At 70.9% G+C, this 114,627-nt stretch carries 109 protein-coding genes, 1 tRNA gene and 2 pseudogenes (1 of these 112 only partly in view); 80 read left to right on the top strand and 32 right to left on the bottom strand.

Annotated features, from left to right (window positions below):
- The 3 genes from ACIA73_RS16355 to ACIA73_RS16345 form a co-directional block, all read right to left on the bottom strand.
- On the bottom strand, window positions 1-167 hold the 5' portion of the coding sequence (locus ACIA73_RS16355) for a type II toxin-antitoxin system RelE/ParE family toxin (protein ID WP_399439433.1). The gene continues 280 nt to the left of window position 1, outside the view; 167 of the gene's 447 nt are visible here — the first part of the coding sequence; it begins with the start codon at window positions 165-167; its stop codon lies off the left edge, out of view.
- A gap of 29 nt (window positions 168-196) precedes the next feature.
- Entirely contained in the window at window positions 197-829 is a 633-nt protein-coding gene (locus ACIA73_RS16350; protein WP_399439170.1) for a DUF4913 domain-containing protein, read from the bottom strand.
- Between the two features lie 78 nt (window positions 830-907).
- A complete protein-coding gene (locus ACIA73_RS16345) occupies window positions 908-1,663 on the bottom strand; it encodes a DNA-methyltransferase (RefSeq protein WP_399439169.1) in 756 nt (251 codons plus the stop codon).
- Between the two features lie 460 nt (window positions 1,664-2,123).
- Here ACIA73_RS16345 and ACIA73_RS16340 point away from each other — a divergent pair, with 460 nt between their 5' ends.
- The 48 genes from ACIA73_RS16340 (at window position 2,124) to ACIA73_RS16105 (ending at window position 42,804) form a co-directional block, all read left to right on the top strand.
- Window positions 2,124-3,266, top strand: coding sequence for a C40 family peptidase (locus ACIA73_RS16340; RefSeq protein WP_399439168.1), 1,143 nt, complete (start codon window positions 2,124-2,126; stop codon window positions 3,264-3,266).
- A gap of 108 nt (window positions 3,267-3,374) precedes the next feature.
- The gene (locus ACIA73_RS16335) at window positions 3,375-3,695 is read left to right on the top strand and encodes a DUF6112 family protein (RefSeq protein ID WP_399439432.1); all 321 of its coding nucleotides are present in this window, start codon (window positions 3,375-3,377) and stop codon (window positions 3,693-3,695) included.
- Window positions 3,696-3,697: 2 nt separating this feature from the next.
- Complete coding sequence (locus ACIA73_RS16330) at window positions 3,698-4,384, top strand: hypothetical protein (RefSeq protein ID WP_399439167.1); 687 nt, start codon at window positions 3,698-3,700, stop codon at window positions 4,382-4,384.
- A gap of 30 nt (window positions 4,385-4,414) precedes the next feature.
- A complete protein-coding gene (locus ACIA73_RS16325) occupies window positions 4,415-5,728 on the top strand; it encodes an ATP-binding protein (protein ID WP_399439166.1) in 1,314 nt (437 codons plus the stop codon).
- Window positions 5,729-5,836: 108 nt separating this feature from the next.
- Window positions 5,837-7,303, top strand: a complete 1,467-nt coding sequence (locus tag ACIA73_RS16320) for an SCO6880 family protein (RefSeq protein ID WP_399439165.1) — start codon at window positions 5,837-5,839, stop codon at window positions 7,301-7,303.
- Window positions 7,300-7,902 (top strand): hypothetical protein, encoded by a 603-nt coding sequence (locus ACIA73_RS16315; RefSeq protein ID WP_399439164.1) that lies wholly within the window; start codon window positions 7,300-7,302, stop codon window positions 7,900-7,902. Before ACIA73_RS16320 ends, ACIA73_RS16315 begins: the two co-directional genes overlap by 4 nt.
- 56 nt (window positions 7,903-7,958) lie before the next feature.
- Window positions 7,959-8,426 (top strand): DUF6238 family protein, encoded by a 468-nt coding sequence (locus tag ACIA73_RS16310; protein WP_399439163.1) that lies wholly within the window; start codon window positions 7,959-7,961, stop codon window positions 8,424-8,426.
- Window positions 8,423-9,928: a VirB4 family type IV secretion system protein gene (locus ACIA73_RS16305; protein ID WP_399439162.1), complete on the top strand. Its 1,506-nt coding sequence runs from the start codon at window positions 8,423-8,425 to the stop codon at window positions 9,926-9,928. Before ACIA73_RS16310 ends, ACIA73_RS16305 begins: the two co-directional genes overlap by 4 nt.
- A gap of 55 nt (window positions 9,929-9,983) precedes the next feature.
- Window positions 9,984-10,514, top strand: a complete 531-nt coding sequence (locus ACIA73_RS16300; RefSeq protein WP_399439161.1) for a hypothetical protein — start codon at window positions 9,984-9,986, stop codon at window positions 10,512-10,514.
- 150 nt (window positions 10,515-10,664) lie between these two features.
- Complete coding sequence (locus tag ACIA73_RS16295; RefSeq protein WP_399439160.1) at window positions 10,665-11,123, top strand: hypothetical protein; 459 nt, start codon at window positions 10,665-10,667, stop codon at window positions 11,121-11,123.
- Window positions 11,124-11,167: 44 nt separating this feature from the next.
- Window positions 11,168-11,707 (top strand): hypothetical protein, encoded by a 540-nt coding sequence (locus ACIA73_RS16290; RefSeq protein WP_399439159.1) that lies wholly within the window; start codon window positions 11,168-11,170, stop codon window positions 11,705-11,707.
- Window positions 11,708-11,760: 53 nt separating this feature from the next.
- A complete protein-coding gene (locus tag ACIA73_RS16285) occupies window positions 11,761-12,525 on the top strand; it encodes a DUF317 domain-containing protein (protein ID WP_399439158.1) in 765 nt (254 codons plus the stop codon).
- Window positions 12,522-12,974 carry a hypothetical protein gene (locus tag ACIA73_RS16280; RefSeq protein WP_399439157.1) on the top strand — a complete coding sequence of 151 codons (453 nt, stop codon included), beginning with the start codon at window positions 12,522-12,524 and terminating at the stop codon, window positions 12,972-12,974. The genes ACIA73_RS16285 and ACIA73_RS16280 overlap by 4 nt, the downstream gene beginning before the upstream one ends.
- Window positions 12,975-13,309: 335 nt before the next feature.
- The gene (locus ACIA73_RS16275) at window positions 13,310-14,053 is read left to right on the top strand and encodes a hypothetical protein (RefSeq protein WP_399439156.1); all 744 of its coding nucleotides are present in this window, start codon (window positions 13,310-13,312) and stop codon (window positions 14,051-14,053) included.
- A complete protein-coding gene (locus tag ACIA73_RS16270) occupies window positions 13,971-14,666 on the top strand; it encodes a hypothetical protein (RefSeq protein ID WP_399439155.1) in 696 nt (231 codons plus the stop codon). The genes ACIA73_RS16275 and ACIA73_RS16270 overlap by 83 nt, the downstream gene beginning before the upstream one ends.
- Window positions 14,596-15,165, top strand: coding sequence for a hypothetical protein (locus ACIA73_RS16265; protein ID WP_399439154.1), 570 nt, complete (start codon window positions 14,596-14,598; stop codon window positions 15,163-15,165). Before ACIA73_RS16270 ends, ACIA73_RS16265 begins: the two co-directional genes overlap by 71 nt.
- A complete protein-coding gene (locus ACIA73_RS16260; RefSeq protein WP_399439153.1) occupies window positions 15,162-15,689 on the top strand; it encodes a hypothetical protein in 528 nt (175 codons plus the stop codon). The genes ACIA73_RS16265 and ACIA73_RS16260 overlap by 4 nt, the downstream gene beginning before the upstream one ends.
- 32 nt (window positions 15,690-15,721) lie before the next feature.
- On the top strand, window positions 15,722-15,907 hold the full coding sequence (locus ACIA73_RS16255; protein ID WP_399439152.1) for a hypothetical protein: 186 nt from the start codon (window positions 15,722-15,724) through the stop codon (window positions 15,905-15,907).
- 81 nt (window positions 15,908-15,988) lie between these two features.
- Complete coding sequence (locus ACIA73_RS16250; protein WP_399439151.1) at window positions 15,989-16,732, top strand: glycosyltransferase; 744 nt, start codon at window positions 15,989-15,991, stop codon at window positions 16,730-16,732.
- Window positions 16,729-17,250, top strand: coding sequence for a hypothetical protein (locus ACIA73_RS16245; protein ID WP_399439150.1), 522 nt, complete (start codon window positions 16,729-16,731; stop codon window positions 17,248-17,250). The genes ACIA73_RS16250 and ACIA73_RS16245 overlap by 4 nt, the downstream gene beginning before the upstream one ends.
- A 197-nt stretch (window positions 17,251-17,447) precedes the next feature.
- A complete protein-coding gene (locus tag ACIA73_RS16240) occupies window positions 17,448-18,101 on the top strand; it encodes a DUF317 domain-containing protein (RefSeq protein WP_399439149.1) in 654 nt (217 codons plus the stop codon).
- A 189-nt stretch (window positions 18,102-18,290) separates the two neighbouring features.
- Window positions 18,291-18,623 carry a hypothetical protein gene (locus tag ACIA73_RS16235; protein ID WP_399439148.1) on the top strand — a complete coding sequence of 111 codons (333 nt, stop codon included), beginning with the start codon at window positions 18,291-18,293 and terminating at the stop codon, window positions 18,621-18,623.
- A gap of 383 nt (window positions 18,624-19,006) precedes the next feature.
- Window positions 19,007-20,185, top strand: coding sequence for a hypothetical protein (locus tag ACIA73_RS16230; RefSeq protein ID WP_399439147.1), 1,179 nt, complete (start codon window positions 19,007-19,009; stop codon window positions 20,183-20,185).
- A gap of 231 nt (window positions 20,186-20,416) precedes the next feature.
- Window positions 20,417-20,638, top strand: a complete 222-nt coding sequence (locus ACIA73_RS16225; RefSeq protein ID WP_399439431.1) for a hypothetical protein — start codon at window positions 20,417-20,419, stop codon at window positions 20,636-20,638.
- Between the two features lie 187 nt (window positions 20,639-20,825).
- Complete coding sequence (locus tag ACIA73_RS16220) at window positions 20,826-21,965, top strand: AAA family ATPase (RefSeq protein WP_399439430.1); 1,140 nt, start codon at window positions 20,826-20,828, stop codon at window positions 21,963-21,965.
- Window positions 21,962-23,761, top strand: coding sequence for a hypothetical protein (locus ACIA73_RS16215; protein WP_399439144.1), 1,800 nt, complete (start codon window positions 21,962-21,964; stop codon window positions 23,759-23,761). Before ACIA73_RS16220 ends, ACIA73_RS16215 begins: the two co-directional genes overlap by 4 nt.
- A gap of 31 nt (window positions 23,762-23,792) precedes the next feature.
- Entirely contained in the window at window positions 23,793-24,290 is a 498-nt protein-coding gene (locus ACIA73_RS16210) for a hypothetical protein (protein ID WP_399439143.1), read from the top strand.
- A gap of 107 nt (window positions 24,291-24,397) precedes the next feature.
- Window positions 24,398-24,823, top strand: coding sequence for a hypothetical protein (locus ACIA73_RS16205; RefSeq protein ID WP_399439142.1), 426 nt, complete (start codon window positions 24,398-24,400; stop codon window positions 24,821-24,823).
- Entirely contained in the window at window positions 24,820-25,695 is an 876-nt protein-coding gene (locus tag ACIA73_RS16200) for a relaxase/mobilization nuclease (protein WP_399439141.1), read from the top strand. The genes ACIA73_RS16205 and ACIA73_RS16200 overlap by 4 nt, the downstream gene beginning before the upstream one ends.
- A gap of 66 nt (window positions 25,696-25,761) precedes the next feature.
- The gene (locus ACIA73_RS16195) at window positions 25,762-26,385 is read left to right on the top strand and encodes a hypothetical protein (protein ID WP_399439140.1); all 624 of its coding nucleotides are present in this window, start codon (window positions 25,762-25,764) and stop codon (window positions 26,383-26,385) included.
- A gap of 160 nt (window positions 26,386-26,545) precedes the next feature.
- A complete protein-coding gene (locus ACIA73_RS16190; protein WP_399439139.1) occupies window positions 26,546-27,805 on the top strand; it encodes an MFS transporter in 1,260 nt (419 codons plus the stop codon).
- 21 nt (window positions 27,806-27,826) lie between these two features.
- Window positions 27,827-28,564 (top strand): hypothetical protein, encoded by a 738-nt coding sequence (locus ACIA73_RS16185; protein ID WP_399439138.1) that lies wholly within the window; start codon window positions 27,827-27,829, stop codon window positions 28,562-28,564.
- 58 nt (window positions 28,565-28,622) lie between these two features.
- Window positions 28,623-28,838 carry a hypothetical protein gene (locus tag ACIA73_RS16180; RefSeq protein WP_399439137.1) on the top strand — a complete coding sequence of 72 codons (216 nt, stop codon included), beginning with the start codon at window positions 28,623-28,625 and terminating at the stop codon, window positions 28,836-28,838.
- On the top strand, window positions 28,835-29,647 hold the full coding sequence (locus ACIA73_RS16175; protein WP_399439136.1) for a DUF317 domain-containing protein: 813 nt from the start codon (window positions 28,835-28,837) through the stop codon (window positions 29,645-29,647). The genes ACIA73_RS16180 and ACIA73_RS16175 overlap by 4 nt, the downstream gene beginning before the upstream one ends.
- A complete protein-coding gene (locus tag ACIA73_RS16170) occupies window positions 29,644-30,525 on the top strand; it encodes a DUF317 domain-containing protein (RefSeq protein ID WP_399439135.1) in 882 nt (293 codons plus the stop codon). Before ACIA73_RS16175 ends, ACIA73_RS16170 begins: the two co-directional genes overlap by 4 nt.
- Before the next feature lie 36 nt (window positions 30,526-30,561).
- The gene (locus ACIA73_RS16165) at window positions 30,562-32,349 is read left to right on the top strand and encodes a type IV secretory system conjugative DNA transfer family protein (protein ID WP_399439133.1); all 1,788 of its coding nucleotides are present in this window, start codon (window positions 30,562-30,564) and stop codon (window positions 32,347-32,349) included.
- Entirely contained in the window at window positions 32,346-32,804 is a 459-nt protein-coding gene (locus tag ACIA73_RS16160; RefSeq protein ID WP_399439132.1) for an XF1762 family protein, read from the top strand. Before ACIA73_RS16165 ends, ACIA73_RS16160 begins: the two co-directional genes overlap by 4 nt.
- A gap of 53 nt (window positions 32,805-32,857) precedes the next feature.
- Window positions 32,858-33,298: a hypothetical protein gene (locus ACIA73_RS16155; protein WP_399439131.1), complete on the top strand. Its 441-nt coding sequence runs from the start codon at window positions 32,858-32,860 to the stop codon at window positions 33,296-33,298.
- A complete protein-coding gene (locus ACIA73_RS16150; RefSeq protein ID WP_399439130.1) occupies window positions 33,295-34,011 on the top strand; it encodes a DUF317 domain-containing protein in 717 nt (238 codons plus the stop codon). The genes ACIA73_RS16155 and ACIA73_RS16150 overlap by 4 nt, the downstream gene beginning before the upstream one ends.
- 166 nt (window positions 34,012-34,177) lie before the next feature.
- Window positions 34,178-34,708, top strand: coding sequence for a hypothetical protein (locus ACIA73_RS16145; protein ID WP_399439129.1), 531 nt, complete (start codon window positions 34,178-34,180; stop codon window positions 34,706-34,708).
- Window positions 34,709-34,731: 23 nt separating this feature from the next.
- Entirely contained in the window at window positions 34,732-35,472 is a 741-nt protein-coding gene (locus tag ACIA73_RS16140) for a DUF317 domain-containing protein (RefSeq protein ID WP_399439128.1), read from the top strand.
- Window positions 35,473-35,552: 80 nt separating this feature from the next.
- Window positions 35,553-36,176, top strand: a complete 624-nt coding sequence (locus tag ACIA73_RS16135; RefSeq protein ID WP_399439127.1) for a hypothetical protein — start codon at window positions 35,553-35,555, stop codon at window positions 36,174-36,176.
- The gene (locus ACIA73_RS16130) at window positions 36,173-37,054 is read left to right on the top strand and encodes a hypothetical protein (RefSeq protein WP_399439126.1); all 882 of its coding nucleotides are present in this window, start codon (window positions 36,173-36,175) and stop codon (window positions 37,052-37,054) included. Before ACIA73_RS16135 ends, ACIA73_RS16130 begins: the two co-directional genes overlap by 4 nt.
- Entirely contained in the window at window positions 37,051-37,815 is a 765-nt protein-coding gene (locus ACIA73_RS16125; RefSeq protein WP_399439125.1) for a DUF317 domain-containing protein, read from the top strand. Before ACIA73_RS16130 ends, ACIA73_RS16125 begins: the two co-directional genes overlap by 4 nt.
- A 248-nt stretch (window positions 37,816-38,063) precedes the next feature.
- Window positions 38,064-39,332: a DNA cytosine methyltransferase gene (locus ACIA73_RS16120; protein WP_399439124.1), complete on the top strand. Its 1,269-nt coding sequence runs from the start codon at window positions 38,064-38,066 to the stop codon at window positions 39,330-39,332.
- Window positions 39,329-40,423 carry a DnaB-like helicase N-terminal domain-containing protein gene (locus ACIA73_RS16115; protein ID WP_399439123.1) on the top strand — a complete coding sequence of 365 codons (1,095 nt, stop codon included), beginning with the start codon at window positions 39,329-39,331 and terminating at the stop codon, window positions 40,421-40,423. The genes ACIA73_RS16120 and ACIA73_RS16115 overlap by 4 nt, the downstream gene beginning before the upstream one ends.
- 17 nt (window positions 40,424-40,440) lie before the next feature.
- Window positions 40,441-41,862 carry a DUF317 domain-containing protein gene (locus tag ACIA73_RS16110; RefSeq protein WP_399439121.1) on the top strand — a complete coding sequence of 474 codons (1,422 nt, stop codon included), beginning with the start codon at window positions 40,441-40,443 and terminating at the stop codon, window positions 41,860-41,862.
- A gap of 186 nt (window positions 41,863-42,048) precedes the next feature.
- Window positions 42,049-42,804: a DUF317 domain-containing protein gene (locus ACIA73_RS16105; protein ID WP_399439120.1), complete on the top strand. Its 756-nt coding sequence runs from the start codon at window positions 42,049-42,051 to the stop codon at window positions 42,802-42,804.
- A gap of 199 nt (window positions 42,805-43,003) precedes the next feature.
- On the opposite strand, the gene ACIA73_RS16100 is transcribed toward ACIA73_RS16105, so the two are convergent.
- Window positions 43,004-43,894, bottom strand: coding sequence for a DUF5655 domain-containing protein (locus ACIA73_RS16100; RefSeq protein ID WP_399439119.1), 891 nt, complete (start codon window positions 43,892-43,894; stop codon window positions 43,004-43,006).
- A 190-nt stretch (window positions 43,895-44,084) separates the two neighbouring features.
- Here ACIA73_RS16100 and ACIA73_RS16095 point away from each other — a divergent pair.
- Both ACIA73_RS16095 and ACIA73_RS16090 read left to right on the top strand, forming a co-directional pair.
- A tRNA-Arg gene (locus ACIA73_RS16095) sits at window positions 44,085-44,157 on the top strand.
- Window positions 44,158-44,217: 60 nt separating this feature from the next.
- A complete protein-coding gene (locus ACIA73_RS16090) occupies window positions 44,218-44,733 on the top strand; it encodes a hypothetical protein (protein ID WP_399439118.1) in 516 nt (171 codons plus the stop codon).
- A gap of 24 nt (window positions 44,734-44,757) precedes the next feature.
- Here ACIA73_RS16090 and ACIA73_RS16085 read toward each other — a convergent pair whose 3' ends face one another.
- From ACIA73_RS16085 to ACIA73_RS16070, 4 genes are all read right to left on the bottom strand, one after another.
- Window positions 44,758-45,471, bottom strand: coding sequence for a hypothetical protein (locus ACIA73_RS16085; protein WP_399439117.1), 714 nt, complete (start codon window positions 45,469-45,471; stop codon window positions 44,758-44,760).
- 257 nt (window positions 45,472-45,728) lie between these two features.
- The gene (locus ACIA73_RS16080; RefSeq protein ID WP_399439116.1) at window positions 45,729-46,199 is read right to left on the bottom strand and encodes a DUF1772 domain-containing protein; all 471 of its coding nucleotides are present in this window, start codon (window positions 46,197-46,199) and stop codon (window positions 45,729-45,731) included.
- A 130-nt stretch (window positions 46,200-46,329) separates the two neighbouring features.
- Window positions 46,330-47,226: an ABC transporter permease gene (locus ACIA73_RS16075; RefSeq protein WP_399439115.1), complete on the bottom strand. Its 897-nt coding sequence runs from the start codon at window positions 47,224-47,226 to the stop codon at window positions 46,330-46,332.
- Entirely contained in the window at window positions 47,223-50,051 is a 2,829-nt protein-coding gene (locus ACIA73_RS16070; RefSeq protein WP_399439114.1) for an alpha/beta fold hydrolase, read from the bottom strand. The genes ACIA73_RS16075 and ACIA73_RS16070 overlap by 4 nt, the downstream gene beginning before the upstream one ends.
- A gap of 133 nt (window positions 50,052-50,184) precedes the next feature.
- Here ACIA73_RS16070 and ACIA73_RS16065 point away from each other — a divergent pair, with 133 nt between their 5' ends.
- From ACIA73_RS16065 to ACIA73_RS16050, 4 genes are all read left to right on the top strand, one after another.
- Window positions 50,185-50,595 carry a GNAT family N-acetyltransferase gene (locus ACIA73_RS16065; protein ID WP_399439113.1) on the top strand — a complete coding sequence of 137 codons (411 nt, stop codon included), beginning with the start codon at window positions 50,185-50,187 and terminating at the stop codon, window positions 50,593-50,595.
- A 200-nt stretch (window positions 50,596-50,795) separates the two neighbouring features.
- Window positions 50,796-51,743, top strand: a complete 948-nt coding sequence (locus ACIA73_RS16060; protein WP_399439112.1) for a putative protein N(5)-glutamine methyltransferase — start codon at window positions 50,796-50,798, stop codon at window positions 51,741-51,743.
- A 69-nt stretch (window positions 51,744-51,812) separates the two neighbouring features.
- Window positions 51,813-52,484 (top strand): polysaccharide deacetylase family protein, encoded by a 672-nt coding sequence (locus ACIA73_RS16055; RefSeq protein ID WP_399439111.1) that lies wholly within the window; start codon window positions 51,813-51,815, stop codon window positions 52,482-52,484.
- Between the two features lie 154 nt (window positions 52,485-52,638).
- Window positions 52,639-53,328, top strand: a complete 690-nt coding sequence (locus ACIA73_RS16050) for a VC0807 family protein (protein ID WP_399439110.1) — start codon at window positions 52,639-52,641, stop codon at window positions 53,326-53,328.
- Window positions 53,329-53,597: 269 nt separating this feature from the next.
- Here ACIA73_RS16050 and ACIA73_RS16045 read toward each other — a convergent pair whose 3' ends face one another.
- The 5 genes from ACIA73_RS16045 to ACIA73_RS16025 form a co-directional block, all read right to left on the bottom strand.
- The gene (locus ACIA73_RS16045) at window positions 53,598-55,097 is read right to left on the bottom strand and encodes a CoA-acylating methylmalonate-semialdehyde dehydrogenase (RefSeq protein ID WP_399439109.1); all 1,500 of its coding nucleotides are present in this window, start codon (window positions 55,095-55,097) and stop codon (window positions 53,598-53,600) included.
- A 13-nt stretch (window positions 55,098-55,110) separates the two neighbouring features.
- Window positions 55,111-57,129: a 3D-(3,5/4)-trihydroxycyclohexane-1,2-dione acylhydrolase (decyclizing) gene (gene iolD / locus ACIA73_RS16040; RefSeq protein WP_399439108.1), complete on the bottom strand. Its 2,019-nt coding sequence runs from the start codon at window positions 57,127-57,129 to the stop codon at window positions 55,111-55,113.
- Between the two features lie 141 nt (window positions 57,130-57,270).
- Entirely contained in the window at window positions 57,271-58,098 is an 828-nt protein-coding gene (iolB, locus tag ACIA73_RS16035) for a 5-deoxy-glucuronate isomerase (RefSeq protein WP_399439107.1), read from the bottom strand.
- Window positions 58,095-59,075 (bottom strand): 5-dehydro-2-deoxygluconokinase, encoded by a 981-nt coding sequence (gene iolC / locus ACIA73_RS16030; protein ID WP_399439429.1) that lies wholly within the window; start codon window positions 59,073-59,075, stop codon window positions 58,095-58,097. The genes iolB and iolC overlap by 4 nt, the downstream gene beginning before the upstream one ends.
- 101 nt (window positions 59,076-59,176) lie before the next feature.
- Window positions 59,177-59,716, bottom strand: a complete 540-nt coding sequence (locus ACIA73_RS16025; RefSeq protein ID WP_399439106.1) for a CGNR zinc finger domain-containing protein — start codon at window positions 59,714-59,716, stop codon at window positions 59,177-59,179.
- A 66-nt stretch (window positions 59,717-59,782) separates the two neighbouring features.
- On the opposite strand from ACIA73_RS16025, the gene ACIA73_RS16020 reads away from it, so the two are divergent.
- The 6 genes from ACIA73_RS16020 to ACIA73_RS15995 all read left to right on the top strand — a co-directional run bounded on the left by ACIA73_RS16020 (window position 59,783) and on the right by ACIA73_RS15995 (window position 63,807).
- Entirely contained in the window at window positions 59,783-60,067 is a 285-nt protein-coding gene (locus tag ACIA73_RS16020; protein WP_399439105.1) for a hypothetical protein, read from the top strand.
- A gap of 32 nt (window positions 60,068-60,099) precedes the next feature.
- A complete protein-coding gene (locus ACIA73_RS16015; RefSeq protein WP_399439104.1) occupies window positions 60,100-61,056 on the top strand; it encodes a sugar phosphate isomerase/epimerase family protein in 957 nt (318 codons plus the stop codon).
- Between the two features lie 281 nt (window positions 61,057-61,337).
- Entirely contained in the window at window positions 61,338-62,312 is a 975-nt protein-coding gene (locus ACIA73_RS16010) for a helix-turn-helix domain-containing protein (protein ID WP_399439103.1), read from the top strand.
- A 134-nt stretch (window positions 62,313-62,446) separates the two neighbouring features.
- Window positions 62,447-62,857, top strand: coding sequence for a peptidase M23 (locus ACIA73_RS16005; RefSeq protein WP_399439102.1), 411 nt, complete (start codon window positions 62,447-62,449; stop codon window positions 62,855-62,857).
- Window positions 62,858-62,945: 88 nt separating this feature from the next.
- Window positions 62,946-63,314: a peptidoglycan-binding protein gene (locus ACIA73_RS16000; RefSeq protein ID WP_399439101.1), complete on the top strand. Its 369-nt coding sequence runs from the start codon at window positions 62,946-62,948 to the stop codon at window positions 63,312-63,314.
- A 295-nt stretch (window positions 63,315-63,609) separates the two neighbouring features.
- Window positions 63,610-63,807: a helix-turn-helix transcriptional regulator gene (locus tag ACIA73_RS15995; protein WP_399439100.1), complete on the top strand. Its 198-nt coding sequence runs from the start codon at window positions 63,610-63,612 to the stop codon at window positions 63,805-63,807.
- 114 nt (window positions 63,808-63,921) lie between these two features.
- Here the strand turns inward: ACIA73_RS15995 and ACIA73_RS15990 are convergent, their stop codons facing one another.
- A complete protein-coding gene (locus tag ACIA73_RS15990; protein WP_399439099.1) occupies window positions 63,922-65,142 on the bottom strand; it encodes a cation:proton antiporter in 1,221 nt (406 codons plus the stop codon).
- A gap of 212 nt (window positions 65,143-65,354) precedes the next feature.
- On the opposite strand from ACIA73_RS15990, the gene ACIA73_RS15985 reads away from it, so the two are divergent.
- Both ACIA73_RS15985 and ACIA73_RS15980 read left to right on the top strand, forming a co-directional pair.
- Window positions 65,355-65,690, top strand: a complete 336-nt coding sequence (locus ACIA73_RS15985; protein WP_399439098.1) for a heavy-metal-associated domain-containing protein — start codon at window positions 65,355-65,357, stop codon at window positions 65,688-65,690.
- 87 nt (window positions 65,691-65,777) lie between these two features.
- The gene (locus ACIA73_RS15980; RefSeq protein ID WP_399439097.1) at window positions 65,778-68,042 is read left to right on the top strand and encodes a heavy metal translocating P-type ATPase; all 2,265 of its coding nucleotides are present in this window, start codon (window positions 65,778-65,780) and stop codon (window positions 68,040-68,042) included.
- Between the two features lie 476 nt (window positions 68,043-68,518).
- Here ACIA73_RS15980 and ACIA73_RS15975 read toward each other — a convergent pair whose 3' ends face one another.
- Together ACIA73_RS15975 and ACIA73_RS15970 are read right to left on the bottom strand one after the other, a co-directional pair.
- On the bottom strand, window positions 68,519-69,814 hold the full coding sequence (locus ACIA73_RS15975; protein ID WP_399439096.1) for a citrate synthase: 1,296 nt from the start codon (window positions 69,812-69,814) through the stop codon (window positions 68,519-68,521).
- 235 nt (window positions 69,815-70,049) lie between these two features.
- Window positions 70,050-72,287 (bottom strand): annotated as a pseudogene (locus ACIA73_RS15970) (ATP-dependent RecD-like DNA helicase); the annotation flags it as partial.
- A gap of 313 nt (window positions 72,288-72,600) precedes the next feature.
- On the opposite strand from ACIA73_RS15970, the gene ACIA73_RS15965 reads away from it, so the two are divergent.
- Both ACIA73_RS15965 and ACIA73_RS15960 read left to right on the top strand, forming a co-directional pair.
- Window positions 72,601-73,137, top strand: a complete 537-nt coding sequence (locus tag ACIA73_RS15965) for a DUF937 domain-containing protein (RefSeq protein ID WP_399439095.1) — start codon at window positions 72,601-72,603, stop codon at window positions 73,135-73,137.
- Between the two features lie 267 nt (window positions 73,138-73,404).
- Window positions 73,405-74,511 carry a hypothetical protein gene (locus tag ACIA73_RS15960; RefSeq protein WP_399439094.1) on the top strand — a complete coding sequence of 369 codons (1,107 nt, stop codon included), beginning with the start codon at window positions 73,405-73,407 and terminating at the stop codon, window positions 74,509-74,511.
- A 154-nt stretch (window positions 74,512-74,665) separates the two neighbouring features.
- Here the strand turns inward: ACIA73_RS15960 and ACIA73_RS15955 are convergent, their stop codons facing one another.
- The 3 genes from ACIA73_RS15955 to ACIA73_RS15945 are packed head-to-tail and all read right to left on the bottom strand — an operon-like array spanning window position 74,666 to window position 77,825.
- Window positions 74,666-75,511: a sugar phosphate isomerase/epimerase family protein gene (locus ACIA73_RS15955; protein ID WP_399439093.1), complete on the bottom strand. Its 846-nt coding sequence runs from the start codon at window positions 75,509-75,511 to the stop codon at window positions 74,666-74,668.
- Window positions 75,508-76,665 (bottom strand): dihydrodipicolinate synthase family protein, encoded by a 1,158-nt coding sequence (locus ACIA73_RS15950; RefSeq protein ID WP_399439428.1) that lies wholly within the window; start codon window positions 76,663-76,665, stop codon window positions 75,508-75,510. Before ACIA73_RS15950 ends, ACIA73_RS15955 begins: the two co-directional genes overlap by 4 nt.
- An 8-nt stretch (window positions 76,666-76,673) precedes the next feature.
- Entirely contained in the window at window positions 76,674-77,825 is a 1,152-nt protein-coding gene (locus tag ACIA73_RS15945; RefSeq protein ID WP_399439092.1) for a Gfo/Idh/MocA family protein, read from the bottom strand.
- 184 nt (window positions 77,826-78,009) lie between these two features.
- Here ACIA73_RS15945 and ACIA73_RS15940 point away from each other — a divergent pair, with 184 nt between their 5' ends.
- Window positions 78,010-79,206, top strand: coding sequence for a LacI family DNA-binding transcriptional regulator (locus ACIA73_RS15940; protein WP_399439091.1), 1,197 nt, complete (start codon window positions 78,010-78,012; stop codon window positions 79,204-79,206).
- 71 nt (window positions 79,207-79,277) lie between these two features.
- Here ACIA73_RS15940 and ACIA73_RS15935 read toward each other — a convergent pair whose 3' ends face one another.
- Together ACIA73_RS15935 and ACIA73_RS15930 are read right to left on the bottom strand one after the other, a co-directional pair.
- Window positions 79,278-80,039, bottom strand: a complete 762-nt coding sequence (locus tag ACIA73_RS15935; RefSeq protein ID WP_399439090.1) for a glucose 1-dehydrogenase — start codon at window positions 80,037-80,039, stop codon at window positions 79,278-79,280.
- A gap of 62 nt (window positions 80,040-80,101) precedes the next feature.
- A complete protein-coding gene (locus tag ACIA73_RS15930) occupies window positions 80,102-81,211 on the bottom strand; it encodes an alpha/beta fold hydrolase (protein WP_399439089.1) in 1,110 nt (369 codons plus the stop codon).
- Window positions 81,212-81,338: 127 nt separating this feature from the next.
- Here ACIA73_RS15930 and ACIA73_RS15925 point away from each other — a divergent pair, with 127 nt between their 5' ends.
- Window positions 81,339-82,061 carry a TetR/AcrR family transcriptional regulator gene (locus tag ACIA73_RS15925; RefSeq protein WP_399439088.1) on the top strand — a complete coding sequence of 241 codons (723 nt, stop codon included), beginning with the start codon at window positions 81,339-81,341 and terminating at the stop codon, window positions 82,059-82,061.
- 126 nt (window positions 82,062-82,187) lie between these two features.
- Here the strand turns inward: ACIA73_RS15925 and ACIA73_RS15920 are convergent, their stop codons facing one another.
- Window positions 82,188-83,057, bottom strand: coding sequence for an ABC transporter substrate-binding protein (locus ACIA73_RS15920; protein ID WP_399439087.1), 870 nt, complete (start codon window positions 83,055-83,057; stop codon window positions 82,188-82,190).
- A 140-nt stretch (window positions 83,058-83,197) separates the two neighbouring features.
- On the opposite strand from ACIA73_RS15920, the gene ACIA73_RS15915 reads away from it, so the two are divergent.
- Complete coding sequence (locus tag ACIA73_RS15915; RefSeq protein ID WP_399439086.1) at window positions 83,198-84,181, top strand: GNAT family N-acetyltransferase; 984 nt, start codon at window positions 83,198-83,200, stop codon at window positions 84,179-84,181.
- Entirely contained in the window at window positions 84,178-85,005 is an 828-nt protein-coding gene (locus tag ACIA73_RS15910) for a sugar phosphate isomerase/epimerase family protein (protein WP_399439085.1), read from the top strand. Before ACIA73_RS15915 ends, ACIA73_RS15910 begins: the two co-directional genes overlap by 4 nt.
- Before the next feature lie 16 nt (window positions 85,006-85,021).
- Here ACIA73_RS15910 and ACIA73_RS15905 read toward each other — a convergent pair.
- A pseudogene (locus ACIA73_RS15905) lies at window positions 85,022-85,876 on the bottom strand (EamA family transporter); the annotation flags it as partial.
- 245 nt (window positions 85,877-86,121) lie between these two features.
- On the opposite strand from ACIA73_RS15905, the gene ACIA73_RS15900 reads away from it, so the two are divergent.
- Window positions 86,122-87,036 (top strand): LysR substrate-binding domain-containing protein, encoded by a 915-nt coding sequence (locus ACIA73_RS15900; protein WP_399439084.1) that lies wholly within the window; start codon window positions 86,122-86,124, stop codon window positions 87,034-87,036.
- On the opposite strand, the gene ACIA73_RS15895 is transcribed toward ACIA73_RS15900, so the two are convergent.
- On the bottom strand, window positions 87,033-88,898 hold the full coding sequence (locus ACIA73_RS15895) for a glycoside hydrolase family 3 protein (RefSeq protein WP_399439083.1): 1,866 nt from the start codon (window positions 88,896-88,898) through the stop codon (window positions 87,033-87,035). The two genes, ACIA73_RS15900 and ACIA73_RS15895, sit on opposite strands and share 4 nt — an antisense overlap.
- Before the next feature lie 543 nt (window positions 88,899-89,441).
- Between ACIA73_RS15895 and ACIA73_RS15890 the strand changes: the two genes are divergently transcribed.
- A complete protein-coding gene (locus tag ACIA73_RS15890; protein ID WP_399439082.1) occupies window positions 89,442-90,089 on the top strand; it encodes a hypothetical protein in 648 nt (215 codons plus the stop codon).
- A gap of 74 nt (window positions 90,090-90,163) precedes the next feature.
- On the opposite strand, the gene ACIA73_RS15885 is transcribed toward ACIA73_RS15890, so the two are convergent.
- The 6 genes from ACIA73_RS15885 to speB all read right to left on the bottom strand — a co-directional run bounded on the left by ACIA73_RS15885 (window position 90,164) and on the right by speB (window position 99,706).
- Window positions 90,164-91,648: a S28 family serine protease gene (locus tag ACIA73_RS15885; protein WP_399439080.1), complete on the bottom strand. Its 1,485-nt coding sequence runs from the start codon at window positions 91,646-91,648 to the stop codon at window positions 90,164-90,166.
- 105 nt (window positions 91,649-91,753) lie between these two features.
- Window positions 91,754-92,140 carry a hypothetical protein gene (locus tag ACIA73_RS15880; protein WP_399439079.1) on the bottom strand — a complete coding sequence of 129 codons (387 nt, stop codon included), beginning with the start codon at window positions 92,138-92,140 and terminating at the stop codon, window positions 91,754-91,756.
- Window positions 92,141-92,294: 154 nt separating this feature from the next.
- A complete protein-coding gene (locus ACIA73_RS15875; protein WP_399439078.1) occupies window positions 92,295-96,041 on the bottom strand; it encodes an ABC transporter ATP-binding protein in 3,747 nt (1,248 codons plus the stop codon).
- Between the two features lie 151 nt (window positions 96,042-96,192).
- On the bottom strand, window positions 96,193-97,149 hold the full coding sequence (locus ACIA73_RS15870; protein ID WP_399439077.1) for a serine hydrolase: 957 nt from the start codon (window positions 97,147-97,149) through the stop codon (window positions 96,193-96,195).
- A gap of 77 nt (window positions 97,150-97,226) precedes the next feature.
- Complete coding sequence (locus ACIA73_RS15865; RefSeq protein ID WP_399439076.1) at window positions 97,227-98,735, bottom strand: thiamine pyrophosphate-binding protein; 1,509 nt, start codon at window positions 98,733-98,735, stop codon at window positions 97,227-97,229.
- Complete coding sequence (gene speB, locus ACIA73_RS15860; RefSeq protein WP_399439075.1) at window positions 98,732-99,706, bottom strand: agmatinase; 975 nt, start codon at window positions 99,704-99,706, stop codon at window positions 98,732-98,734. Before speB ends, ACIA73_RS15865 begins: the two co-directional genes overlap by 4 nt.
- Before the next feature lie 295 nt (window positions 99,707-100,001).
- Between speB and ACIA73_RS15855 the strand changes: the two genes are divergently transcribed.
- The 3 genes from ACIA73_RS15855 to ACIA73_RS15845 are packed head-to-tail and all read left to right on the top strand — an operon-like array spanning window position 100,002 to window position 103,113.
- Window positions 100,002-101,159: an acyl-CoA dehydrogenase family protein gene (locus ACIA73_RS15855; protein WP_399439074.1), complete on the top strand. Its 1,158-nt coding sequence runs from the start codon at window positions 100,002-100,004 to the stop codon at window positions 101,157-101,159.
- A 38-nt stretch (window positions 101,160-101,197) separates the two neighbouring features.
- Window positions 101,198-102,070 (top strand): acyl-CoA thioesterase II, encoded by an 873-nt coding sequence (tesB, locus tag ACIA73_RS15850; RefSeq protein ID WP_399439073.1) that lies wholly within the window; start codon window positions 101,198-101,200, stop codon window positions 102,068-102,070.
- A gap of 44 nt (window positions 102,071-102,114) precedes the next feature.
- A complete protein-coding gene (locus ACIA73_RS15845; protein WP_399439072.1) occupies window positions 102,115-103,113 on the top strand; it encodes a cation diffusion facilitator family transporter in 999 nt (332 codons plus the stop codon).
- Here the strand turns inward: ACIA73_RS15845 and ACIA73_RS15840 are convergent.
- Entirely contained in the window at window positions 103,083-103,862 is a 780-nt protein-coding gene (locus ACIA73_RS15840; protein ID WP_399439071.1) for a phosphatase, read from the bottom strand. The two genes, ACIA73_RS15845 and ACIA73_RS15840, sit on opposite strands and share 31 nt — an antisense overlap.
- A gap of 291 nt (window positions 103,863-104,153) precedes the next feature.
- On the opposite strand from ACIA73_RS15840, the gene ACIA73_RS15835 reads away from it, so the two are divergent.
- Window positions 104,154-105,197 carry a methyltransferase gene (locus tag ACIA73_RS15835; protein WP_399439070.1) on the top strand — a complete coding sequence of 348 codons (1,044 nt, stop codon included), beginning with the start codon at window positions 104,154-104,156 and terminating at the stop codon, window positions 105,195-105,197.
- Window positions 105,198-105,290: 93 nt separating this feature from the next.
- On the opposite strand, the gene ACIA73_RS15830 is transcribed toward ACIA73_RS15835, so the two are convergent.
- On the bottom strand, window positions 105,291-105,923 hold the full coding sequence (locus tag ACIA73_RS15830) for a TetR/AcrR family transcriptional regulator (RefSeq protein ID WP_399439069.1): 633 nt from the start codon (window positions 105,921-105,923) through the stop codon (window positions 105,291-105,293).
- 175 nt (window positions 105,924-106,098) lie between these two features.
- Here ACIA73_RS15830 and ACIA73_RS15825 point away from each other — a divergent pair, with 175 nt between their 5' ends.
- The 6 genes from ACIA73_RS15825 (at window position 106,099) to ACIA73_RS15800 (ending at window position 114,455) form a co-directional block, all read left to right on the top strand.
- Window positions 106,099-107,715: a carboxyl transferase domain-containing protein gene (locus ACIA73_RS15825; RefSeq protein WP_399439068.1), complete on the top strand. Its 1,617-nt coding sequence runs from the start codon at window positions 106,099-106,101 to the stop codon at window positions 107,713-107,715.
- 13 nt (window positions 107,716-107,728) lie between these two features.
- On the top strand, window positions 107,729-109,816 hold the full coding sequence (locus tag ACIA73_RS15820) for an acetyl-CoA carboxylase biotin carboxylase subunit (protein ID WP_399439067.1): 2,088 nt from the start codon (window positions 107,729-107,731) through the stop codon (window positions 109,814-109,816).
- On the top strand, window positions 109,813-110,751 hold the full coding sequence (locus ACIA73_RS15815; protein WP_399439066.1) for a hydroxymethylglutaryl-CoA lyase: 939 nt from the start codon (window positions 109,813-109,815) through the stop codon (window positions 110,749-110,751). The genes ACIA73_RS15820 and ACIA73_RS15815 overlap by 4 nt, the downstream gene beginning before the upstream one ends.
- Entirely contained in the window at window positions 110,748-111,911 is a 1,164-nt protein-coding gene (locus tag ACIA73_RS15810) for an acyl-CoA dehydrogenase family protein (protein ID WP_399439065.1), read from the top strand. The genes ACIA73_RS15815 and ACIA73_RS15810 overlap by 4 nt, the downstream gene beginning before the upstream one ends.
- A 230-nt stretch (window positions 111,912-112,141) precedes the next feature.
- Window positions 112,142-113,173 carry an ABC transporter substrate-binding protein gene (locus ACIA73_RS15805; RefSeq protein ID WP_399439064.1) on the top strand — a complete coding sequence of 344 codons (1,032 nt, stop codon included), beginning with the start codon at window positions 112,142-112,144 and terminating at the stop codon, window positions 113,171-113,173.
- A gap of 421 nt (window positions 113,174-113,594) precedes the next feature.
- Window positions 113,595-114,455 carry a siderophore-interacting protein gene (locus ACIA73_RS15800; RefSeq protein ID WP_399439063.1) on the top strand — a complete coding sequence of 287 codons (861 nt, stop codon included), beginning with the start codon at window positions 113,595-113,597 and terminating at the stop codon, window positions 114,453-114,455.
- The last annotated feature ends 172 nt before the right edge of the window (window positions 114,456-114,627 follow it).

Here is a 114,627-nt window from a genome sequence, read left to right as displayed (position 1 = left end):
CGCCATGCCGCCCGGTAGTCGACGTAGAGCTTTCGATAGCCCGACAGGTCGCCGAGCAGCTTGCCCCCGCGCAACTCCCCGTTGATCACTTCCTGCAGCTGGGCGAGGGCCAAATCGCATACGTCGCGCGGGGCTTCGAGCAAGTCCTCCAGAGCCCGCGGGTCCATGGAGAGCGCGTAGCGAGGAGTACCGTCGATCACGCCGCGAGCCCCACTTCGGCCGCGTCGATCGTCGTGGCGGCGGGCTTGGCAGTGGCGGCCGTAGGGGTGGCCAGGAGCCGGTGGGAGGGGCGGTCGGCGTCAGTCATGCAGGCCGACAGGGGGCCGTTCGGGGCCCGGACGGCGGCCATGGTGTGGGTGAGGAAGTCCCGGTGCCACACGGCCGGTCCCGCGAGGCCGGCCTCCGGGTCGATGTGCTGCTGGTAGGCCATCCACAGCGAGTGCAGCCACCCGACGACGTCGAGGTGTTCCTGCCACTTCTGGCACCAGGGGGCGGCGGTGCTGATCTCCGCGCCGTAGGTGTCGAGGAGGAAGTCGTGCACCCAGTCCGCGAGGGCGTCCAGCTCGGTCTCGAACTCCTCGCCGTCCAGAGTGAGGATGAACCGGGGCTCCACCGCAGGAGGGGTCGGCGGTGGCATCGTCATGGGGAATCCGGCGAACGGCGAAAGGCTGGGCGGCGGGCCGACGGGTCCGCTCTGACGCGCCGTGGCAGGCGCGGTGGTCTGGTCGAGCAGGCGGCGTACGGATGCTTCGAGGGTTTCCAGCTCACTGTCCGGGAAGTGGACGGGTTCGAGCTCTTCCTCGTCGCGGGGATCGACGGGTTCGGGCACCAAGGAACTCCTGGGTCGTGTTAGGGATGAGGTGGGGGTGCGACGGGGCGCACTGGGAGGGCACGCCCCGTCGCGGGGTTATGCGGCGAGGGTGCAGTCGTCCTGGGTGAGGGTCTGGGACACCGTTTCGGCGAGACGGTCGGCCGCGATCTCCGCGTACTCGCGGGTCCGCTCGATGCCGATGAAGGACCTGCCTTCCAGCAGGGCGGCGACGCCGGTGGAGCCCGATCCGGCGGTGAAGTCGAGCACGGTGCCGTTCTCCGGACAGATTTTCACCAGTTCGCGCATCACCGAGACCGGCTTCTGCGTGATGTGGCGGCGGGCCTTGCCGGAGGGCTGGGAAGCGCTGTAGAGGCCGGGCAGGTACACGGGGTTGCGGTCCGCGTCGATCCTGCCCTTGGCACCCCACACGATGTACTCGCAGTCCTGGCGGAACTTGCCCTTCTGGGGCCGGGCCTGGGGCTTGTGCCAGGTCAGGATGCCCAGCCACAGCCAGCCGGCGGCCTGGAACGCATCACTGGTCGCGGGAAGTTGGCGCCAGTCCGTGAAGAGCAGGGCGGTGCCGCCGACCTTCGTGGCCCGGTGGGCTTCGGTCATGATCTGGGTGAGCCAGCGGGTGTAGGACCTCTGGTCCATGTTCTCGCCGGTGAAGTCCGGCAGCGTGTGCTTCGCGTCGGCGGAGACGTACTTCTGCCGCGCACTGCGGGAAGTCCGTTCCTTGGCCGTCCTGCCGCCGCTGTTGTACGGCGGGTCGGTGATCACGCTGTCGACGCAGCCGTCGGGGAGGGTGGCGAGCACGCTCAGCGCGTCGCCCTGGTGGAGGGAGTACGTCAAGAAGAAGCCTCGTCTGAGAGGGGATGAGGAAGGGAATTCGCGGTCACCGGTGAGGAGTTGCCCGGCCATACGCGGACATCGAGGTCCTGCGGGCCTGGGGCACGGTGCCGGGAATCTTCAAAGGGTAGGTGCCGCAGACGGAATGGGCCCGGTCGTAGCTCACTTTTTCGTCAATCAGGAATTGGCGCTTAGTGTTTTTCCATGCCCGGCGGTCACCGCACCCCTGGCCTATGCCCAGCCACACCTCCGCCTTATGGGGGCATCGAGTCCTGGCGGTTCTGACCGCCGCACAACACGGCTCGCACAACAACTCGCTCTGCACCGAAGGCATTTGACATTCAACATTCCGGCGAAGGACCTGCCTTCCGCATCCCCGCCAGGCATCATCTCGAAGGACGCCCGTGACACGCCCAAATTCACACCCCTCCCCGAGCACCCACCGATCGGCTGACGCCCCCGGTTGAAAGGGCTGGTCGCCGCTCTCGGCGCGCTCTGCCTGTCCCCTCTCCTCCTCGCCGGCCTCTCCGCCACGGCCGCCGCCGGCAGCGGCCCGTCCACTGCTTCCTCCACCACCTGCGAGATAGCCGACGCCTCTGGCTCCGGCCAAGTCGCCCAGCAGGTAGGTGCCCTCCTCAAGGGCAAGGGCGCCGCTGCAGACGCCACCGTCTCCGGGCTTTCCGATCCCGCTGTGCAGATCCCGTTCGCGCAGAAGATCATCGCGACCGGCATCGCCATGCGTATCCCCGAAAGGGGGCAGATCGTGGCGCTGGCCACGGCGTTGCAGGAATCCGGACTGCGCAACCTGACGCATGGCGACCGTGACTCGCTCGGCCTGTTCCAGCAGCGCCCGAGCCAGGGCTGGGGAACCGCGGAGGAGATCCGCGACCCCGTGCACGCGGCGAAGTCGTTCTACAAGGCGTTGCTCGCCGTTCCCGGGTGGCAGCAGCTGACCGTCACCCAAGCCGCCCAGCTGGTGCAGAAGAGCGGAACCCCGGACGCGTACGCCAAATGGGAGCCGCTCTCCCGCGCCCTGCAGCACACCCTCGCCAAGAACCTCAGCGACGGTACGACCAGCAAGCCCGATGTCACGGAAGGACCCAACTCGGCACCTTCGGAGCGTGGTTGCGGACGAGTCGGCCATCGCGGCGGCAGCACCTTCGGCCCCATCCCCGAAGGGAAGGTACCCAAGGGGTACGAGATCCCCAAGGACGCACCCCCGCAGGTACAGAAGGCCATCAGGTGGGCCTTCGGACAGCTCGGCACCCTCTACCAGTGGGGCGGGACCTGTACGGCGCCGCGCGGCCCGGACCCGATGGGCCGGTGCGACTGCTCCAGCTTGATGCAGCAGGCGTACGCCGCAGCCGGCATCAAGCTGACCCGCACCACGTACACCCAGGTCAACGAGGGCAAGCCGGTCCGCGCTGACGCATTGAAGCCCGGGGACCTGCTGTTCTCACGCGGTACCGCTTCAGTGCCCGAACACGTGGGTCTCTACCTCGGCCAGGGCCTGGTCATCAACGCACCGCGGACCACGAAGCCGGTGCGCATCGAGGCAGTCAAGGACTGGACCGTCCTGGCGGTCCGCCGCGTAGTCGGCAGCTGAGAAGTCCGGCCAAATCAGCAGTCCCGTAACGGAGTTGCAGCACGCACCCCTGCTCTCTCCCAGATTCCCGCACGGCCCCTGGGCCTGCCCACGCAAGGAGACCCCGTCATAGCACTCCCCCTCACCGAACGCCTCCTCCACTCCTACCTCGCCTACGACCCCGGCATCACCCCGAAGGACGGCGGCCTCCCAGGTCTGGCCGTACTGAAGGACATCGTCTCCTCCATCAACCTGTACGCGATCATCGCCGTGGTCGGCAGCCTCTCAGTGAGCTTGATCGTTTGGGCGTGGGGCCATCACAGCGGAGGCCACCAGACGGAGGCAAACGGCAAGAAGGGCTTCATGGTGAGCTGCGGCGTAGCCATCGGCCTCGGCGCCGCCAACGGACTCGTCGTCGGCCTCACCGCCCTCGGTGAGCTGGTTCAGTAGCCATGGCGAAACGTTCCCGCGCCCGCACTCCCACCTACCGATCCCCGGCGTCGTGGCCGACCAGCCGTCGCGTCCTCGCCGGAGCGCTCGCCCTGCTCGTCCTCCTCGCGCTCGCCACCGGCCTCGCGTGGCTCACCTCCCGGGGCGAGGCCGACCAGACCACCACCCCGGCACGGACGTCCCCCAGCTCACCGCCGGCCCCCTCCGCGCCCAAGCCCGCCAACACCGGCTCGGTGCCAGCGCCGCCGCAGATCAGCGACCCGCTGGCGTACGCGAAGGCTGCCGCCCAGATGCTCTGGTCCTACGACTCCCGCTCCACCACCCGCGACCAGCACCTCGCCGGCATGGCCCAGTGGATGACCCGGGACACGAAGTACAGCGACTGGCCGTCGCTCGCCGCCCAGATCCCGGACCCGGTGCTGTGGACGCGGATGCGCGACAACGCCCAGTACGCCACGGCACACGCCGCCGAGGCGCACTTCCCCTCTGTGTTCAAGACCGCCCTCGCCAAGGACCCGGCCGCGCTGACCACCTCGTCCGTCTACGCGGTCACGGTCACCGGCAAGCAACAGCTCGCCTGGAAGGACGGCGGAGGCGGCGCCGAGCCCCGCTCAATCACGCTCGCCATCCAGTGCCGCCCCTCCCACGACTGCGCGCTCGTCGCGGTCTCCCCCCACGTCGCACCCTGACCCACCACCTCTAGAAGGGAGGTAACCCCTATGGGATTTTGCGACATACCCGTCGTGAACTCCGTGTGCGACGCAGCCGACGCCATCGACTTCGTGTCCGATCCCGGTGGGTCCATCACCGACGGCATCGGCAGCTGGATCGCCAAGTCCACCGGCGAAATGGCCTCCTCCGCAGTCGAGATGGTCGCCGAGACGATCGACAAGACCACCGCGATCGACCTGAACGCAGCCTGGTTCCGCGAAAACTACGAGCTGATCCTGCCCATCGGGCTGACCGTCCTGGTCGGCACGTTCATCGCCCAGCTCGTCCGCGCCGCCATGAAGCGCGACGGCCGGGCCCTGGCCCAGGCGTTCACCGGCACCGCCAGCGGCGTCCTCTTCAGCTTCAGCGTCATCGCCCTGACCACCGTGGCAATCGAAGTCACCGACGCCCTGAGCGCCGGGCTGTTCGCCGCAGCCGACACCTCCCTGAAGGAGGCGGTCCAGCGCGTCGTGTCGGTCGGCGGCATCGCCTCTCTGGCAACCTCGGGCTGGCTGCTCACCGGGCTCTGCGCGATCATCGCGGCCATTGGCGTCTTCATGTTCTGGTGCGTCATGCTCGTTCGCAAGGTCGGCATTCTGATCATGGTGACCCTGGCAGTATTCGCGGGAGCAGGCGGCGGCTGGGAAGTGGCCCGGCGCTGGCGCAAGGGCTGGATCGAAGCCACCGCCGTCCTGGTCTTCTCCAAACTGCTCATGACGATCGTGTTCCTGCTGGGCATCAGCGCCCTGGGCAACACCCGCGCTCAGGACGGCGCCGCCGCCCTGTCCGACGTACTCGCCGGCATCGTGATCATGCTGCTGGTATGCCTGTGCCCCTACACGACCTTCAAGTTCGTGCACTGGGCTGCTGAGGGCACGAACGGCGAAGAGATCCACCGCGCGGGTGGCGCCGGCAGCCAGGTGGCCCGCCAGTACGCCGAGCGCGCCGCCAAGAAGGCCGCCTCTGCCGCTGCAACCGCAGGCTCTGGTGGAGCAGGAGCGGCGGCCGGAGCCGAGGCCGTCGGTCCGGAGGTTCCCGGTCAGTTCCCCGGAGACATCGCCGCCCACCCCACCGGTGGCGGCGGGGACGACGACTCCTCGGGCTCGGATCCGCTGAAGAAGGGGTTCGCACCTCCGCCGACCGATCTGCGGGAGAACGCCTCCGGGCAGTCCGATGGCCCTCCGTCCTCGGGCGCAGGCCCCGACGGTCCCCAGTGGGGCGCGCCCACTTCGACGTCTCCTCCGCCAAGCAACTCGGCTGCCTCGGATACCAGTTCAGCCGTAGGCCCTGCCGCTCCTCCGCCTTCTCCCACCGGCACCTGATCCCCGTCCCTCCTGCACGGCAGCCCCGTGGGGTGCGCCCGCTTCAGCGCGCACCCCACGACCGGGGCGCCTCCAGCGCCCGCTGCCGCCCGTCGAACGGTCCCGTTGTTGTCTGCTGATCACGCTGTCCCGCTCACGGTGAAATTCCCGCACCGCAGCCGGCGCGGCATTCTTCTCGGCCTCTCCCTCCCCCAACTACTACTGGTCAGCGCATCGTTGATGCTCTGCCTGGCCGCCATGATGGTCTTCGGCCTGCTGGGTGCCGTCGCCCTGCTGCCCCTGTGGATTGTCGTGGGCGTCCTGGTCGCCGTCCGCCGCCAAGGCCGATCGCTCATCGACTGGGCGCCCATCGTCGCCCGGTACGCACACCGGCGCCGTACCGGCCAGACCCTGTGGCTGGCCCGCCCGGTCTCCCGCCCGCGCGTGGACGGCCTGCTGCACCTGCCCGGCACCGCAGCGGCCCTGCGGGTGGTCACCCCGGAAGGCTCCGAGGCCGCCGCCGTCCACGATCCCCACCAGCACACCCTGACCGCCGTGGCCCGCGTCACGAGCAGGGCCTTCGCCCTCTTGGACCCGGCCACGCAGAACTCCCACATCACCGGGTGGGGGCGGGCGCTGGCCAGCATCGCCCGCTCCGGACACATCGCCACCGTGCAGGTGCTGGAGCGCACCGTCCCCGACAGCGGCGACGCCCTCACCCGCCACTGGACCCAACAGGGTCACCCCGAGGCCCCGGTCGCCGGCCAGGTGTACACCGACCTCGTCACCTCCGCAGGACCGGCCGCCGCCCCCCACGAGACGTACCTCGCCATCGCCCTCGACCTCAAAGCAGCCAAGCGCCTCGTCACCCAGGCAGGTGGCGGACTTCCCGGAGCATTTGTAGTGATGGCCCAGGTCACCGCCTCGGTGGCCCAAGCCGCCCGCACCAGCGGCCTCACCGTGACCGGCTGGCTGTCGGCCCGCGAGATCTCCGCCGTCATCCGCACCGCGTACGACCCGAAGGCGCTCGCCGGCCTGCAGCAGTGGTCCCCCGACGGAGCCGCCGAAGCCGACCCGGCAGCGGCCGGCCCCGTCGTGCAGGTCGAGGAGACTGACCGCCTCGCCACCGACTCCGCCCGCCACGCCACCTTCTGGGTCGAGAACTGGCCACGGACCGAAACCGGCGGCGGCTTCCTGCACGGCCTGCTCTACAGCACCGGAGTACGCCGCACCCTCTCCCTCGTCTACGCACCCCAGCAACTGGAATCGGCACTGCGTGACGTCCAGCGCCGCAAGGCAACGATCCTCGCCGACGCAGCCGAAAGGCGCCGCCGCGGCATGGTCGACTCCGAGGAGGACACCGTCGAATACACCGACGTCAAACACCGAGAACGCCAACTCATCGCCGGCCACGCCGACGTGGCACTGACCGGCCTGCTCACGGTCAGCGCAGAAACCGACTCGCAGCTGGACGCGGCGTGCGCGCAGATCGAGACCGCCGCCGTCACCGCCCAGGTCGACCTCCGGCGCCTGTCCTACCAGCAGGCCGAGAGCTTCACCCTGAGCGCCCTGCCACTCGCCCGGACAGCACTATGACGAAACCGCAGTCGACCGGCCCAGCGGCCACGCCCCCGCACCTCTTCGACGAGATACAGGCTCTGCTTCCGCCCTTGCGGACACTGCTGCGCAATCACCAAGAACGCCTCGACCAGCACCGTGACCCCGAGGGCTACGTCATCGAAGACCAGCAACGCGAGTACGAGGACGCCCGCTGGGAAACAGCCCTCGAAGCCAGCGACACCCTCGCAGCCCTGCTCCCCCGGCTGGAGCAGCTCGTCGCCGATCCCCCTCGACGGGCCTTCACGCTGGCCGTCACCGGCCCCGCCCACGGCGAAGCCGACGACATATGGCTGTTCATCGTCGAAGGCACCGACGTCGACGACGCGTGGCGCGCCCTCTCCGCGCTGCGCATATTCCGGCAGTGGGTGGAACTGGAATTCCCCTCCCACCACGGTGTGCAAGACGAGCCCGCGCTCGTACTGAGCCGGAGTCATGCGGGATTCGCCACACCGGGCACGTTCACCGACCTTCGCGAGGACCGGGTCCGCGGCGCAGCCGTCCGCACCCCCGACCCGATCGCGCCCACCGTGCCCCCGCTCCCTCCGCTTTCCGTCGGCCCCCACCACTCGCGCTGATCCTTTTTGCCGCCTCCTCTCTCTCTGCCGCTCGGCAGGAAGGACACCCCTCCTCCTTGACCCCTCGCAACCTCACCAACGCGGGCCACCCCTTTCTCCGCGCTGCGACCACCGGCCTGCATCACCACACACGCGAGCTCGCGTCGACGCAGGATGTTCCTGCAGACCGCGCCCACGCCGACGTACTACACAGCCACCTCACCGCCTCGCACCGGCTCCTCGACCAGCTCGCCGAATCCACGCGCCTCCCCCACCCGGCCGCCGGAAGCCACCTCGCCACCGCCCGCACCCGTCTCTGGCAGGCCGCCACCGCACTCCATGACGCCTTCCACGTCCTGCCGCCCACCGCCACCGAAACGGCAGATCACTCCGAGCAGTGCCGCCCCGAGCGCCTGCCCGAGGGACCGCCTTTCCTGACCATCTGCCAGCGCCACGTCTCCTCCGTCCACGCGATCCGCCGCAAGACCACGCCCCGCGACCTGGACTCCCGACTGCACGGCCACACCACCCACTGCGGCCGATGAGCCGTCGCGCCGCCCGTCGCACCAGCGCCTCCCCGCTCTTCACCCCGCATGCCACCGACCGGGCCGGGCGCCGCGCCGCCCGCAAGCAGCTCGCCGAAGCCGCGGCCAAGGCCCGGGAGACCGCCTCTGCCCTCCCCGAAGCGCAGGATTCCACCGAGGCTCAGATGCCGGCCCCCGTCTACCCTCTGACCGGGCGCCCCGGCCCGGCCTCCGCACGCGGCTCCCGCCTCAAGCTCCGCAGCCACCGCATGACCACCGCCACCGCCAGCGGGGCGTACCCCTTCCTCGCCGAGGGCGGTCTCGGCGCCGCCGGCATCTACATCGGCCGCGACGTCCACGCGGAGGCGGCCTTCACCTACGACCCCTTCGCCCTGTACGGGCGCCTAGAGGGGTTCACCAACCCCAACATCCTGCTCGCCGGGGTGATCGGCATGGGCAAGTCCGCGCTCGCCAAGTCCTTCGCGCTCAGGTCAGTCGCCTTCGGCTACCGCATCTACGTACCGTGCGACCCCAAGGGCGAATGGACGCCGGTGGCACGAGCGTTGGGCGGCACCTCCATCGCCCTGGGCCCCGGGCTCCCCGGGCGCCTCAACCCCCTGGACGCCGCGCCCCGCCCGCCAAGCGTGACCGAGGAGGACTGGGCAAACGAAGTCCGCAAGCGCCGCCTCCTGCTCCTGGGCTCGCTCGCCCGCACCGTCCTAGGCCGCCCGCTGCTGCCGATGGAACACACCGCACTCGACGTGTGCCTGGACGCGGTCGTCCAGTACGCCGCCGCCACCGGAAGCACCCCGCTACTCGGCGACATCGCCCACACCCTCAACCAGCCCGCCGTACTCGACATGGCCGGCGGCACCGTCTCCGGGCACCTCGGCGAAGCAGCCCGCGACCTCGCCCACGCCATGCGCAGGCTCGTGCACGGCGACTTGGCCGGCATGTTCGACTCCCCATCCACCGCCGCCTTCGACCCCACAAGCCCCATGCTGACCATCGACCTCTCCCGCATGGGCAGCAACGGCGACGACACCGCCCTGGTCCTGGCGATGACCTGTGCATCTGCCTGGATGGAAGCAGCCCTCACCGACCCCGAAGGCGGGCGGCGCTGGATCGTCTACGACGAGGCGTGGCGTCTGATGAGCCACCCCGCCCTCCTGGAGCGGATGCAGTCGCAGTGGAAGCTCTCCCGTGGCCTGGGCATCGCCAACCTCATGGTTATCCACCGCCTGTCCGACCTGCTCACCGCGGGCGACGCCGGGTCTCGGGGGCGCGCGCTCGCCGAAGGGCTGCTCGCCGACTGCAGCACCCGCATCGTCTACCGGCAGGAGACCGACCAGATCCACGCCGCCGCCGGCCTCCTCGGCCTCACCAGCGTCGAGACGCAGGCCATCGCGCACCTCAACCGCGGTCGCGGGCTGTGGAAGGTCGCGGGCCGCAGCTTCATCGTCCAGCACCTCCTCCACGAGCGGGAACGGATGCTCTTCGATACGGATGCCCGAATGAATTGAAAATGCGCCGAGTTCACGAACAGCGCAGCCCTAATCCCAACGAGCGGAAGCACACATGAGCATTTCCCAGCCAGACTATTGGGAGTACGAGGGCTCGCGACGCAAACCCAGATGGATTCCTAAGAAGGCCCCGACCTCATCCGTCACCCTCCCGCCCGAGCGATACGTGCAGCCGCCAGACTCCGGCGTCTCCATTCGCGCTGCGACGGATGCTCTCCATACCGCCCCCGATATCGATCGGTTCACCGAGGTATACGAACACACCGTCGATGAAGATCACGGCGCGTTCCCTCAGATGCGCCAGTTCCTGGAAAGCGCAGCCAACTGGTGCCGCGACCGCGGCGCACTCAACTCCGCAGGAGAGCTGGAGTCGTGGACGATCCGTTTGGAAGAACTGATCGAGGACGTCCGGCTCCTGCCGGAAGCGCTGGCAATCGAATCTGCCGGGCGGTCCAGGAGTGAACGCCGGAAGCAGCCCGCCCTCCAACCGGCTCCGCCTGCATCCACCACCAAACCCGCACCTGTCCGGCCTGCGGACGGCCCGCGCACCGGAGCAACTGCACCTCCGGTAGTACGTCGCCGCTGACTCCTGTGGATCGCTCCCCAGCGTCCCGCCAGGGATAGCAAGGAACTGGCAGCAATAGAGAAAACCCTTCTTGGCATCCACATTCGGGCATCAGCTGAAAGATCCATGAACCACAACGCCGAAGCTGCACCACTACCCAACCACCGCTACGTGACAAGCGCATGGTGGCAGGAGCTGTGGCGCCGCCACGCACACATCACCACCCCGCTGCGGAAGCGGGGGATGCAGTGCGACATCCAGTACGGCCTGAGCGCCCACATCCTGCACGTGACGCTCCCCGACGGGAGCTACCTGATCATTGCCCCGCCGCAGGAGACAGGATCCGACCGGCCAGCGGGTGACCCGGAGGGCTGGATCGTGACCCACCACCAGAACGACCAAGCACCGTACGACCTGATCTACGACTCCACACCCGCCACCGACTCCGGTGTCCCCGAGCGGCCCGAAGCACGCAACGGAGGCAGCGCCTGGCGCATGATCCACGCCCTCGACCAGTACCTCGCCCGACTCGGGCTGCTCGCCGATCCGGCCGCCACTCGCCCTTGGCCGGACAACACGTTGCCCACAGCATCGCGGACTACCGCGACGCCTCCTGCGCGCAGCCGGTGAGCGACGACGGGCCCGGCGCCTTCCTTCCCCATGACCAAGGTGACATGACCACAGCCACTCCCGCACAGATGACCGACGACCTGCACCAGTTGTCCAGCGATTTCACGGACGCCTTCAACAGCCTCACACTGCGATTGCTCGGCGATGCAGAACCCCGTGAACCGAAAGCTCTGCCCTTCCCGCAGCTCCTGGACTACACCGCCACCGCCCTGGAGCTGTCACAGAACGTGGTCCGCCTGGCCGTTGCCCTGGCAGCCTCCCCGGAAGTCAACTCCCGCGAAGGCGCCAAGGCGCACCGCCACCTCTCCACAGCCGCGACAAAGGCAATCTCCGCCGCCCACCTGTTCGCCCAGAGCGCGGAGACCACCTTGTCCCCCGCTCCGACACCGGAATCGCACGCCGCACGAACCCGGGGAGCACGACTGCTCATGGACTGCGCCGATGCCGGTGCCGGACTGCGCCGAGCCTCCGAGGAGCTCACGGCGGCGATCCGCCTCCTGGAGGAGTACCGGGCAATCGAGCGCTTCTCCGCCAAGTTCCTCCCCCGCCAACCGGCCCCGCAGCCGCCTGGCCGCACACCCTGACCCCGACACACACGGAGTTCCACATAGCCCCGCCCTCCGACACCGACGTCTGGGTGAGCCCGCGCTATCTCGCCGGCCACCAGGTCGACGACCACGTCGGCGCCTTCTGCGCCCCACTGGACGAACACGGCTGGACCGTACGCTCCGACGACCACGTTTCCTTCGTCTATTCGAGCCCCTGCCTGCGCATCCAGGTCGGCTGGATTCTTGAAATCCCCGACGAGGCCCCCATACAGATCGTGGCCAGCGCCTATCCACTGGGGCCACCGCTGTGGCGGATCGCCATGGACTCCGACGTCCCGACCGAGTTCGTCACCACGCTCATCGAGGCCCTGCCGCGCACCCTCGCGGAAGATCCCGCCGCGCTGTTCGCCTCGGAGACGAACTGGGACGCCGACCTGCCCCTGCCACTCGGTTGGCGTCCCCTGGCCAATGCACCCGGCTCCCACGTCGCCTCGCCCGACAATCTCGCCTCGTACGACGCGGATCCGCCCCGGTCGGGCAAGCCGATGCCGTACACCCCCGGGTGGACCTTCGGTGCGGGCGAGCCGACCGGCCGCGAAGGGTGGACGGCTCACTTCAGCGCCACCGTGCCCCGGCTCCTCGTCGAGGTGTTCCACCAGGTCGTCACCGACCCCACACCGCTGATCCGCGACCACCGGGACATTTCCCCCTGGGTGCGCCCGTACCTCGCCACCAGGCCGGCATGGTCGCATTCCCTCCCTTCCCGCCCCAGGGCCGAGAGTCCGCGCCCGCCCCCTCTGGCCTCACGAGTGAGCGCCGCAGCACCCCCTGCACCAAGGATCCGCACACGTTGACCCGTCCCCACACTCCTTCGCCCGCCGAAGCCGTCCTGCCGTTCCCATCGCTGATCACCACCCCCACTGACCCGGCAGGCCGCTACGTTCTCGGCCACCAGATCCTGGCCCTGACCGACCAACTGGGCAATACAAACTCGCCCGCCGAAGCCGCCGCACTCCTCACGCACGTCCTGGAGCCGACCGACGGACTGCTGGCCCGCGTCGCTGAATTCTTCGAGGCCGCAGGAGAGAAGGCCAAGGAGTCCGAGCACGACGACGGCTTCGACCTCTGCGCCGATCTTGAGGACGTCGCCCTCGACCTCCGCACCTGCCTGAACAACCGCGGCGATGCCGTCGAGCGCATGCACGCCCTCGGGGACGGGCTGCAACCCGTCGCCAAGCGCCCGATGTCCTCTGCACCCGCGCCCGCACCGCCCGCCTCGAACCGATCCGGCCACGGGCGCTGACCCCTTCTTCCCACTCTTCAGGAGCCTTCCCCATCCCCCCGCACACCGTTCCTCGCCTCGCCCTCCCCGCGACCGCCGCCGCCCTGTGCGCAGTTCTCTCTGCCTGCGGCACCACCACCCCCGCAGCGGCCCCGACTCCCGACCCCTCCAAGCCCGCGGTCAAGGTCCTCCAGGACCCGCCGGCCCTCGGCCTGGATCAGGCCCGCGACGTCGTCGCCCACCACGCCGAGACCTCGCGCAAGGCGTACACGTCGGCCGACAACGCCCTGCTCGACACCGTCGAAGACGGCCCGCTCCTTACCCAGTCACTCGCCCGGATCAAGGACAGCCGTGGGGTGCCTGCGAAGGACCGTGCCCCGTACCCGCTGCCGGTCAACCCGTCCGCCGCACAGCTCTACATCCCGCGCATCGCCTCGCAGGCAGCCTTCGCCACCAACAGCACGCCGCGCTGGTTCGCCGCCGCAACCACCGCAGGCACAGACGTCTGGTTCACCGTCTTCGCAGAACGACCCGCGCAGCAGCGGTGGGAGGCCGTCACCACCGTCCTGCTCAACAACCAGCCGCCGCCGAAGATCGCCCTGGACGGGAACGGCTTCGCCACGGCCATGGACGCCAACGGCCTGCCCACGAAACCGGACGCGCTGAAGGCCGCCGTGATCGACAACTACGTCACGGGCGGGCAGCAGAACGCGAAGAAGGTGCTCACGCCGACCCCGGCGAGCCAGCGCCAGGTGAAGATCCACGCCACTGCGGGCAAGGGGTACGGGGACAAGGCACGCACCACCTTCGCGGGAGTCACTTCCTCCGATCCGACGTACGCGCTGCGCACCGCTGACGGCGGCACCCTCGTCCTCTTCTCCCACACGCACACCCAGACCGACGCGGTCACCCGACCGGGGTTCGGGCTCATCCCCACCAAGCGAGACCAGCCGTCGCTCGGCACCACACCGCGCCCCGTGCTCCAGTACACCTTCCTGTGCGCCAACGCGGCCACCGTTGCGCACGGCGGCGGCCCGGCCCAGCTGCTGGACACCAGCTGCGCCCGAACCGACGCATCCGGACCCCGCACCCGCGTCTGAGCCACGGACCTACCACTCCAGCAACGAGGAGAAGCCCCTGTCCTCACCGTCCTGCATCGCCCGCCCGACCGAGAACGGGTACGCCGGTATCTACGTCCACTACGACGGCGTACCCAGTGTCCAACTGCCGTTCCTCCTCACCGCATATGCGTACAGGTTCAAGGGCGACCATGAAGCCCTCGCCTCATACCTCATCGACATCGACGAAATCGGATGGGAGCACCTCGGCGACGACCTGCTGTTCGGCGCACCCGACCCGATCCACAACGCACTGGCCAACCCCGACCTTGACTACAGCCCGCGGATGACCGGCGTCCTGACCCAGACCGGGGCTCCCGCCGAGCGGATGGAGATCAACGAGTCCAACGCCGCAGACAGCGAAGCGGGATGGGTCTACGTGCTGCGACCCGAGGGCATCGAAGTGATCAGCCTCGCTCTCGGTGAAGATCCGGCGCACGGACCCGTCGTCCGGTGGAACCACAGCCCGCTCACCCAGTTCAGCGACCACCCCGTCCACTGGCCTGCCCCCACCCGGAGCTCGCGTGGTCGCCCGTCAACCACGCTGGCCGCCCAGTCCGTACCCGCGCGAACACCCCGGCCGGCACACCGCTGACCACCAAGCCCCCCGCCCCACTCTGGAGCCCCCCCTGCCCGCCGACCACACCACCGCCCCCTCGACCCCGTCCCCCGACAAGCTGTACCGCTGGGCTGCCCACGATTCGGCTCCGTTCCGGCTGACGCTCTCACTCCAGGACCCCGGACACAGCACCACCGCGTGGACCAACGTCCTCCACCAGGCGCACACCGCCGCCGAACTGCATGCGGTGACCGACGCAGTCCTCGGCGACGGGCCGAGCGCGCTGGGTGCCCTGTACGAATTCCTCGACGCTGCGGCGGCCCGCTACGAGCACCAGCAGGAGCCCGCCCTGGCCGCAGGCGTCCGAGCAGCAGCCCGGAGGCTGGCCGATATCGGCGACGAGCTCGCACGCCTGGGCGAGGACCACCTCCGCTCTACCTACGGCGGCGCCCCTCCCCGTGCATCCACGCCGGTCCAACGCGTCTCCGTCACTGGCCCCCGCACCGCCCGTACGGCCGGAGGCAGGAGCCGGTGAGCGAGCACCCCACACCCCCGCTCGGCACCCTGCTCGGCACCCGGGCCCGCGATGTCCAGTACCTGCTGGAGGGCCTGGAGCTCCCCGACACCCTGGCCGAGCACGCCGGAATCGCCCCTCTGCTCCAGCAGATCCAACGGACCCGCGAACTCGGACTCCTTCTCCTGTACGAACTGGGGAAATCTTCCGCCGCCAGTGCCACCCCGGCCGGACAGCACTTCGTGCTGTACCTCACGGGCGCGTACACGCACTGCGCCCGTGCCTCCGCCCACCTGGCCACTGCCCTCCAAAGCCAGGCGGAAGAAGCCCTGTTGGGGACCGGCGGAGCATCCGAGCACGAGCTCGGATACCGGCTCGGGCATGCAGCGGCCGTCCGCAGCCTCCAGCGGGCCCAGCACGTTCTCGAAGACGGCGCGGAGCGCCTCGCCTCTCCAGCATTCGCCCGCACACCGGGCAAGAAGCCCGCCTCCCCGGCGGAGCCCACGCCGCAAAACAGCGTCCCGCCGCCGCGCCCCCAGCGCTGACCCACCGCCCCCTCTCGAAAGGGACACCCTCCATGCCTCCCGGCAACAAACCCTGCAAGCAGGAAGCGAAGCTCGCCGTCCTTGCCAGCATCGTCACGCTGACGGTGGCCCTGTCGCTCACCCTCCTCACAGGGGCTTGGCAGACCGTCGGTGTCCTGGTCGCCTGCGGAGCCTCGTGGCTCGCCGTCCTCACCATCCCCCGCGGCCCGCGCGCGTAGAACCACCCGCCTTCCACTTCCTCATCCTTCCCGGAGAGAACCCTGTCCTCAACGTCCCCCCACCCGCAGGTCACCGTCGTCATGGCCACCCAGCTCAAGCCGGAACGCCTGGACTACCTCGTCGAGATGCACGCCAGCCTTGCCCGGCAGAGCATTCGTTGGCAGGCCGTGATCGCCCTGGACGGTGCGAACCCCAGGCACCTGCCTGCCCCGCTCGCCGCCGATCCGCGCGTCCGAGTCCTGGAGCTGCCCCGTCCCGTGGGCGCAGGTGCGGCCCGAAACCTGGCACTCAATCTCGTCGACACCGACCTGGTGACCTACGTGGACGACGACGATGTCCTCCCCGACGACAGCCTCGCCGTGCGCTATCAGCGCATCACGGAAACCGGTCTCGGCTGGATCGCAGGGTGGAGCGCCGACCTCCAAATGGACGGCTCCGCCACCACCTGGCACTGCCCCACGCCCCCGGGACTGCACGGCCCCGGTGACGTGACGCGGTACTGGACGTCGCCGCACTCGCCGATCCCGCTCGGGCAGACCATGCTGCTGGCCCGTACGGACCTGGTGCGGGCCGCCGGCGGGCACGGCGGGCTGCCCCAAGGGGAGGACTTCCTCATGGTGAACACCGTGACGTCGCTCTCCGCTGGAGAACTGCTCCCGCACGTGGTGTATTTCTACCGAAAGCACCCTGCACAGATGACGGCCGGCGGACCGGTGTTCGACCAGTACGAGGAGCAGTGCAGGACCTTCGCCTGGCAGCAGGGGCGCCGCCTGTCCACCGCCCTGCTGGCGCTTCACCAGGAGCACGCGAAGGCTCCAGCGTGACGGGCTTCGTCGAGCACGGGGCGGCCGGCTACCTCGTGCGGCGGCTCGGCGAACTCGCCGACGACTTCCCGGTCTCCGCCCATGGTGTCGTGCCGGGTGTGCTGCTCGATCACATCGGGCTGCTCGCGGCCCACCTCGTGTACGCCGCAGAGTGGGCCCGCGCCCGCAGCGACACGGACGACTTCCCCCAGGCACCCGGCTCGCTCGACCCGTTCCTGGAAGCCACGGACGGCATGGCCCGCGCCCTGGCCCTTCTGGGGGAAGCCGCAGCCCAGATCGCACCCGACACGCGGCCCACCACAGGGTGGTCGTACGCGGGCGCACTGCGCGCGCCGTCCCCCGAGCAGGCAGCCACCCTGTACACACAGGCCCGCGAAGTCCTGGACATCACCATTGCCCGGCTCCGCAACACCTCCCGAGGGACGCTCCCTGAGCGTCCGGGCGGGCCTGCCAGACTGCACGTCCGCCTGGCCGAAGCACCCTGCCCCACCGCGACGCCCTCACTCCGGGTCCGATAGCACCCCAACCACCCTCATCCTTCAGGTACTTAGAGGAGCACGCCATCGCCGCGTCACCTTCCGGCTCCGACCCGCAGTGGGTCACTCTGAGCCCCCACTACCTGGCGGCAACTCCGCCCGCCGATCACCGCACGTACCTTCATGCCTTCGCGGAGATCACCGGATGGAAGGCCCACGAATCCGAGCACAAGCTCACCGTGGCCAGCCCGTGCGACCGCGTGGTCATCCAACACGACCAGCAGGCCCAGAAGACCGGCCAGCACCTCACCATCACCGCCCGTAGCGGCCTCGACGGGAAGGACCGCTGGCGGGCCGCCATCAGCGGCGTCGTGCCGGTCGAGTACCTTCTCCACCTGACTCTTCAGGTGCACCACGAACTCGATCTGGACCCGGACTACGTCGTCTACGGGCTGGACAGCGGTCCCGGCCCCGAGCCCATACTCCTGGACGTCGACGAGGACTCCTGGGACATGGAGGTCGACGAGGACTTCTTCATGCTCGGTTCCGCCGACGGCATCGTCACCGTGGCCAACCGTCGGGACGGCAGCACGATGCAGCTGGCGCCCGACCCGGACGTCTCCTGGCACATCGGGGCACACGGCCACAGCCTGGGCATGAAGGCCCTGTGGCGCATCACCTTTACCCAGGACACCCCGCTTGCCATCGTCAACGCCACCCTCGACAGGGTCCTTGACGGCTCCCCCGCGATCCGCGCGATGCCGACTTCTCTGCCACCCGGGCTCCAGCCCCACGTGCGCGTCCAGCGCCTTCCGGCACCGCCGGCGCCTACCGCGAGGGCGTCGTTTCGCCCCACCCCTCCGAGCACCGCTCCCGGCGGTCCCAGCCGATGACCCACCGTCCGCCGGCCCCGTGGCCATCCCGTCCGGCAGTCAACTCCACTTCACCGGAACAGAAATGAGACATCTACGTCCTCCGACCTGCCCCACCTGTACATCGGCACCCACCCCACGTACGGCTTCGTCGCAGCATCCGGCCGCCCGCTGACAGAGCACCTGAAGACCTGGCTGCTGGAGCGCGTCATGTTCGAGCCTGTTCCCGGCACCGATCTCCACCGGCTGAGCGAACCCAGCCAGGACGGCATGCGCCGCGCACGCCAGGCGGTCAGCGACATCCGCAACCTCGGCATCCGGGTCCAGGCCGACTTCGTCCTCGACCCGCTGCTCACCCCGGACCTGAGCGGCCCAGCCCTCGGCTCGGCGCCCAACGAGCGGCTCGTACGGATTGCACGCGCCGCGACCGCCCACACCGCTCGCCGCACCGCGCCGCCGATCGTCACGCCCGGCAACTCGGCCGCCTCCTCCACGCCCCGCCCACTGGCAACATCGCCCTCGCCCGGCGGACGAAGTCGCTGAGCCGTGGAAGCTGACGATCTCTACGTCCACCGGAAACACGGCACCCCCCGAAGCGGAGATCCGGCCCGTCCGTGGGGTCGGCGGGCAGGTCAAAGTCAAGGGCTCCATCGCCTGTTCGCCGAACTAGTCCTACACCGAGCCGGTTTCGAAGCACACCCTGCTCTTCGCGGCTGGTGGTGGCGCCTGCCCTTCGACGGGGTCGCACCTGGGAGAACCAGCAGGCGAGTTACGCCGCCCGCATCCGCACCGCAACCCGCCACCCGGTCACCCTCGACCCAGCCTTATCGGCGCTCCGGGCCGCTCCGCCCCGCGGGCTGATGCATCACTCCCGCCTGCCCCCCGCCGGCCAGTCACCACGCCAGCCCTGACCACAAGGAACGCCTTTGGAATCGCCGCCCGTTGACCCCTCGCAGAACCCGGACCAGGCGTTGGCCTTCTTCACAGCGAAGTTCGAGCAACTGCGTGCGGCGCATGCGGAGGAAGCCGACCGGCTCTACACACCACGGGGAGCGCTCCGCGACCGAGGGGCACTCCAGCGATCCCTCACCCTGCGCAACGGTGCCCTCGCCGAGTACGGCACCCAGGTCCTGCTGCCGCACACCGCCGCACTGCTCGCGCAGGCCCGCGCCCGCCTGGACGAGCTGCCGACGGCTCGCCACCATGCCGGGTTGCGACTGGTCCTGGACGACCTCGACTACGCCGCCGACCAGATACAGAAGCTCCTCTCCCTCCCCGGCAACGACGAGAGCGCCGAACAACGGGACCGAGCGTTGTGGCCCTACCTGGAGACCTGGGGCGAACGGAGCATGCTCCTGCGGGAACTGATCCACCACCCTGCGCCACAACCGTTCCCCCAGCTTCCACCCGAGCAGGAACAGCAACTGACCGAGTGGGCCCGCGGCGCCCGAATGCGCGGCAACCTGTCTCCGTACATGTCCTGGTACGACGCCTCCGGCACGCAGATCACGCTCACGTACCAAGAGGGCACCGAGTACATCCCCACCTGTCTGGCACTGGCCGGCGACATCGACGGCCCCGACATGCGCGTGATCGGCGCCTACGGAAGCGACGACCAAGCCCTGGCCGAACTGCCCCCGCCCGTGTCGCCGGGCACCCTCCGGCGGGGCCGCCCCGAAGTCGTCCGCAGCCCTGCGCCACCGGAGGCAGAGCTGCGAAACCTCGTCCGCGACGTGGTCAATGCCCAGAGCAGCTCAGAGTTGGCCGAAGCCATTCACATTGCCACCGCCCGCGATCCGGCACCCAGTGCCGCAGCCGAGTTCTCGACGTTTTTGGCTACCTGCGCCGAATGGGCCGAAGCACTGGACACCCGTGCGGGATCACAGGCAGCTGGACGGCTCCGCCTCCTTACCCATCAGTTCTCCCAGGTCGTTCGTGAACTGAACGCCGTGAGCGAGGACTTGGAGAGCACCGTCTCCTTGCTCCCGCCGCACCGCACGCCGCTCCCCCGGCACCTTCCCTCACCGAAGCCGGCCCTGAGCATCCGCATAACCGACCCTCCGGTCGCCGCCCCAGCCACCGTTCCCGCTGCCCGCCGGCGTTGACCCCCGCCATCACTGTTGTTGGTACACCCGGCTATCGGAACGTGCGGAAAGGCGGGTCAGGTAGCTGCGGGGCGGTGAGGCCCGCCGTGGAGCATGTCGGCAGTCATTGCCCATCGTTCGTGGTCAAGCCACGCACCGTTGATGTGCTGGAAGCTCCGGGCCCGCCTCGCCTTCTTTCCCGCCACCACTGATAGGAGATCCGCCTTGCCCGAAGCACCAGCAGAGCCGTTCATGACGATCCGGCACGCCATCACCGGTGAGATCACCACCACCGGCTACAACGCCGCCGCCCGGCGGATCCTGCTCCAGGACGGCTTCGAGGAGACGCCAGGATGCGCCTGCCGAGCGACGGAGCCCGGTACGGAGCGGACGCACGGGCCTGCTCGGCAGCCAACGAGCTGCTCGTCGACGGCCATTCCCTGCACCTGGACCGAGCCCTCGGTCGGCCGGTGAACGCCGACGGTACGCCCCGGTTCGCCGATGTCGGCACAGTCCGTGATCCGCTCCGAGAGCGGCCAGCCTCTCCAGCGCATCGCCAACCCCGCCCGCACCCGCACCTGTTGAAGGGACCTCGTTTTTGACCACACCCGGAACGCCTACCCGTCCGGCGCGCACCAAGGCCGGCGAACTACGGGCCAAGGTGGCCCGGCTGCTGGCCGACCGGCCGGCGGACACGCTCACCCTCGGGGACATGGCCAGGCAGCTGGGCCACTCCCACGGCGCCGTCCGCAACGCCGCCCTCACCCTGGTGCGACGCGGCGAGGCCGTCCAAGGCAGAGCCGGATCGGAGTTCCGGGCGAACGCGATAACCGCCGCAGCCGCGCGGACCGCTGTGATCAGCCCGCCGGGCACTCACTCTCCCCGCGCCCAGGCGGCCACGGCCCGCACGACCATTCCCGCAGCAGCCACGCCCCGGCAGAGCGGCCCGATCCGCCGCGCGGGGGGCCAGCTCTACCACCCCCGGGAGCTGGCCGATCTGCCCGACGTCGAGGCGTTGAATCGCTTGCGTGACGCCGACGTGCCGGTGCTGCTGTACGGCCCTCCGGGCACTGGCAAGACGAGTCTGGTCGAGGCGGCGTTCCCGGACCTGCTCACCGTCGCCGGTGACGGCGACACCACGGTCGGCGACTTGATCGGCGAGTACACACAGGCCGACAGCGGAGGCTACGTCTTCCAGTACGGTCCGCTGGTCACCGCGATGACCGAGGGCCGCGCCCTGCTGATCGACGATGCCACCTTGATCTCCCCGAAGGTCCTGGCGGCGCTGTATCCCGCGATGGACGGGCGCAGGCAGATCCAGGTCAAGGCCCACAAGGGCGAGACCATCAAGGCCGAGCCCGGCTTCTACGTGGTCGCGGGCCACAATCCGGGCGTCCACGGAGCGATTCTGACGGAAGCGCTCGCAAGCCGGTTCAGTGTGCAGATCCAGATCGGCACGGACTATGACCTCGCCCTGGCGCTGAAGATCGATGCCCGGGTGGTCCGGGTCGCCCGGCACCTCGCCCACCAGGTCGAACTCGGCGAGCTGGGCTGGGCCCCCCAACTGCGAGAGCTGCTCAGCTACCAGAAGACCGAGGCCGTCCTCGGCACCAAGGCCGCGCTCGCGAACCTGGTCGGCATCGCCCCTCTGGAGGATCGCGACGCCGTCGCCGCCGCCGTCATCAAAACTGCCGGCGTCGCGAAGGTCGCGCCCCTGACCCTCGGCAAGCAGCTCCCTGCCTCAGCCGCCCGGCAGCCCCCGGGCAGTACCGGCTCCGCGCACCGGGGCCGCTCGCGATGAGCGCCCACCGCCACGTCCAGTCCCCCGTCACCACGCCGGACGACGACGCCGACATCGCGCGATGGGACGACGACGGCGCCCCGCCCGCACAACCCCGCTCCTCCGCCGCGGCGTGGGTTCGCGTGGGAGCCGAGCTCGGCGACCGGCTGGTTGCCCTCTCCGGCCGCCAGGACCTCCTCGTCACCTGCCGCCCGGGCACGCGCAGCGGCGCGCCGGCCGCGTACTTCCCCACACTGGGCGAGGTCGAGTTCGACGCCGGCCTGTTCGCCCCGCTGAAGCCCCACGAGATCCATCCGCGGATCGTTGGCGACGAGGAGCGGTATCCCGCCGCCTGGGGAGTGTTCGTCCACGAGGCCGCACACGCGGCCCACTCCGTCTGGACACCGCCTGCCGGAGCGAACCCCCGAGTCGTCGAGGCCGCGCTCCTTCTGGAGGAGAGCCGTGTCGAAGGCGCACACCTGATCACGCGGCCCACGGACCGCACGTACCTGCGCACCAGTGCCCGAACCCTGGTCATGCCCGACATCGCCCACCCCACCCTCCAGGGCATCGAGCACGCCGCCGCCGTGGCGGCCCTGATCCTCGCCCGCCGTGACGTCGGCATCCTGGACGCCGGCGAGACCCGGGCCGTCGCCGACCTGTGCGAAAAGGTGCTGGGCGCCGATCTGCTGGCCACCCTCACCCGCATCTGGACGGCAGCCCACCAGTGCGCCGACCACGACGCCACGACCATGCTCGCGCACGGTCAAGAATGGTGCGACGCCCTGGACATCGCGGCCCCCGCCCTGCCCGTGCCGGAGAACCTCACCGATCTGCTGTCCGACGCCGTGGCGGTCGTCATGGACCGCACGGCAGCCACCGACGCCGCCGACCTCGCGGCACAGGACGCAGCAGCCAACGCCGTGGCCGCGCAGTCCAAGGCGCAGGCGCAGGACCGCGCCCAGCGGGCCGGCCAGCGACGCAAAGCCGCCGCCACCGCCAAGTCGGTCTTCAACACCCGTGGCACCACCGTCACCCCCGACGGCAAACCGGCGCCCCGCGACAACCCGGTCACCGGCACCCGCAAGCCCACCTCCGCCGAACAGAGTGCCGCCGCGCGCCTGAGCCGCGCCCTGCGTGCCGCCGCCTACCGCGAGCGGACCGAGGAGCGGACCACCAGCCCCACCCCGCCCGGCCGCCTCAACATGGGTCGTGCCCTCGCCCGCGACGCCCAGCGCGCAGCCGGTTCCGTCCCCACCGCGGAACCCTTCACCCACACCCGCCGCCAGAACTCCCCCACCCCGCCACTGCGTGTGGGTATCGCCGTCGACGTCTCCGGCTCCATGCATGCCGCCTGCGCGCCCGTCGCCTCCGCTGCCTGGATCGTGGCACGCGCAGCAGCCCTGACCGACCCCGACTCCCGTACCGCCACCATCGCCTTCGACGAGCACCTGACCGCGTTGACCCGGCCCACCCACCGAGCACCCACGCTCGTGACGACGTTCCACGCCAACGGCGGCTCCCACAACCTCGGCGACGCCATCGACGCACTCGACCACGGCCTTGAACTCAGCCGCCCGGGCGCCGGCCGCCTCCTCGTGATCGTCACCGACGCCCGGTACGGCAGCGACGAAACCGCTCAAGCCGTCACCCGCGTAAAGCAGCTTACGACCGCCGGCTGCGCCGTACTCCAGCTCACCCTCACTCCAAGGTCCCTTCACTTGCCGGGGACCACCTTGCTGCACCTGCCCAAGCCCTCCAGCGCTCCCGCCGCCATCGCCACGGCGGCCACAGACGCCATCCGCAGAACACGCTGAGACGACCCAGAAGACAGAAAGCAGGAACAACGTGGCAGTTCAGACCGTCTGGTCTATCGACCATGCATGTGGGCACGCCGACGAGCGTGATCTCTCAAGCCGCCCGGCCGACAAGCGGGCCTCCTTTGCCCGCTGGCTCTCCGCCCAGGACTGCACCGACTGCTGGCGGGCCTCCCGCGAGCGCACTACGGTGCCCACGCAGGAATGGCTGGCTGCCAAGCGCGCCGAGGAGCAGCAGGCCGCTGCCGACTGGGCTGTCCAGTACGACATGCCGCCGCTCGAAGGGTCCGCGCGGGCGGTCCCGTGGGGCGAACGGTGCCGCCACGAGTTGGTGGTCGCGGCGTACACCTCGCTCGTCGTCGAGGGGGCCTGGGGCGACGGCGACTGGGCGCTGACCGAGGAGAAGATCCGCACCGTCCTGCGTGCCGGATGGTGGATCGACCAGCGGGAGGCAGCAGGCACTGACCTGCCCGAACTCCTCGATGCGGCGACGGTCAACGACCTCGGGAACGAGAACCCCTTCCGTTGAGCGAACGCTTTATAGCGCGGAATTCCTGATTTCGGAAAGCAGGGATTCTCCGGAGGATTGAAGTAATCCCCCCAACGTCCCGCGCCCCGTTCGTGGAAGGTCCCGCCGTGCCCGAAATCTCGCCCCGCTCCCGTCCGCCGTACATCCCCACGGACACCGTCACCCCCGCCCGCCACATCACCCACGAGCACTTCAAGCCCCGCGACACGATCGTCGTCATCAAGGGCGTAGCCGGCGGAGAGCTCTACGGCGACCAGATGACGGTGGTGACCCCGTCCTGGCACACCCCCACCGACGAGGACGGCTGGCGGCTGCGCAACCCGGACGGCGGCCAGCACACCTACATCACCGCGCACCCCCGCTACCTCGTGCACACCCCCCGCAGATGCGCGGACTGCACGATCTACCTGCGCGCCCTGGAGGACCTGCTGCTGCCGCCCCTCACCGGGGACCAGCAGATCGACTGCGGGTGGTACAGCCTGACCGCCCTCGACCAGCTCGTCCACGTCGACGACACCCGGAACAACAAGTGATACCGCGCCTTCACCCCCGCACCCACACTCCGCACGACCCGCTCGGCGAGGCCCTGGGCCGCCCGGTATCGACGGACGAGGGCCTGACGGAACACACCGTCGTCGCCCACTGGCCGGGCCTCGACCTCTTCACCGTGGACGACGAGCAGAAGACCTGGACTTCCGCCGAGTGGGCCGGGCACCTCGTCGACCCCCTGCTGCAGCATCCGTTCCCGGCCAGCCCGAAGGATGACCGCGGGGCGATCCTCCATCTTGACATCCGGCTCCACCCCGACGACCGGGAATTGACCGGCCCCGAGTGGGCCGAGGCCGCCCATCGTCTCGCCCGCACCGCCGGCATCGAGGTTCCCGGGGACGACCGGGGCTGCCCGTGGATCGCAGTCCAGGGCCAGACCCAGCGTCTGGACCTGATCGCCAACCTGATCCGCCTCGACGGCGCTTGGAACGACCTCCCGACTAACGTCGGGAAACACCTGTCCGCCGAGGCCCGCCGTCTGGAACTGGACCTGCGTCTCATCCCTGTGCAGACGAGGCCCCTGCCGCGGACCGCCACCCGGCCCCTTCCCCCGGCATCCGCCCAGCTGGCATCGCTCTTGACGCAACTCACCAAGGAAGACGCCGGCCTGCTGCCCCAGGTACGCCAAATCGTCGAGCACGCCTCCCGCGCCACGGAACAGCTCGGCCCCCCTGCCGACGACTCCGCACAGCGACTCGACTGGGCGGCACGGCGCCTGTACCGCCTGACCGAGGACGTCGCCGAGATCGCCTCCGCTCTCGCACCGTCAACGCCTACCACCACCCCTGCGCTACGGCAGACGGCCGTCACCCTTCCCCTCTCCCCGGCGGCTCCTGCCAACGGGCGCAGCCGATGAACGGAGTAACCCGTTTCCCTGTACGACCGCCACCTCGACATCCGCCGTGACCCGCATTCGGAGGAGGTGCTAGCCCGGGGCGGCGACATCGAAGCCGAGGCCCTCCTCCAGCGCAAGGGCTTCATCCCCGTCGTCCGGGCCCACGACCGGTTTCACCGCCTGCCTCATGGCCTGGACGTGGAGGAGGAGGTGCGACGGGCCTCTCGAGCGGTGGCGCTGCTGACCGGCCTCGGCTATCACGTCGATCACGAGGTAGCCTTCGCCCCCACCCGCCGGGAGCTGCACGACCTTCCGCTGGGTGCACAAGTCGCTTCCCTCGCCCAGGACATACGTGCTGGCGAGCACAGCGAGGACGTCACTGCCGCTCTGACCGAACTCGTCGCTCCGGGCGACGGCGTACTGCCGGCGGTCGTCACAGTCCTCACCGCAGCAGCAGAGTTCCTCACCGGCCTCGGCCAGGATGCCGACCCCCACCATGCCAACCGGCTTCGCCAACTCGGTGAATACATCGAGCGGGTGGAGCGGGAGGTCGGCGAATACCGCAACGACTTCGCCGACCGCCACATGGCCCACCCCCTCCGGACTCCGTGCGCACCCGTCGCCGCGAACGAGCGCGAAGCATCGGTGAGCTGCTCCTGCCCTCTGCCCGCCAAGCCGCCTCCGGCTGCACCTCCCCCGCGCCGGCGTTGAGGACGACCCACCAACCGGTCGCTCCACATGCACCTCCCGGCCGGCCTCCCCACATAAAGCCCCTCTCTCGGACTCCCTGTCGCACGACACCCGCCTGGATCACGTCCGCAGGCCGGTAGTCGAACCGGGTTATCGCCTCGATCATGAAAGCGCCTTCGCCTTGTCGACCACCCCGCCCGTCCCGCGCTCGGCTCCTGCCCGTCCCGTCCTGGCGCAGCGGCACGTCGCCCGCCTGCTGATCGGCACCCTCGTGGGGCGACTGCCCACGGGCATGGTTCCGGTCGCTCTCATACTGCTGGCGTCTGGACAGGGCGGATCACTCACCGTGGGTGGGCTGTTGTGCGCGCTCTACGGGCTCGCCTCCGCGCTGGGACAGCCGCTGCTGGGACGCCTCGTCGACCGGCGCGGCCAGACCCTCGTCACCACCCTGGCCGTCCTCACGACGACGGCCTGTCTGCTCCTGCTCCCACTGCTTGGCTTCACCGCGCACCCGGCGTACACCGCGGGACTGGTGGTCCTCGCGGGATTGAGCACCCCGCCGCTCGAAGCGGGGCTGAGAGCACTGTGGCCGGTAGTGCTGCCCGACCCGGTGCAGCAGCGCGCCGCGCTCGCTCTGGACACCGGCTCCCAAGGGTCGATCTTCGTCGCCGGTCCGCCGCTCGCCGCCGCCCTGTGCGCCACCGCCGGTCCGACCGTAACGCTCGTCGTCAGCGCGGGCCTGGGGCTCCTGGGCGCCGCCCTCGTCGTGACCGCACGCCCCTCGCGGCAGTGGAGACCCGCACCCGATGCCGGTACGAACGGAATGCTCGGCCCGCTGCGCCACCGGGGCCTGCGCAGCCTCTTCCTCGCCCTGGCCGGCACCGGGTTCGCGCTCGGCGCGCTGAACGTCTGGGCAGTCTCCCGAGCCTCCGCCTACGACCTGAACATGCTGACCGGTGTCATCCCGGCCGCCCTGTCGGTCGGCAGCCTCCTCGGTGGCGCCCTCTACGGCCGCCGCACCTGGCCCGGCTCCCTGGCCGCCCAGCTCACCTGCGCCGCCACCGCGTTCGCCGTGGCGTGGCTGCCGCTGGGCCTGGCCGACGGACCGCTGCCCGCCATGCTCCTGCCCGTGCTGCCGGGCCTGTTCCTCACGGCCACCATCACCTCCGCCTTCCTCCTCGTGGACGCCCTCGCGCCCGCCGGAACGCTCACCGAGGCGTGTGCGTGGCTCATCGCCGCGGTCGGCGTCGGACAAGCCGCCGGCACCGCAGTGGCGGGAGCCGCCGCCGACCAGCCCTTCTACGCCGCCACCCTCCCCGCCGCAGGAGCGCTCGCCACCGTCTCCGTCCTCCTCATCGCCCACCGCTCGCTCGCTGTCCCCGGCTGGGCACCCCGCCGGGGCCGCCACCGCCGCGTCACCCCCCGCACCGCGTGCCTCTGACCTCGACCAGGAGAAACCCTGTTGACCACCCCCGGCCGTGACCTGCAAACCTTCGCGCAGGAACTCGCCCCGCTCCTTCCCGGACCGCACTGGCGAGCCGAATACACCCGCTACAGCCAGTACGAGGACCAGTTCCCGTACGAAAGTGGGCTGTGGGACACCAACCACCTCAGCGCCGCCGTGGCCGACCTCGTCCTGGAGGACGGCGCCGTCCTCACCCAGGAGGCCACCGGCACCCGGCTGTACCTCATCCGCCGCCCCCGACACCCCGACCAGTTCCTCATCGGCGCCTACGCCCCCGAGGTGTTCAACGTGGACGCGTACACCAACGTCGACGCGCCCGACGGAATCGCTGTGCCCGACCACGCGCCCACGGCCGCGGACGCCATCGCCCAGGACTTCCTCCTGCGGTATCAGGCAGCCCTGGACCAGGTGCGCCGAGCACACGCAGGCCAGGCACCCGACGAAGTGATCATGACGTGGTACGCCGACGGCGCTCTGGCCGCCCGCGCCGCGAGCGGCCCCGCCATGAACGTGCTGATCGCCAACGGGTTCCACTACGACACCGACGAACGCGCCTACGTCCTGCCGGACACCGAGCCCGCCGCCCAGGTCCGCCTCGTCCAGAAGATGGGCGCGCAGCTGACCCAGCGCGGCATCGGGCTCATCATGCGCCACCCGCCGAAAACGGCCCTGCCGGAGTTCAAGGTGGCCGCGCCTCCCGCCCGTACTGCCGTCCCCTCGGCACGCCGCCGCTGACTTCACCCGCCGCCTCACGCCCGCAGCACCCGACGGCTTCCTCCCTGACCCCCTAGAGGTGACCACCATCAGCAACCCGCAGCACCCCGCTCCTCCCGCGATCTCCGCCTCCCGCACCCCGCGCCTGGCCGTCGCGCTCTTCCGCCGCTACCTCCGCGCCTGCACTGCAGGAAGCGCCACGCGCACCAACCCACTGGCCACGGGCCCCTTCGGCACACTCGACGAGCACCGCCGACTGCTGCCTGCGCACCCGGCCCCTGCGAGGTCCGAATGAAGCGCAAGGCCCAGGGCTGGGGCGCGGCCAACGAGCAGCCCCAGCAGCACTATCTCGTCGAGCCCCGGCACCTCGCGGGCACCGGTGACGTGCGCTACCTCACCGAGTACCTGCGCATCGTCGGCTGGAAGAACCGCTCGAAGGCCGGCGGACCGCTCGTCCTCACCAGCCCCGACCGCAACATCCGCCTGGGCTTCGATCCGTACGCCAACCCGGCCGGGTGGAGTGTCTCGTCGCGCGCGACCAAGACGCAGCCCGCCTGGCAGGCCACCCTGACCACCCATGTCCCCGTCGAGATCATCGCCGGCCTCACCGACGCGCTCGCCCAGCCGCAGGCGCGGACCGCCCACGCGCCCAACGTGTGGGAGCCGCTCGCGGCGCAGAACTGGTCGACCGCCCAGGGCAAGCACTTCACCGCAACCAGTCCCGACCAGACCGCCATGGTGCAGTACCACCAGAGCGGCCCGGACACCGCTCACTGGTGGGCGGCGGCCCGCACCGAGCACGGCCAGGTGTGGGACGTGATCTTCAGCCAGCACACCCCGATGCACCTCGTCCAGAGCTTCACGGCCTCGCTCGCCGCCCCGTACCCGCTGATGCGCCCGCGCGGCGCGGTACCGGCCACCGACCGCATCCGCACCCGGTCGGTCTCCGTACTGCCCTCCGAACTCAGCCGCTTCCAGCAGGCACGTCTCGCCAGCGCCCGCGCTGCCTCCTGGGCCCGCAACTCCTGGGTCCGGCGCGACCCCGCGTATGCACAGCCCCCGCGGACGTACGCCTCGGCAGGCACCGGAGGTCAGCGCCGGTGAGTTCTCGACACGTCCCGTACATCTTCAGCAACGCCAACCGCATGAGTTACCAGAACGCCACCAGCCCGCGCCACGCCGCCGGCATGGGAGACCCCCGGCACATCACCCGACCGCTGCGGGCCGCGGGCTGGCACAACTACTCCGAACTCGACTTCCCCCAAGTCGTCCTGGCCAGTCCGGACGAGCACCACACCCTTGTGCTGGACCCCGAACCCAATGATCACAGCGCCTGGTGGCGTATCCAGGCACAGCTGCCCGGCAACAACCACTGGCACGTCTCCCTCGGCGGCGCGACGCCCGTGGAGGTCATCGCCGGATTCACCGACGCCCTCATCCGCCCCGAACCAGCCAAGCCTCCGGAGCCGGACTCCCTGTGGGTGCCCTTCGTCGAGGCGGGCTGGACGTTCGCCGAGAACCGTGATGGTGATGAACGTACCGGCGTGCATCCGGACGGCATCATGCACATGCGCTGCCGGGCGGACGACTTCGATCTCCTCGACCTCCCCGACGAGGGCAGCACGCTCTGGGATGCGGAAGCGAGGGTGCCAACCGGGGACGGCGGATATCACTCCCTGTGGCGGGCTTACTTCAGTGTGAACACCCCACTGCACCTCCTCGCCGGATTCGCCGGGGCGCTCGCCAGCACCGAGCCGGTGCAACGGCCCCGCTACGAAGTGCCGGACACCTCGCTCGTCACTCAGGTCCGCACCGGTCCGCAGAGCGAGGAGCTTCTCGTCGCCCGCCGGAAGCGCGAGGCGCAAGCGCGCGCTGTGGGGCGCGCAGAGCGAGCAGCCAGGACGGTGGCCACCCGGCAGCCCGGAGCCTCCTCCGCTCGCCCGCACCCTCCGCACGCGCCCGGCCCTCGCCGTACGCGCTGACGACTTCACCCTTCACACCCCCTGGACCCGTCCCGATTGCCCAACTCCCCCAACTCCAGCGACGGGTACGACTTCGCGCTCAAGATCTTCCTCGGACTTGCCGCCGTCGCCGTTCCGCTGGCCCACCTCACCTGGCTCACAGGCAACATCACCGCCTGGCTCACCGAGACCCCCCTCGCCCCGTACGCGCCGACCGAGGCGCTCCTGCACCCCGACCGGCTGTGGCCCACCCTCGGAAACACCGCCGTCCTCATCGGGGCACGCATCGTGCCCATCCCCCTCCTCCTCGTCCTGGCCGGACTCGGCGCCCTGCTCTGGTCACGACACCGGCAAGCCGGCGGGGGCAAGAGGAAGCGCATCGACGGCATGGCGAAGCCGAGGGACATCCAGCCTCTGCTCGCCAAGCAGATCACCGACAAGGCACGCAGCCTGCGACCGAGCCTCAAGGACGCCAAGACCATCGCCCCCCAGGACACCGGAGTGCTCCTGGGCAACGTTCAAGGCACCAAACACGAAGTCCGCATGGGCTACGAGGACGTAGCCGTCGCGGTGATGGCCCCGAGATCCGGCAAGACAACCACCCTGGCCATCCCCGCAATCCTCAACGCCCCCGGCCCGGTACTGCTCACCTCCAACAAAGCCGCGAACGATGCGTACACCAGCACCATCGAAGCCAGGACGAAGGTCGGGCGCACCTGGTCGATGGACCCGCAGCAGATCGCCCACGCCGACCGCCGCATGTGGTGGGACCCCCTGGCCAGCGCCAAATCCCTGGAAGGCGCCGGCCGCCTCGCCGGCCACTTCCTCGCCGCCTCGGTGGACGCCTCGCAGTCGAACGACTTCTGGAGCAAGGCCGCCTCCAACGTGCTCAGCCAGCTGATGCTGGCCGCCGCGAACGACAACCGGCCGATCACCGACGTCATGGCGTGGCTCGCCTACCCCGCCAACCGTGCACCGCTGGACATCCTGCGCGATTACGGTTTCGCCGGAGTCGCGGCCCAGCTGAAGGGCACCGTCGAAGGCCCGCCCGAGACGCGCGACGGCATTTACGAGACGGCGAGGCAGTACGCCGCCGCCTTGCTGAACACGGAGATCGCCCGCTGGGTCACCCCGCAGGACGACGTCCCGGAGTTCAAGCCGGAAGAGTTCGTCTGCTCGACCGACACCCTGTACCTCCTGTCAAAGGACGGCGGAGGCGGAGCCAGCGCACTGATCGCTGCGTGCGCGGACGCCGTGATGCGCGCCGCGACCGTTGAGGCGGAACGTTCCGGCGGACGCCTGGACCCGCCGATGCTGGCGATCCTCGACGAGGCCGCCAACGTGTGCAAGATCAGCGACTTGCCCGACCTGTACTCCCACCTGGGCTCCCGCGGGATCATCCCCATCACGATCCTGCAGAGCTACCGGCAGGGACAGAAAGTCTGGGGGGATGCAGGCATGGACTCGCTCTGGTCCGCGAGCACCATCAAGGTGATCGGGAGCGGCATCGACGACCCGGACTTCGCGGACAAGCTCTCCCGCCTCATCGGCGATCACGATGTGGAGACCACCTCGACCTCGCACTCCGACTCCGGGAAGTCGACCAGCATCTCCATGCGCCAGGAGCGCATCCTGCCTGCCGACGCGATCCGCGCTCTCCCCAAGGGCTCCGCCCTGCTCTACGCCACCGGCATGCGCGTCGCGATGCTCGACCTGCGCCCCTGGTACAAGGAGCCCGGCGCCGACGAGCTGTCCGCCGCCTCCGCACGCGCCTCTAAGGCGATCACCGCCCGCGCCATCAACAAGTCGACGCCCACGCAGGCCGACTTCAAGAAGGCCGCATGAGCGACAGCCGACTGCACCTGGTGCCGGTCCGATCCCGCGAAGCGAAGGAATTCGTGCGGACCTGGCACCGCCACCACCCGCCGCCCGTCGGTCAAATCTTCGCCGTCGGCGCCGCGGACGAAGCCGACACCCTGCGAGCCGTGGCCGTCGTCGGCCGACCGGTGGCCCGACACCTCGACGACGGCACCACCCTCGAAGTCACCCGCACCGCCACCGACGGCGTGCGCAACGCCAACTCCCTCTTGTACGGGGCCTCCTGGCGGGCGGTGAAGGCCCTCGGGTACCGGCGCCTGATCACGTACACGCAGGAAGGCGAGAGCGGCGCATCCCTGCGCGGCGCGGGGTGGCGCCTGATCGCCAGCCGTCCACCCCGTCGCGGATGGCACACGTCCTCACGGCCGCGGACCGGCCACCACAACGACCACATCGCCCGTTACCTCTGGCAAGCCGACTGAACCGCACGACTGGAGACACCCTGCACCTCTGCGAACCCACTGACCTCGACGACTTGTCCCTGCTCCACGCCGCGGACGCCGTAGCCGCCGACATCCGCGAACACCCCATTACGGCCACTCGCGACGGCCTGGTCCACGCCGTGCGGCATGCCAGTCTCCTGTGCCACCTCGCCGACCGAGTAGCCGCTGACGCCGAGTCCCGGCTCATCTCGAACACCGCCCTGCTTCCCTCCACCGAGATTCTCTGCCGGGCAACCGCCCTTCTCGGAATGGCCCTCGGCCACTACGCCCAGGTCTTCGACCCGCTCCTCGCTCTTGTCATGGGCGACCAGCACTCCGTCCAGGAGCAGCTCGACGCGCTGGACCATCACAGCAGCCTGCGAGTCCACCTTGCCAACGCAGCCAAGGCCCTGACAGCAGCTCGTACCGTGCTGGAAACACCGCACAGCGGCCCGTCGACTCCTCCGCACCTCCCGCAACGGCGAGACCGGTGACGTTCCTGCCGCAGGACCGCACACCGGCCGCGCCCCGCGCCCTCGTTGGTGGCCGCGAGCCACGAGCGCGTGAGGTGCTCGCCCCGATGGTCACCCACTTCGGATGGACGCCGTACGAGACCCGCGACCGTCTGGCTGTCGTCAGCCCGGGGAATTCTCTCGCTGTCAGCCTGGACGTGCGACGGCCCCAGCACATGCAGTGGGAGGTGCGCCGCTATGTCCCGCACTGGTTCGTGCAGTTCAGCCGGGGCACCCCCGTCGAAGCCGTCGGTCACCTCGTCTTCGCGCTTCCCCAGCTGGTGGACGACCACCGTTTCGGCGAGAGCATCGGCGCCTTCCCCACGGCAGGGCTCGCCGAAGTCGCCGCCCGCGCCCAGTGGGCTGCCTCGCGGACCGAGGACGGCGTCGCGTTCACCTCGTCAGACGGGCGATGTTCGCTGCGGCACACTCCGCAGGCGATCGGCATCCATACCAAGTGGGCGTTCCAGCACTCCCACGCCGAGGGAACCACCGACTGGGAAGCCCGCTTCACCGCGGGCACCCCCATCCCGCTCGTCGCCCGCTTCTTCACCAGCCTGACGAGCGTCGCTCCGGCCGGACACCCCGCTCCCCGCCTGACCGCCGCCGTGCAGAAGCCGCCTAGAGCGCTTGCCGCCTTGGATCGCTCCCACCCCGGGCCCGGCATGGAGAGACCGTCACGTCCGCAGCACTGACCATCCACCCCAACACAGGCCGCGCCCGGTAGCCGCCTGCTGAATCCTTGGAGCTCTTCTGTCTCTGCTGAACCTGGCCGACGTCATCCTCGGCACGACCGACGACGGCCACGCCACCTTCGCCATCTGTTCCGCCGACTTCGGCCGCACCGCCCACCCGATCCTCGTGGCGTACGACTTCATCCCGTACGAACACGACGGACGCACGGTGTACCAGCTGCCCGTCGGCGACTCGGCCCTCGACCAGTTCCACGCGATGGAGTGCTTCGAAGCCGCATACGCCGGCCTGCTCCGCTGGACGCCGGACATCGTGGCCATGCAGCCCCCCAGCTTCCGCGACCCCGACCTCCCGCCGTTGGCACCCGACGTCAAGCTCGACCTGTCCACGGCGAACGTCACCGCCCTCGCCCGCACCGAGACGGACGCAGCAACTCTGGAGCTCTACGGCTTCACACCGGCTCTCGGTACTTCGGCCTGGTCCCACGAGCTGCCTGCGAGCATGAGCGTGGCGGACAGGCTGAGTGCATCTGTCATGGCGCAGGCCCACTTGTCCAGCACCGGCGCCCTCGTCGAGACGCGTTTCGGGATCCCGGCCCTGCACAGCACGGCGCCCGCCGCGCAGCCTGCCCAGAGCCCACTCGCCCCGACGGTTGCGCGCGTTCCCCCGCCGGCCATCGGCAACGGTGCGCGCCGGTGAACGAATCCGCCGCTACCGATCGCATGTGGGTCTCGCCACGCTACCTGGCCGGCAGTGGCCTGGCCCGGCTGGACGAGATGATCCACCCACTCGTGCGCCAATTCGGCTGGCCCATCAAACGGAACCGCACAGCACGCAGCTTCACCCTCTCCAGTCCCGACCGCTCGATGGCCATCGGCTTCGACCCAAATCGCGCCGACGACTGGTGGACGGTCACGCACCAGACCCCCCGCTGGCAGGCCACCTTCACCCGGCAAACCCCCATCGAGGCCGTCGCCGCCGTCCTGCGCGCGCTTCCCCAACTCAGCGGAGACCAAAGGAGCGTCAAGAGGTACGGACGCCTCACCGATACCAGCCTCGCCGACCTGGCCGAGCAGCACGACTGGCGAAACCGGCCCGGGGAGGCGGGCGTCCGTTTCGCCTCCCCGGACGGCCATTGCATCGTCCAGCAGACCCCGGACGCCGGGAACCGGTGGGTTTTCGAGCACGTGGTGCTCGACCACGCCGACACCCGTTGGGCTGCGACGTTCTCCAGCTCCGCCCCCGAGCCGCTCGTCGGACGGTTCTTCACCAACCTGGCCGGACCCATTCCGGTCGAGCGGTTCCTCTCCGAAGTCCCCCCGGTGCTGCGGGAGGTAACCACCGCACGCGTCACTCCCGTACGTCCCGTACGGCAGACATCCGCCCCGTCTCGTACGGCGCCCGAACCCCCGCAGTCGCACGTCGCCGTCCAGCGGCACCCGCGCCCGCCCGTGAGGCGATAGCACCGCTCGGACCCGGCACCCGGCCCCTCTGCTCTGTTCGCCCCTCAACCCCTGGGAATTCCTTGTTCCGTAGTTACGACGTGCTCTTCGGATCAGCCGCAGACGGCAGCGTCTTCGCCAGCCTCCACACGCCCGACAACACCGCGGCCCTGGCCGTGCTGAGGGCAGGCGGGTTCGTTCTGAACCCCGGCCCCGGACCCGCCACGTTCGTCCTCCCCGGCCTTCCCCTCACCCAGCAGCGGCGGGCCGCCGACCAGACTCATCGCGCCCTGCTGAGCGTCACCGAGAACGTGGCCTACCTGGTCACCACCCCGCGGCGCCCCGGCACCTCCGCGCCTGATGTGACCCTCGGGCAGTCCCGCGCCGGGATCTCCGCCGAGACCGGCAACCCGGAGCTCGTCGACAAAATCCTGACTGCCGGCGGGTTCCGCGTCAGCTACACCAACCACGCCCTCAACGAACGCGGCTACCTCCTCGCCGCCGACTCCCCGGCCCCAGGGGAAGCCGTGGTCCACGCGTATCAAGCACTCACCGCGGCGGTCGCGAGCGTCACGGTGTTGCACCCTCTCACCAGCGCGACGCCCGAGCCTCCTCGATACGCAAAGGGGGCCTTCCCCCCGGGTCCCCTGCGGTCCTGGCCGCAGAGACCGGCCGGCCCGCACCCGTACCCCACGGCATCACAGCGCCCGCCCCGCGCCCGATGACCAACACCGCCCGACATGACTACCACGCGGAGGAAAAAGCCCTGTCCGTATCCCAGCAGCAGCTCGACGCCTTCGCGCGTGCCCACGAATCCACCATCCACTTCGACGTCCAGCCCCGCCACCTGGCCGGGGAGGGCAACCACCGGCACGTCGTCCACGCCCTGATGGCCGCCGGATGGAAGATCCACTCCGACCCCGCTGCACTCGGCCTCGACCTCCGGGATCCGTCGTGGGAATGGCGGCTCCAGCTCTCCCCGACCCTCGATCTCAGGCGGTGGAGAATCTCCAACCCGCAGGGGTTCGAGGCGATCTTCAGCCGACTGGCCCCCGTGGAGATCATCGCCGGGCTGACGGACGCCCTCGCCGCCTCCCCACCCGCAGAGGCCCCTCCCTCCGCCTGGCACATCTTCACCGCGGCTGGCTGGTCGTGCACCACCGACGCCAACGGACACGGTCACGCCATCTCCCCCGACCAGCTCGTACGCGTGGACCACGGCCCCGCGAACCCGGGCTTCGACGAGGTACTGCGGTGGGACATCCAGGCCCATGCCCCCCAGTTCGACCTGTTCCTCGGGGAGTACGGGCAGTACACGGACCAGCCTGGCCCCGTCTTCTGGTCAGCGGAGCTGTACGGCACCCCACCCCCGCACCTGCTGGCCGGATTCGCCTCCGCCCTGGCCAGCACGGAGCCGCTGCTGCGCGGCGGTCTCGGCACTACGAGGCACAACAGCACCCAGATGGAACCCAGCAGGCTCTCCGGCAGGCACGTCGTACGCGAACACGCCGAGCGCCTCAAGGCGTTTGCCGCACAGGCACGAGCCGCACTCCGGGCAACGCCTCCCCCGCCCGTCCCCGCACCAGTGGCGCGCCGCCGGTGAAGAGCACCTCCGCACAAGAGATGATCGCGCCGCACTACCTGGCCGGTACCGGCAACCCCGCCTGGATCACGGTGCCGTTGGTCCTCGCCAGCAGTTGGACAGCCGCCCACCCCCTACTCACGCCCTCCAACCAGCTGACCAGTCCGAACAAGCGAGTCACCCTCCGCGTCGACAGTGACGCCGCAGAGCAGTGGTGGACCTTCCACCGTCCCGCCGCTTACGGCCGATCCAGCTGGACCGCGTGCTTCAGCCCGCACACCCCGGTGGAGATCATCGCCGGATTCGCTGACGCTCTCACCGCCCCCATCCCCATGGGCCGCACACCCCACCCTCTGGAGATCCTCGCCGCCCGCTGGCGAAAGGTCCCTGACCGCAACGGTCGTACGTCAAGCGACCGACTCGCCCGCCTGGAACAAGACGCCCCAGCGGGCCGGGGGCCAGGAGACTGGCACGCTCAAGTCTCCACGGGCCCAGGCCCCGAGGACCTCCTCTGGCACGCCTCGATGTCCGGCAACACACCCAAGTACATGGTCGCTGGGTTCGCCCGCGCTCTCGCCTCCCGGATGGCAGTTCCCCGCCCCCCGGACCGCGTCTCCCCTGCTGCCCGTCCGCACCTGAAGCCCAACAGCGCCCGCCGCGTTCCCGACACCGAGTCCGCGTTGAAGAAGCGCATCCTGCGACTGGCAGCCCGGCAGCCCACGCCGCTCTCCCGGCAACCCGCCCGCCCGCCGGCCTCTCCTGGGTCCGCCCGTACGCGCTGACCGGCCCCGCTCCTCCCATCCGCCTCCACAGCCCCAGGAACACCCACTATGCCCCCGCCCCTCGATCCATTCCGTCACCTCAGCGGACCAACCCGCGAACGCGGCAATTCCCCTCACGATGCGGGCACAGTCCCCCACCGTCACGGAACGTACCCATACCGCCCCGGAACCGGGGTCTTCTCGGAAGTTGGGGAGCCCGCCCGCCGAACACCCGCCAACCCCCGACACGTCCACTTCGGGTGGACCGCTTGATCCTTGATCTATTCGCGGGCCCAGGCGGCTGGTCACACGCTCTGAACGTGCTCGGAGCCCGCGACGTCGGGCTCGAATGGGATGCCTGGGCCTGCCGCACCCGCGCCGCTGCGGGCCAGACGACGATCCGCACCGATGTGGCGAAGTTCCCGACGAGGCAGCTCGCCGGCCGGATCACGGGGCTGATCGCCTCGCCACCGTGTCAGGCATGGAGCCGGGCGGGCAAGCAACTCGGCCTGGTAGACCAGCCGTTGGTCCACCAGGCAGTCGCCGACCTAGCCGTCGGCCGGGACACCCGGGCCGCCCTCCTCACCGCATGCCGGGACGAACGCTCGTTGCTGGCGGCCGAGCCAATGCGCTACCTCCACGCCCTGCACGAACACGGTGGGCCGGAGTGGGTGGCGATGGAGGAAGTGCCGGACGTACTGCCGTTGTGGCTGCAGTACGCCGCCGTGCTGCGCGGCTGGGGGTACTCGGCCTGGGCCGGGATTCTCAACGCGGCCGACTACGGAGTACCGCAGACCCGCCGCCGGGCGATCTTGCTGGCCTCCCGCGTCCGTTCGGCCGCGCCGCCCGAGCCGACGCATGCACGCGTCGGCGAGTCGGAGTCACTGTTCGGACCGGGACGCCACCCGTGGCGCTCCATGGCCGAGGCGCTCGGCTGGGGGGCCACCGACCGTCCTGTGCCGACCGTCTGCGCCGGCGGCGGTCCCGGCGGCGGGCCCGAGCCGTGGCCGTCAGGCTCGCGCAAGGCGCTCTCGGACGCCCGTGACCGAGGGACTTGGCAGCAGCGTGCTCCCGATACGGACATCGTGCTCGCGTCCCGTCGCCAGGGCAGCGGCTGGACACAACGGCACGGGGCACGGGAGAACCGGCCCAGCGGTGCCCCCGCGCCGACCTTCACGGGCGAGTCCCACCGGTGGAAGTGGGCGTTGCGCAGCAACAACCAGTCCAACGCCACCGTCCGCCCGCTCTCGGAACCCGCAGGCACCCTGTTCTTCGGCAACAGGGCCAACGAGTGCACGTGGGAGCCCGTCCCGGACAAGACCGGCTCGCTGGCCCCGGGGCAGCCGGAACCCATCAAGATCACCGCCACTGAGGCAGGCATCCTGCAGTCCTTCCCCGCCGACTACCCGTGGCAGGGCGGCAAGGGCGCCGTCTTCGGGCAGATCGGAAACGCCGTCCCTCCCCGTCTCGCGGGCCACCTATTGGCTCCTCATCTCCAAGTCACCCTCAATGCGGACGACTTCGGGCTGGCGGCATGACGGACCCCGGCGTAGACACCTCGGCCTACGGCCCCATCGCGCCGGAACTCGACGCGGGCCATCATGCCGAGCGGGCACTGCTCGGGGCCCTGTTCCTTGATCCCGTCGCCCTTGACCGTGCGGACAAGCTCGCCCCCGAGCACTTCGCCCACCACGCGCACCGCGCTCTGTTCGCCGCGATCCGCCGGCTCACCCCTCCCGCCCGTGAACTGCACTGCCGGGAACCGGTGTGGATCAACATGGTGCTCGCTGACGCCTCCCAACACATCCGGGGCATCACTCCCAGCCACCTGTTCATGATGGTCGACGACTGCCCCGAGCCGCGGCACGCCCCTGCGTACGCGCAGATCGTGTGGGCCGGGCACGTCCGACGCAGCTTGCACACGCATGCGGAACAGCTCGCCCAAGCAGCCTCCGACACCAAGCACCCGTCACCCGTCATCCAAGTGATCAAGCGGTGCAGCCTGCTCGCCGATCAACTTGCCGTACTCGCAGCACAGTTCGGGCAGCAGCCGGGTTCGCTCCCCCGGACAAGCGTCACCGATCCGCCGTCGGCCGCGAGTCCCGAAGCCCTCGACGACGAACGCGCCCTACTGGCCGGGGCGGTGAGCCGGCCCCAGTCCCTGCACGGGCTCGGCTGGTTGCAACCCAGCGACTTCGCCCACCCCGTACACAGCCGGCTGTACGAGTGCCTCGTCTCTCTGGCCCGCCGCGGGGAAACCATCGACCCGGTCACCGTGCTCTGGGAGGCCCAACAACGCGGCCTGATCGACGACGAGCTGTCCGCCCCCGCCTTGCTCGACGTCCTGCGCCAGCCCGTCGGATCGCCCGAATACTGGGCCGAACAGGTCGTCCAGCAAGCGTTGCTGGGCACTGCCCTTGTCACGGCACACCGCATCGGCGCTTACACGCTCGACCCGGCAACCACGCCGGGCCAGCTGATCACCGGTACTCGCCGGGCCCTGGCCGACGTGCAGGCGATTCATCGGCGCTGGCAGCGAGCTCGCCGTCCGCCGCGCGCACGAGCCGCCACAACCGCCCAAGAACTCGCGCGCCCGAGCAGACCCCCTCCACAACGCGCCCTCCGCTAATGCACACGCCTTCCCGAATGGACCTCATGCCCGACTTCACCATCAGCGAGGTACGCCTCGACCTCCACAGCTCGCTCCCCGGCATCGTTGTCGCTCACTACGAAGGGGCCACCACCCCGAACACCAAAGTGACCGACGCCGCCGTGGCCGCCATCCTCGCCAAGCACGGCTTCCGGCACGCCGCCGGCCAGACGATGCTCCTCTCGCGCATCGATTACGAAGAGCCCTACTACGCCCACCAGGCCGCCATCGAGCTCCGTAACCGGTCTGCCTCTGTCCACATCTCGCGCGCTCTCCAGCAGGAGATCAACGCCGGGTGGGTCCCGGTCGACCTGGACAGAACCTGGCTGAGCACAGCCGAGATCCGCGAGACCGGCACCGCCGCACAGATGATCCTGGAGGACATCTACGACCGGCGCCTGGTCATCCTCGGACATGCCCTCGACGGACACACCCGCGTCGCGGTCGGCGCCTACGGCGACGGAAGGGGCGTCCACCTCCACGGCCAGGACCAGGCACGACACGAGTCCCTGGTGTTCGAGAGCGAGGACCAGGCCCTGCTGGACTTCCGCCTCCGGTACGGAGATGCAGTGCGGTACGGACCGGCGGCACCCACCACCAGCGAACAGCGGGTTCTCGACGCTCTGGCCCACACGAGCAACCGCACCGCGGACTCTCCGACAAATTCACCCCGACTCCCTGAGCAGCCGGCACCAAACGAAGCCGCCCTGGCCGTCTTCTTCGACGAGCACCCCGACTGGGAGAAGTACCGCACGGGACCGGACGAAGTCACCATCGCCAACCACGAAAGCCTCACCGCCCGGATCGAGTTCACCCACGAGGCCGCCAGCGGCACGACCGCCTGGACCATCGCCGGATACGAATCCCCTGTCGGCCCCCGCACCTGGTACGCCACCATCAGCGCCGACACCCCGCCGGACCTCGTACTGGACCTGCTCGACGGCCTCGCGGACCACCTCACCAACATCCACCTGCCCAACTCGACGACCAGCTTCGCCTCCGCCGACCCCAGGGAATCCGGAGCACAGGCCAGCACTCTGCTCGTCGAGGCCGGATGGCAGCACACCCAGGACGGCCGAGGCGCCCGATGGCACGCCCCAGACGGAAGCACCACCGAAGTGCGGTTCGACCACATCGCCGCCTACTACGCAGACGGCGAGAACCTCGTCTGGTCGGTGTCCGGCACGGACGATCGCCCTCGGACCGGCTGGTCCATCCAGCTCTCACAGTCCACACCCGCCCCGGTCCTGCACACTCTGGTCGAGAACCTCGTCCACCTGGAGGCCGCCCGGAAACCGCCAGCTGCGGTACAAGCCACCCGGGCCCCTGGCGCGTCACGCAGCACCGCCAGGAATGACCAGCCCCAGCCGCTCCTGATTCCCGGCCTCGCCTCACCACGCCGCACCAGGCGGCCGTGACCCCGTCGCACTTGCCCTTGCCTGGAAAGGGCACTCGTCCCCCTCACCACTGCCCGGCGTCCCCGCCACTTCCTCAGCCCGCAGACGCGATGCCGCGTGCTTCGCTGACCGCCTCCGGCGCCCATCCGACCTGAACCCGGGAGACTCGACCTGACCACACCACCCCGCACCCAGAGCCTGGTCCCGATGACACTGGCCGGCGCAGGGCGACGCGAGATCGTCACCGCACCCCTGGACGCCGTTGGCTGGAGCCACACGTACGGGAACGACGGCACCCTCTACTACACCAGCGACTGCCGACGCTTCCGCGCCATACACAGCGCCGGCAAGGCACCGGGTTACGAGGCGGACTACTACGGCGGAGGCTGGCGCATCGGCGCCTCCCCTGAGCCCGAGGCGCAGGACCAGTGGACTGCACGCAGTTCGCCGCACACCCCGGGCGAGATCATCGTTTCGATCCTCACCCAGCTCAGCCTCTTCCCGACCGATCCCTTTCAAGGGGATCCGCGGGTGTGGGCGCCCCCGTGCGATGCGCTGGACGCTCTCGGGTGGTCGTCAACAACTCACCACGACGAGTGGGCCTTGGAAGAGCGGCACGTTTCTCCTGACGGGCATTCCTCGTTCGTCCATCTCGACGGGGACATGGCTCTCCTGGACGCTTGCGCATTCTTGACTGGTGGTCGCCTGCTCAAGCCCGAACCCCTGTGGCGCATCATGTTCACCGAAGGCGTCCCGGACAGCGTCTTGAATACCGCGATCCAAACCCTGACGTCGCCTACAGGCGCACTGCGTAAAGCGAGCGAGCTGCCAGACAAACTGGGCGTGGATACGCTCACCGCCGAACGCCCCCGCTTCACCACGCCAACGATCCAAGGACCGGGCACCCGCATTCCCCGCCAGCTTCCGCACACCACCGACTACTCCTCGCGGAACCGCGGTTGAAATGACCCCCGACCCGCTTGCGTGACGCCCGAGCCACCCTCTTATAGCGGAGGAGTCCTGACTTCCGAAATCAGGACTCCTCCGCATTATTGAAGAACACCGCCACGTCCCAGCAGCTCAACCAGAAAGGCCCGCTTGCCGCGCCCCTTCATCCCACTGCCGCCGACACACCTCGCCACAACTGCGCACCGCGCAGGTCTCAGGCGCTGGCATAACTGAGCCGCAGCATCTCATGCGCCCGGTCGAGGTCGCGCTCCGTGCGGAGCCGGACCTCCAGATCACCGGTGCCGTGATGGCCCAGCTCGCTCACGTCTCGGCTGAAGCCGGGCACCAGGTCCACCTCCGACGGATCTACGTTGAGGGTGACCAGGACCTGCCGCTTCTGCGTGCTGCCCACACAGGCGAAGTTCCGCAGTCTCCGGTACGCCCGGTACTGCTTGCGCTCGACCTGCGTGACGTCCTCGCCGAGCCCGACGAGGACCTCGTCCAGGGCCGCCCGCAGCTCCGTCATCGCTCCGCCGGCCACAGGCTTCGGCACGCTCACCCCTGCCGCCCCACGACGCGGCTGCGCCACCGTCCTGCCGGCCACGGAAGCCACCGTCTCCAGCGAGAGCATGCTGTCGCCCAGCAGCCGGTAGCTGACCAGGTCGATGGCATGCCGGTGCTCGCGCACGGCGTGCATGTCGTAGCGCGAGAACCCGCCGGCCACGCAGATCAGCCTGGGTGCGTTCCACTGCACCTGGGCCGCGACGTCCGCTCCGAGGCGGGAACGTACGAGAAACTGGAACTCGGCACGATGGTCCACGAGCCAGGCAAGGTAGTACAAGCCCTGGTTGATGACACCCGGGTCAGTGCCTCTTTTCAGCTCCACGACGACCGGCGCACCGTTCTCGTCGATGCCCAGCGTGTCGATCCGCCCTCCGTGCACCGGGCCTGTGCTGTACTCGCTCGCCAGGAACCGGACCCCGAGGAGGAGCTCCATGTTCCCTTCGACCACGTCCTGCAGATGGCGCTCCCGCTCCGCCAACCGCGCGGTGATCTCCGTCGCCGCGCCCCCACCGTTCACGTCGAACAGCCTCAGTCTCAGCACCCCCCTGCATCCTGGTATCAAGAGGCCACAACGGCGACAGAGACCGAATTGTTTCCGTCTCACCCCTCGGGGATGTAAAGATCCCGTGAGAGGCTGAAGCCGGAGCCGGTCGCCCCACGCGTACCCTTGTGGCACATGTGTGGCACAGCACCACACGGCTTCTGCGCGGATGCTGCATTTCCGCAGGTCAGCCCCAGTAGCTCAGTGGATAGAGCAGGCGCCTTCTAAGCGCTTGGCCGCAGGTTCGAGTCCTGCCGGGGGCGCACAGTCTTCGCCCTCCTTCGGGAGGGCGATTTTTTTCTGGTCGGAACGCGGGGGCGGCAATGGCATTGATTTCGAAGAAGAGCCCGGAGCAGCAGGCTCAAGCGGCCGCGGAGAAGGAACAGAAGCGCCGGGAGGCACAGGAGAGACGGCTCGCCGATGAGCTCGCACAGGAGCGGGAGGCATTCCTGAGCACGCCTGTCGGCCGGGCCCGGGTGGCGTTCGAGCGCGGCGACCTCGTGTTTCAGTGCTCCATCGACGTCATGAGCCAGCAGGCCATCATCGTGGCCATGGTCGGCAGTTCCACGGCCCAGCGCAGCACCGATCCGGTGGTGGCCCTCAATGCCGTCTGCCGTGAAGGGTGGGACCTGGTCAACGGCTCGTTCGTGTTCGTCGAGCAGGAGCAGCTGAGCCGGGACAAGTTCATGTCCTCCGGCCAGAACGTGGCCATCAAGGGGCAGACGGTCGGGTACTACGTCTTCAAGCGGTGCGCGGACAACCGCTGCGTCCCGGCCGCACCGGAACAGCGGTCGCAGGGCACCGTCCCGGGCGCCCCTGCCTCCTCCCCCGTCCTCTGAAGGTCCTCCGAAGACACCGCCCACTCAGCCCGCCGAGGCCGTTAGTCGCCAGTACTGGCGCTTCTTCTCGTCTCGTACGACGACTCCCAGGCGGGCCAGTTCGGTGCGCAGTTCTCGGGCCTCGGCTTCGTCGGAGTCCTTTTTGAGGGTGTGGGAGCGGGCCTTGAGGAGGGCGTTGGCGCCGGTGGGCAGGCCGGGGGTTTCGGGGACCCAGGGGCGGAAGTCGTGGCGGTGGGGGTCCTCGGGGGACCAGGTGTAGCCGTGGGCGGTGAGGGCGGTGGCTACTCGGTCGGGGGGCAGGTCGGTCTTTTCGCGGGCGAGTTCGGCACCGTCGTGGGCGAGCAGGACGAGGTGCTTGGAGTCGATGAAGACGGTGGCGATGTCCCGGGCGGGGTACGGGGTGGAGCTGCCCTTGCGGGTGAGGGTGAGGTGGTCGGGGGTGACCTCGGCGGAGAGTTCCTCCCAGGCGCCGTAGAGGATCAGGGCAAGACCCAGCAGTGCCCCCAGGGTGACCGTCGCGAGGGTCAGGCCGGGGTCGGGGATCGAGGTGAGGAGTTCGGCGGGGCCCTGCATCGGAGCCCAGTCCAGGGTGACCAGCCACTCCGCTGCGCTCTTGAGGAGCCAGCCGAGGCCGGCGCCGAGCACCGCGAAGGCCGCGCCGGTCAGGACCAGTTGCCCGGTCGACTGGCCGAGGGCGGTGGGTCCGCCGTCCTGCACCGCGTTCCGCTTGTCCGTCATCACTGTGGATCCGTCCGTCCGTCGCTCACCCCGTGGGCCCCGTGGGGCCCGTCGTACGTGAAACAGGGTGTCCCGGGCCGGGACGACCGCGCGTCGGCCGAAGGGATATCGCGCACCTCCGAAAGTCTCGATCGGGCCGGCGCCCACCCCCTCGGCGGACCGGTCGGCGCCCGCCCCCTCGGCGGACCGGTCGGCGCCCACCCCTTCCCGACCGGTCGGCGCCCGCCGTCCCTGCCGGATTCCGGAGCCGGCCGCCGCTACACCACCGCCCCCGTCGCCAGCAGTGCGAACGCAGCCACCGCGCAGAGCGTGCGTACCGCATGCAGCTTGTTCCAGCGGGATTCGAAGGCGGCGCGGACCTCGGCGGCCGGGGTGTTCGCCGCTTCGGAGGAAGCCAGGGTGTTGTTGAGAGGGATGTTGCCGGTGGCGGTGATGGCGTGGTTGAGGACGGAGAGGGCGAGGCCGGCGATCAGGAGCCAGCGCTGGGTGGAGGTCCAGCCGCCGTCGGGGGCGACGAAGAGGACGGCTACGGGGAAGCCGACGGAGGCGAACATGGTGAGGACGAAGAGGCCGCGCGGGACGTCCTCGTTGATGCGGCGCATGACGTTGACGAACTGCTCGTCGGGGACGCGTGCGAGGGCGGGCATGATGCCGGTCTGGAAGATCAGCATCATGCCCGCGTACAGGCCGGTGGAGACAACTGCCAGTGCGAGCAGAAGAGTTGACATGCCGCACATGATGTACGGAGTCGGCTGGGACCGCACCTGCCTTTGGTTCACCGCAGGTGCGACTTAAGTAGTCGGCTCAGGGAATCGGGTCAGGAGTCGGGTCAGGAGTCAGGTCACCGGGCAGGGCGGCTCACGACACGATGTCCTTGCGCGCGAAGCCCCGGAAGGCCAGTGCGAAGAGGATCAGGGCGTAGGTGACGGAGATCGCCGAGCCCTTGATCATTCCGCCCCACTCCAGCTGCGGCTGGAGCGCGTCCACCCAGGCGAACTGCCAGTGCGCGGGCAGGAAGTCGCGCCAGTCGCCGAGGGCGGTGACCGCGTCGAGGACGTTCCCGACGATGGTCAGACCGACCGCGCCGCCGACCGCGCCCAGCGGTGCGTCCGTCTTGGTGGAGAGCCAGAACGCGAGGGCGGCGGTGATGAGTTGGGAGAGGAAGAGGTACGCGACGACCAGGGCGATCCGGGGCACCGCCGTACCCGCCGGGAGCGCCCCGCCGGTCGGCATCTCCAGGGGCCCCCAGCCGTACGCCGCCGTACCGGCGATCAGTGCGACCAGCGGCAGCAGCACCATCGCCGCCAGGCTGAACGACAGGGCCACCGCCAGCTTGCTCCACAGCAGCCGGGCGCGGGGCACCGGAGCGGCGAGGAGGTAGCGCAGGGAGGACCAGTTGGCCTCCGAGGCGACGGTGTCGCCGCAGAAGAGGGCGACGGGGACGACGAGGAGGAATCCGGCGGAGACGAACAGGCAGGTGGCGGCGAAGTTCGCGCCGGAGGCGGTGGCCGTGTCCATCAGGTTGATCCGGCCACCACCACCGCCGCCGCCGCGTTCGGAGGGGGTACCGCCGATGGCGAAGGCGGCGATCAGGACGAACGGCAGTGCGCCCAGGATGATCGCCATCACCATGGTGCGGCGGCGCTTCCACTGCCGTTTGGCCTCCACCAGGAAGGGGAGGGTACGGCCCGCCCGGTAGCCCGGGGCAGCCGATTCCCGGGGTGAGGGGGGCGCCGGGGGAGAGGTGGTGCTCACGCGGAGCCTCCGATCAGGGTGAGGAACGCGTCCTCCAGGCGGCGGTGCGGTCCCACACCGGTCAACGGCACGTCCAGACGCACCAGTTCGGTGATCAGCTCGGTGGAGGTCAGGCCGTCGAGCCGGACGAGGAGACCGCCCTCGGCCCGTAGCGCCGAGTCGACCCCGGTGAGCAGGGCGACCTTCTCGACGAGCGCGTCGGTGACCTCGCCGTCGACGGTGACCAGCAGGGTGTCGCCGGAGCCGATGATCTCGGCGACCGGACCGGCCTGCACCAGCTTGCCCCGGTCCATGACGACCAGGTCCGTGCAGGACTGCTCCACCTCGGAGAGGAGGTGGCTGGAGACGATGACGGTGCGGCCTCCGGCGGCGTAACGGATCATCACGTCGCGCATCTCGCGGATCTGCGGCGGGTCGAGGCCGTTGGTCGGCTCGTCGAGGATGAGGAGGTCGGGCATGCCGAGCATGGCCTGGGCGAGGGCAAGGCGCTGGCGCATGCCCTGCGAGTAGGTGCGCACCGCGCGCGCCAGGGCGTCACCGAGGCCGGCGATGTCGAGGGCCTCCTCGATGTGGGCGTCCTCGGTGGGACGGCCGGTGGCCTGCCAGTAGAGGTCGAGGTTGGCGCGGCCGGAGAGGTGCGGGAGGAAGCCCGCGCCCTCGACGAACGCGCCGACCCGGGAGAGGACCGGTGCGCCGGGGCGGATCGCGTGCCCGAAGACGCGGATCTCGCCCGCGTCGGGGGCGATCAGGCCCATCAGCATGCGCAGGCTGGTGGTCTTGCCCGCTCCGTTGGGGCCGAGGAGGCCGAGTACCTGGCCCTTCTCGACGCGGAAGGAGAGGTCCTTGACGGCGTACCGGTCGCCGGACTTGCCGTACTTCTTGCTCAGGCCGGTGATCTGGAGCGGGACTTCGGCGAGTGCCGGGTCGGGGGCGGGGGCGGCGCTGCGGCGGCGGGCGCTGAGCAGCAGCCCGGCGGCGACCAGGGCCCCGGCCAGCGGCAGCCCCCACACCCACCAGGGCAGCCCGGCCGCCGCGGTGGCGAGTTCGGGGTCGGTGGGGACGCTCAGGCCGCCGTCCAGGCTGACGGTGTACGTCGCGGGCTGGGCCGGGGAGGCATAGCCGAGGTCGGTGGAGGTGAGCAGCAGCCGCATCCGGTGACCGGCCTGGAACTTGTGGTCGATGGCCGGGAGCTTCAGCTCCACGGTCTTGCCCGCCTTGGCGCCGGTGATCCGGATCGGGGTGATCAGCTGGTGCGGGAGGGCCTGCTGGCCGTTGGCGGAGGCGTCGTAGACCTTGGCGAACAGGACCATGTCGTCGCTGGACGACTTGACCTTGACCTTGACGGTCGGGGCGCCGGTGACCTGGACCGCGTCGGCCAGTGGCGCGGAGTCGTAGCGGGCGTACTGGCCGGGGAAGTCGAGGGAGAGTCCGACGCCGAGGCCGGAGAACTGGGAGAGTGCGCCGCCGATGCCGGGGACGCCGGAGATGGCGGGCGGGTTGGCGCCGGCCGGGTTGATGAAGGTCTGCTCGTTGCCCCGGGTGGCCGCAGGGGTGGCGGCACCGGCGGGGGCCGAGCCGCTGCTGGTGCCTCGGGACGGGGCACCTTGCGCGCCGCCCTGCGCGGGCCCGGTGCCGCTGCCGCTCTCCTCGTCGGACTCTTCGGCCCCGTCGGAGCCGCCGCCGGGCATCAGCCCGCCGCCGCCCGCCGGGCCAAGACCGCCGCCCTTCAGCGGGATGTCCCGTACGTCGTTGCGCAGCCCCGGATACCGGTCCGCGTCGGCGCCGCGCAGTTGGGCGGCGCCATTGGTGGAGTCGACACCTCCGGTACGGCTGACCCGGAAGCCGGGGCCGGTGTCGGCGCCCTTGTCGTCCTTGAGGTACTTGTCGAACCACTGGGTGATCCGGCCCTCGACGCGGGCGCTCTCCATGTTCCCGCCGTCGTGGCCGCCGGAGATCCAGTCGACGGCGACGGGTGCGCCGTTCCCGCTGACCGCCTTCGCCATGGCGTCCGCGTGGCTCAGCGGGAAGAGCGAGTCGCTCTGTCCCTGCACGATCAGCGCGGGCACCTTGATGCGGTCGGCGACGGCGGACGGGCTGCGTTCCTCAAGGGTCTTGCGGGCCGCCTCGTCGGGCTTCCCGGCGACCGCCACCCGGTTGTAGAGCTCGCAGAGGTCCTTCTCGAAGCGGGCGCAGCCGCCGCCGGTGGTGAAGAAGACCCCGGCCCACAGCTTCTTGAAGACCCCGTCGGGGAAGAGCGCGTCGGCCAGGTTCCAGTAGGTGATCTCGGGGGCGATGGCGTCGACGCGCGGGTCGTACCCGGCGGCGAGCAGCGAGATCGCGCCGCCGTAGGACCCGCCGGTCATGCCGACGCGCGGGTCGCCGTCCTTGTCCAGCTGTACGTCGCTCCTGGCGGCCAGCCAGTCGAGCAGCCGGGACACGTCCTTGACCTCGGTGTCCGGGTCATTGAGCCCGATCTTTCCGCCGGAGGCGCCGAAGCCCCGCGCGGACCAGGTCAGCACGGCGTACCCCTCGCGGGCCAGCTTCTCGGCCTGCGGCTGCACGTCCTTCTTGCTGCCGCCGAAGCCGTGCCCGATGAGCACGGCCGGCTTGCGGGACTTCGTACCGTCGCTGAAGTAGGAAGTGTCGATGCGGGCGCCCGGCATCGAGAGCGTCCGGTCGGACCGTTGCACCGGGGCCGGGTCGTCCGCGGCGGCGACACCCGCCCAGACTCCACCGCCCACCAGCACGGCGAGGGCCGCGATCACGGCGGCGAGCCGGCGTCCGCGCGGCACTGCGCCCGGACGTCGTCGAAGGGGGTTGTCCATGAAATAGACCCTAAGCGGCCGCCTCCCCCCTCTAGGCTGCCGCCAGGCGGAACCGGTGCACCTCCCCCGGGAGTAGCCGCCCTCTCCGCCGTACCGCAGTCGGTGTACGTCACCCCGGCCCCAGGAGGACAGCATGGAGATCCGCCGCGCCACCACCGTCCCCGAACTGCTCGCCGCCCAGCACCTCTACGACGGCCCGGCCCGCGAGGAGTGGGCGGCCCGCTTCCTGGCCGCTGCCGGTCATCTGATGCTGATCGCGTACGTCGACGGCTTCCCGGCCGGAATGGTCTCCGGCATCGAGATGCTGCACCCCGACAAGGGGGTGGAGATGTGCCTGTACGAGCTGTCCGTCGACGAGGACCACCGGCGGCGGGGCATCGGGCGCGCCCTGACGAAGGCCCTCGCCGACGAGGCCAGGGCGCGTGGCTGCTACGACATGTGGGTCGGCGTCGACACCGACAACGGGGCGGCGCTCGCCACCTATGCGGCGGCCGGGGCCAAGCCGGACGGTGTGTTCGCGATGCTGACCTGGGACTTCTCCTGAACGAACCGCCTCTGTACGGAGGTTGGGAGCTGGGGTAGGGTCGGACCCGAATCGCTCGCCACTGGTGCGGGCCACGGCCGAAGGAGGTGGGACCCATTACCGCTGTCGCAGGTTGGGTGCTCTCGCCTCACGGCCGTACGACTGCCTTCTAGGCGTCGCGGATCCGGAGAGTGCCCTCGGTCGTACCGAAAGGCTCTCCGATGTCGATATCCGTGGTTTCTCCCGCACGTTGCTCCGCTCCGTCCGTGCTTCCCGCCGCTCCGCCCGCACTTGCCTCCGCGCTCTGCGTCGCCTCCGTGGTCTCCCGGCTCCGCGCCGCCGGCTGTGTGTTCGCCGAGGACGAGGCGGCTCTGCTGTTCTCCACCGCCGTGACGTCCGAGGAGCTGGCCGCCATGGTGCGCAGGCGGGTGGAGGGGCTGCCGCTGGAACACGTGCTGGGCTGGGCGGAGTTCTGCGGGCGGCGGATCTCGGTGGACGCCGGAGTGTTCGTGCCCCGGCCACGCACCGAGTTCCTGGCCCGGCACGCCCTGGAGCTGGCGGCCGCTCGGCAGCCCGGGGCGGTCGTCCTGGACCTGTGCTGCGGGTCGGGGGCTCTCGGTGCGGTGCTGGGGGCCGAGCTGCCGGGGATCGAGCTGTACGCCGCCGATGTGGAACCGGCCGCGGTGCGGTGTGCGCGGCGCAATGTGCCGGGGACGGTCTTCGAGGGGGATCTCTACGCCCCGCTCCCGCTGCGGCTGCGCGGCCGGATCGACGTACTGGTGGCCAATGCCCCGTACGTACCGACGCAGGACATCGCGCTGCTGCCGTCCGAGGCGCGCGAGTACGAACCGCTGGTGGCGCTGGACGGCGGGGCCGACGGGCTGGACGTCCAGCGGCGGGTGACGGCTCAGGCGGCCCGCTGGCTGGCTCCCGGCGGCAGCCTGCTGATCGAGACCAGCGGGCGGCAGGCGCCGTGTACGGCGCGGGCGATGGAAGACGGCGGCCTGCGGACGCGGGTGGTGCGGGACGAGGAGTACGGGGCGACGGTGGTGATCGGGACATACGGCACCCGTGGCCCGCACGGCACGCACACCCGCCAAGGCGTCCAAGGCGTCCAAGGCGTCCACGACGCACCTGGCCGCACCGTCGACGCGTCAGCGGTACGTTGACGAGCTGACCGGGTGACCTGCGAAGAGGTCCGCGTTTGTGGGGGTCCTCTTCGCTGGTACCGGTGTGCGGTGACCAGACGCAAGCGTTCCCTGATCGCCGCCGTCGCCCTGCTCGGCGCGGCCCTGCTGAGCGGATTCGCCGACGGGCCCGACGGGTCCCCGGTGGACTGCCGGGCCGCCCGGTGTGTGGCGCTGGTCTTCGAGGGCGGCCCCGGCCCGCACACCGGCGCCCTGCTCGACGCGCTGGAGGAGGCCCACGCCCCCGCCACCTTCTTCGTCACCGGCAAGGGCCCCGTCTTCCGCCACCCCGACCTGGTGCACCGGATGGCCTGGGACGGCCACCAGGTGGGCAACGGCACCTGGACCGGCCCCCGGCTGACCGACGTACCGGCCAGGGAGGTGCGCCGCCAGCTCACCCAGACCCAGCGGGCCCTCATCCAGGTGACGGGGCGCCGGCCGACGCTGGTGCGGCCACCGCAGGGGCGCACCGACCGGCATGTGGCGAGAATCTGCGCGGAGTTGGGGCTCCGGCAGGTCCTCGGGCCGTCGTACGCCGCCGGGCACCGGCCCGCCGCGGAGGTGGCGCAACGCGCGCTGGAGGGTGCGCGGTCGGGCGGGACGGTGGTGCTGAACGGCCGCGATCCGGTGGCGGCGGCCGCGGCGCCCGCGCTGGTGGAGGCGCTGCGGGCGCGCGGCTACCGGCTGGTGACGGCAGACCGCCTCGCGGCGCCCCGGCCGTAGGCCGCCACGCGCCCTTGCCGCCCTGTCACCCCCTCCCCCATGACAAATGTCCTACGCAGCCGGGTACGGACGGCACTGCCGCCCCAACACCCCTGACCGGCAGGCTTCTTGGTGTCACGACAAGCAGTGCGACACCAGCCGAGGAGCCTTCGGGATGAGCAGCAGCAAGCACGGAATGATCGCCGGTCTGAAGCCGCTGGCCCTGGACGCCGGTCTGCCCCTCGGCGCCTACTACGCCCTGTCGGCGGCCGGGGTCACCACCTTCGCCGCGCTCGCGCTGAGCAGTGTGATTCCGCTGGCGCGCACGGTGTGGAGCGCCCTGACCGAGCGGAAGCTGAACGCGCTGGCCGCGCTGATCCTGGTGGCCAACGCGGTCGGGTTCGCACTGAGTGCGGTGACCGGTGACCCCCGGCTGATGCTGGCCAAGGACAGTGGGATCACCGGGGCGCTGGGCCTGGTGGTGCTGGTGGCGGCGCTGGGCGGACGGCCGCTGATGACGCCGACGATGCTGCCGGTGCTGCTGCGCGGGGACGCGGACCGGACGGCCGCCTGGCAGCGGCTGACCGCGGCGCCGGGTCCGATGCGGCGCCACGAGAGCCGCTTCTCGCTGGTGTGGGGGGCGGGGCTGCTGTTCGAGTCGGCGCTGCGGGTGGCCGGGGCGTACACGGTGCCGGTGCACGTGATGGTGGGGCTCGGCGGGGCGACCGCGGCGGCGGTGCTGTCGGCGACGTTCGTGGTGTCGGGCCGGGTGGCGGTACTCCCGATGAAGAAGCTGCTGGGGGCGGAGACGGACCGGGTGGCACAGCAGCCGGTGGAGGTACGGAAGTTGGCGACGGCCGCCTGACCTTCGGGGCGGGCGGAAAGGGGCGGGCGGAAAGGGGTGGCCGGGACGCGCACCCCGCTGGGACCGACCGACGGTGGACTCACACCTCCCCGTCGGCTGGACGATCGAGCGGATACGCGCCCGCTCCGCGGGCTGCGAACTCCGGTACTCCGGGGCTCCCGTGCTCCCCCGGCAGGGACAGCGGCCCGTACCGAACCCGGTGAGGTGGGTTCGGTACGGGCCGCTGTCGGGGGTGCCCCACCGTGAGGGTGGGTGGGGCGGGGGGTGGGTCAGTTGTTGCGGGGGAAGCCCAGGTCGACGCCGGAGGGGGCGTCGGCCGGGTCCGGCCAGCGGGTCGTGGTGACCTTGCCGCGGGTGTAGAAGTGGATGCCGTCGTTGCCGTAGATGTGGTGGTCGCCGAAGAGGCTGTCCTTCCAGCCACCGAAGGAGTGGTAGCCGACCGGGACCGGGATCGGGACGTTGACGCCGACCATGCCGGCCTCGATCTCCAGCTGGAAGCGGCGGGCGGCGCCGCCGTCGCGGGTGAAGATCGCGGTGCCGTTGCCGAACGGCGAGGCGTTCATGAGGGCGACGCCCTCCTCGTAGGTGTCCACGCGCAGGACGCAGAGCACCGGGCCGAAGATCTCGTCGCGGTAGGCGTCCGAGTCGGTCGGCACGTGGTCAAGGAGGGAGAGGCCGATCCAGTGGCCGTTCTCGAAGCCCTCGACCGTGTGGCCGGTGCCGTCCAGGACGACCTTGGAGCCCTGGGCGGCGGCGCCGGTGACGTAGGAGGCGACCTTGTCGCGGTGGGCGGCGGTGATCAGCGGGCCCATCTCGGACGCCGGGTCGTTGCCGGGGCCGATCTTGATCTTCTGGGCGCGCTCGACGATCTTCGAGACCAGCTCGTCGCCGATGGCGCCGACGGCCACCACCGCGGAGATCGCCATGCAACGCTCACCGGCCGAGCCGTACGCCGCCGAGACGGCCGCGTCGGCGGCGGCGTCCAGGTCGGCGTCCGGGAGGACCAGCATGTGGTTCTTGGCGCCGCCGAGCGCCTGGACGCGCTTGCCGTTGACGGAGGCGGTGGCGTGGATGTGGCGGGCGATCGGGGTCGATCCGACGAAGGAGACCGCGGCGACGTCCGGGTGCTCCAGCAGGCGGTCGACGGCGACCTTGTCACCGTGCAGGACGTTGAGGACTCCGTCCGGCAGACCGGCCTCGGTGGCGAGCTGGGCGAGGCGCAGCGACGCGGAGGGGTCCTTCTCGGACGGCTTCAGTACGAAGGTGTTGCCGCACGCGATCGCGATCGGGAACATCCACATCGGCACCATGGCCGGGAAGTTGAACGGCGTGATACCGGCGACGACACCGATCGACTGGCGGATGGAGGAGACGTCCACCCGGTTGGAGACCTGGGTGGAGAGCTCACCCTTCAGCTGGGTGGTGATCCCGCACGCCAGCTCGACGATCTCCAGGCCACGGGCCACCTCGCCCAGCGCGTCCGAGTGCACCTTGCCGTGCTCGGCGGTGATCAGCGAGGCGATCTCGTCGCGGTGCGCGTCCAGCAGGGCGCGGTAGCGGAAGAGGATCGAGGTGCGGGTGGAGAGGGAAGAGGTGCCCCAGGTCGCATAGGCGTCCTTCGCGGAGGCGACGGCCGCGTCGACCTCTTCGACGGAGGCGAGTGCGACCCGGGTGTCCGCGGCGCCGGTGGCCGGGTCGGTGACGGGGCCCCAGTTGCCCGACGCACCCTCGACGGTCTTGCCACCGATCCAGTGGTTGACGGTCTTCATGAACTGCACTCCTTCAGAGGTGGTGACGTCGGGCTGCGACTTGCCGGTCGTACTCTTCGCGGGCCGAGCGCGCCGACGGGCGGGTCGCGGTCTCGGCCACGGGAACATCCCACCACGCGTCCGCTCCCGGGGCCCCCGACACTGTGTCTGCCGTTTCGACTCCGACGTAGACACATGTGGGAACGGTGCTCAAGCATGCCTCTGCGAGGGCTTCCCGCAGGTCACCGATGGTGCGGGCGCGAAGGGTGCGCATTCCCAGTGAGGCCGCGTTGGCTGCCAGGTCCACCGGAAGCGGCTCCCCCGTGTACGTCCCGTCCTCGTCCCTGAAGCGGTAGGCCGTCCCGAAGCGCTCGCCGCCGACGGCCTCGGAGAGACCGCCGATGGAGGCATACCCGTGGTTGTCCAGGATCACCACCTTGATCGGCAGACGCTCCTGTACGGCGGTGACGATTTCGGTCGGGTTCATGAGGTACGTCCCGTCGCCGACCAGCGCCCAGACGGGCCGTCCCGGGGCGGCGAGCTGGACCCCGACGGCCGCCGGGATCTCGTAACCCATGCAGGAGTAGCCGTATTCGACGTGGTACTGGTCCCGGGAGCGGGTCCGCCACAGCTTGTGCAGGTCGCCGGGGAGCGACCCGGCCGCGTTGATCAGGATGTCGTCACGGGTGACCAGTGTGTCGAGTACGCCGAGGACCTGGGCCTGGGTGGGGGTCGCTCTGTCATCGGGTGCGGCGTATGCGGCGGTGACGATCCGCTCCCAGTCCGCCTTCAACTCCCCGTATTCGGCGACGTATCCGGGCTCCGCGCGATAGACGTGCTCGGCCCGCTCCGGGCTCCGGCTCAGCTCGTGGACGAGTTCCCTGAGCGCGGCGCCCGCGTCGCCGACGACGGCGACCGCGCCCAGCTTGTGGGCGTCCGCCGGGCTGATGTTGAGGTTGACGAACCGGACGTCGGGGTTCTGGAAGAGGGTCCCGGACGCGGTGGTGAAGTCGGTCCAGCGGGTGCCGACCCCGATCACCAGGTCCGCGGTGCGGGCGAGTTGGTTGGCGGCGGTGGTGCCGGTGTGGCCGATGCCGCCGAGGTCGGCGGGGTGGTCGTACGGGAGGGAGCCCTTGCCGGACTGGGTGGAGGCGACGGGGATGCCGGTGCGGTCGGCGAGCTGCGACAGCTCGAACTCGGCGCGGGCGTGGTGGACTCCGCCGCCCGCGACGACCAGGGGGCGGCGGGCGGCCCGGATCGCCGTGAGCGCCTCGTGCACGTCGCCCCCAGCGCGGCGGATCGGCCACACCCGTTCCCTGAAGAACTCCTCGGGCCAGTCGTACGCCTCCGCCTGTACGTCCTGGGGCAGGGCCAGCGTCACCGCCCCCGTCTCCACCGGGTCGGTGAGCACCCGCATCGCGGCCAGCGCGGCCGGGATCAGTGCCTCGGGCCGGGTGATCCGGTCGAAGTACCTCGACACCGGGCGCAGGCAGTCGTTCACCGACATGTCTCCCGCGTAGGGGACTTCGAGCTGCTGGAGGACGGGGTCCGCGGGCCGGGTGGCGAAGGTGTCGCCCGGGAGGAGGAGGACGGGGAGCCGGTTGACGGTGGCGAGGGCGGCGCCGGTGACGAGGTTGGTGGCACCGGGGCCGATGGAGGTGGTGACGGCGTGGGTGGAGAGGCGGCCCCGCTGGCGGGCGTACGCGACGGCGGCGTGCACCATGGCCTGCTCGTTGCGCCCCTGGAGGAAGGGCATGGAATGCGGGCGGGGGCCGTGGGGGTGGTCGTGGTCGGGCTTCTGGGCCCGGATCTCCGCCTCGGTGTACGACTGGTCGGCGCCCTGGAAGTCGGCCAGTGCCCGGGCGGGCGGTACGTGCCCGTGGGCGGCCTGGAGTTCGGTCAGGGCCTGGCCGAGACCGGCGACGTTGCCGTGACCGAAGATGCCCCAGGTGGCGGTGATGAGGCGGCGGGAGATGCCGTCGCGCTCGGTGAACTGGTGCGTGAGGAAGGTGAGAAGAGCCTGGGCGGTGGTGAGATGACGGGTCCGGGGCATGGGGGCCTTCCAGGAGTCACGGGAGCGTACACCCCTCGGGGGGGGGCGCCCTTCAGGAGCGCAGGGAACTGCGCGACCAGCCACGACGCATCCGCACTTGCCTCCCTCCCCCGGAGGGCCGCCACCCGGGGGCCTGCCCTCTCACACGTACCCCTCACCATGACCCGGCTGGAACCGGATGTTCCACTCCCGTTCCGGCCCGGGCCCCGCCATCACGTTCAGGTAGTACATGGTGTGATCCGGCGGCGCGATGGACGGCCCGTGCCACCCGTCGGGAACCAGCACCGTGTCCCCGGACCGCACCTCCGCGAGCAGATCCGCTCCTCCCTCCCGGGACGGCGAGATCCGCTGATAGCCGACAGCCGACGGGTGATCGAACTCGTAGTGGTAGATCTCCTCCAGCACGGACTCCCGCCCCGGCAGGTACTCGTCGTGCTTGTGCGGCGGATAGGACGACCAGTTCCCGCCCGGCGTCACCACCTCCACCGCGATCAGCCGGTCGCACTCGAAGACCCCGGCCGCGGCGAAGTTCCGTACCTCCCGCGCCGTGTTGCCGCTCCCCCGCCGCTCGACCGGAACCTCCGTCGCCCGCCCGCGCCGGACCTGAAGCCGCCGCCCGCACCTGGCGCCCGCCAGCGCGAAACGGCCGCCCGCCCCGGAGGCGATCTGCGCGTGGGCGTCACGCGGCAGATACCCGAAGTCACTCGGCCCCGCGAACACCCCCTCCCGGCCGACGAGTTCGACGATCTCCCCGTCGACCAGCACACTGCACCGCCCGGCCAGCGGCAGCACGATCCACTCGTACTCCCCGGTCGCCAGATGGTGCGAGCCTCCCGCCCGCAGCTCCAGCACCCGCAGCGCGGTGTGCCGCCAGCCCTCGCGGCTCGGCCCGATGTCCACGGCGTACGGGCCCGGAGCCGCGCTCCCCGCAGCCACGTACAGCCCACTCCGGGCGAACTCGTCCGTCATGCCACCCCGCCCGTCGTCAGAAGCTGCTCGATCTCGTGCGCGTACGGCATCGCCGAGGAGCACTCCAGCCGGGACGCCACCAGGGCTCCCGCCGCGTTCGCCCAGCGGACGGTCCGCTCCAGCGGCCACCCGGCCACCAGCCCCCGGCACAGCGCCCCGCCGAACGCGTCCCCCGCCCCCAGCCCGTTCAGCACCTTCACCGGCATCGGCGGCACCTCCACCACCGTGCCGTCGCGGTGCACCGCCAGCACCCCCGCGGGACCCTGCTTGACCACGGCCAGTTCGACCCCGGCGGCCAGCAGCTTCCGTGCGGCGGCGCCCGGTTCCCGTACGCCCGTGGCGATCTCGCACTCGTCGAGATTGCCCACTGCCACCGTCACGTGCTCCAGCGCCTGCGCGTACCAACGGCCGGCCTCGTCCGCACCGGCCGACCCGTCCGCCGGCCCGGTCGCGCCGGCTGCCCCGTCCACCGCGCCGCCCCAGAACATCGGCCGCCAGTCCAGGTCGAGAACCGTGTGCGCGGTACGTGAACGGGCCGCCAGCGCCGCCAGGGTGGCCGCCCTGCTGGGCTCGGCGCACAGGCCGGTGCCGGTCACCCAGAAGAGGCGGGCGCGGCGGATCGCGTCGAGGTCCAGTTCGCCGGGACGAATCTCCAGGTCGGGCGCCTTGGGGCGGCGGTAGAAGTACAGCGGGAAGTCGTCCGGCGGGAAGATCTCGCAGAAGGTCACCGGGGTGGGGTACTCGGCGACCTCGCCCACCCACCGCGCGTCCACTCCGAGGACCCCCAGCTCCCGGCGCAGATACGCCCCGAAGGGGTCCGCGCCGGTCCGCGACACCAGCGCGGTGTCCAGCCCCAGCCGGGCCGCCGCCACCGCCACGTTCGCAGCCGACCCGCCGAGGAACCTCCCGAACGTCGCCACCCGGTCCAGCGGCACCCCGCTCTCCAGCGGGTAGAGATCCACCCCGAGCCGCCCCATCGCGATCAGGTCGCGCTGCACGGACCACCACCCCTCGCCGCTCCCACCCCGAACCACAGGCTCTGACGGCCTCCCGGTCTATCCGCGCACGCGGAACACTGTCAATGGCCCGGCACCCGTCCTTCGCGGCGGTCGCGTCCGCGATGACGGGCCACGGCGTCGTTGTTGGCGCATCGCACGGTGCAGTAGGCGCGCCGCCCGTTGCGGGAGGTGTCGACGAATGCCAGTGCGCAGATGCCGCGCGCGCAGCGGCCCAGCCGGCCGGCGCCCGCGGAGCACACCACATGGGCGAGCCCGGCCGCGGTGACGGCCCGGAGGTGGGCGGCGGGATCCGCGTCGACGGTGCTGTAGTGCAGATGGGGACGGCCGTCGTGGAGCGAGATGTGGGGCCGGCTGGAGGCCTCCGCGAGCAGCGAGTTGACGGCCGCGCAGCGCTGGTCGAGGTCCTGCGGCCCGAAGCAGCCGGCGAGACGGCGGCTCCATTCCCAGATCTCCTCAGCCTGACGCGCGGTGAGCACCCGGCGCACGATTGAGTGCCCGGCGAGCAGGGGTTCGAGTTCTGCGGGGCCCGGCGGGACGGTCAGGTTCACCAGGTCCGCGGCCAGCCGGGCGGCCTCGCCGCCGTAATGGTCGAAGTGCATACGGTCATTACAGCACCGGGGATGTAATGGTTGAAGTGTTTTAGCGAGTTACTTCACGCTGACAGCATGACGCCCCTCGCCCGCACCTCCACGCCGCTACCGCTGCCACCACTTCCGCCGCTGCCACCACTTCCGCCGGCGCCGCCGCCACCGTCGGACGACAACCGCTGCCCCGTCTGCCGGGAGCCGGTCCGGGGCGAGGCGCGCTGGTGGACGCTGCGCTCGCAGCACCGCAGTTCGCAGGGGGAGGTGGAGTACGTCGCCGGTGGGTGCGGGTGCCTGGTCGTGCTGGTCAACGGCGAGATGATCAAGGCAGTGCCCTCCAACGGGTCCCGCACGCGACTCCCTTGACACCCCTCGCTCCCCCCGGTGACGCTTCCCCCATGACCGAAGCAGTACGAGGTGTCCCGCAAGGACCGCCCCGATCTGGGCGGTTGACGCACATCAAGGTCGGTTCCGCCCCCGACTCGTGGGGGGTGTGGTTCCCACAGGATCCGGTCCAGGTGCCCTGGCGGCGTTTTCTGGACGAGGTCGCAGGGAGCGGCTACGAGTGGATCGAGCTGGGGCCGTACGGCTATCTGCCCAGCGATCCGGCCCTGCTCGGCCGGGAGCTGGCGGCACGCGGGCTGCGCGTCTCGGCCGGTACGGTCTTCACCGCGCTGCACCACGGCGGGGCGTCCGCCTGGGAGCGGACCTGGGCCCATGTCTCCCAAGTGGCCACGCACGCACAGGCGGTGGGCGCCGGCCACCTGGTGATGATCCCGGCCTTCTGGCGGGACGACAGGACCGGTGAACCGCTGGAGGGTGCCACTCTCACCGCCGGCCAGTGGCGCACCCTCGCCGCGCAGACCGAGCGGCTGTCGCGGCAGGTGCACGAGGAGTTCGGGCTGCGGGTGGTGGTCCATCCGCACGCGGACACCCACATCGACACCGAGGAGAACGTCGTACGGCTGCTGCACGCGACCGACCCCGATCTGGTCCATCTCTGCCTGGACACCGGGCACTACGCCTACTGCGGCGGCGACAGCGTCAAGCTGATCGAGCGGTACGGAGAGCGGATCGGCTATCTGCACCTCAAGCAGGTGGACCCGGCACTGCTGGCCCGGGTGCGGGAGCGGGACCTGCCGTTCGGGCCCGCCGTCGGCCTGGGGGTGATGTGTGAACCGCCTGCCGGGGAGCCCGCGTGGGAACCCGTGCTGGAGGCGGCGCAGGCGCTCGGCCGGCGGCGGGGCGTGGAGCTGTTCGCGATCGTCGAGCAGGACATGTACCCCTGTCCGCCGGAGAAGCCGTTGCCGATCGCCCGGCGGACGCGGTCGTTCCTGCGGTCCTGCGGGGCGTAGGGGTACACAAGTGGCCTTCCTTGTCAGGAAGTTGGCCGAAAGGGCGAACTTCCTCACAGCCGCCCGGAACCCCTCGGTGCGGATTCCTCGTCCCGTGACGCGTGACTCCTACTGACGCACTCGTTGCCGAGGCAGCACCCGTCGCACCACATGCGCTCCAAGCACCTCATGCGCTGCAAACACCCCACGCATCCCATACGCCCCAAGGACCCGGTGCGTTCCCGGGACTCCAGGCGCTGCACATACCCGCCACCGCCCGGCAAACGCCCTTCGCCGAGCTCGTGGTCGGTGCCCCGCACCCCCGGCTGCGGCCCGCCGTGCTCGGCTACCGGGGGTTCCGGCTGGATCTGGGGGCGCCGCGCCGCCGGCTCGAACTGCCGGTGGGGGCGGTGACGCTGCTGCTCGCCTTCGAGGAGCCGGTGACGCTCCTCAGGCCGGGCGGCGCCGCCCCCGACCCCGTCCCCAGGACGCTGACCTCCTGTGTCTCCGGGCTTTCCACCGGTCCGGTGATCGGGATGCACGGGGGCCGGATCGCGGGGGTGGAGGTGCAGATCGCACCCTGGGCGGCGTACGGCTGGTTCGGGGTCGCACTGCACGAGCTGGCGGACCGTTCGGTGGGGCCGGGCGCACTGCCCCGGCGGCAGGGGTGCCGGGTCGCCGAACTGGCTGGGCTGCTGAGCGGGTTGAGCGGCTGGAGCGAGCGCTTCCGGGTGCTGGACGCGACGCTGGGGCGGTGGGCCGAGGACGGTCCGGTGGCATCCGCGCGGACGGTCGGGGCCTGGCGGGAGTTGGTACGCAGCGGGGGGAGCATGCCCGTGCGGCGGCTCGCGGACCATGTGGGCTGGTCGCCGCGGCAGTTGGAGAAACGGTTCCGGGAGGAGATCGGGCTGCGGCCGAAGGCGGCCGCCCGGGTGCTGCGGCTCCAGCGGGCCCGTCGGCTGCTCGCGGCCGGACGGCCTGCGGCGGAGACGGCGGCGATCTGCGGTTTCTACGACCAGGCGCACCTGGGCGGCGAGTTCAAGGCGCTCACCGGGTGCACTCCGGGCGACTTCACCCTGCTGCGGCGGCTCCAGCGGGGCGCGTCCTCGGACGCACTGGCGGACCGGCTGGCCGGGGAGGTGACGAGTCTGCTGCTGGCTCCGGCCTCGGCCACGGATTCCCCGGCAGCGAATTCCCCGGCTCCGGGCTCCCCTGCTGCGGACTCCCCGGCCGCGGACTCGGCCTCCGGTTCCTCTCTCGGACACCCGTCCGGGTGAAGTGCGCATTTTTCCAAGACCCGTACGACGACGCCGGGCAGGCTCCTCGTACGGAGGGCCGAAGACCAGTGGCCCGTTCGGACGCGTGATTCCACACGGCGCGATTCACCGGATTCCACCAGGGGGAACTTCACATGATGCACAAGCGTCTCGTCGTCACCGCCGCCGCCGCGGGCCTGATGGCAGGAGGTCTGCTGCTGGCGCCCACCGCCCAGGCGGACAACACCGGGTCGACCGCGACCTCCGCCTCGGCCCCGAGCACCCAGGCACAGGCTCTCGCGGCCAAGCGGGTCTACCTCTACGCCACCAACGTCAACCTGCGCGAGTTCCCGCGCACCAGTGCGCACATCCTCGCCACCAAGTCGCAGATCTGGCTGCTCGACTACTGCCAGACCAACAAGAACACCACCCCGGTGCGGTCCCCCGACGGAACGATGAACCCCTGGTGGAGCAAGGTCACGCTGACCAGCGGCAGCGACTTCGCCTGGGTGAGCAATGTGTACCTCCAGGGCGGCAAGAAGATCGCGGGCGTCCCGGACTGCTGACGTCCCCAACTGCTGACCTCGCCGACGTCCTATGCCCTGACCCGCCGGGCCCACCGCCCGGCCCCCACCCACCAAGGAGCCGCACCCCGTGCCTCGTACCAGAATCCGCACCACCGCCGCGACGACCCTGACCGGCCTCCTGCTGGCCGGCAGCATCGCCGCCGGCGGCACCGCATCGGCCGCGGCGCCCGACGCCTCGGCCCGTGAGCCGGCCGGGGTGGCCGCCGCCTGCGCGTACTACCAGGGCAGCACGCTCACGGTGTACGGGCAGCGGGGCGACCGGGTCAGCCAGGTCCAGTGCCTGCTGGCGAACCGCAGGTACCTCCCGTGGAGCGAACTGGACGGGATCTTCGGCGACAAGACCCTGGCCGCGGTGAAGAAGTTCCAGAAGGACGAGAAGCTGCTCGTGGACGGCAAGGTCGGCACCAACACCTGGCACGCCCTGCGGTACGCCTGAGCCTTCGGAAGATCACCAGCTCCACTACACCCACGGGCGGGCCCGGCCGAGCACATCGGCCGGGCCCGCTCCGTGTGTCCCGTTGTTCACCCGCATCACTTTCGTCACGGAAGTGCCCCTCCCGTCACGCATGTCGCCATTACGCGGGCCTTCCGTCACAGGCGCACCACAGCCCCAACCTCACCCTTACTGAGCGTCGTTCACGGGGCAGAGGCTGAGTGATCGCCAGCGAATGCCGCAGCTCCCCCGACGGCCCACCCGGCCGTGACTGCGGCTTTTGCAGGGAGGTGCACAGATGACGGACCGCAAGCTCTGGTCGTACAAGGAGATTGCCGCGCACATCCAGGTGCAGACGGACACCGTGCGCTCGTACCGCAAGCACGGGCTGCTGCCCCCGCCGGACCACGTGGAGAGCGGAAAGCCTTACTGGTACGCGGACACCATCCGCCACTGGGTGGCGAGCCGCCCCGGCAACAGAGGCCGCAGGGGCTGACCCACGGACTCCCACCCTTTCACAGGGCCCCGTACCCGGCTGACCATCCGTGGCGCGGGGCCCGCGCCGTTCGCCGACGGCGCGGCGCGCGAGGCACCGGCCACTTCCGGGCGGCTACCAGGACTCCGCCTCCACCCGGCTCAGCTTCGGCATCTCCCCCGAGCCCGCCCTGCACTTGAGCGCCAGCAGCGGGAAGGTGAGCACCGAGACCATGCCGGCTCCGACCAGGGCCGCCGCCTCGCTGGAGTTGAGGACCTTGTCGTCGAGGCCGATGGTGGTGATGGCCACGATCAGCGGCAGCGCGGTGGAGCTGAAGAGCATCAGCGCGGTGCGGTCGCGGCGGTCGAGGTCGCGCGGGGCCAGCGCGTACACCGGCAGTCCTCGCACCACCACGAACAGGGCCAGGAACACCGGCAGCAGGATCAGCGCCCGGCCTCCGTCGAGCAGGGCGCGCAGGTCGAACTCGATGCCGGTGACCACGAAGAACACCGGCACCAGGAACCCGAAGCCCATCGCCTCCACCTTGGCGAGGATCTCCGCGCTGCTGTCGGGGGCGGCACCGCCCAGGACGAGCCGGGTGATCAGGCCCGCGGCGAACGCGCCGAGCAGCACGTCCAGACCGAGGAGCTGGGAGGCGCCCAGCATCAGGGCGAGCGTCAGCACCACCAGCCGTACCGCGAACTGGCCGCTGGTGTGCAGGGTCTTGGCGATGATCGTGGAGAACCACGGCGGCTTGGGGCGCAGCGCCCAGAACACCGCCGCCGCCGTCAGTACGGCGAAGGCCGCGAGCAGTGCCGTGGACTGCCAGGCGCTGCGGCCGCTGAGCAGCAGCGCCATCGCGATGATCGGGCCGAACTCGCCGACGGAGCCGAAGGCCATCATCACGGTGCCGAACCGGCCGCCCAGGTCACCGGAGTCGCGCAGCACCGGCAGCACGGTGCCGAGTGCGGTGCTGGTGAGGGCGGTGCCGATGAAGACGCCCTTGCTGAAGCTGCCGTCCTGGCCGAGGTTGCCGAGCAGGGTGCCCAGCGCGAGGCCGAGGACCAGGGCGATCAGCCAGGACCATACGGACCGTTTCAGCGTGTCGCCGCGGACCTTGCCGAACTCGATCTCGTAACCCGCGAGGAAGATCAGCATCGCGAGCCCGAGCTCGGAGATCCCGTCGATGACGGCGTCCCGGTGGGCCCAGCCCAGGACGTCGGGGCCGATCAGGATGCCGAGCAGGATCTCGAAGATGACGAGCGGCACGGGCAGCCACCGGCCGAGCCCGTAGGCGAGGAGGGGGGCGAGTACCGCGATGGCCATGATGAGGATGAGTGTCCCCGTATGTGACATAAGAGCTATTTAATCTAGAAAAGGGGCGCATTGGGGGGTGTGCTCGAACTGAAGTGTCGGGGGCGGGAGTGTCCGGGGAACTGGAATTGATACCCCCTAGGGGTATAGTGTGCGTCAGGTCAGGGAGTCCCGGCAGCCCCGTGGACTCTCCTGAGCACCCTGGCCGCGTATGCCCGTACGCGTACCGAAAGCCTTCGAAGAGGAGCATCGACATGACCGCCGCCGAGACCGCCCAGGCCGACACCACCCAGAACGGCGCCGAGGCCGCTTCCGGTTCCTGCTGCTCGCCGTCCGGCGGCTGTGGCTCCACCGGTGCGGCCGAGGTCCAGGTCGGCGCCGTCACCGCCGTCTACGAGGTGAAGGGCATGACCTGCGGGCACTGCGAGGGCGCCGTGTCCTCCGAGATCTCCGAGATCGCGGGCGTGGAGACGGTCACGGCCGTCGCCGCGACCGGCCGGGTCACGGTCGTCTCGGCCGCGCCGCTGGACGAGGAGGCCGTCCGGGCCGCCGTCGACGAGGCGGGCTACGAGCTGGTCGGCACCCTCTGATCTGCCGCGCCGCCCCTTTCCCGGGCCGTGCCCGACCGGTTCCATACTGGTCGGGTACGGCCCGGTCCGTTTCCCAGGAGCCCCCCGATGAACAGCGCCACCTCCGACCCAGCCTCCGACCCGTCCCCCGCTCCCCCGGTCCTCGGCGGCCATGTCGAGCTCTCCATCGGCGGGATGACCTGCGCCTCCTGCGCGGCCCGCATCGAGAAGAAGCTCAACCGGATGGAGGGTGTCGCCGCCACCGTCAACTACGCGACCGAGAAGGCGAGGGTGGCGTACGACGCGGACGCGGTCGGTGTCGCGGAGCTGATCGCGACCGTGGTGAAGACCGGGTACTCGGCGCAGGAACCGGCGCCCGCGGCCGTCGAGGCGGGCCCCGGGCCGGCGGCAGATCCCGAACTGGCCGCACTGCGGCAGCGGCTGGTCGTCTGCGCCGTGCTCGCCGCCCCGGTGATCCTGATGTCGATGATCCCGGCCCTCCAGTTCGACAACTGGCAGTGGCTGTCGCTGACGCTGGCCGCCCCGGTCGTCGTCTGGGGCGCGCTGCCCTTCCACCGGGCCGCCTGGACCAATCTCCGGCACGGTGCGGCGACCATGGACACCCTCGTCTCGGTCGGCACCCTGGCCGCCTTCGGGTGGTCGCTGTGGGCGCTGTTCCTGGGCGACGCGGGGATGCCGGGGATGCGGCACGGCTTCTCCTTCGCCGTCTCGCGCACCGACTCGCCGTCCACGGTCTATCTCGAAGTGGCCGCCGGGGTCACCGTGTTCATCCTGCTCGGCCGCTGGCTGGAGGCGCGCTCCAAGCGGCGGGCGGGGGCCGCGCTGCGGGCCCTGATGGACCTGGGCGCCCGGGATGTGGCGGTGCTGCGGGGCGGCCGGGAGGTGCGGATCGCGGTACGCGAGCTGGCGGTGGGCGATCTCTTCGTCGTACGTCCCGGCGAGAAGGTCGCCACCGACGGCCACGTCGTGGAGGGGACGTCCGCCGTGGACGCCTCCATGCTGACCGGCGAAGCGGTGCCGGTGGACGTCGCGCCCGGCGCCCCGGTGACCGGGGCGACCGTGAACGCGGGCGGCCGGATCGTCGTCGAGGCCACCCGGATCGGCGCGGACACCCAGCTGGCCCGGATGGCCCGCCTGGTGGAGGAGGCCCAGAACGGCAAGGCGCAGGTACAGCGGCTCGCCGACCGCATCTCGGCGGTGTTCGTGCCGGTGGTGCTGCTGATCGCACTCGGCACGCTGGTGACCTGGCTGCTGGTGACCGGGGATGCGACCGCCTCCTTCACGGCGGCCGTCGCGGTACTGATCATCGCCTGCCCGTGTGCGCTGGGCCTGGCCACCCCGACCGCGCTGATGGTCGGGGCCGGGCGGGGCGCCCAGCTCGGCATCCTGATCAAGGGGCCCGAGGTACTGGAGTCGACGCGCCGGGTCGACACCGTCGTACTCGACAAGACGGGGACGGTGACCACCGGGCGGATGGAGCTGGCGGACGTGCTCCCGGCCGCCGGGGTGGACCGGGCGGAGCTGCTGCGGCTGGCAGGGGCGCTGGAGCACGCTTCGGAGCATCCGATCGCGCAGGCGATCGCGGCGGGGGCCGGTGCCGGTCTGCCCGCGGTGACGGAGTTCGTGAATGTTCCCGGGCTCGGGGTCACCGGCGTGGTCGAGGGGCGGCCGGTGTGGGTGGGGCAGGAGAAGCTGCTGACCGACCGGGCCGTGGAGCTGCCGGCCGTGCTGGCCGACGCCAAGGCCGCGGCCGAGGCACAGGGGCGTACCGCCGTGGTGGTCGCCTGGGACGGCGAGGCGCGCGGGGTGCTCACGGTGGCGGACACCGTGAAGGACACCAGCGCAGAGGCGGTACGGCGGCTGCGGGCGCTGGGCCTGGATCCGGTGCTGCTGACCGGGGACAACAGGGCGGTCGCGGAGGCGGTCGCGGCGCAGGTGGGCATCGGGGAGGTGCACGCCGAGGTGCTGCCCGAGGACAAGGCGGCCGTGATCAAGCGCCTTCAGGAGCGGGGCCGGACGGTCGCGATGGTCGGGGACGGGGTGAACGACGCGGCGGCACTGGCCACCGCCGACCTGGGGCTGGCCATGGGCACCGGCACGGACGCGGCCATCGAGGCGGGCGATCTGACCCTGGTGCGCGGGGATCTGCGGGTGGCGGCGGACGCGATCCGGCTGTCCCGGCGGACCCTGGCCACCATCAGGGGCAACCTTTTCTGGGCCTTCGGATACAACGTCGCAGCCCTGCCTCTGGCGGCTGCCGGGCTGCTCAACCCGATGATCGCCGGATTCGCGATGGCATTTTCGTCCGTCTTCGTAGTGACAAACAGCCTTAGGCTACGTACCTTCACATGACGTACACGAGCACACACGAACACATGACATACGGGTAGTGACGTAGATCACTGTGTTTGAGGGGTAACCATTGGCCGGGGTCGTGAGTCTAAGAGGCGATGCCACGAACGTCTTGGGGGACGTTCATCGCGGGATGTCTTGGGGGACGTCTCCGGCAAGCGTTGGCCGGGACACGTATGCCCGGGGAGCTTTGAGCGGCCCTCCCGTATTTACGCGTCCCGGCGGACCGCGGTAGGACCAGTACGACCAGCACGCCAAGCCTCTGGCGGCGCAAGCCGACAGACGCCCGGTTGGGATCCCGTGGGGGGAATCCGATCCGGGGAACAGGAAAGCGCCCCGCATCGTCGACCCGTGGGGGGATCGACGGCGGGGCGCTTTTCCTTGCTCTGCGCCTGGCGCACAGCCGCTACGCCCGGTGCACGGCATCTACGCCCGGTGTACGGCCGCTACGCCTGGCGCACGGCGAGGACCGGTGGTCAGCGGCCCTCGACCGGCACGAAGTCGCGAAGGACCTCGCCCGTGTAGATCTGGCGCGGACGGCCGATGCGCGAACCCGGCTCCTTGATCATCTCGTGCCACTGGGCGATCCAGCCCGGAAGGCGGCCGATCGCGAAGAGCACGGTGAACATGTCCGTCGGGAAGCCCATGGCCCGGTAGATCAGACCCGTGTAGAAGTCCACGTTCGGGTAGAGGTTGCGCGAGACGAAGTACTCGTCGGAGAGCGCGTGCTCCTCCAGCTTGAGCGCGATGTCCAGCAGCTCGTCGGACTTGCCGAGGGCCGAGAGGACGTCGTGCGCCGCAGCCTTGATGATCTTGGCGCGCGGGTCGAAGGACTTGTACACCCGGTGGCCGAAGCCCATCAGGCGGACGCCGTCCTCCTTGTTCTTCACCTTCTGGATGAAGGCGTCGACGTCGCCGCCGTCGGCCTGGATGGATTCCAGCATTTCCAGGACGGACGCGTTGGCGCCACCGTGCAGCGGGCCCCACAGGGCGCTGATGCCGGCCGAGATCGAGGCGAACATGTTCGCCTGCGAGGAGCCGACCAGACGCACGGTGGAGGTCGAGCAGTTCTGCTCGTGGTCCGCGTGCAGGATCAGCAGCTTCTCCAGCGCGGAGACCACGACCGGGTCCGGCACGTACTCCTGGGCGGGGACCGAGAAGGTCATCCGCAGGAAGTTCTCGACGTAACCCAGGTCGTTGCGCGGGTAGACGAAGGGGTGACCGATCGACTTCTTGTACGCGTACGCGGCGATCGTCGGCAGCTTGGCCAGCAGCCGGATCGTCGAGAGGTGACGCTGCTGCTCGTCGAACGGGTTGTGGCTGTCCTGGTAGAAGGTGGACAGCGCCGAGACGACCGAGGACAGCATCGCCATCGGGTGCGCGTCGCGCGGGAAGCCGTCGAAGAACCGCTTGACGTCCTCGTGCAGCAGCGTGTGCTGGGTGATCTCGTTCTTGAAGGTCGACAGCTCGTCGTCCTTCGGCAGCTCACCGTTGATCAGCAGGTATGCCGTCTCCAGGAAGCTGCTCTGCTCGGCGAGCTGCTCGATCGGGTACCCGCGGTAGCGCAGGATGCCCTGCTCGCCGTCCAGGTACGTGATCGCGGATTTATAGGCGGCGGTGTTGCCGTAGCCGCTATCGAGGGTCACCAGACCGGTCTGGGCCCGGAGCTTCCCGATGTCGAAGCCCGTGTCGCCGACGGTGCTGTCGATCACCGGGTAGGTGTACTCGCCATCGCCGTACCGCAGTACTACAGAGTTGTCGCTCTCGCTCACGTCATCCCTCACCGACGTAGTGCCTCTTCTTCGAGGTGCCCTGACTGTCTCTACCATCCCCCATTTAGCTCAGCAGAGTGCACTCGGGGTCGGCCAAAAGGCCCGTTCGCGGCACTGAGTGCCGCCAACCTGGTCATCCTGCCCCCTTCGCCCCGGTTCCGGAACCCCCAGGTGATGTTTCCCACCGATGGCTCCCCGGGGCTTGCGCGGTCGGCTGCGCCGGGATCTGTACGTATGCACCACCCGCGAGCCGGTGCGCGAGGGCCGTGCAGCGCCGACCGGCCGAAACGGTACGTACCGCCTGCCCGATCGCCTTGCGCGAGCCGACCAGCACCACGAGTTTCTTCGCCCGGGTGACGGCGGTGTAGAGCAGGTTCCGCTGGAGCATCATCCAGGCTCCGGTGGTGACCGGGATCACCACCGCCGGGTACTCGCTGCCCTGGGAGCGGTGGATGGTGACCGCGTAGGCGTGGGCGAGTTCGTCGAGCTCGTCGAAGTCGTAGGGGACCTCCTCGTCCTCGTCGGTGCGGACGGTGAGGGTCTGCTCGTCCGGGTCGAGGGCGGTGACCACGCCGACCGTGCCGTTGAAGACGCCGTTGAGTCCCTTGTCGTAGTTGTTTCTGATCTGGGTGACCTTGTCGCCGACGCGGAACGTCCGTCCGCCGAACCGCTTCTCCGGCAGGTCGGGGCGGGCGGGGGTGATGGCTTGCTGGAGCAGCCCGTTGAGGTTGCCCGCGCCGGCCGGACCGCGGTGCATGGGGGCCAGTACCTGCACGTCCCGCCGGGGATCCAGCCCGAACTTCCGCGGGATGCGGCGGGCCGCCACGTCGACCGTCAGCCGCCCCGCCTCCTCGGTGTCGTCCTCGACGAAGAGGAAGAAGTCGTTCAGCCCCTGGGTGAGGGGGTGGCTGCCGGAGTTGATCCGGTGCGCGTTGGTCACCACCCCCGACTGCTGGGCCTGCCGGAAGATCTGGGTGAGCCGTACGTGCGGCACCGGGCCGCCCTCGGCGAGCAGATCCCGCAGCACCTCCCCCGCGCCCACCGAGGGCAGCTGGTCCACATCTCCCACCAGAAGGAGGTGGGCGCCGGGAGCCACCGCCTTGACGAGCTTGTTGGCGAGCAGCAGATCCAGCATCGAGGCCTCGTCCACCACGACGAGATCGGCGTCCAGCGGGCGCTCGCGGTCGTACGCCGCGTCCCCACCGGGTTTCAGCTCCAGCAGCCGGTGCACCGTGGAGGCGTCCGCCCCGGTCAGCTCGGACAGTCGTTTCGCGGCGCGCCCGGTGGGTGCGGCCAGCACCACCTTGGCCTTGCGCGCCCGCGCCAGCTCGACCACCGACCGTACGGTGAACGACTTTCCACAGCCGGGCCCACCGGTCAGCACGGCCACCTTCTCGGTCAGCGCCAGCTTGACCGCGGCTTCCTGCCCGGGCGCCAGCGAAGCCCCCGTCCTGGTGGCGAGCCACCCCAGCGCCTTCCCCCAGTCCACCCCCCGGAAGCCGGGCATCCGGTCCTCGCCGGTACGCAGCAGCCGGTTGACCTGCCCGGCCAAGGACAGCTCCGCCCGGTGGAACGGCACCAGATAGACCGCCGTGATCTCCTCCCCGCCGTCGGGGCCGGGCACCTTCTCCCGTACGACTCCCTCCTCCTCCCCCGCCAGCTCGGCCAGACAGTCGATGACCAGTCCGGTGTCCACCTGGAGCAGCTTCACCGAGTCGCTGATCAGCTGTTCCTCGGGCAGGAAGCAGTGGCCCTGGTCGGTGGACTGCGAAAGGGCGTACTGCATGCCGGCCTTGACCCGCTGCGGACTGTCGTGCGGGATGCCGACGGCCTGGGCGATGCGGTCGGCGGTGAGGAAGCCGATGCCCCAGACGTCGGCGGCCAGCCGGTAGGGCTCGTTCTTCACCACGGAGATGGAGGCGTCGCCGTACTTCTTGTAGATCCGCACCGCGATCGAGGTGGAGACCCCGACGCTCTGGAGGAAGATCATGACCTCCTTGATCGCCTTCTGCTCCTCCCAGGCGGCGGCGATCATCTTCGTCCGCTTGGGCCCGAGCCCCGGCACCTCCACCAGCCGCTTCGGCTCCTGCTCGATGATGTCGAGGGTGTCGACGCCGAAGTGGGTGGTGATCCGGTCGGCCATCACCGGGCCGATGCCCTTGATCAGGCCGGATCCGAGATAGCGGCGGATGCCCTGGATGGTGGCGGGCAGGACGGTGGAGTAGTTCTCGACGGTGAACTGCTTCCCGTACTGGGGGTGCGACCCCCAGCGCCCCTCCATCCGCAGCGACTCCCCCGGCTGCGCCCCGAGCAGTGCGCCCACCACGGTCAGCAGGTCGCCCATCCCGGACCCGCGCCCGGTGTCCACCCGCCCGACCGTGTACCCGGTGTCCTCGTTGGCGTAGGTGATCCGCTCAAGAACCCCCTCGACCACGGCGAAACCCGGCACCGCCGCACCACCTGAACTTGCCATGATCCGACGGTACCGCCGGGGTGTGACAGTGCGGGCGGGGTGTGGAAAAGGGGCCGGGGGAAGGGGACTTGGGGGGGGGAGCTTGGGAGGGTGCGCACATGCTGAGGGACCCGGTCCGTCGACCGGGTCCCTCAGCGTCCCCTCCCCGTTCAGGCTTCCGCGAATCCCCCCAGATCCCCTCCCCCGGAAGCCCTGATGCCACGTATGACCCGCCACGGTGCGGAAGGGTTGTACCCGGAAGAAGAATTTCTTCGAGTCCGGAGCGGATGCTCAGAAGGTGCCGACATTTAGTCACAGACGTAGCGTTTTCGCTATGGACAACGACTCCTTTCAGCAGGAAGTGCTCAACGAGCTGGGCGACGACAAGCTCACCGAGATCGCCGGTCTGCTCGGCACGGACGCGGCGGGGGCGCAGAACGTCGTCGCCTCCACCGCCGACGCCTTCGCGGGCGGCCTCGCGGAGAAGGCGGAGAACGCCACCCCCCAGGAGGCCGAGGAGGTGCGCCAGGCACTCTCCGAGGCTTCCGAGCCTCCCCTCCAGGGGGTGGCCACGCTCGGCGGCGGCATGGGCGGGCTGCTCGGCGGCGGCATGATGGCCGGGGTGCTCGCCAAGATGGCCAAGCCGGTCGCCAACGCGGTCGCCAAGAAGACCGGGCTTCCGGCGGCGAGCGTCACCCGGGCCATCGAGATCGCCCTGCCGGTGGTGCTGGCCGTGGTCACCAAGCGGGCCACGCAGCGGCGGAACCCGGGCGGGAGCGCGGGTGGAAGCGCGGCAGGGGCTGCCCCCGGGGCATCGGGCGGCGGACTCGGGGATCTGCTGGGGCAGGTGCTGGGGGGCGGCAAGAAGTAGCGCCACGGGAGCGTCGGAGCCGGGTTCGGCGTCGGGGCAGGGTTCGGCGTCGGGGCCGGGTCCGGCGTCGGGGCAGACCTCGAAGCCGGGGCCGGTCTCGTACAGCTGTCCGTTCGGCGGTGCGTCCGGTGTGCCTCGTTCTCCTATTGGCTGATATGTGGGCAAATGCACCTTGTGATGCATCCAGCCACTTCAGTCAGTCGACACCGGGCCCAGCGGACGGCGGTGGGTGCCGCCACGGTGGCTGCCACCGCCACGCTGATGGCCGTGAGCCCCCTTGGCGGCAGCGGCCGGGACGCGGGGGCGGTGGGCGCCGTCGCGTCCCGGGCGCTCGCGGCACCCCACCAGGCGCAGGGCGCCGATTCGACCCTGGTCAATCTGAGATTTCCGGCCATCGGCCCGCTCGGCGTGACCGCCTTCTCCGGCCTCTACGGCACCTCGCAGTCCGAGGGGGTGCCCGCCGAGGACTCCGGTGACTTCTCCGACCCGGACGGCGTGCTGCAGCACTCCACCATCGAGGGCACCCAGGTCTCCCGGACGTCCAGCCAGTCCGCGAAGGCCTACGCACAGGCTCAGTTGACCCAGTTCGCACTGAAGCTGGGATCGGCGCAGCGGTTTCTGAGCATCGGGCGCAACCCCGCCGTAGCCGCCGCACCGGGTGGCTCGGTGGCTTCTCTCGACTCCTACGCGGAGTGCGTGCCGCCGCCGGTGGGCCCGTACGCCCTCGCGTACGCCAGGACGGCGGGGGCCGTGATCGAGGCGTTCGGCCAGCAGATCCAGGTCGGTACGACGACCCTGAACGTCTCCGGTGCGGACCTCGGCCGGCCCGACACCCTGGGCCCGAGCACGGTGACCCTCACCTACCAGCCGCACCAGGACCCACCGGGCGACGTGGCGTCCCGGGTGGGCAGCGCGCGCGCCTGGGTGGACATCACGGCGCAGGGCGAACTGAAGGACAAGGCGGGCCGGACGGTCTACCAGGGGGACATGCTGGACCTCCGGCTGGGCGACACCTACGCCCACTGCGAGCCGCAACCCACGCCGACACCGACTCCGACGCCCACTCCCACGCCGACGCCCACTCCCACTCCCACTCCCACACCGACCCCGACGCCCACCCCCACGCCGCCCCCGACCCCCACCCCGGAGCCCACGCCCACCCCGACACACCCGGGCAAGCCCACCGACGACGACAAACCGCATGGCAGCGGTGGAGCCGACGGGAACGGCACCGGCGGAGGGGACGGCGGCGACCTCGCCCACACCGGCGCAGACGCGGCCGTACCGGCGCTGTCCGTCGCCGCAGCACTGCTCACCATGGGCACGCTGCTCACCTGGCTGGTCCGCCGCACGTCACCGCGCCGCAACCACTGACCGGTTGACCGCCTGACCGCCTGACCGGCTGCGGGCCCGCACCACTTGTCGGTGCGGGCCCGCACCAGGTACGGGCGCGGACCAGGTACGGGCGCGCACCAGGTACGGGCGCGGTCCCCGAGCACCGAAGTAACCGCCCTACCCCCGCGGCCCGTTACCCCAGCACATGCGCCGCATAGCGCTCCGCGACCTCCGTCAGCGCCTCGCCGCCGTCGCGGGCCCACAGGGCCTCGTTGAAGATCTCGACCTCGATCGGCCCCGCGAAGCCGGTCGCGTCGACCTGCTGACGGAAGCCCCGCATGTCGATGCTTCCGTCTCCCAACTGGCCGCGCCCAAGCAGCACTCCGGCCGGCAGCGGAGTGATCCAGTCCGCCACCTGGAAGGAGTGGATCCGGCCACCCGCGCCCGCGCGCACGATCTGTGCGGGCGCCTGGTCGTCCCACCAGATGTGGTACGTGTCGACGACCACCCCCACCTGTGTGGCGGGGAAGCGTTCGGCCAGGTCGAGGGCCTGGCCCAGCGTCGAGACCACGCACCGGTCGGAGGCGAACATCGGGTGCAGCGGCTCGATCGCCAGCCGCACCCCCCGCTCCTCGGCGTAGGGCCCGAGCACCGCCAGTGCGTCGGCGATACGCTCCCGCGCCCCGGCGAGGTCCCGGCTGCCGGGCGGCAGTCCGCCGGAGACCAGCACCAGCGTGTCCGTGCCGAGGGTGGCCGCCTCGTCGATCGCGGTGCGGTTGTCCGCCAGGGCGGCGGCCCGCTCCGCCTCGTCCGGGGCCGTGAAGAAGCCGCCCCGGCACAGGCTGGTGACCGTCAGCCCGGCGTCCCGCATCAGCTTGGCCGCGCGCTCCACCCCGTACTCCTGGACGGGCGCCCGCCAGAGGCCGACCGCGCCGATCCCGGCGGCCGCGCAGCCCTCGGCCAGTTCGGGCAGCGACCACTGCTTGAGGGTCTCCTGGTTGATGCTGAGCCGCGAGAGGTCCGCGCGATCCGCACTCACTGGGCCACCCCCTGCACGTTCAGCAGCGACCGCATCCGGTCCGCCGCCAGCGCCGGATCGGGGAACAGCCCGACCCCGTCCGCCAGTTGGTACGCCTTCGCCAGATGCGGCAGCGAGCGCGCCGACTGGAGACCGCCGACCATGGTGAAGTGCGACTGGTGCCCCGCGAGCCAGGCCAGGAACACGACGCCCGTCTTGTAGAAGCGGGTCGGCGCCCGGAAGAGGTGCCGCGACAGTTCGACGGTCGGGTCGAGCAGCTTGCGGAAGCCGTCCGTGTCACCGGTGTCCAGCACCCGTACCGCCTCGGCGGCCAGCGGTCCCAGCGGGTCGAAGATGCCCAGCAGGGCGTGTGAGAAGCCGCGTGCGTCGCCCGCGATCAGCTCGGGGTAGTTGAAGTCGTCGCCGGTGTAGCAGCGGACGCCCTCCGGCAGCCTGCGCCGCAGGTCGATCTCGCGCTGGGCGTCCAGCAGCGAGACCTTGATGCCGTCGATCTTGTCCGGGTGCGCGGCGATGACCTCCAGGAAGGTCTCGGTAGCGGCGTCCAGGTCACTGGACCCCCAGTAGCCGTCCAGCGCCGGGTCGAACATCGGGCCGAGCCAGTGCAGCACGACCGGCTCGCTCGCCTGCCGGAGCAGATGTCCGTACGTCGCCAGGTAGTCCTCGGGGCCGGTGGCGGCGGCGGCCAGTGCGCGCGAGGCCATCAGGATCGCCTGGGCGCCGGAGGCCTCGACGAGGCTCAGCTGCTCCTCGTACGCGGCGGTGACGGTGGCCAGGTCGTGTGTGCCGGGCGGGAGTTGGTCGCTGCCGACGCCGCAGGCGATCGCGCCGCCCACCGCTTTCGCCTCGGCCGACGAGCGGCGGATCAGCTCCGCCGCGCCCGCCCAGTCCAGGCCCATCCCGCGCTGTGCGGTGTCCATCGCCTCGGCGACCCCGAGGCCGTGCGACCACAGGTGACGGCGGAAGGCGAGGGTGGCGTCCCAGTCCACCGCCGCCGGGGAGTCCGGCGAGGTGTCGGCGAAGGGATCCGCGACGACGTGCGCGGCCGAGAAGACCGTACGGGAGACCAGCGGGGCCCCGCCGCCGGTCAGGTACCGGGACGGCTCGGCGCGCGGGGTGTAGGAGTGGGTGCCGCCCCCCGGGACGGGAAGTGTCAGCGGGGCGTTCACAGGGACAGCTCCGGTACGTCGTAACGGCGGCCCTCGGCGGAGGACTTGAGGCCCAGCTCGGCGAGCTGGACGCCGCGCGCCCCGGCCAGGAGGTCCCAGCTGTAGGGCTCGTCGAGGACGACATGGCGCAGGAAGAGTTCCCACTGGGCCTTGAAGCCGTTGTCGAAGACGGCGTTGTCGGGGACTTCCTGCCACTGGTCGCGGAAGGACTCGGTGACCGGGAGGTCGGGGTTCCAGACCGGCTTGGGGGTGGAGGAGCGGTGCTGGACGCGGCAGTTGCGGAGCCCGGCGACGGCGGAGCCGTGCGTACCGTCGACCTGGAACTCGACCAGTTCGTCGCGGTTGACGCGGACGGCCCAGGAGGAGTTGATCTGGGCGACGGCGCCGCCCTCCAGCTGGAAGACGCCGTACGCCGAGTCGTCGGCGGTGGCGGCGTACGGCTTGCCCTGCTCGTCCCAGCGCTGCGGGATGTGGGTGGTGACCAGCGCCTGGACGGAGGTGACCCGGCCGAACAGCTCGTGCAGCACGTACTCCCAGTGCGGGAACATGTCGACGACGATGCCGCCGCCGTCCTCGGCCCGGTAGTTCCAGGACGGGCGCTGCGCCTCCTGCCAGTCGCCCTCGAAGACCCAGTAGCCGAACTCGCCGCGCACGGAAAGGATTTCACCGAAGAAGCCGCCGTCGATGAGGCGCTTCAGCTTGAGCAGGCCCGGAAGGAAGATCTTGTCCTGGACGACGCCGTTCTTGATCCCGGCGGCACGGGCGAGACGGGCCAGCTCCAGGGCGCCGTCGACGCCGGTGGCGGTCGGCTTCTCGGTGTAGATGTGCTTCCCGGCGGCGACGGCCTTCTTCAGTGCCTCCTCGCGGGCGGAGGTGACCTGGGCGTCGAAGTAGATCTCGATCGACTCGTCGGCGAGTACGGCGTCCAGGTCGGTCGACCACTCGGTGAGGCCGTGCTGCTCGGCCATCGCGCGCAGTGCGTGCTCGCGGCGGCCCACCAGCACCGGCTCGGGCCACAGGACGTCGCCGTTGCCGAGGTCGAGGCCGCCCTGCTCCCGGATCGCCAGGAGGGAGCGTACGAGGTGCTGGCGGTATCCCATCCGTCCGGTGACGCCGTTCATGGCGATCCGCACTGTCCTGCGTGTCACGTCAGTCCCCTCCGTACAACCACGGTCATGTCGTGCGACGTCTTGACCCGTACGCCGCGTAGAAAGCGCTTTCTATGCGCTATGAAGCAAGAAGCTAGCCTGCTCGCAGCAGTGCGGACAAGACCCGCAGGCGAATTCGGATGAACGCGGGGAGCCGCGTGGAGCGCAGAGCGAGGTCGGTCGGATGTCAGTGACGTTGTCGGACGTGGCACACCGGGCCCAGGTGTCCCCGGCCACCGTGTCCCGTGTCCTGAACGGGAACTACCCGGTGGCGGAGGCCACCCGTGAGCGGGTGCTGCGGGCGGTGACGGAGCTGGACTACGTGGTGAACGGCCCGGCCAGCGCGCTCGCCGCGTCCACCTCCGACCTGGTCGGCATCCTGGTCAATGACATCGCCGACCCCTTCTTCGGGATCATGGCGAGCGCGGCGCAGGCGCGGATCAGCGCGGTGGCCGCCCGGCCGGGCGGCGAGAAGCTGGCCGTGGTGTGCAACACGGGGGGCTCGCCCGCCCGCGAGCTCACCTATCTCACCCTCCTCCAGCGCCAGCGCGCGGCGGCCGTGATCCTCACGGGGGGCGCGATCGAGGATGCGGAGCACTCGGCGGCGGTGGCCGCCAAGCTGGCGAAGCTGGCGGCGGCGGGAACGCGGATCGTGCTGTGCGGGAGGCCGCCACTGGATGCCGGGGGCGGCGGTGGCAGTGGCTCCTGGAGCAGCGGCAGCGGGGTGGTGGGCCGGGGTGGGGTGTCCGGCGTCCCGGAGGCCGCGCCCGGTGGTGCCGTGGGGGTGGCGCTGGGTTCCGAGCTGGGTTCCGAGGCCGCCGCCTCCCCCGTCACGGCGACGCTCTCCTTCGACAACCGGGGCGGGGCGCGGGCCCTCACCGAGCATCTGCTCTCGCTCGGCCACCGGCGGATCGGTTACGTCGCCGGGCCCGCCGAGCGGACCACCACCCGCCACCGGCTGGAGGGGCACCGGGAGGCGTTGCGGGCGGCGAGGGTGACGGACGACCCGGCACTGCTGCTGCACGGGGCGTACGACCGCACGTCGGGCGTCGACGCGGCCCGTCGACTCCTCGATGCCGCGCCGGACCTGACGGCGATCGTCGCGGCGAACGACACCATCGCGCTGGGCGTCTGCACGGCCGCCCGCGCACGCGGCCTGCGCGTCCCCGAGGACCTCTCGGTCGCGGGCTTCGACGACCTCCCGTCGGCGACGGACACGGTGCCGGCCCTCACCACGGTGCGGTTGCCGCTGTACGAGGCGGGGGCGCGGGCGGGCCTGCTGGCCACGACCGGTGAGGCGGCCGCGGGACCGGACGGGGTGGAGACGGTTCCGGCGCAGCTGGTGGTACGGGGGTCGACGGCGGCGCCTCGCGGCAGGTGAGGCGGCTCTTGCGCAGGGGGCGGGGTCCGCTGTCCGGGGCGCCGGGGTCCGTATTCGGAGGCACCCCCGGGCTAGCGGCCGCCCGCCACCCGCAGCACCGTTCCCGTCGTGTACGACGCCTCGGGTGAGAGCAGCCAGGCGACGGCGGCGGCGATCTCGGCGGGTTCGCCGGCCCGGCGGAGGGGGATCTGGGGGGCCATCCGGGAGGGGCGGTCGGGGTCGCCCATGGTGGTGTGCATGTCGGTGTCGACCAGGCCGGGGGCGACGCCGTTGACACGGATGCGGTCGGGGCCGAGTTCCTTGGAGAGGCCCAGGGTGAGGGTGTCGACGGCGGCCTTGGAGGCGGCGTAGTGGACGTACTCGCCGGGGCTGCCGAGGGTGGCGGCGCCGGAGGAGATGTTGACGATGGCGCCGCCCCGGCCGTGGGCGGTCATGTCGCGGACGGCCCGGCGGCAGCAGAGCAGGGTGCCCAGGACGTTGACGTCGAGGACACGGCGGAGGTCCTCGGTGGCGGCCTCGGCGAGGGGCGAGAGCCTGCCGGTGACACCGGCGTTGTTGACCAGGCCGGTGAGCGGGCCGAGCCCGTCGGCCACCGCGTCGAAGAGGCGGTCGACGTCCGCCTCTTCGGAGGTGTCGGCACGGACGGTGAGGCAGCGGGCCCCCACAGCGCGGACGGCGGCCGCGGTCTCCTCGGCGGCGGTGGAGTCCCGGAGGTAGGCAAGGGCCACGTCGTGTCCGTCCTGGGCCAGCCGCAGGCAGGTGGCGGCGCCGATGCCTCGGCTGCCCCCGGTGACCAGCGTGATCGGGCGGGCGGAAGGTGCGGAGTGGGACATGCGGTGCCTCCTGGGGCTGGTGCGTCGCGCTGGGTGCATGATCCGCCAGGTGGTGGGGCGGGTTACGCGCGGGGTGCCGCCGCGAGGGGGCGGCCGGCGGTGACGACGGGGCGGACCTTGGTCAGGAGGAGGTCCAGGAAGACGTCGGGTCGGTGGAAGGACGCGAAGTGGCTGGCGTTCTCGATGTACGCGAACTCCTTGACGGGTGCGGTGACCTCGTCGAAGTAGGCCTTGGCCGCCTCGGGCGGGGTGATCACGTCGTGGTCGCCCTGGAAGACGAAGAAGGGGAGGCCGAAGTGGGTGCCTTCGGCGCGGTCGTCGAGGTTCTCGGTGTGCTCGGTGATCCGCTCGGAGAAGGTCTGGCCCTTGAGGAAGTGGCGGAGGTCGCTCAAGGAGTGCAGGGGTGAGAACCAGAGCGACTTGAGGACCACGGCCTTGAAGGCGCGCAGGGTGAATGGATCGCTGGCGACGGTGAGTTTGGCGAAGGCGGTGCGCTGGGCGGGGGTCCAGCGGTGGGCGTCCGGGCCCATCGCCTCGACGGCGGCGAGGTCCTTGCGCTTGCCCGCGTCGCGCAGACGGGCGAGAAGTGCCTGGTGGGCGGCGTTGGTGGCGTGCGGGTCGGACCCGACGTGGATGTTCTGGTCGGTGCCGACGTACGCCGAGTAGAGGTGCGGGTGGGAGCGGGCGAGGCGGAGGCCGAAGGCGGTGCCGTAGGAGTTGGCGAGGAGAATCACCCGGTCCACGCCGAGGCGGGTGCGGATGTGCTGGGTCATCTCCAGGACGTCGGCGAGGACCTGGGTGAAGGTGACCGTGCCCTGCCCCTCGGGGCCCGAGTGCGCGAAGGTGCGGCCGGTGCCACGCATGTCCCAGCGGACGATCGTGAAGTGCTTCTCCCAGGGGCGGGTGAGCGGTGCGTACGGGGAGTTGGAGGCGCCGGGGCCGCCGTGCACTTCGAGGATCACCGGGTTGTCGGCCAGGTTCTCGCCGCGTACGGAGACCCAGTGGGCGAGGCCGTTGACGTGGACGAAGCCCTGCTCGTCGATGCCGTGGGGGCCGGTGAGGCGCAGCCGGCGGGTGGCGCGGGCCCGATGGAGAGCGCGGTGGGCGAGGAGCGCGGTGAGCGGGGCGGCGGCGAGGCCGGCGGAGGTGAGGGCGATGACGGTGGCGGACATGACTGCTCCCCTGAGTTGGCGACTCAAACTGCTTAAGGCCTAAGCAGTTGCGATGTGCTTAAGCTATACACAGTTCTCGGGGCGGTCAATGCCCGCGACGGCGAAGACGGAGAAGAGGAGCGGCCGGATGGCGAAGAAGCGTGACCCCGAAGCGGCGCTGGCCCTGCTGTGGGGCGAGCAGGCGCAGCCCGGGCGGGGCCCGAAGCCGTCGCTGAGCGCGGCCCGGATCGCCGCCCGTGCGGTGGAGATCGCCGACACGGAGGGGCTGGAGGCCGCGTCGATGCAGCGCATCGGCAAGGAGTTCGGCGTGACGACGATGGCGTTGTACCGCTATGTGCCGGGCCGCTCCGAACTGGTGGAGCTGATGGTGGACGCGGCGATGGCGCCGCCGGAGCCGGTGGACGGCATCGTGGGCGGCTGGCGGCCGCAGCTGGCGGACTGGACGCGGCAGTGCTGGGCGATGTACCGCCGCCATCCGTGGATCCTCACCGCCACCGCGATGCGCCGGCAGCTGATGGGGCCCAATCAACTCTCCTGGATGGAGGCCGCGTGGGGACCGCTCGCCGGGACCGGACTCACCCCGGCCGAGCAGCACGACACCTTCCTGCTCCTGGTGGGCCACGTACGCAATCTGACCCAGCAGCTCACCGACGAGGACGCGGCGGCGGGCGCCGAGTGGGCCCGGCTCACCGCGAACCTGCTGGAGCGGCACGGCCACCGCTATCCCGCCCTGACCGCCGCCGTCGCCGCCGGGGCGTTCGCGCCCGGCACGGGCGACCCGCTCGGCTTCGGGCTGGAGCGGATCCTGGACGGAGTGGCGGCGCTGGTCGCGCGTCAGGGACGGGATTAGAGCCTGGGCCTGGGCCGGGGAGGCCGGCCGGTTGCCCTGCCGGTTGCCCGGCCGGTTGCTCGGAGCGGCGCCGGACGGCGTCCGCGAAGGCGTCGCGTCAGTTGCTCAGGGCGTCCGCGCGTCGCGTCAGTTGCTCAGGGCGTCCGCGACCGTGTCGTAGAAGAGGGCGTGCGAGGTGCTGGAAGCCGGGAGTTCCGGGTTCCAGGGGAGGGCGCGGACGCCTTCGCCGAGGCGGGCCGGGTCGAGGAGTTCCGCGTTCGCGCGTACGTCGGCGAGGACGATGCGCGGGGTCAGGGCGGCGGCCGTGGGCCAGTCGACGGTGGCCCAGTTCATGCCGCCCTCGGGGGGCGGCGAGAGCAGCGGTACGCCGAGGGCGGTGAGCGCGCGGAGGTCCGGCCAGGCCTGCGGGCGGGCCAGGTGGACCTGGGTGTCGCCCGCCGGGGAGAGTGCCAGGATCGCGGGCGCCGCAGGGCTGGCCAGTGACTTCAACCGGGCCTGGGCGTCGGCCAGTTGGCGTCCCGCCTCGGGGGGTTCGGTGGAGCCGAGACTGTCCGCGAGGGCGGCGAAGTCGGCCCGGACCTCTTCCAGCGAGCGGCCCTGCCCGACGTCGATCACCACTACCGGGAGCTGCTCCTCCAGGTGTTTGGCGGCGTCCGGTTCCATGCCGTAGACGGCGCCGCCGCCGTAGCTGACGGCGACCAGCAGGTCCGCGCCGGAGGCCAGTACGGAGTCGGGACCGAGGGTGGCGCCCGCACCTAAGTAGGCGAGGTCGGAGAGCGGAAGGCTGCCGGACTTGGCACGGTCGGGGGTGGGGCCGTCGTGGAAGGAGCCGAAGATCCCGGTGGGGCGCAGACCGTGGTCCCAGAGGGTGGCACCCGCCTGGATGTAGGCGGCGATACGGGTGGGACGGGTCGGTGCGGTCGCCAACTGGCCACGGGAGTCGGTGAATTGCCAGCCGGGGGCGGCGGGGGTCGAGTCGGTGTGTGCGGAAGTCATGGGCCTGTCCTGCCCCGTACTGCTGTTCCCTAACACGGTTGCGCCCCCCGCTTGCCGAAGGTGTTCCGCTCGCGGCCCCCACGACGTACCGTTGACTCAGTCAAAGGAAATCCGGCAGAGCCCCACGACGGGAGCACCCCGTGAGCATCCACGAAATGCGGGCTTTCAACCGCTTCTATACCCATACGATCGGCGCACTCGACTACAGCCGCCACCTCAGTGCCCCCTACACCCTGACCGAGTCGCGCGTCCTGTACGAACTGGCACACGCGTCCCACACCGACGCCGCCGACCTGCGGGCCCGACTGCGCCTGGACGCGGGATACTTGAGCCGCCTGCTGACCAAGTTCGAGCGGGACGGCCTGGTGGCCCGCAAGGCGTCCCCCCGCGATCCGCGCCGCCAGCGCGTCACCCTGACTCCACGCGGCCGCGAGGTGGCTTCGCTGCTCGACGAACGGGCCCGGGAGGCGGTGGGCGTGATGCTCTCCCGGGTGCCCCCCGAGGAGCGGGAGCGGATGGTGCGCGGGATGCGGGACGTACGGGAGGTTCTGGAGGGGGCGCGGGACAGGCCCCCTCAGGTGGTGCTGCGGGAGTCGGGTCCTGGGGATCTCGGCTGGATGGTGGCGCGCAACGCGGCGCTGTACGCGGCCGAGTTCGGGTTCAACGTCGAGTACGAGGGCCTGGTCGCGCAGATCGTCGCCGACTTCGCCCGGGATCACGACCCGGAGCTGGAACGGGTGTGGATCGCGGAGATCGACGGCCGCCCGGTGGGGTGTGTGATGTGTGTACGGGAGGAGTCCTCGCCCGGGGTCGCGTCCGCCCGGCTGCGGCTGCTGCTGGTCGAGCCGTCGGCGCGCGGGCTCGGGGTCGGGCAGCGGCTGGTGGAGGCGCTGGTGGATTTCGCCCGTGCGGCGGGGTACCGGGAAGTGGTGTTGTGGACCAATGATGTGCTGGCCGCCGCACGGAAGATCTACCAGCGGGCGGGGTTCGTCCTGGTCCGGGAGGAGCCGCACCGGTCGTTCGGTGCGGATCTGCTCGGGCAGGACTGGCGCCTGGACCTGACGGGTCCTGACGCGCCCGCGAACCGGACCGCCGCAGAAACAGAAGGAGTTGTCGCACAGTGAAACTGGCCTTTTCCACCCTCGGTGTGCCCGGGATGCCGATGTCCGACGTCGTCGCGCTGGCGGTGGGCACCGGGTATCAGGGCGTCGAGTTGCGCGCCCACCCCGAGGAGCCGGTGCACCCGGGGATCGGGGCGAAGGAGCGGGCCGAGGTGGTGGCGACGTTCGCTGAGGCGGGCGTGGAGATCCTGACCGTCGCCGGGTACGCCAAGGTGGCGGCGCCGGGCGAGGACGCGCCCGTACTGGAGGAGATCCGCGCCCTGCTGGAGCTGGCGCGCGATCTGGGGGCGTCGTACATCCGGGTCTTCCCCGGGGCGGGGGAAGCGACGGAGGGGGACGCCCTGGAGGCCGGGGCCACCCTCACCGGCGGGGACGCACGGGCCGCCCGGCGGCTGGGCGCCGCTGCCGAGATGGCGGACGACCACGGCGTACGCATCCTGCTGGAGACGCATGACTCGCACCGGGCGGGGGTGGACGCGGCCCGGGTGGTCGCAGCCGTCGGGCACGGGAGTGTGGGTGTGCTGTGGGATGTGATGCACACCTGGCTGGGGGGCGAGAGCCCGGCCACCTCGCACGGGGTGCTGGCGCCCTATCTCGGCTACGTACAGGTGAAGGACATCGTGTCGGCGCAGGACACCACCCCGCTCGCACTGGGCGCCGGGGTGTTGCCGCTCGCGGAGTGCCTGTCGCTCCTCAGCCCGAACCAGTGGGTGTGCTGGGAGTACGAGAAGCGGTGGTATCCGCAGGCCGAGGAGCTGCCGGGGCTGCTGGCTGCGGGACGGGAACAGCTGGCGCTGCTGGCGTCCGGGGAGCGTTCCCGGCCCTGAGCCGGGACGTCACGAACCGGGGCATCCGGAACTGGGCCAGTGCCACCCCTCCCACCAGGAGCGCCGCCGCGCACCACCGCACTCCGCTGACCTGCTCGCCGAGGAAGAGGGCCGCGGAGGTCATGCCGAAGACCGGCACGAGCAGGGTGAAGGGGGCGACCGAGGAGGCGGGGTGGCGGCTCAGCAGGAAGCCCCAGGCGCCGAAGCCGAAGACCGTCACCACCCAGGCGACGTAGAGGATGATGCCGGCGCCGGTCCAGTCGAGGGCGGCCAGCGCGGCCAGGTCCCGGTCCCAGCCCTCGAAGAGCAGGGAGAGGCCGAGCAGCGGAAGGACCGGGACGGTGGAGACCCAGACCATGAAGTTGAGCGGGTCCGGGGCTGCGGCCCTGCGGGTCAGGACGTTGGAGACACCCCAGCAGGCGGCGGCCGCGACGATGAGCACGAAGGCGAGTACCGGGCCGCTCGCACCCTCGTCGTAGGCGGCGACGCCGACCCCGGCGAGGGCCACACCCATCCCCCACAGGCGTGCGCCGCCCAGTCGTTCGCCGATGAACAGCACGGCGAACAGGGCGGTGAAGACCGCCTGCACCTGGAGGACCAGGGAGGACAGACCGGCGGGCATCCCCTGGTCCATCCCTACGAACAGCAGCCCGAACTTGCCGACCCCGAGCGCCAGCCCCACCCCCACGATCCACTTCCAGTGCACCTTCGGCCGCCCCACGAAGAAGAGCGCGGGCAGGGCGGCGGCCAGGAAGCGCAGGGCGGAGAAGAGCAGCGGCGGAAAGTGCGAGAGGCCGATCTCGATGACGACGAAGTTGACTCCCCAGACGGCGGCGACGACCACGGCCAGAACGATGTGGGCGGGACGCATGGGGGCGGGACCCGTGGGGTCGGGCCCCATGGGGGCGGAGACGGCCGGCGACGAGGACGGGGACGCGGGCAGGGACGGGGACGCGGGCAGCGACGGCGAAGCGGATGCGGATGCGGATGCGGATGCGGGCATGCGTCGAGGATCACCAACACCGACCCTTTAGCACCAGCGCGGATCACTTCATGATGGGATTCAGCAACGCTAATGAATCACCGCATCCTTATCGTCAAGCGACTGGTGGTCCCGTGCTCGATCTCTCCCGGCTGCGCGCCCTGCACGCGGTGTCCGTGCACGGTTCGGTGGCGGGCGCGGCCACCGCGCTCGGTTACACCCCCTCGGCGATCTCCCAGCAGATCGCCAAGCTGGAGCGGGAGACTCGCACCACTCTCCTGGAACGCCGGGGCAGGGGCATCGCCCTTACCGAGGACGCCCTCCAACTGGCCTCCACCGCACAGGAGTTGCTGGCCATCGTCGAACGTGCCGAAACCACCCTGGAGGAGCGGCGCGGACTGCCCGGCGGACGGCTGACCGTGGGCGCCTTCGCGTCGGCGGCGCGCGGGCTGCTCCCCGGGGTGCTGGCCCAGCTCGCCCGCGAGCACCCGGCCCTGGACGCCCGGCTGACCGAGGTCGACCCGCACCTCTCGGTCGACCTGGTCGCCAAGGGGGTCCTCGACGTGGCGGTCGCCCACGACTGGGACATCGCCCCGCTGCCCGCGCCGGAGGGCGTCGAGCAGGCGGTGATCGGCGACGACCCGTGCGACCTGCTGGTACCGGCCGGGCACCCCCTCGCGGGACGCGCCGACGTCCGGCGCGAGGAGCTGGCCGCCGAGCGGTGGATCTGCCAGCCGCCCGGCACGGTCTGCCACGACTGGCTGATGCGCACCCTGCGGGGCGCCGGTTACGAGCCGGACATCGCCCATCAGGCGGAGGAGAACCACACCCAACTGGCCCTGATCTCAGCAGGTTTGGGCGTGGCGATGATGCCCCGACTGGGGCGCGGGGAGCTGCCCGAGGGAGTGGCATCGGTACGTCTGGACCCGGTGCCGACCCGACGGCTGTACGCCCTGTGGCGCACGGGAGCGGCCCGGCGGCCGGCGATCCGGGAGGCGGTGCGGGTGCTCCAGGAGCGGTGGGCCGCCCCCGGAGCCCCGACCCGCTAGTAGCTCAGCCCGTACCCCACCGGATACAGCACCTCCGTGGGCGTCGCCGCCTTCTGTACCGGGACGGGCAGCCTGCCCACCGGTCGCACCCGTCCCGCCAGGACCCTCGCGGCGGCCTGCATCTCCACATCGGTCCAGGAGTACGAGGCGAGGTGGGCGCGGGCGCCGAGGCCGGCCAACTGGGCCACGTCGTAAGGGTTCTGGATCGCCACCGTCACCACGGGTACGCCGGTCGCGGCCAGTTCGCTCACCAGGGTGCGCTGGGCACTGGTGGGGGTGACGTTGCGGGTGGCGACGACCACCACGTCCTTGCCCGCCCCGGCGGCGGCCACCGCCTCGTCGATCTTGGCGCGGGTGGGGGCGGATCCGGTGGACAACGCCGTCGCCGTGAAACCGAGTTGGGTCAGGGCGGCGGCGAGGACGGTGGTGGGCGGGCCGGTCGTGCCGGAGGGCGAGGCGGGGTCGACGCCGAGCACCAGGACGTTGCGCCGCTTCCGCCGGTTCAGGGGCAGCGTGCGGTCTTCGTTCACCAGGAGGGTGGTGGTGGAGTCCGCGATGCGGTCGGCGGCGGCGAGGTGGGGGCGGATGCCGACGGTGCGGTCGACACCCCGGTGGGTGACGTACGGGCGGTCGAACAGGCCGCGCCTGGCCTTGAGCTGAAGGATGCGCAGGAGGGACTCGTCGAGGCGGGCCTCGGTGAGTTCACCGTTCTTGACGGCGGCCAGCACCGCGTTCCAGGCGACGTCGAGCAGCGGCGGGTTCAGCAGCTGGTCGCAGCCGGCCTTCAGGGCGAGCACCGGCACCCGGTCGTCGCCGTACTTGGTGCGCACGCCCTGCATGCCGAGCGAGTCGGTCACCACCACACCCCGGTAGCCGAGTTCCTCGCGCAGGACGCCGGTGAGAATGGGGCGGGAGAGCGTGGCGGGATCCCCGGACGGGTCGAGGGCCGGAACCACGATGTGTGCGGTCATGATCGAGTCGATGCCGGCGGCGATCGCGGCCCGGAACGGCGGGGCGTCGATGGCCTGCCACTCCTCCCGGGTGTGGTCGATGACCGGGAGTTTGTCGTGGCTGTCGTCCTTGGTGTCGCCGTGGCCGGGGAAGTGCTTGGCGGCGGTCGCGATGCCACCGCCGTCCTGGTAGCCCTTGACCTGGGCGGCGACCAGGGCGGACACGGACTGGGGTACGGAGCCGAAGGAGCGGACGCCGATCACCGGGTTCGCGGGGTCGATGTTGACGTCGGCGTCGGGGGCGTAGTTCTGGCGGATGCCGAGGGCGGCGAGTTCGGCTCCGGCGATGCGGGCGGCCTCGCGGGCGTCCCGGGTGCCCCGGCGGAAGGCGCCCGCGCCCAGCGCCATGGCGCCGGGCATCAGGGTGGCGGGTTTGCCGACGCGGGCGACGATGCCGTGTTCCTGGTCGGTGGAGATGAGCAGGGGTATGCGGGTGCGCTGGGCGAGGCCCACCTGCTGGATGCCGTTGGAGAGGTCGGCGATCTGGTGCGGGTCGCGGGTGTTGTGCGCCCAGGCGAAGTAGATGATGCCGCCCACGTGGTACTTGGCGATCAGTTCGGCGGCGGTGCGGACGCCGATCTCCTTGAGGTTGGCGTCGATGTCCGCCTGGTCGGGGGCGGTCGCGGAGTGCCCGTACACCCGCATCACGAAGAGCTGCCCGACCTTCTCCTGAAGGCTCATGCCCGCGATCAGTCGTCTGAGGCGGTCGGTGGAGGGGCGGTCGGCCGCTGCGGCGGGTGCGACGGCGACGATTCCCGTGGCGGCGCCCACCAGGGAGGCGGCGCTCGCGGTGAGCACGGTGCGGCGGGTGGGGGTGGAGTGGGCGAAGCGGGTGGAGGTGCGGTCCGGCACGGGGATCCCCTTCTGAAGGCCCTCGAAGATTCTTGAAGGAAACTTCCAGCGGGGACACGCTTTCCCGAAAGTAAGTACCCGTCAATACCTGTGCAACGTAAGGGAGTTGCGGTACGAAGGAGAGTGAGCGGGAGAGAGGGCCGCCACCGGCGCATGTGGAGGGGGCGCACCGGTGGCGGCGTGCTGCTGGCCGCAGGCGGTTGGAGAGGGGAGTCAGCGAACGCAGCCAGCAGCGAGGGCTGACACCGCTCTGCGGAGACTCACCAGCAGTACGCGGATTGGACGGGGCACCGGGCGAGTGGGTTCCCGGGATTTCACGGTTCCGGGGAAGTTTCCGGGAATTGGTACGGGTGGGGCGGGGGTGGTGCACGGGGCGACCTCGCACCCGTATGACCTGTGCACATGTGACCCGGCGGTCCCGGCCGTCCCTCTGATGTCCCCTGGTGTCCGCGCCGTGTCCCCCGTGCGGCGGAATCGCGCGAGGCGCTCTGGCGTGGGGGGCCGGTACACGCGACGCTGGACCGAAGTATCGGGGGGTGCTGCATGGGGTGCAGGGCATGGGTGGCGCGGGTGACACGGGGATCCGTGCTGCGGGCCGTGGGGGCGGGGCTGCTGGCGGTCGGGGTGCTGACGGGTTGCCAGAACTGGGGCGGGGAGCAGGATCCGGAGCAGCAGGCGGACGCCCGGCTGCCGGTCACCCCGTCGGGCTACGGTGCGGTCTTCCTCGACGTACGGGAGTGCAGTTCGTACGGGAAGACGCCGCGCGAGGTCTCCTGTGCGAGCGAACGGGCTGCGGCCCGGGTCACCGCGCGGTACAACGGGCAGCCGGGTGGCGGGAGTTCGTGTCCGGCCGACGCCGACTTCGTACTGCACATCTCGGAGTCCCGGCCCGCCACCGACGAGAACGGCGACGGGCGGGTGCCGCGCGGCTACGCCTGTATGCGCAACCTCCAGGCGCCGCACCCGGGCGACCCCGGTGGCGGCGGCGGCCCGCACACGGTCGTCGGGGACTGTGTGTACAGCGCGGGCGGCGGCCAGGTGAAGGAGACCGCCTGCGACGGATCGGGCGACGAGGCACCGGAGTTCAAGGTCGCCAAGGCGGTCGGCAAACGCACCCAGTGCCCGGCCGCCACCCGGCTGTACGTACGTCTGGACGGGGGGCGGCCGGTGGGGTGCGCCAGCGCGGTGTGAGGGGTCCGGAGTGACGGGTCCGGTGCATCGGCACCGGCCCCCCGCACTACGAACTCCCGCACACCGAGGCGGAGTTACGGCCGCAGCCCGTTCTCCCTGTTCACCTCGGTGACATCCAGCTTCGCGTCGTACGCCGTCAGCCGCTTGGCCTTCGCCGGGTCGGACTGGACCGTCGGGGAGGCGACGCCCGCCCACTTGAGGACCTGGGCGACGGCCGCCGCCTGCTGGCCCGCCGGGAGGCCGGAGATGCGGGCGCCGTGGTTGGCACCCGGGACCGTGTAGACGTGGTTGTCGTTGCGGGCGCCACGCGCGGGGGCGAAGCGCTCGGCACCCCACGGGTCGTTCTGCCCGTACACGAACATCATCTGGCGGGCCTCCCGCTTCACCCAGCGGTCGACGTCGCGCATCGCACCGTCGCCCTGCCAGCGCATCGGGATGTCGCGCGGCACGTAGGCGCGCGGCTTGAAGTAGTCAGGACCCCACTTCATCAGGCCCTTGAGGTGCGGGTACGTGTACGAGGGCGAGCCGAGCTGGGTGCCCGCCTGGTAGTAGTACGGCGCGTAAGGCAGCAGGCCCTGGTCGCTGGAGGAGGAGAAGTCGGACTTCTCGTTCAGGTAGTCGAAGATCTCGTCGTCGGTGGCGGTCTTCGCCACGGGGACGTCCCCGCACTCCTTCTCGGAGCTGTACTGCCAGAAGCCCCAGACGAAGTCGAGAACGGTGTTCTCGTAGCCCTTCTCGACGCTGCCGACGATGGTGAAGGTGGATCCGTTCTCGGCCGCCAGGGCCTTCGCCTTGGCGAGCAGCGGGGTGCGGCGGACCAGGGCCTCGCGCTGGAGGTTGTTCAGCCGGTCGCGGCACTCCTTGGTGGAGACCGTGCGGAAGAAGCGGTCGTACGCCGAGTCCTCGTCGTTGCGTACGTCGTTGGGGGCGACGTACGCGACGACGCCGTCCATGTCGCGCGGGTGGAAGCGCTCGTAGTAGGTGGCGGTCATGCCGCCCTTGGAGCCGCCGGTGGAGAGCCACTTCTTGTTGTAGATCGGCTTCAGCGCGGTGAAGACCCGGTGCTGGTCGTCGGCGGCCTGCTTGATGTCCAGCTTGGACCAGTCGGCGGGCGCGGGGCGCGAGGGGGTGAAGTACCGGTATTCCAGGGAGACCTGGTTGCCGTCGATCAGCGCGGTCGGCTCCGAGCGGCCGGGGTTGGTGGAGACGTTGTAGCCGCCGGTGAAGAAGACCGTGGGGCGGCTGACGTCCTTGTGCAGCAGGGTGATCCGCTGCTGGAAGGTGCCGCGCTCGGGGCGGCGGTGGTCGATCGGCTGGGTGTAGTTGAGGATGAAGTAGCGGTAGCCGGCGTACGGCTTCTCCTCGATCAGGGACATGCCCTTGATGGCGAGGATGCGCTCCTTGATGTCGGCTGCCTGTCCTGCCTCGCCGGCCGGGGCGTCCACCACCTTGCTGTCGGCCACTGCGGGACCGGCTTCCACCGCAGCGGCCGGGCCTATCGCTCCGGCGGTGCCGACCAGCACCGCTCCCGCGAGGATCCCTCTGAACGTCTTGCGCATTCGCCACTCCCCTGTCGGCACACGGACAACAGGAGTGAACCTAATGCTCCCCAATCCCCCTTGTCACCATAGGAATTGGGGCAGGGTCACGAAGGTCCAACGACCTCAGCAGAGAATCCAACCGGACACCGCACTCTTCTGCGCCACCGAACCCTCCACCCGCACGCACCGGTTCAGCGCGAACACCGTCACCGGTCCGGCACGCTGGGTGTACGTCCCGCTGTCCACGGCGGGGCGGCTGCCGCGCGCCTGGACGCTGACTCGCATCTTCTGCCGTGCGCCGGGACGCTTGGCGACGGTCACGGCACAGACGTACTGACGACTCTTGTAGACGCGGACCTCACCGGTCGCGAAGCGGTACGTCTTCACCCATGACCCGGCGCAGCTCGACGCCGCCTCGGCCGCTTGGACCGAGGGGCCGCCGAGGGTCAGCAGTCCGGCCGTGGCCGCCACCGCGAGCGCTCCGGCCATTCTTCGCTTGATCAGTCCCATGGGACGCACCTCTACCCCTCCCACCCCACCGAACACATTTGCCCCTGTTGTCATGGAGATCGTATGTGCGTACGACGCGCGGGAGCGGAAATTGGTTGCACCGGCCACGAGGAGGGGGCGGTGCCCCATGGACACCGCCCCCCTCACCACCGGCTCAGACCGCAGCCGGCTCGTCCTCCCCCACGAAGGTCCGCCACAGCCTGGCGTACTTCCCGTCCAGCGCCAGCAGCTCCTCGTGCGTCCCGTCCTCCGCGACGCGCCCGTGGTCCATCACCACGACCCGGTCGGCGCGGGCCGCCGTGGTCAGCCGGTGGGCGACCACCAGCGTCGTCCGCCGCCCGGTCAGCCGGTCCGTGGCCTGGTTGACCAGCGCCTCGGTGGCCAGGTCGAGCGCGGCCGTCGCCTCGTCAAGCAGCAGCACATCCGGATCCACCAGTTCCGCGCGCGCCAGTGCGATCAGCTGCCGCTGTCCGGCGGAGAGGTTGCGGCCCCGCTCGGTGACCTCGTGCAGATAGCCGCCGTCGAGGGTCGCGATCATGTCGTGCGCCCCGACCGCCCGCGCCGCCGCCTCCACGGCGGCGTCCGTGGCGTCCGGCCGCCCGTAGGCGATGGCGTCGCGGACCGTGCCCGCGAACAGGTACGACTCCTGCGGGACGACGCCCAGCCGGTGCCGGTACGCCGTGATGTCCAGGTCCCGCAGGTCGGCCCCGTCCGCCGTGACCCGGCCCCCGGTGGGGTCGTAGAACCGGGCCACCAGCTTCACCAGCGTGGACTTCCCGGCCCCCGTCTCGCCCACGAAGGCCACCGTCTGACCGGCGGGGATGTGCAGCGAGACATCGGACAGCGCCTCCTCCTCGTCGCCGTACCGGAAGGAGACGTCCTCGAAGGCGATCTCCCCGCGCAGCGACAGCACGTCCTTCGGCGCGTCGGCGCCCGCCGTCGACGTGGGCTCCCGCAGCAGTTCCTGGATCCGCTTCAGCGACACCGTCGCCTGCTGGTAGCCGTCGAAGACCTGGGAGAGCTGCTGCACGGGGGCGAAGAAGAGATCGATGTAGAGCAGGTACGCGACCAGCGCACCGGCCGTCAGCGTCCCGGCCTCGATCCGTCCGGCCCCCACGATCATCACCGCGGCGGCGGCCACCGAGGCCAGCAGCTGCACGAACGGGAAGTACACCGAGATCAGCCACTGGCCGCGCACCCGCGCCTGCCGGTAGCTGCGGCTGTTGGCGGCGAACCGTTCACGGCCCGCCCGCTCCCGCCCGAAGGCCTGCACGATGCGCAGCCCGGCCACCGACTCCTGGAGGTCGGCGTTGACCACACCGACCCGGTCGCGGGCCAGCTCGTACGCCTGGACGCTCTTCCTCCGGAAGAACACGGTGCCGATGATCAGCAGCGGCAGCGTCGCGAAGACGACCAGCGCCAGTTCCACGTCGATGACGATCAGCGCCACCATCACACCCAGGAAGGTCACCACCGAGACGAACGCGGTCACCAGTCCCGTCTGCAGGAAGGTCGACAGCGCGTCCACGTCGGTCGTCATCCGGGTCATGATCCGCCCGGTCAGCTCCCGCTCGTAGTAGTCGAGTCCGAGCCGCTGCAACTGGGCGAAGATCTTCAGCCGGAGCGAGTACAGCACCCGCTCACCGGTCCGCCCGGTCATCCGGGCCTCGTTCACCTGCGCCAGCCACTGCACCCCCACGGCGAGCAGTGCGAGCCCTGCCGCCGTCCACACCGCGCCGAGCGCCAGCTGGGTCACGCCCTCGTCGATGCCGTGCCGGATCAGTACCGGCAGCAGCAGCCCCATCCCCGCGTCGATCGCCACCAGCAACAGGCTGACCAGCAGCGGAAGCCCGAACCCCCGCAGCAGCCTGCGCAGCCCGTAGGAGGTCTCCGGCGCGACGGCACGTGCCTCGTCGATGTCCGGCACCCCGTCGGCGGGCGGCAGGGCCGCCACCTGCGCGAGCAGTTCGGGGGTGGCCGGCATTCCGGGCGCGTGGTCCCGCGCGTTCTTCTCCGGGTCCGACTCGTCCCGTATCCACAGGTCGGGAGTGATCCCGCGCTCGGCGTCGAACTCGGCGTCCAGCTCCGCCTGCACGGACCGGTCGTCCTCGACCGCCGCGGGCCGCTTCGCGGGCGTGTGACCGGGCGATACGCCGCCCAGCTCGTCGGGGTCGGTGAGCAGCCGCCGGTAGAGGGCGGAGCGCCGCTCCAGCTCCTCGTGGGTGCCGATGTCGGCGAGGCGCCCGCCGTCGAGGACGGCGATGCGGTCGGCCAGGTTGAGGGTGGAGCGGCGGTGCGCGATGAGCAGCGTGGTCCGCCCCGCCATCACCGACTTCAGTGCTTCGTGGATCTCGTGCTCGACCCGGGCGTCCACCGCGGAGGTGGCGTCGTCGAGGAGCAGCAGTCGCGGGTCGGTGAGTATCGCCCGGGCCAGTGACAGCCGCTGGCGCTGGCCGCCGGAGAGGGTGAGGCCCTGTTCGCCGACCTTGGTGTCGTAGCCGTGCGGCAGTTCGTCGATGAACCGGTCGGCCTGGGCCGCCCTGGCCGCGGCGTGTATCTGTGCGTCCGTCGCGTCCGGGACCCCGTACGCCAGGTTCGCCCGCACCGTGTCCGAGAACAGGAAGCTGTCCTCGGGCACCATCCCGATGGCGGCCCGCAGCGACTCCAGGGTCAGCTCACGCACATCGTGCCCGCCGACCAGTACGGCGCCGCGTTCCACGTCGTAGAACCTGGGCAGCAGCAGCGAGACGGTCGACTTGCCGCTGCCCGACGACCCGACCAGTGCGACGGTCTCGCCCTCGCGCATCTCCAGCGAGAACCCGTCGAGGACCGGCCGCCCGTCCTCGTACCCGAAGCTCACGTCGTCGAACTCGACGGTCGCCGGAGCGTCATCGGGGAGTTCCTTCGTCCCGTCCTCGATCGAAGGCTCGGTGTCGATCAGCTCCAGCACCCGCTCGACACCCGCCCGCGCCTGCTGCCCCACGGTCAGCACCATCGCGAGCATCCGCACCGGTCCGACGAGCTGTGCGAGGTACGTCGAGAACGCCACGAACGTACCGAGGGTGATCTGCCCCCGGGTCGCCAGCCAGCCGCCCAGCGCCAGCATCGCGACCTGCCCGAGGGCGGGCACGGCCTGGAGTGCGGGCGTGTACCGGGAGTTCAGCCTCACGGTCCGCAGCCGCCCCGCGAAGAGCCGCCGCGACACCTCCCGCAGCTTCCCGGTCTCCTGCTCCTCCTGCCCGAAGCCCTTCACCACCCGCACCCCGGACACGGCCCCGTCGACCACTCCGGCGACGGCGGCGGCCTGCCCCTGGGCGTACCAGGTGGCCGGGAAGAGCTTCTTCTTGCTGGCCCGCGCGATGAACCACAGCGCCGGCGCGACCGCGAGCGCCACCAGTGTCAGCAGCGGCGACAGCCACGCCATGATCACCAGCGAGATCAGGAACAGCAGCACGTTCCCGATGGTCATCGGCAGCATGAACAGCAGGCTCTGGATCAGCTGGAGGTCGCTGGTCGCCCGCCCGACCACCTGCCCGGTGGACAGCTGGTCCTGTCGCCGCCCGTCGAGCCTGGTGATCGTCCCGTACATCTCGGTGCGCAGGTCGTGCTGGACGTCCAGGGCGAGCTTGCCGCCGTAGTACCGGCGTATGTACGTCAGCCCGTACACGACCACGGCCGCGCCTATCAGCAGCCCGGTCCACACGGCCAGCGACCGGGTCCCCTTCCCGATCACGTCGTCGATCACCACCTTGGTGATCAGCGGCACCAGCGCCATGACGGCCATGCCGCCCAGCGACGACCCGAGAGCGAGCAGCACATTGGCCCGGTAACGCCAGGCGTAACCGGACAGCCGCCGGGCCCACCCGGCCCGGCTCTCGCCCTCTCCCACTGCTGACGCCACGTGCTGCCTCCCGATCGTCCCGCTGCTGTGCCGCTGGGGGGAACGCCGTGAGGTGCGGATTTCATCCCGCTGCAATGAATCGGGGGCGTGAAAGGGGGCGCGCGGGGGCCGCGCCGAGTGCCTGGCAGCGGCCCCCGGGATGCCCCGGTGCCTAGCCCTGCGGCGGCAGCGGCGGGATGACTTCCCGCGGGACGGCCGGCGGGACGAAGGTCGGGAGGGGGGTTTCGGAGGTGCGGGACTTGACGGCGGCCGGGTTGAGGTCGCGGTGGATGGCGCGGGAGACGGCCTGGACGGTGTTGACGCCCGTCTGCATGGTCTTGTTGCCGTGACTGAGGACGGTGATCGTGTAGTCGTGGCCCTGGCCGGTGAACGCGCCCAGCGAGTGCACCCGCCAGCCGTTGCTCGCCCGGGGCAGCCAGCCGTTCTTGACGTGCACCCTGGCCTTGCCGGGGGCGCCGGCCGGGGTGCCCCAGCGCTGGGAGGGCACGACGGCGGCCATCCGGTTCAGGATGTACGCCCGGGAGCTGTCGCTCAGGACCTTGTTGCGCAGGGTGAGGGTGGTCAGCAGCTTGCTCTGTTCGGAGGCGTTGACCTGGGTGAGGCCCCAGTAGCCGCCGTAACCCGGCGTGGTGTTCTTCATTCCGGCGGCGCGCAGGAAGCCGTTGATCTTCGCGGTGCCCAGCTGCTTCCACAGGGTGGTGGTCGCCTGGTTGTCCGACTTGGTGATCATGGCGTCGACGAGTTTGCGCTCACGGGCGGTGACGGCCCGGCCGGTCTTCTGCGCGTCCCACATCAGCGCGGACAGCACGGTGACCTTGACGATGCTGGCGGAGTCGAAGGAGTTCCAGGCGCGCAGCGAGCAGTAGGTGCGGGTGGAGTGCTCGTAGACGGTGACCGCGACGGTGCCGGGTCTGCCGCGCAGGGCGGCGGTGATGTCGGCCCTGAGCTTGTTGGCCAGCCCGGCCTTGTTCGAGCTGCAGGCCACCTGGGGTGCGGCGGCGGTCGCTGCGGGCGCGGCGCCGACCAGCGGGAGCAGCACGCCGGCGGCGAGGGCGGAGGCGGTCAGGGCGCGCGGTATTCGCTGGTGGGTGATGCGCTTGTGGGACATGAGTGGTGGGGTCCCCCCGTGAGTACGTGCGTGACGTGGGCGGACGCGGGTGCGCGTGTCCGTCCGCATCAGTTGACTCACGAGAACTCGGATGGTTGTACGAGTGAGGCACTGGTGATCGCCACCACGGCCGGCCCGCCCGCAGCGAGCGCCTTCCTCAGCGCCTCGGCCTGCCCCGCCGCTTCCGCCCGGACCACCACAACGCCCGCTTCCGCCGCCGCCTCCGCCAGCTCGGACTCCGACGGCGCGTCCACCACCAGCCACACCACCGCAAGCCCCAGCTCCCGTGCGGTGGCCAGCTCCCGCACGCTGGACGGGGTGACGCCCGAGACCGCGAGCACCGCAGTGTCCGGGTCCGCCGTCGCCGCACCGAGGGCCGCCGGGAGGGCGTAACCCGTGGCGCCGGACTGGGGTGCGTGCAGGGTGTTGGGGTGGCGGGGGTGGAAGTCCGCCGCGGGGCTGTCCCAGAAGACGAGAGTGCGGGGCGGCAGGGCCTGGCGGAGGAGCGCGGCGAGGCCTTCGGTGCGGAGGGCGGGCGGAGGCAGGTGGTCCGTTCGCGCGGTTTCCCGTACGGCTGCCGCTGCTTCCCGTGCGGCCGCACCCGTCTCCCGTACGGCTGCGGCCCCTGCTTCCCGCACCCCGGCCGTCTCCAGCAGTGCCGTCAGCGCCAGCCGTGCGTCCGCGTGGATGCCGAGCGCCGGTGCGTGGCGGGCCTCCAGGCGGGCCGGGTCGGCGTCGATCTGGATGAGCCTGGCGGGCGGGGTGAAGTCGAGATCCGCGAGGGTCGTGCCGACCAGGAGGAGGACGTCCGCCGACTCCAGGAGGGCGGCGGTGACGGGGCGGGCCCCGGCGAAGGTGCCCGCGCCGCCGAGGGTGGTGGCGACGGGGGCGGTCAGCCGGGCGGCCAGCGCCTTCACCTTGCCGGCCGCATCGGAGCGGGTCGCTCCGCCACCGGTGACGATCAGTGGCGCGGCCGCCGTCTCCAGCCAGTGGGCGGCCAGGGCGGTCAGCTCGGGGCGCGGGGGCAGTTCGTGCGGGAGTACGTCGGGGGCGTTGACCTCGGGCAGCAGGGTCTCCCCCGCCAGTGCCGCCGGGTCCAGTTCCAGCCACACCGGACCGTGCGGGGCGGTCAGCGCCGCCTCCCAGGCCTCGGCCACGGCGGTGGGGATCCGGGACGGGGTCCGGGCCTCGTGCACCGCCTTCACGTCCGCGCCGGCCGCCGGCCCGGTGGCCAGCACGATCAGCGGCGCCGATGCGGACAGCGCCTCTCGCAGCACCGCCGGATCCAGTCCCTCCGGGGCCAGCAGCGCCGCAGCCTCCCCGGTCACCCGCCCGAATCCGTCAGCCGCGTGGCCCGCACCCGTGGAGGTGGCGAACCCGGTCCACGCGGTGAGAGCCGACCGGCGTACGGCCGCGGACAGGGCATCCGTGGCGTCCGCCCCGAGCGTCCCGAAGACCGTGGTCACGCCCAGCCCGCGCAGCGTTTCCACGACCAGATCCCCGCCCGTGCGCCCGGGTGGCGGCGCCAGTGCGGCCGTCTTCTGGGCGTCGGTGGGGGTGAGGACCAGGTCGTGGTCGTGTGTCACTTCGCGCGTGCCTCGGCAATCTGGCGGGACATGATCGTCGTCAGCTCGTACGCCGTGTGGGACGCGGCGACGGAGGTGATCTCGGCGTGATCGTACGCGGGCGCCACCTCGACCACATCCGCGGAGACCAGGTTGCAGGCGGACAGCCCGCGGATGATTTCGAGCAGCTCACGGGAGGTGAGGCCGCCGGCCTCGGGGGTGCCGGTGCCGGGCGCGTGGGCCGGGTCGAGCACGTCGATGTCGATGGAGATGTAGAGCGGGCGGTCCCCGATGCGCTGGCGCAGCTGGTCGGCGACCTCGTCCACCCCGCGCCGCATGACGTCGGCCGAGGTCACGATGCCGAAGCCCATCTTGGCGTCGTCGGTCAGGTCCTGCTTGCCGTACAGCGGGCCGCGGGTGCCCACGTGGGAGAGCGCCTCGGTGTCGAGGATGCCCTCCTCGACGGCCCGGCGGAACGGGGTGCCGTGGGTGTACTCGGCACCGAAGTAGGTGTCCCAGGTGTCCAGGTGGGCGTCGAAGTGGAGCAGCGCGACCGGGCCGTGCTTCTTGGCCACTGACCGCAGCAGCGGCAGCGCGATGGTGTGGTCGCCGCCCAGCGTCATCAGCCGGGCGCCGTTGCCGAGCAGGTCGTCGGCGGCCGCCTCGATGGTGTCGACGGCCTCGTTGATGTTGAACGGGTTCGCGGCGATGTCACCGGCGTCCGCGACCTGCGCGAGCGCGAACGGGGAGGCGTCCTGGGCCGGGTTGTACGGGCGCAGCAGCCGCGAGGCCTCGCGGATCGCGTTGCCGCCGAAGCGGGCGCCGGGGCGGTAGGAGACACCCGTGTCGAAGGGGACACCGACGACCGCGACATCCGTACGCCCGCCGACCTCGTCCAGGCGGGGCAGCCGGGCGAACGTCGCCGGTCCGGCGTACCGGGGGACGCGGGACGAGTCGATGGGGCCACGGGGCTCGGCGGAGGGAGTGTTCATGCCGTCGAGCGTAGGCAGAGCTGCGGATTCCGCACATGTACGGAAGCGATGAGGCGGGCGGGGCATTTGGCCGCGGCGGACAGGTCCCGGCGCACCGGCCGCCTCCCCCGCGCCCCCCGGACTTCCGGTCACCTGCCGCTTCCACCGGCGCCGGGTGTGGTCCCTCCAACACCGCACTCCTCTGGACACCCCAGTGACCGGCCGGTAACTTTTGCCGGGTATCTGTCTGAGCAAGCGCTTAGCCGCGCCGCGCTCGGCGGCGAACAGGATTCAGGACTCGCAGAGGGAGCGTCACGTGCGCCGTACCGTATTCAACGAGGACCACGAGGCGTTCCGGGAGACCCTCCGAGCCTTCATCGAGGCCGAGGTCGTCCCCGTCTACGACGAGTGGTTCGCCGCCGGCCAGGCGCCGCGCGAGTTCTACTACAAGCTCGGCGAGCTGGGCGTCTTCGGCATCAACGTGCCCGAGGAGTTCGGTGGCGCGGGCCTGGAGTCGCACAAGTTCGAGGCCGTCCTGTACGAGGAGACCTCCCGAGCGGGTGTGAACCTCGGCGGCTCCGGCGTGCACGTCCTGCTGGGCCTCCCGTACATCAAGATGCTCGCCACCGACGAGCAGAAGAAGCGCTACCTCGAAAAGTTCTGCACCGGCGAGGAGATGTGGGCGCTCGCCATGACCGAGCCGGGCACCGGCTCCGACGTCGCGGGCATGAAGACCACCGCCAAGCTCTCCGAGGACGGCACCCACTACGTCCTCAACGGCGCGAAGACCTTCATCACCGGCGGCGTGCACGCCGACCGTGTGATCGTCTGCGCCCGTACCGCCGCGCCCCGCGAGGACGACCGCCGCTTCGGCATCTCGCTGTTCGCCGTGGACACCAAGCTGGAGGGCTACTCGGTCGGCCGCAAGCTCGACAAGCTGGGCCTGCGCACCTCCGACACCGCCGAGCTCGCCTTCGTCGACGTGAAGGTCCCCGTCGAGGACCTCCTCGGCGAGGAGAACAAGGGCTTCGGCTACCTCGGCCACAACCTGGCCTCCGAGCGCTGGGGCATCGCGTTCGGCGCGTACGCCCAGGCCAAGGCCGCCATCCGGTTCACCAAGAGTTACGTCCAGGACCGCACGGTCTTCGGCAAGCCGGTCGCCGCCTTCCAGAACACCAAGTTCGAACTGGCCGCCTGCCAGGCCGAGGTGGACGCCGCCGAGGCCGTGGTCGACCGCGCCACCGAGGCCCTGGACGCCGGTGAGCTGACCGCCGCCGAGGCCGCTTCCGCGAAGCTGTTCTGCACCGAGGTCGCGCACCGCGTGATCGACAAGTGCCTCCAGCTGCACGGCGGCTACGGCTTCATGAACGAGTACCCGATCGCCCGCCTGTACGCCGACAACCGCGTGAACCGCATCTACGGCGGCACCAGCGAGGTCATGAAGATGATCATCGCCAAGAACATGGGCCTGTAGCACCCACCTGCTCCAGCACGGGATGTACAACTACCCCAATGAACACCGCACTTGAGTCCCTGCTCGATCTGCTCGACCTTGAGCAGATCGAGCAGGACATCTTCCGGGGCGTGAGCCGCTCGGCCATCGTCCCCCGCGTCTTCGGCGGCCAGGTCGCCGCACAGGCCCTGGTCGCCGCCGGGCGCACCGTCCCCGAGGACCGCCTCACCCACTCCCTGCACGCCTACTTCCTGCGTGCGGGCGACCCGGGGGCGCCGATCGTCTACACCGTCGACCGGATCCGCGACGGCCGCTCCTTCACCACCCGGCGGGTGGTCGCCGTCCAGCACGGCCAGCCGATCTTCCACCTCTCCGCCTCCTTCCAGAGTGACGAGGAGGGCATGGAGCACCAGGCCCCGATGCCAGGCTCCCCCGACCCGGAGACGCTGCCGACCGCCGCCGAGATCCTCCCCCGCTACGCGGACCGCTTTCTCGACCCCGGCACCGTCGACCGCCTCCTGGAGGCACGCGCCGCGATCGACCTCCGTTACGTCGACTCACCGCCGTACGCCACCGCGGGCGAACCCCGCGAGCCCCGCTCCCAGGTCTGGTTCCGCACCAACGGCAAACTCGCCGACGACCCCCTCCTGCACGTCTGCCTCGCCACCTATGTCTCCGACATGACCCTCCTCGACTCGGTGCTCCTCGCGCACGGCCGCGGCGGCTGGGCCACCGGCGACGTGGTCGGCGCCTCCCTCGACCACGCGATGTGGTTCCACCGCCCCTTCCGCGCGGACGAATGGCTGCTCTACGACCAGGAGTCGCCCTCCGCCTCCGGGGGGCGTGGCCTCGGCCAGGCCCGCATCTACACCCAGGACGGCCGCCTCGCGATCTCCGTCATCCAGGAGGGCGTCGTGCGCGTCCCTCACTGAGTGCGCGTCCCCCACTGACCACCACGACCACATACGGTCATTGCATGAGCAATGAGGACACAGGGGACGGCCAGGACAGCAGCGGGAGCATCGCGAGCGAAGGCGGCGAGAGCACCTTCACCGTCATCGTCGCGGCGGTGGCCAATCTCGGCATCGCCGTCGCGAAGGCCGTCGCGGGCGTGATCAGCGGTTCCAGCGCGATGCTGTCGGAGGCGGCGCACTCGCTGGCCGACACCGTCACCGAGCTCATGCTGCTGACCGCCCTCAAACGCAGCGAGAAACCGGCCGACGAGGACCACCCCCTGGGCTACGGCCCGGAACGCTACATCTGGGCGATGCTCGCCTCGGTCGCCACCTTCGTCGGCGGCGCCGTCTTCTCCCTGTACGACGGCATCCACACCCTCACCCACGGCGAGGAGCTCGGCAGCCCGCTCCTCTCCTACATCGTCCTCGCCATCGCCTTCCTGCTGGAGGGCTACTCCCTGCGCACCGGCATCAAGCAGGTCCGCGCGGAGGCCGCCCGCCTCGGCGCCCCGCTCGGCCGGTACTTCCGCCTCACCCCGGACACCGCCGTCAAGGCCGTCGTCATGGAGGACTCCGCCGCCCTGGTCGGACTGCTGCTGGCAGCGGGCGGTCTGCTCGGCGGCCAGCTCACCGGCTCCGGCGTCTGGGACGGCATCGCGTCCATCCTGATCGGACTGCTGCTGGCGTACGTCGCCTGGGTGCTGGGCCGCAGCAACGCCCAGCTCCTCATCGGCCGCCCCGTCCCCCCGGAGATGCGCGCCGGAATGCGGGAGGAGCTCCTCTCGGCGGACGAGTTCGGCGCCGTACTCGAACTGACCACCCTCATCCAGGGCCCCGCCGAAATCCTGGTCGCCGCGAAGATCGACCTCCGCGACGGCAAGACCACCGCCGAACAGATCGAGTGGGCCTGCGAGCGGGCCGAGCAGCGGCTGCGCGCCCGCTACCCGGCCGTGACCCGCGTCTACCTCGACCCCACCCCCGGGCGCGGTCAGCGCAGGCCGGCGGCGTCCAGCAAGTAGTCCGTCATCGGCTCGTAGAAGTACGGGTCGACCACGTGGTCGTCGAGCGGGATGGTGACCGCCATCGTCCCCTCGGCCTCCCCGAGGAAGAGCGCCGGGTCGTTGCAGTCCGCGTACCCGATCGAGTCGATCCCGCGCTGCCCCGCACACCCCGCCCACCCGTGATCCGCGAACACCAGATCCGGCAACGGCTCCCCGTTCCTCTCCAGCCCGTCCAGAATCGCCGTCATCGGCGCGGGCGAGTGCGTGTGCCACAGGCTCGCCCCCCGCTCGAACACAGCGACATCGGCGAACTGCACCACATACCCCTCGTCCGCCGTCAGCCCACCCGGAATCCGCACCACGTCGCACCCCGCCGCCCGCAGCGCTCTCGCGGTCTCCCCGTGCACATTGAGCAGCGCCCCGGGGTGCCCGGTCGCGAACAGCACCCGCTGCTTGTCCGCCACCGCCTTGCGCAACCGCGCCGCCGCCCGCTCCAGCCCGTCCACGGTCAGCTCGGGTTCGATCGTGTCCTGCCCGTGCCGGTGATCGGTGTCATCACTCACCCCACACCGCTCCGCCATCACGGCCAGCACATCCTGCTCGTCCGTCCACCGGTCCCCCAGCTCGATCCCGAGCCAGTAGTGCCGGTCGCCGTTGGCGAGCTTGCGATAGTGCGAGAGGTTGTTGTCACGCGGAGTGGCGACATCTCCCGCGATCCGGGTACGGACAAGGTGATCGACGAGTGCGGGGCGACTGAGTATCGGCATGGAGTCCATTCTGCCGGGCGCGCGCGGCGGCGCACCGAGGGTCTCCACTTGCTGGGCCATCCGGGCGTGGACCACGGGCGCTGGTACCCGAGCGCCTCATGGACGATCCCGGTCGCCAGGACCGTCCCGATCCACACCGCTCTCCGTCGCGGTGTGATCGGCGTGGACACCGACGCCGACGGCTCCTCCCGGCCGTCCGCGGGATGCAGCACGCCTCGACCTGAGGTTGAGACCACTCCTCCAGGGTGGCTGCGGCCGAGCAGTACCGGTGCCACCTGAAAGGACAAGGCGATGACCGACATGGCAAGCGAGCTGGACCCGCCGACACCGGCGGAGGTACCTGCGGAGGCGGCCCTGATGCCGCTGCTTATGGGGGGATTCGTCACTCAGGCCATCAGTGTGGTGGCGCGCCTCGGTGTGGCGGACGTGCTCGCCGGGGGACCTCGGCAGGTGGACGAGATCGCCGCCGAGGTCGACGCGCACGCTCTCAGCCTGTACCGGGTGCTGCGGGTCGTCGCGGACTTCGGAGTACTGACCGAACTGCCGGGCCGCCGCTTCGCCCTCACACCGCAGGGCGAACTGCTGCGCGGCGACCGCTCGCCCTCGCTGCGGGGGCTCGCGACGCACTTCGGCTCGCACTTCCACCGCGCGGCCTGGAGCCACCTCTTCGAGAGCGTGCGCTCGGGCGCTCCGGCATTCGACCTGGCCCACGGCGAGCCGCAGTTCGACTACTACCGCACCCACCCCGAGGAAGCGGCGGTCTTCGACGGCGCGATGACCTCCGTCGCCTCCACCATCTACGCCACCCTCGGTGCGTACGACTTCGGCAGGTTCGGCACGGTCGCCGACATCGGCGGCGGCAACGGCGCCTATCTGGCAGGCATCCTGTCGTCCCACCCGGGCCTTCGGGGCATTCTGCTCGACCTGCCGGACGTGGTCGGGCGCGCGCACCCGGTGCTGGCGCAGGCAGGCGTCGCGGACCGCTGCGAGGTGGTCGGCGGCTCCTTCTTCGAGAAGGTTCCCGCCGGGGCCGACGCGTACGTCCTGACAGCCGTCGTCCACGACTGGGACGACGACCGCTCGGTGGAGATCCTGCGCAATGTGCGGGCGGCGATGCCCGACCACGCCACCGTCCTCCTCGGCGAGCCCGTGGTCCCGGACGGGCCCGAGCCGTCCCTCGCCAAACTCCTCGACCTGGAGACGCTGGTCGGCACCACGGGTCGCCAGCGCACCCGGTCCGAGTTCCGGGAGCTGCTCGACCGCTCCGGTCTGCGCCTGACCCGGGTCATCGACAGTTCGGGCCCCGACAGCCTCGTGGAGGCCGTGGCCCGCTGATGACGGCGGCCCACGACGACCAGAGCGATCCCCGCGGGCATCAGAGCCATCCCCCGCACCCGTGAGGGCTGCTTTCCCCCCGCACCGTGAGGGCTACTTCGCGTCGGGCCCCAGCGCCCCGAACGCGCCGTGCGCCAGCCGCCTCAGCAGGGCTTCCGTAGCGCCCCGGCCCGGCAGTCCGGAGCCCAGGTGCGGGGTCGAGTTCAGCAGGCCGAAGACCGCGTGGACGGCCGCGCGGGCCTCGGACTCCGGGGTTGCGGGGTGCAGGTCGCGCACCGCTGTCACCCACAACTCGACGTACTGGCGCTGGAGTTGACGCACCCGGTGGCGGTCCGCGTCGCGCAGGCGGTCCAGTTCGCGGTCGTGGAGGGTGATCAGCGGGCGGTCGTCGAGGGCGAAGTCGATGTGGCCGTCGATCAGGGCGGCGAGGAGGGCGGCCGGGTCGCCGGGGGCGGCCGCGACGCGCTCCTGGCCGCCGGCGAGCAACCGCTCACTGATCCCGACCAGCAGCTCCGCCAGCATGGCGTCCTTGCCGGCGAAGTGGCGGTAGAGGCCGGGGCCGCTGATACCGACGGCGGCGCCTATCTCGTCGACGCCCACGCCGTGGAACCCGCGCTCGGCGAAGAGGCGGGCGGCCTCCTTGAGGATCTGCTCGCGGCGGGTGGGTGCGGCCACCCGGCCCGCCGCTCGGGCTGTCGGGGCCGCGGACGCGCTGGTGCTGCTCATGGGGAACATTCTAACCTGCGGGGTTAGCGGTCGTTAACTTGGAGGACACCTCCGCCGCGGTTCGTCGGAGTCCTCCGGAGCCACCCCCTGGACAGGTCCGTTAGCGCTCGTTAACCTCAGATCGAGAGTTAACGGTCACTAACCTGACGTCCGGCGGGCAAGGGAGCTCGACAGAATGCAGCAGGCACCGGTGCTCACCAGCACCGCGGATCCGTCGTCCCCGTCCTGGGCGGCCAACGAGGCCGCCCACCGGGAGCTCGCGGACGACCTCCGCAGCCGACTGGCCACCGCCCGGCTCGGCGGCGGCGAGAAGTCCCGGGCCCGGCACGTGGCGCGCGGGAAGCTCCTGCCACGGGACCGGGTGGACGCCCTTCTCGACCCGGGTTCACCCTTCCTTGAGCTGGCCCCGCTCGCGGCGAACGGGATGTACGACGACCAGGCCCCGGCCGCCGGAGTCATCGCCGGAATCGGGCGGGTCAGCGGCCGCGAGTGCGTGATCGTCGCCAATGACGCGACCGTCAAGGGCGGCACGTACTACCCGATGACGGTGAAGAAGCACCTGCGCGCGCAGGAGGTGGCGCTGGAGAACCGGCTGCCGTGCCTGTACCTGGTGGACTCGGGCGGCGCGTTCCTGCCGATGCAGGACGAGGTGTTCCCCGACCGCGAGCACTTCGGGCGGATCTTCTACAACCAGGCGCGGATGTCGGGTGCGGGGATCCCGCAGATCGCGGCGGTGCTGGGGTCGTGCACGGCGGGCGGTGCGTACGTCCCGGCGATGAGCGACGAAGCGGTGATCGTACGGAACCAGGGGACGATCTTCCTGGGCGGTCCGCCGCTGGTGAAGGCCGCCACCGGCGAAGTCGTGACGGCCGAGGAACTGGGCGGCGGCGAGGTCCACTCCCGTACGTCGGGGGTCACCGACCACCTCGCCGAGGACGACGCGCACGCGCTGCGGATCGTACGGAACATCGTCGCCACACTTCCCGAGCGTGCTCAACTCCCCTGGTCCGTACAGCCGGTTGACGAGCCCAAGGTCGACCCCGCCGGGCTCTACGGCGCCGTGCCCGTCGACTCCCGCACCCCCTACGACGTCCGCGAGGTGATCTCCCGCGTCGTCGACGGCTCCCGCTTCCAGGAGTTCAAGTCGGAGTACGGGCAGACGCTGATCACCGGCTTCGCACGCATCCACGGCCACCCGGTCGGCATCGTCGCCAACAACGGCATCCTCTTCTCCGAATCCGCCCAGAAGGGCGCCCACTTCATCGAGCTGTGCGACCAGCGCGGCATCCCCCTGGTGTTCCTCCAGAACATCTCGGGGTTCATGGTGGGGCGGGACTACGAGGCCGGCGGCATCGCCAAACACGGCGCGAAGATGGTGACGGCGGTGGCCTGCACCCGTGTGCCCAAGCTGACGGTCGTCGTCGGTGGTTCGTACGGCGCGGGCAACTACTCGATGTGCGGGCGGGCCTACTCGCCGCGCTTCCTGTGGATGTGGCCCAACGCCAAGATCTCCGTGATGGGCGGCGAGCAGGCCGCCTCGGTGCTGGCCACCGTCAAGCGCGACCAGATCGAAGGGCGCGGTGAGGAGTGGCCGGCCGAGGCCGAGGAGTCCTTCAAGGACCCGATCCGCGCCCAGTACGAGCAGCAGGGGAACGCGTACTACGCCTCCGCCCGCCTCTGGGACGACGGAGTGATCGACCCGCTCGAAACCCGTCAGGTCCTCGGACTTGCCCTGACCGCCTGTGCGAACGCCCCGCTCGCCGACCCCGCCTTCGGCGTCTTCCGGATGTGAGTGAAGAATGACCATGTTTGACACGGTTCTGGTCGCCAACCGCGGCGAGATCGCGGTCCGCGTCATCCGTACGCTGCGCGAGCTGGGCATCCGATCGGTGGCGGTCTTCAGCGACGCCGACGCGGACGCCCGGCATGTTCGCGAGGCGGATACGGCGGTACGTATCGGTCCTCCGGCGGCATCCGAGAGCTACCTCCGCGCCGACCGTCTGATCGAAGCGGCCCGGCGCACGGGCGCGCAGGCGATCCACCCGGGCTACGGATTCCTCGCCGAGAACGCCGAGTTCGCGCAGGCGTGCGCGGATGCGGGGATCGTCTTCATCGGGCCGCCCGCCGCCGCGATCTCGCTGATGGGCGACAAGATCCGGGCGAAGGAGACGGTGCAGGCGGCGGGGGTCCCGGTCGTCCCGGGGTCGAGCGGGAGTGGGCTGACGGATGGCCAACTCGCGGATGCGGCACGGGAGATCGGCATGCCGGTCCTGCTGAAGCCCTCCGCGGGCGGCGGCGGCAAGGGCATGCGGCTGGTGCGCGACGAGGCGGTCCTCGCCGACGAGATCGCCGCCGCCCGCCGCGAGGCCCGTTCCTCCTTCGGGGACGACACGCTTCTCGTGGAGCGGTGGATCGACCGCCCCCGCCACATCGAGATCCAGGTGCTGGCGGACGGCCACGGAAACGTCGTCCACCTCGGCGAGCGCGAGTGCTCCCTCCAGCGCCGCCACCAGAAGATCATCGAGGAGGCCCCCTCGGTCTTCCTCGACGAGGCGACCCGCGCCGCGATGGGCGAGGCGGCCTGCGAGGCGGCCCGGTCCTGCGGCTACTCGGGGGCCGGCACGATCGAGTTCATCGTGCCGGGCGCCGACCCGTCCTCGTACTACTTCATGGAGATGAACACCCGCCTCCAGGTGGAACACCCGGTCACCGAGCTGATCACCGGAATCGACCTGGTGGAGTGGCAGCTGCGGGTCGCCTCCGGGGCCGAACTCCCCTTCACCCAGGCGGACATCACCCTCACCGGGCACGCCGTCGAGGCCCGCGTCTGCGCCGAGGACCCCGCCCGGGGCTTCCTGCCGTCCGGCGGGACGATCCTGGCGCTCAACGAGCCGCAGGGGCACGGGGTCCGGACGGACTCGGGCCTCTCGGTCGGCACCGAGATCGGCAGCCTGTACGACCCGATGCTGTCCAAGGTCATCGCGTACGGCCCTGACCGCGAGACCGCCCTGCGTAAGCTGCGGGCGGCGCTGGCGGAGACGGTCACCCTGGGCGTGCAGACCAACGCGGGGTTCCTGCGCAGGCTGCTGGCGCATCCGGATGTGGTGTCCGGGGACCTGGACACCGGACTGGTCGAGCGCGAGGCGGACTCGCTGGTCGGGGAAGGCGTGCCGGAGGAGGTGTACGCGGCGGCGGGACTGCTGGCGCAGGCGGCGCTGGAAAGCCCGGGCGGCGGCGAGGGCTGGGCCGATCCGTTCGGGGCGCCGTCCGGGTGGCGGATGGGCGGTACGCCTGCGTGGACCGTCCACCACTTCCGGGTTCCGGGGCAGGAGCCGGTCGAGGTACGGGTCCGAGGGCGGGCGGCGGCTGCGGAAGTGCGCGTGGGGGACTCCCCCGCCGCTGGGAATTCAGCCCCTCCGGCGTTTGAGGAGGCCTCTCCGGCAGGAGTTTCGGGAAGGGGCGGGGTGGGGAAATACCTGCGCTCACGCCTCGCTTCCGGTGCACACCCGCAGGGCCGCCTCACCATGGAGGTCGGTGGCCTCACCCACACCCTCCACCACCACGGCGAATGGCTCGGGCGGGACGGTGACGCCTGGCACCTTCAGGCGTACGACCCCGTCGCCGCCACCCTCACCGGCTCCGCCCACTCCGGCGCCGACGCCCTGACCGCCCCCATGCCTGGCACCGTCACCGTCGTCAAGGTGGCCGTCGGCGACCACGTCACCGCAGGGCAGAGCCTGTTGGTGGTGGAGGCGATGAAGATGGAGCACGTCATCTCCACCCCGCACGCCGGCACAGTCACCGAGCTGGACGTCAAGGCGGGCGCCACCGTCGCGATGGACCAGGTCCTCGCCGTGGTCGCGCCCGAGGAAACCGCCGAGGTGGCGTCATGACCGACGGACTCCCCATGCCCGTGCCCGACCCCCAACTCCCCACCCGGGTGCGAATTTACGAGGTCGGCGCACGCGACGGACTCCAGAACGAGAAGGAGACCGTCCCCACCGAGGTCAAGGCGGAGTTCATCCACCGCCTCGCCGCGGCGGGCCTCACCACCGTCGAGGCGACCAGCTTCGTGCACCCCAAGTGGGTGCCCCAACTGGCAGATGCGGAAGCCCTGTTCACGCAGGTCGCCGGGATCGAAGGCGTACGCCTCCCCGTCCTCGTGCCGAACGCACGCGGACTCGACCGGGCGCTGGCCCTCGGCGCCCGTGACATCGCCGTCTTCGCCAGCGCCACCGAGTCCTTCGCCAAGGCCAACCTCAACCGGACCGTGGACGAGGCGCTGGCCGTGTTCGAGCCGGTGGTGGCCCGCGCGAAGGCGGAGGGCGCACAGGTCAGGGGCTACCTCTCGATGTGCTTCGGAGACCCCTGGGAGGGGCCGGTACCGGCCGCCCAGGTCGTGCGCGTCTGCCGCCGGCTGCTCGACATGGGCTGCGACGAACTCAGCCTCGGCGACACCATCGGGGTGGCCACCCCGGGTCAAGTCGCCTCCCTGCTTACCGACTTGAACACCGAGGGCATCCGGACCGACCGCCTCGGCGTGCACTTCCACGACACCTACGGCCAGGCCCTCTCCAACACCCTCGCCGCCCTGCGCCACGGCGTCACCACCGTCGACGCCTCCGCGGGCGGCCTCGGCGGCTGCCCGTACGCCAAGTCCGCCACCGGCAACCTCGCCACCGAGGACCTGGTGTGGATGCTGCACGGCCTCGGCATCGACACCGGTGTCGACCTGACGGCCCTCACCGCCACCAGCGTGTGGATGGCCGAACAGCTGGGCCGACCCAGCCCCTCCCGTACCGTCCGCGCCCTCTCCCACAAGGAATGACCGCCATGGACCACCGCCTCACCCCCGAGCACGAAGAACTCCGCCGCACCGTCGAGGCGTTCGCACACGATGTGGTCGCGCCGAAGATCGGCGACCTCTACGAGCGCCACGAATTCCCGTACGAGATCGTCCGCGAGATGGGCCGGATGGGCCTCTTCGGGCTGCCGTTCCCGGAGGAGTACGGGGGCATGGGCGGCGACTACCTCGCGCTCGGCATCGCCCTGGAGGAACTGGCGCGGGTGGACTCCTCGGTCGCCATCACCCTGGAGGCCGGGGTCTCGCTGGGCGCGATGCCGCTGTACCTGTTCGGGACCGAGGAGCAGAAGCGGGAGTGGCTGCCGCGGATGTGCGCGGGCGAGATCCTGGGCGCCTTCGGACTGACCGAGCCGGAGGGCGGCTCGGACGCGGGCGGCACCCGGACCACCGCCGTGCGGGACGGCGACGAGTGGGTGATCAACGGCTCGAAGTGCTTCATCACCAACTCCGGAACGGACATCACCGCGCTGGTCACGGTCACCGCGGTGACCGGCCGCAAGGAGGACGGCCGGCCGCTGATCTCGTCGATCATCGTGCCGTCGGGGACTCCCGGCTTCACGGTCGCCGCCCCGTACTCCAAGGTCGGCTGGAACTCCTCGGACACCCGTGAACTGTCCTTCTCGGACGTACGGGTGCCGGTGGCGAACCTGGTCGGGCAGGAGGGACGGGGTTACGCCCAGTTCCTGCGCATCCTCGACGAGGGGCGGATCGCGATCTCGGCGCTGGCGACCGGGCTGGCGCAGGGGTGTGTGGACGAGTCGGTGAAGTACGCCGGGGAGCGCCGGGCGTTCGGCAGGGCGATCGGCGAGAACCAGGCGATCCAGTTCAAGATCGCGGACATGGAGATGCGGGCGCACATGGCCCGGGTCGGTTGGCGGGACGCGGCGTCGCGGCTGGTGGCGGGCGAACCGTTCAAGAAGGAGGCGGCGATCGCCAAGCTGTACTCCTCGACGGTCGCGGTCGACAACGCGCGGGAGGCGACGCAGATCCACGGCGGGTACGGGTTCATGAACGAGTACCCGGTGGCCCGGATGTGGCGCGACTCCAAGATCCTGGAGATCGGCGAGGGCACCAGCGAGGTGCAGCGGATGCTGATCGCGCGGGAGCTGGGGATGGGCGGCTGAGCCGTCTCCGCCAGCTGTAGCTGTACGGCTGCATCCCGCCCGTACGGTCGCCTCGGCACCCGTACATCCATCTCCGCACCCGTACACCCCCCTGCGTACGGGCGGAAACCGGACACCTCTTTCAGGCCGATCGAAGGTTAGGCTACCCTTCCTCGAAAGTCCTGGAATTACGTGTTCCGGCTCAGCCGGGACACATCCGCCGGTTCCGCCCGTACGAAAGCAGACCCGCCATGTCCTCCCAGTCCCGCCTCACCCGCCCCACCCGTCGCGGCCTGCTCGCCGTCGGCGGCGCGCTCGGCGCCGGCGCCGCACTGGCCGCGTGCGGCGGCGAGAAGTCGTCGGGCGGCAAGGCGGAGAACGCTTCGGAGAAGTCCGGCCCCTGGTCGTTCACCGACGACCGCGGCACCAAGGTCGAGACGAAGTCCTTCCCCAAGAACATCGTCGCCTTCACCGGTACGGCCGCGGCCCTCTACGACTACGGCATCGAGGTCAAGGGCGTCTTCGGCCCGACCAAGACGAAGGACGGCAAGCCGGACGTCCAGGCCGGCGACATGGACATCTCCAAGCTGGAGATCATCGGCAATGTCTACGGCGAGTTCAACGTCGAGAAGTACGCCAAGCTCATCCCCGAGCTGCTGATCTCCAACATGTGGCAGAAGGACATCCTCTGGTACGTCCCGGAGAAGTCCGCCAAGAAGATCTACTCGCTGGCCCCGTCGGTCGCCCTCTGGGCCTCCAACACCAACATGGAGAAGGCCCTCCAGCGCCACGCCGAGCTGGCCGCGTCGCTGGGCGCCGACCTCAAGGCGAAGAAGACGGCCGACGCCAAGGCCCGCTTCGAGAAGGCGTCCGCGCGGCTGCGTGCGGCGGCCAAGGCCCACCCGGAGATCAAGGTGCTGATCGGCTCCGCGTCCGCCGAGCTCTTCTACGTCTCGCTGGCCAAGATGAGCGCCGACACCCTGTACTTCCAGGAGCTGGGCGTGAAGTTCATCGAGCCGAAGGTGGACGCGCAGGGCTTCTTCGAGGGGCTGAGCTGGGAGAACGTCGGCAAGTACAAGGCCGACGTGATCATGATGGACAACCGCTCGGCGGTACTCCAGCCCAAGGACCTCTCGGGCAAGCCGACTTGGGGTCAGCTGGCGGCGGTCAAGGCGGGCCAGGTCATCCCGCGCGTGACCGAGCCGATCTTCTCCTACGACAAGTGCGCGCCGATCCTTGAGGACCTGGCGAAGGCGATCGAGAGCGCGAAGAAGGTGGCCTGAGGCCCCCCACCGGGAGCGAGTACCGGTGACGCCCCCACGCCCCCACGCCCCACTCCCGATAACCCGCTGGGGCGGCGGTGCTGCTGCCCCACCCACTCCCGCTACCTCGCTGGGGCGCCGCCCGCCCCTTCACCCCCGCTAACCCGCTGGGGCGGCGGTGCCGCCCGCCCCTTCACCCCCGCTAACCCGCTGGGGCGGCGGTGCCGCCCGCCCCTTCACCCCCGCTAACCCGCTGGGGCGGCGGTGCCGCCCGCCCCTTCACCCCCGGTAGCCCGCTGGGGCGGCGGGGCCGCCCCCCGGGGGCGGAACGGGCGGGCAAGGGGGCGGCCCCCACGGAGTCGCACCCCACCCGCCCCGGCCCACCCCGGTGCCGGTCACCCCGACACCCCGGCCGCCCCACCCGCCCCGCCAGGAGGCCGCCATGTCCCAGGTCGACGCCCCGCCCGCACCCCCCTTCCGCCTCTTCGCGCTGGAGGTGCTGCGCACGCACCGGCTGAGCCCCTCCCTGCTGCGGGTCACCTTCGGTGGGGATCGCCGCGCCGGTGAGGATCTGGCCGGATTCGCCTCCGGCGGCCGGGACCAGTCCCTCTCCCTCTTCCTTCCGCACCCGGGCCAGGACGCCCCCGTCCTCCCGCCCGTGACGGACCCGGACTGGTTCACCTCGTACCGGACGATGGACGCCGGGCTGCGGGCCGTGATGCGCTCGTACACCGTCCGCGCACACCGCCCCGACGCCCGCGAGATCGACATCGACTTCGCCCTGCACCCGGACGGCGGCCCCGCCTGCCGCTGGGCCGAGGACGCGGCCCCCGGTCACCGCGTGAGCGTCCTCGGCCCTGCCGTCGCCGACAACACCGGGGTCCGCTTCCGGCCCGCCGACGACACCGACTGGGTACTGATCTGGGCCGACGAGACGGCCCTCCCGGCCGCCACCGCCGCCCTGGAACGGCTCCCGGCGGACCTCCCCGCCAAGATCTGGGTGAGCGTCCAGCACCCGGACGACGCAGCCGAGCTGAAGGCCTCCACCCACAAGGCCTCCACCCAGGCCGACGTCAGCTGCCTCCTGCCGGGCGACAAGGCCCCCGCCGACGCGATCGCCGCCGCCGGCCTTCCCACCGGCACCCCCTACGTCTGGATCGCCGGCGAGTCCTCCTCCGTCCGCGCCCTGCGCCGCCATTTCGTGAACGACCGCGGCTACGACAAGCGCCGCATCACCTTCACCGGCTACTGGCGCCAGGGCCTCAGCGAGGACGGCCTGCGCGAGGCCGCCGAAGAGGCGTAACGGAGCGGGGAGGGGGGGGGGGGGGGGGGGGGGGGGGGGCCCCCCCCCCCCCCCCCGCCCCCCCCCCCCCCCCCCCCCCCCGGCCGGGCGACTACTACATGCACGACTACCGCGACAGCGGGAACCCGTCCCGCCGCGAGGTGGTAGCCCGGCGCGAGAAGGCGGCCGCGAA

Source organism: Streptomyces sp. NPDC051561 (assembly GCF_044454195.1).
Taxonomy (GTDB): domain Bacteria; phylum Actinomycetota; class Actinomycetes; order Streptomycetales; family Streptomycetaceae; genus Streptomyces.
This window is presented reverse-complemented; position numbering and strand designations above follow the sequence as displayed.

What these genes read in the sequence shown, in the direction of transcription:
- ACIA73_RS16330 (WP_399439167.1), top strand. Translation starts at nt 3,698, where the DNA reads ATGGCGAAACGTTCCCGCGCCCGCACTCCCACCTACCGATCCCCGGCG.
- ACIA73_RS16325 (WP_399439166.1), top strand. Translation starts at nt 4,415, where the DNA reads ATGGGATTTTGCGACATACCCGTCGTGAACTCCGTGTGCGACGCAGCC.
- ACIA73_RS16315 (WP_399439164.1), top strand. Translation starts at nt 7,300, where the DNA reads ATGACGAAACCGCAGTCGACCGGCCCAGCGGCCACGCCCCCGCACCTC.
- ACIA73_RS16305 (WP_399439162.1), top strand. Translation starts at nt 8,423, where the DNA reads ATGAGCCGTCGCGCCGCCCGTCGCACCAGCGCCTCCCCGCTCTTCACC.
- ACIA73_RS16300 (WP_399439161.1), top strand. Translation starts at nt 9,984, where the DNA reads ATGAGCATTTCCCAGCCAGACTATTGGGAGTACGAGGGCTCGCGACGC.
- ACIA73_RS16290 (WP_399439159.1), top strand. Translation starts at nt 11,168, where the DNA reads ATGACCACAGCCACTCCCGCACAGATGACCGACGACCTGCACCAGTTG.
- ACIA73_RS16255 (WP_399439152.1), top strand. Translation starts at nt 15,722, where the DNA reads ATGCCTCCCGGCAACAAACCCTGCAAGCAGGAAGCGAAGCTCGCCGTC.
- ACIA73_RS16250 (WP_399439151.1), top strand. Translation starts at nt 15,989, where the DNA reads ATGGCCACCCAGCTCAAGCCGGAACGCCTGGACTACCTCGTCGAGATG.
- ACIA73_RS16235 (WP_399439148.1), top strand. Translation starts at nt 18,291, where the DNA reads ATGTTCGAGCCTGTTCCCGGCACCGATCTCCACCGGCTGAGCGAACCC.
- ACIA73_RS16225 (WP_399439431.1), top strand. Translation starts at nt 20,417, where the DNA reads ATGACGATCCGGCACGCCATCACCGGTGAGATCACCACCACCGGCTAC.
- ACIA73_RS16215 (WP_399439144.1), top strand. Translation starts at nt 21,962, where the DNA reads ATGAGCGCCCACCGCCACGTCCAGTCCCCCGTCACCACGCCGGACGAC.
- ACIA73_RS16175 (WP_399439136.1), top strand. Translation starts at nt 28,835, where the DNA reads ATGAAGCGCAAGGCCCAGGGCTGGGGCGCGGCCAACGAGCAGCCCCAG.
- ACIA73_RS16160 (WP_399439132.1), top strand. Translation starts at nt 32,346, where the DNA reads ATGAGCGACAGCCGACTGCACCTGGTGCCGGTCCGATCCCGCGAAGCG.
- ACIA73_RS16140 (WP_399439128.1), top strand. Translation starts at nt 34,732, where the DNA reads ATGTGGGTCTCGCCACGCTACCTGGCCGGCAGTGGCCTGGCCCGGCTG.
- ACIA73_RS16130 (WP_399439126.1), top strand. Translation starts at nt 36,173, where the DNA reads ATGACCAACACCGCCCGACATGACTACCACGCGGAGGAAAAAGCCCTG.
- ACIA73_RS16115 (WP_399439123.1), top strand. Translation starts at nt 39,329, where the DNA reads ATGACGGACCCCGGCGTAGACACCTCGGCCTACGGCCCCATCGCGCCG.
- ACIA73_RS16110 (WP_399439121.1), top strand. Translation starts at nt 40,441, where the DNA reads ATGGACCTCATGCCCGACTTCACCATCAGCGAGGTACGCCTCGACCTC.
- ACIA73_RS16105 (WP_399439120.1), top strand. Translation starts at nt 42,049, where the DNA reads ATGACACTGGCCGGCGCAGGGCGACGCGAGATCGTCACCGCACCCCTG.
- ACIA73_RS16090 (WP_399439118.1), top strand. Translation starts at nt 44,218, where the DNA reads ATGGCATTGATTTCGAAGAAGAGCCCGGAGCAGCAGGCTCAAGCGGCC.
- ACIA73_RS16085 (WP_399439117.1), bottom strand. Translation starts at nt 45,471, where the DNA reads ATGACGGACAAGCGGAACGCGGTGCAGGACGGCGGACCCACCGCCCTC.
- ACIA73_RS16080 (WP_399439116.1), bottom strand. Translation starts at nt 46,199, where the DNA reads ATGTCAACTCTTCTGCTCGCACTGGCAGTTGTCTCCACCGGCCTGTAC.
- ACIA73_RS16070 (WP_399439114.1), bottom strand. Translation starts at nt 50,051, where the DNA reads ATGGACAACCCCCTTCGACGACGTCCGGGCGCAGTGCCGCGCGGACGC.
- ACIA73_RS16065 (WP_399439113.1), top strand. Translation starts at nt 50,185, where the DNA reads ATGGAGATCCGCCGCGCCACCACCGTCCCCGAACTGCTCGCCGCCCAG.
- ACIA73_RS16060 (WP_399439112.1), top strand. Translation starts at nt 50,796, where the DNA reads ATGTCGATATCCGTGGTTTCTCCCGCACGTTGCTCCGCTCCGTCCGTG.
- ACIA73_RS16050 (WP_399439110.1), top strand. Translation starts at nt 52,639, where the DNA reads ATGAGCAGCAGCAAGCACGGAATGATCGCCGGTCTGAAGCCGCTGGCC.
- ACIA73_RS16045 (WP_399439109.1), bottom strand. Translation starts at nt 55,097, where the DNA reads ATGAAGACCGTCAACCACTGGATCGGTGGCAAGACCGTCGAGGGTGCG.
- iolD (WP_399439108.1), bottom strand. Translation starts at nt 57,129, where the DNA reads ATGCCCCGGACCCGTCATCTCACCACCGCCCAGGCTCTTCTCACCTTC.
- iolB (WP_399439107.1), bottom strand. Translation starts at nt 58,098, where the DNA reads ATGACGGACGAGTTCGCCCGGAGTGGGCTGTACGTGGCTGCGGGGAGC.
- iolC (WP_399439429.1), bottom strand. Translation starts at nt 59,075, where the DNA reads ATGGGGCGGCTCGGGGTGGATCTCTACCCGCTGGAGAGCGGGGTGCCG.
- ACIA73_RS16025 (WP_399439106.1), bottom strand. Translation starts at nt 59,716, where the DNA reads ATGCACTTCGACCATTACGGCGGCGAGGCCGCCCGGCTGGCCGCGGAC.
- ACIA73_RS16020 (WP_399439105.1), top strand. Translation starts at nt 59,783, where the DNA reads ATGACGCCCCTCGCCCGCACCTCCACGCCGCTACCGCTGCCACCACTT.
- ACIA73_RS16015 (WP_399439104.1), top strand. Translation starts at nt 60,100, where the DNA reads ATGACCGAAGCAGTACGAGGTGTCCCGCAAGGACCGCCCCGATCTGGG.
- ACIA73_RS16005 (WP_399439102.1), top strand. Translation starts at nt 62,447, where the DNA reads ATGATGCACAAGCGTCTCGTCGTCACCGCCGCCGCCGCGGGCCTGATG.
- ACIA73_RS15995 (WP_399439100.1), top strand. Translation starts at nt 63,610, where the DNA reads ATGACGGACCGCAAGCTCTGGTCGTACAAGGAGATTGCCGCGCACATC.
- ACIA73_RS15990 (WP_399439099.1), bottom strand. Translation starts at nt 65,142, where the DNA reads ATGTCACATACGGGGACACTCATCCTCATCATGGCCATCGCGGTACTC.
- ACIA73_RS15985 (WP_399439098.1), top strand. Translation starts at nt 65,355, where the DNA reads ATGACCGCCGCCGAGACCGCCCAGGCCGACACCACCCAGAACGGCGCC.
- ACIA73_RS15980 (WP_399439097.1), top strand. Translation starts at nt 65,778, where the DNA reads ATGAACAGCGCCACCTCCGACCCAGCCTCCGACCCGTCCCCCGCTCCC.
- ACIA73_RS15965 (WP_399439095.1), top strand. Translation starts at nt 72,601, where the DNA reads ATGGACAACGACTCCTTTCAGCAGGAAGTGCTCAACGAGCTGGGCGAC.
- ACIA73_RS15940 (WP_399439091.1), top strand. Translation starts at nt 78,010, where the DNA reads ATGTCAGTGACGTTGTCGGACGTGGCACACCGGGCCCAGGTGTCCCCG.
- ACIA73_RS15935 (WP_399439090.1), bottom strand. Translation starts at nt 80,039, where the DNA reads ATGTCCCACTCCGCACCTTCCGCCCGCCCGATCACGCTGGTCACCGGG.
- ACIA73_RS15930 (WP_399439089.1), bottom strand. Translation starts at nt 81,211, where the DNA reads ATGTCCGCCACCGTCATCGCCCTCACCTCCGCCGGCCTCGCCGCCGCC.
- ACIA73_RS15925 (WP_399439088.1), top strand. Translation starts at nt 81,339, where the DNA reads ATGGCGAAGAAGCGTGACCCCGAAGCGGCGCTGGCCCTGCTGTGGGGC.
- ACIA73_RS15920 (WP_399439087.1), bottom strand. Translation starts at nt 83,057, where the DNA reads ATGACTTCCGCACACACCGACTCGACCCCCGCCGCCCCCGGCTGGCAA.
- ACIA73_RS15890 (WP_399439082.1), top strand. Translation starts at nt 89,442, where the DNA reads ATGGGGTGCAGGGCATGGGTGGCGCGGGTGACACGGGGATCCGTGCTG.
- ACIA73_RS15885 (WP_399439080.1), bottom strand. Translation starts at nt 91,648, where the DNA reads ATGCGCAAGACGTTCAGAGGGATCCTCGCGGGAGCGGTGCTGGTCGGC.
- ACIA73_RS15880 (WP_399439079.1), bottom strand. Translation starts at nt 92,140, where the DNA reads ATGGGACTGATCAAGCGAAGAATGGCCGGAGCGCTCGCGGTGGCGGCC.
- ACIA73_RS15870 (WP_399439077.1), bottom strand. Translation starts at nt 97,149, where the DNA reads ATGTCCCACAAGCGCATCACCCACCAGCGAATACCGCGCGCCCTGACC.
- speB (WP_399439075.1), bottom strand. Translation starts at nt 99,706, where the DNA reads ATGAACACTCCCTCCGCCGAGCCCCGTGGCCCCATCGACTCGTCCCGC.
- tesB (WP_399439073.1), top strand. Translation starts at nt 101,198, where the DNA reads ATGAACACCGCACTTGAGTCCCTGCTCGATCTGCTCGACCTTGAGCAG.
- ACIA73_RS15845 (WP_399439072.1), top strand. Translation starts at nt 102,115, where the DNA reads ATGAGCAATGAGGACACAGGGGACGGCCAGGACAGCAGCGGGAGCATC.
- ACIA73_RS15840 (WP_399439071.1), bottom strand. Translation starts at nt 103,862, where the DNA reads ATGCCGATACTCAGTCGCCCCGCACTCGTCGATCACCTTGTCCGTACC.
- ACIA73_RS15835 (WP_399439070.1), top strand. Translation starts at nt 104,154, where the DNA reads ATGACCGACATGGCAAGCGAGCTGGACCCGCCGACACCGGCGGAGGTA.
- ACIA73_RS15830 (WP_399439069.1), bottom strand. Translation starts at nt 105,923, where the DNA reads ATGAGCAGCACCAGCGCGTCCGCGGCCCCGACAGCCCGAGCGGCGGGC.
- ACIA73_RS15825 (WP_399439068.1), top strand. Translation starts at nt 106,099, where the DNA reads ATGCAGCAGGCACCGGTGCTCACCAGCACCGCGGATCCGTCGTCCCCG.
- ACIA73_RS15820 (WP_399439067.1), top strand. Translation starts at nt 107,729, where the DNA reads ATGTTTGACACGGTTCTGGTCGCCAACCGCGGCGAGATCGCGGTCCGC.
- ACIA73_RS15815 (WP_399439066.1), top strand. Translation starts at nt 109,813, where the DNA reads ATGACCGACGGACTCCCCATGCCCGTGCCCGACCCCCAACTCCCCACC.
- ACIA73_RS15810 (WP_399439065.1), top strand. Translation starts at nt 110,748, where the DNA reads ATGACCGCCATGGACCACCGCCTCACCCCCGAGCACGAAGAACTCCGC.
- ACIA73_RS15805 (WP_399439064.1), top strand. Translation starts at nt 112,142, where the DNA reads ATGTCCTCCCAGTCCCGCCTCACCCGCCCCACCCGTCGCGGCCTGCTC.
- ACIA73_RS15800 (WP_399439063.1), top strand. Translation starts at nt 113,595, where the DNA reads ATGTCCCAGGTCGACGCCCCGCCCGCACCCCCCTTCCGCCTCTTCGCG.